This window comes from Pseudomonas sp. PS02290 (assembly GCF_029960075.1).
GTDB lineage: Bacteria > Pseudomonadota > Gammaproteobacteria > Pseudomonadales > Pseudomonadaceae > Aquipseudomonas.
Map to the genome: position 1 here is coordinate 1 of NZ_JASCOY010000002.1, position 112,021 is coordinate 112,021.

Here is a 112,021-nt window from a genome sequence, read left to right on the forward strand (position 1 = left end):
GCGATCAGGGGGCGTCAGCAGACATTAACGTCGTATGCACTGCCGTCATCGCGAGCAAGCTCACTCCCACAGTTTGGGTGGGGCACTTGCCCCACCCGGTCAGGCTTATTTACCCGATTTGATGTTGGTCCAGCTGCGGGTCATCAGGCGTTGAGTCGCCGCTGGCAAGTCGGCGATCGCATACAATTTGGCCAGCACGTCTGCCGGCGGATAGACGCCTGGATCAGAGGTGATGTCCTTGTCGACGAACTCGGTTGCTGCCTTGTTGCCGTTCGGGAAGTGAACGGAGTTGGTGATTTCGGCCATCACCTTCGGTTGCAGGATGAAGTTCATGAACTTGTAAGCGCCTTCGACGTTTTCGGCATCTTTAGGGATGGCGACCATGTCGTAGAAGCTGCCTGCACCTTCTTTCGGAATGTTGTAGCTGACTTTGACCTTGCCGCCTGCTTCTTCAGCGCGCGCCTTGGCCTGGTAGACGTCACCCGAGTAACCCACGGCTACGCAGATGTTGCCGTTGGCCAGGTCCGAGATGTACTTGGACGAGTGGAAGTAGGTGATCGAAGGACGAATCTTCTTGAACAGATCCTCGGCCTTCTGGATGTCTTCCTTCTTCTGGCTGTCGGTCGGCAGGCCCAGGTAATGCAGCGCCACCGGCAGCATTTCGGTCGGCGAGTCGAGGAAGCTGATCCCGCAGCCTTTCAGCTTGGCAGCGTTTTCCGGCTTGAACAGCAGGTCCCACGAGTTGACCGGTGCATCAGCGCCCAAAGCGGCTTTGACTTTTTCAGCGTTGTAGCCGATGCCGATCGAGCCCCACATGTACGGGAACGCGTGCTTGTTGTCCGGGTCGCTGATGGACACGGCTTTCAACAAGGCAGGGTCGAGGTTTTTGTAATTTGGCAGCTTGGACTTGTCCAGCTCCTGGTAGACGCCGGCCTTGATCTGCTTGGCCAGGAAGTTGTTCGACGGAACGACGACGTCGTAGCCCGATTTACCGGCCAGCAGCTTGGCTTCCAGGGTCTCGTTGCTGTCGAACACGTCGTACACCACTTTGATGCCCGACTCTTTTTCGAAGTCGGCGATGGTGTTCGGTGCGATGTAATCGGACCAGTTATAGACGTGGAGGACTTTGTCATCGGCGTGTGCAGCAGCGGCCACTGCGCCCATGAGGGACAAGGCCAGAAGGGTTTTGCCAAATTTCTTCATGCGTACGGCTCCAGTGTTTTTATGTAAGCGGCGTCTAGACGGCGGACAGTCTGGCAATTTCCGGAAAAAAATTCAGCCTTGCAATGACTCAAGCGTCAGGTCCAGGCACTTGCGCGCCTTTTCGATCAACTCGTCGATCTCGGCGAAGGTAATCACCAGCGGCGGCGAGATAATCATGGTGTCGCCCACGGCCCGCATGATCAGGCCGTTATTGAAGCAAAAAGTGCGGCAGATCATGCCTGCGCCTTTGCCGACATAACGCTCGCGAGTGGCCTTGTCCTTCACCAGTTCGATTGCGCCCAGCATGCCGACGCCCCGCACTTCACCCACCAGCGGGTGATCGCTCAGCTCGCGCAGACGCTTTTGCAAATAGGGTGCCGTTTTGGACTTCACCCGTTCGACGATCTTTTCTTCACTCAGAATGCGAATGTTCTCCAGGCCCACTGCCGCCGCCACCGGGTGACCGGAGTAGGTGAAGCCGTGGTTGAAGTCGCCGCCCTCGTTCAGGACCTTGACCACTTCATCGCGCACGATCACGCCACCCATGGGGATGTAGCCCGAGGTCAGGCCCTTGGCGATGGTCATCAAATCCGGCTTGAGGTCGTAGAAATCGCTGCCGAACCATTCCCCGGTGCGGCCAAAGCCACAGATCACTTCGTCGGCCACGAAGAGGATGTCGTATTTGGCGAGGATCTCTTTGATCTTCGGCCAGTAGGTGTCGGGCGGAACGATAACGCCGCCGGCGCCTTGAATCGGCTCGGCGATGAACGCGCCGACGTTGTCCACGCCCAGTTCGAGGATCTTCTTCTCCAGCTGTTCGGCCGCCCAGACGCCGAATTCGTCGGGCGTCATGTCGCCGCCTTCACCGAACCAGTAAGGCTGCGGAATGTGCACGATGCCGGGAATCGGCAAATCGCCCTGTTCGTGCATGTAGGTCATGCCGCCCAGGCTGGCGCCGGCGACGGTCGAGCCGTGGTAACCGTTGACGCGGCTGATGATGACTTTCTTGCTTGGCTGGCCTTTGATCGCCCAGTAGTGACGCACCAGGCGCAGCACGGTGTCGTTGCCCTCGGAGCCAGAACCGGTGAAGAACACGTGGTTCATGCCCTCGGGGGCAATGTCGGAAATGGCCTTCGCCAACTGCAGTGCCGGCGGGTGAGCGGTCTGGAAGAACAGGTTGTAGTAAGGCAGCTCGCGCATCTGCTTGCTGGCCGCGTCCGCCAGTTCTTCACGACCATAACCAATGGCGACACACCAGAGCCCGGCCATGCCGTCGAGGATCTTGTTGCCTTCGCTGTCCCAGAGGTAAACGCCCTTGGCGTTGGTGATGATGCGCGGGCCTTTCTCTTTCAACTGCTTGAAATCGCTGAACGGCGCCAGGTGATGATCACTGCTGAGGGCTTGCCATTCGCGGGTTTGCGGGTTGTTGGAACTCATGAATCACTCCAGTCAGGTATCGCGTGTGGGGCGCCGTGGATCCACTGGAATCGACGACGCCCCGGTACGTCAGACGGCAAAGAGCAGGAATTCCCGCTCCCACGAACTGATCACACGCTTGAAGTTCTCGTGCTCGGCGCGCTTGACCGCGACGTAGCCGGTGATGAATTTCTTGCCGAGGTACTTTTCGACCGTCTTGCTGTTTTCCATGCGCTCCAGCGCGTCTTCGATGGTCAACGGCAGGCGCAGGTTGCGGCGTTCGTAACCACGGCCGACGACGGGGGCGCTGGGGTTGAGGCCCTCGACCATGCCGATGAAACCGCACAACAGGCTGGCGGCGATGGCCAGATACGGGTTGGCATCAGCGCCGGGCAGACGGTTTTCCACGCGACGGTTCTGCGGGCCGGCATCTGGAACGCGCAGGCCAACGGTGCGGTTTTCTTCGCCCCACTCCACGTTCACCGGCGCGGAGGTGTCCGGCAGGAAGCGGCGGAACGAGTTGACGTTGGGCGCGAACAGCGGCAACAGCTCGGGGATCAGCTTTTGCAGACCGCCGATGTGCTGCAGGAACAGCTGACTCATCGAGCCATCTTCATTGGAGAAGATGTTCTTGCCCGTCTCGATATCAATGATGCTCTGGTGCAGGTGCATCGCACTGCCGGGCTCGCCGGTCATGGGCTTGGCCATGAAGGTCGCGGCCACATCGTGCTTGAGGGCGGCTTCGCGCATGGTGCGCTTGAACACCAGAATCTGGTCCGCCAGAGACAGCGCGTCGCCGTGACGGAAGTTGATTTCCATCTGCGCGGTGCCGTCTTCGTGAATCAGCGTGTCCAGGTCGAGGTTCTGCAGTTCGCACCAGTCGTAGACGTCTTCGAAGAGCGGGTCGAATTCGTTGGCGGCTTCGATGGAGAACGACTGTCGACCGGTTTCCGGACGACCCGAGCGACCCACCGGTGGCTGCAGCGGGTAGTCGGGGTCGTCGCTGCGCTTGGTCAGGTAGAACTCCATCTCCGGCGCCACAATCGGCTGCCAGCCTTGATCAGCGTAGAGCTTGAGAACTTTCTTGAGGACGTTGCGCGGGGACAGCTCGATGGGGTTGCCTTGCTTGTCGTAGGTGTCGTGAATCACCTGCGCAGTCGGCTCGATGGCCCAGGGCACCAGAAACACCGCGCTCTGGTCAGGACGGCAGAACATGTCGATGTCTGCGGGGTCCAGCAATTCGTAGTAGATGTCGTCTTCGACGTAATCGCCCGTCACGGTCTGGAGCAGTACGCTTTCCGGCAAGCGCATGCCCTTTTCAGCAATGAACTTGTTGGTCGGTGAAATCTTGCCCCGTGTGATACCGGTGAGGTCGGCGATCATGCATTCGACTTCGGTAATCCTGTGTTCTTTCAACCAATCGGTGAGCTGGTCGAGGTTGGTACTCATAAATACCTCAGGGTTTTAATTCCTGGTCGCCGTCATGGCGGTCAGGCGTTCTTTGAAGCGCTGGCGTTACGGTGCTGCTCGTTTTCCACAGGCATCGCCAATTGCCTGGAAGACTCAAAGATAGTCGTGCTTGTGCAAAAAGCGCGGCGGCGGATGCCGCGGAAAGTCAGGGCCGGATACGTCAGCGGAAGCAAAAGACGCGCCCGCTGGAACCGCTGCGCGGATAAAGAGTAAGGTGTCGAGGTGCCGCACAGAGGCATGCGCAGTGCCCGGCGCGCTGACTGGGCCGCTACACTGAAAGCATGTGATGTAAAAAAGCAGGTGCCCGAATGGCTGAGTGCAGGCGGTGAGGCCGATCAGCGGAAGGCGAAGCATGAGACCCCCGGTATTATTGCTGTTATGGGTTGCAATCGAGCTTAGCGTTGTTCATTTTTTTCCACAACACACCCGTAAAAAATAAAACACGCCCTGCTCAAACCCGCAGTTTGCATGACCTTGGGCGCACAACATTTGCCCTAAAGTGCGGCGAAAATAGCTCTTTGGCGCCCTTTTAGGGCAAATCAGGGCTCCCTTGACTTCGTCTGGCCTTTCGGATTGACTGAAACCCGTAATGCTCGATGATTGATATTTTCAACAACAAAGGTGTTGCATCATGTCGGTACCCCCGCGTGCCGTTCAGCTCAACGAAGCGAACGCGTTCCTTAAGGAACATCCTGAGGTTCTATACGTTGACCTTCTGATTGCAGATATGAATGGAGTGGTGCGCGGCAAGCGCATCGAACGCACCAGCCTTCATAAGGTTTACGAAAAAGGCATCAACCTCCCAGCTTCCCTATTCGCACTGGATATCAACGGCTCGACGGTGGAAAGCACCGGTCTGGGTCTGGACATCGGTGACGCTGACCGAATCTGCTATCCAATCCCCGACACTCTCTGCAATGAGCCCTGGCAGAAGCGTCCTACCGCACAACTCCTGATGACCATGCACGAGCTGGAAGGCACGCCCTTCTTCGCCGACCCGCGCGAAGTGCTGCGCCAGGTTGTCAGCAAGTTCGACGAGATGGGCCTGACCATCTGCGCTGCATTCGAGCTTGAGTTCTACCTGATCGATCAGGAAAACGTAAACGGCCGTCCGCAGCCACCGCGCTCGCCGATTTCCGGCAAACGTCCGCACTCGACACAGGTTTACCTGATCGACGACCTGGACGAGTACGTCGACTGCCTCCAGGACATTCTGGAAGGTGCGAAAGAGCAAGGCATTCCGGCCGACGCGATCGTCAAGGAAAGTGCTCCGGCGCAGTTCGAAGTGAACCTGCACCACACTGCAGACGCGCTGAAAGCCTGTGATTACGCGGTACTGCTCAAACGCCTGATCAAGAACATCGCCTACGACCATGAGATGGACACCACCTTCATGGCCAAGCCGTATCCAGGCCAGGCGGGTAACGGTCTGCACGTGCACATTTCGATCCTTGATCGCGATGGCAAAAACATCTTCACCAGCGAGGATCCCGAGCAGAACGCCGCATTGCGTCATGCGATCGGCGGTGTGCTCGAGACCCTACCCGCGCAGATGGCGTTCCTTTGCCCGAACGTCAATTCGTATCGCAGGTTTGGTGCTCAGTTCTACGTTCCAAACTCGCCGTGCTGGGGTCTGGATAACCGGACCGTGGCCGTGCGCGTGCCTACCGGGACGGCCGACTCGGTACGTATCGAGCACCGGGTTGCCGGGGCGGATGCCAACCCGTATCTGCTGATGGCATCGGTGCTGGCAGGCATTCACCATGGCCTGACCAACCAGATCGAGCCCGGTCCGCCCGTGGAAGGCAACTCCTACGAGCAAAACGAGCAGAGCCTGCCGAACAACCTGCGTGATGCACTGCGCGAGCTGGACGACAGCGAAGTCATGGCCAAGTACATCGATCCGAAGTACATCGATATCTTCGTTGCGTGCAAGGAAAGCGAGCTGGAGGAGTTCGAGCACTCCATCTCCGACCTTGAATACAATTGGTATCTGCACACGGTTTGATGTCTGCACGAGTTACGAAAACGCCACCTTTTCGAGAGAATCGGTGGCGTTTTTCATTCTCCCGGCTGGCACTGTAGAATGCCCGCGCCACCGACCGAGAGAGCGCCGATGACCCGCCTTGCCCCACCCCGCAAACCGCGTGCACGCAGTCAGGCGCGGATCGACTCGATCCTCGATGCCGCACGTGCGTTGCTGGCCTCGGACGGCGTGGCGAGCCTTTCCATCTACAGCGTCGCCGAGCGGGCCGAGATCCCGCCCTCCTCCGTGTATCACTTCTTCGCCAGCGTTCCGGCGTTGCTGGAAGCGCTGACGGCCGATGTCCACGAGGCGTTTCGCGAAAGCCTGCAGCAGCCCATCGATCATGATCAATTGAACCAGTGGCGAGACCTGTCCCATGTGGTGGAATCGCGCATGCTCGCGATCTACAGCGACGACGCTGCGGCGCGGCAGCTGATCCTCGCCCAGCACGGTTTGACCGAAGTCACTCAGGCGGATCGTCAGCACGACATTGAACTGGGCAACCTCATGCACGCGCTGTTCGCCCGGCATTTTCAACTGCCGACGCTGCCTGATGACGTTGAGGTGTTTGCCCTGGCGCTGGAACTGGCCGACCGGGTGTATGCGCGCTCGGTGCAACTGCACAACGCGATTACCCCGCGCATGGCCGAGGAAGGATTGCGGGTATTCGATGCGTATCTGGGGTTGTACCTGCCGCCGTATTTGCCGAAGCGGTTAATCGAGCAATAACGCAGGTCAGTTGTGGGGGCGCCACCCCGATCACGCCCACACGTCCTCGACCAGCCCGAAGCCCGAGTCAGACGCTAAACCTGTGGGAGCGAGCTTGCTCGCGAAGAGGCCGGGGCATTCAGCCACTTTCTCGGTGGCTGAAGCTAAACCTTCGCGAGCAAGGTCGACTCCCACAGGATGGTGGGCTGACTCGATGTTTCGGCTAGTTCGGAGGACCTGTGGGAGCTTGCTCGCGAAAGCATTCTGTCAGCCAGCCTAACTGTTGCTGACCCACCGCATTCGTGAGCAAGCTCACTCCCACAAGTCCCCGGTCCAACCACAGTTTGCGGAACCAGCACAGAATTTGTGGGAGCGAGCTTGCTCGCGAGAGCATTCTGTCAGACAGCCTAACTATTACTGACCCACCGCATTCGTGAGCAAGCTCACTCCCACAAGTCCTCGATCAGCCCGAGGCCCGAGTCAGACGCTGGAGTTGTGGGAGATCGCTTGGGATCCAGCATCGATCACAACTTGGCGATCGACACCTCGGTGGACTTCACGAACGCGATCACTTCGCTGCCGACCACCAGCTCCAGCTCTTTGACGGAGCGGGTGGTGATAACGGAAGTGACGACGCCCGACGCGGTCTGCACGTCGATCTCGGACAGCACGTCACCGGTGACGATTTCCTTGATGGTGCCTTTGAACTGGTTACGCACGTTGATGGCTTTGATAGTCATGGTAAGGCTTCCTTTGTGAGATCAGTTCCGGAGGCAAGATTGCCTCTGGAGTTAGTTGGCCCATCGCAGTTGCGTGGGCAGCGGTGAAGTCGGTTCGGGTTCGGGCGGGCTGCCGGGCAGCGACAACACGCGGTTCAGCACTTCGGTTTCCAGCGCGGCCAGCCGATAGGAGCCGCGCGCCCTCGGGCGGGCCAGATCAACCTGCAGATCAAGACCGATGCGGCCCTCTTCAATCAGCAAGACCCGGTCGGCAATGGCGACCGCTTCGCTGACGTCGTGGGTCACCAGCAACACCGTGAAACCATGCTTCTTCCACAGGTTTTCGATCAGTTGCTGCATCTCGATTCGGGTCAGGGCATCCAGCGCGCCGAGCGGCTCGTCGAGCAACAACAAGCGCGGCTGGTGAATCAGCGCACGGGCCAGCGCCACCCGTTGTTTCTGCCCACCCGATAACGCCGCCGGCCATTCATTGGCGCGCTCGGCCAGACCCACGGCTTCCAGCGCTTCCAGCGCTTTGCCACGCCAGTCGCCGCTGAGACCAAGGCCGACGTTGTCGATGATCTTTTTCCAGGGCAGCAAGCGCGCTTCCTGGAACATCAGTCGCGTGTCTTCCCGCGCATCCGCCAACGAGCCATTGCCCGCCAGCAGTTGGCCGCTCGACGGTTGATCGAGTCCTGCCAGCAGACGCAACAAAGTGCTCTTGCCGCAGCCGCTTCGGCCCACGACGGCGACGAACTGGCCGGCGGGGATGTGCAGATCGATGTCTTTCAGTACTTCCCGCGAGCCGAAGGTTTTTTTCAGCTTGCGGACCTGCAAGGGAATCCCGCGCAACAGGTTTGCCGGTTGTTGGAGATTGCTCATTGCGCGCCACCTTTAGCCACTTGATACGCCGGGTGCCAACGCAGGCAGACCCGTTCCAGACCACGCGCCGCGAGGTCTGCCAATTTGCCGAGTACGGCGTAGAGCACGATCGCCAGCACCACCACGTCGGTCTGCAAAAACTCTCGGGCGTTCATCGCCAGATAGCCGATGCCGGAGCTGGCCGAGATGGTTTCCGCGACGATCAGGGTCAGCCACATGAAGCCCAGCGCGAACCGCACGCCGACCAGAATCGAAGGCATCGCGCCCGGCAGAATCACATGGCGGAACAGTCCGAAGCCGCTCAAACCGTAGCTGCGGGACATCTCCACTAACGCCGGATCGATGTTGCGAATGCCGTGGTACGTGTTCAGGTAAATCGGGAACAGCGTGCCGAGCGCGACCAGAAATATCTTCGCGGTCTCGTCGATGCCGAACCACAGGATGACCAGCGGAATCAGCGCCAGGTGGGGCACGTTGCGGATCATCTGTACGGAGCTGTCCAGCAGGCGTTCGCCCCATTTCGACAGCCCGGTGATGAAGCCCAGAGCCAGGCCGATCCCGCCGCCAATGGCAAAGCCGATCCCGGCACGCCAGCCACTGATCGCCAGATGGGTCCAGATTTCGCCGCTGCGCACCAGCGTGACGCCGGCCTCAATTACGGCGCTCGGCGCCGGCAGAATGCGGGTCGACAGCCAGCCCGCGGTGACCGCCAGTTGCCATATCGCCAACAACAAGACCGGTAGCAACCAGGGCGCCAGTCTGTGGGTGATTTTTTCCACGCTCATGGAGTGGTCTCCTTCCAATGCCGGGCTTACTGGGCTTTCGCGACAGCAGCGGGTGGCGTCCAGATCACATCAGCGATGCGCAACGGTTTAGGGATCAGCTTGAGCTGATAGAAGGTGTCGGCGATTTTCTGTTGCGCGGCGACGGTTTCAGGCGTGATGAACGAGGCGCCGTAGCCCTGACGCTTCACCGATGTGCGGGTGATGTCTTCCGGCAGGCCGAGCAGTGGCGCGACCTGTTTGGTCACCTCTTCCGGGTTGGCCTTGGACCATTCGCCGACCGCGCGCACTTCTTCCACCAGGGTCTGAATCACCTTGGGATGCTGCTGCGCATAGGGTTTGGTCGCCAGGTAGAACTGGTTGTTGTCGACGATGCCTTTGCCGTCGCGCAGTGTCTTGGCCTGAAGCTGCTGCTCGGCGGCAGCCTGGTACGGATCCCAGATCACCCAGGCATCGACGCTGCCGCGCTCGAATGCCGCACGCGCATCGGCGGGCGGCAGGAAAACGGTCTGGATATCGGTGTACTTCAGGCCGGCGTCTTCCAGCGCGCGCACCAACAGGTAGTGCACGTTGGAGCCCTTATTGAGGACGACTTTCTTGCCTTTGAGGTCTTTGACCGAGGTAATCGGCGAATCCTTGGGCACCAGAATCGCTTCGCTGGTGGGCGCCGGCGGCTCGGAGGCGACGTACAGCAGATCAGCGCCAGCGGCCTGGGCAAACACAGGCGGTGTTTCGCCCGTCACGCCGAAGTCGATCGAACCCACGTTCAGGCCTTCAAGCAACTGCGGACCACCGGGAAACTCGGTCCACTGAACCTGCACGCCTTGGTCGGCGAGTTTTTTCTCGAGCGACCCTTTTGCCTTGAGCAATACCAGCGTGCCGTATTTCTGGTAACCGATGCGCAAGGTATCGGCCTGGGCCTGAGTAACGACGCCGAAGGAAACCGCCGCAACAAACAGAGCGACCAGGCTTCGACGCAAAATAACGGTGCCCATGGCACGCTCCTTTGGTGTGTAGCTAACAGGTGGCACCTGCTCGTCCGATGGCGGACCAGTAAGGCGGAAAGGGATTCATTGCCGGCGATCTCGCCAGGACGGAGAGACCATAACAGGGGATAGTTATTCTCTAAAATCATATTTATTCATTTGGTTAGCACCAAAAAGAATATACGGACTGTTCAGCTCTTCAGTAATACGCGATCCCGTGGGAGCGAGCTTGCTCGCGAATCGGCCGATACATGCACTGAAATTCGCGGCGGCTGGAATACAGCATTCGTGAGCAAGCTCACTCCCACATGGGCTGTGTTGGCTGTGCGATAGCGCTGTGTCAGAACCCTCGTAAATATCCAACATGTTCAGCGTTCACAGCACAAAAAAAGGGCCGATAAATCGGCCCGAAGGTCATGGTTGAAACCGGTGTATCAGCGATTCGGTTGTGGCGTCAGGCGCAGGTAAGGGGTAACGGCGGTATAGCCTTTAGGGAAGCGTTCCTTGATTTCTGCTTCGTCTTTGATCGACGGCACGATGACAACGTCTTCACCGTCCTTCCAGTTAGCCGGCGTGGCGACTTTGTAGTTGTCGGTCAGCTGCAGCGAATCGATTACCCGCAGGATCTCGTGGAAGTTGCGACCGGTGCTGGCCGGGTAGGTGATGGTCAGGCGGATCTTTTTGTTCGGGTCGATCACGAACAGCGAACGCACCGTCAGGGTTTCGCTGGCATTGGGGTGAATCAGGTCGTAGAGCTCGGAGACCTTGCGATCCTCGTCCGCCAGGATCGGGAAGTTCACAAGGGTGTTCTGCGTGGTGTTGATGTCGCCGATCCACTTGGTGTGGGATTCGGCCGAGTCCACGGACAGGGCAATCGCCTTGACGTTGCGCTTGTCGAATTCGTCTTTGAGTTTTGCGGTGAAGCCCAGCTCGGTGGTGCATACCGGGGTGAAGTCGGCAGGATGAGAGAACAATACCGCCCATTTATCGTCCAGCCATTCGTGAAACTTGATCGGTCCTTCGCTGGAGTTCTGTTCGAAGTCGGGTGCGATGTCGCCGAGTTTGAGGCCCATTCAGTCGTGCTCCTTGGATGGTGAGGTATGAATCACTGTGCATCCCAGCATCTGAAAACAAAAGGAACGATTGGTGCTGGATGACATTGTTTCAGGCATAAAAAAGCCCCGCCGAAGCGGGGCTCTTTTCAACACATCACGCTTATTTGAACGCGTAGGTGTAGTTGAGGACCAGACGGGTCTGGTCGGTGTCTTGCTGGCTAGCGTACAGATCGGAATCAGAGCGCAGGTTGGCACGACGCAGGGTCACACCAAAGCCTTTCATGAGGCCTTCCTGGAACACGTAGTCGATACGCATGTCACGTTCCCACTCCGATCCACGACCAAGACGCGCGTCTTGCAGACGGATCTGGTCGCCATACAGGTAAGCAATGGCGGCTTTCAGACCAGGAACGCCCAGGCGTGCGAAGTCGTATGAGTACTGACCGAACTTGGTCTGTTCGCCAGTACGGGTGAAGTTGGTGATCATGCTGTCGGTGAACAGGTAGACGCTGTTACCGCCTTCGCCTTCGTTACGACCGTTGGCCAGGCCGTTGCGGGTGACGCTACCGTTGTTCATGACCGGCATGGCGCCATCGTCACTTACAGACTGGTAACCCAACAGGAATGCGTTGCCACCCAGGGTGTAGGTGAACATTGCAGTCCAGGTATTGTTATCAACTTCGCCCTGGCCTTTTTTGCTGTAACCGTTCGTGAAGCGGTAACCGGTGTTGACTGCCTGATTAGAGTTCTCGCCATCGGAGGTGCTGTGGAAGTAACGCAGGTCAGTCTTGAACGACTGGTCGTCGGCGATCGGCAGAATGTGGACCAGGCCCAGGAAGTGCTGCTTATAGTAGTCTTCCAGGTTTGCGTAGTAGTACTGAACGGTCAGGTCTTTGGTGACTTTGTAGTCGCCGCCAGCGAACTGGAAGTTGTTCGAACCTTTGTAACCGCCGTTCAGCGACATATCAGCGTAGTTGCTGGACGCACGGCTGGCAGCCTGAGTCAGCTTACCGGCAGTCAGCGTCAGACCGTCGAGTTCCTTGGAAGTAACGATGCCACCCTGGAAGGTCTGCGGCAGCAGACGACCGTCGTTCGCCACGAGGATCGGCAGGTTTGGCTGCAAAGCGTTACCGACTTTCAGCTCAGTCTTCGACAGCTTGACCTTGGCGTTCGCACCGGCACGTGCCCAGTCAGCAACTGGCGAACCGTCAGAGCTAGTTGGCGACACTGTGTTGGGGGTAGTTGGGACACGGTTGTCGATACCGCCGCTCAGGTTAATGCCGTACATGCCTTGAACATCGAGACCGAAGCCTACAGTCCCAGGGGTGTAGCCCGAGATGAAGTTGAACAGGAAGCCCTGGGTGGTCTGGCGCTGATCCTGACCTTTGAGAGTACCGCTAGCGTTACGGTTTTCACGCGGATCTTGTTCGAAATAAAGAGTACGGGAACTGAGTGTCGCTTTGCTGTCATCCAGGAAACCAGCTGCACCGGCCTGAGTAGCCAAGACACCTGCGTATACGGCCAAGGCCAGGGTGGACTTCTTCATTGTGTATCGCTCCTCATGAATCTAATTTTTGTAGTTCCCGGGCTAGAGCCTAAGGCTCAAAACCGAGGATGCGCGATTAGCGCCGGACCTGACTCGGCGAGTCAATGGCCCCAAGACTAATTGACTAGACCGCGGTACAGCTGGCTGCAAGGTAAGGGAAATCCTTTAAACCTAAAAAGACTTGTTAGACCTGCTTTTATGCCAAGCAGTTATATGTCACAAGCCGTTTCAGCCGTCCGTTGGGGAGTGTATCGGCCCGAATCCCTAATTCCCAAAACATATTTCATTGCCGTTCGTCAGATCGCTATGTTTAGTGCTGTCGTACAACCGGAACTTGACCGGCAAGTCACGGTCACCCTGCGAAATCGGGTGAGAATTGGCTCTCCAACCGACTGAAATACCTAAGATTTCTTTTCCGGTAGTCGCAAACGTTGCAGTTGTCACCCTGCTCCCCGTCTGTTTTCTGACGAAGCCAGAAAAAACCTCATCGGGGAGAAAACCACGGCAAAACTCGTCGCCGTGTCGTGCATCCATCCAGATCAGTCCGTGAGAAACGCCCCATGCCTGCAGGTACATCGCTGAGCAGGCGTCGCGATCGTATTTACAAATTGTGGCGATTCGATGAATCGTCCATGAGCTCGGTGTTTTTCCTCTCGCGATGCGCACATATCAAGCCCGCGCGTATAGGAATTAACACTAAGCAAATTCTAAAAGGTTATTTATTTCGACTTTCTTAGATCATTTAGGCTCTGCGGCATTCGAAGGCGGTGTGCCTTTCTACGGAGCGTCACCATGAAACTGCTCAAACCCCTACGCGTCCTGGCCGCCTTGTCGCTTGCCGGCTCGGCACTCTTCGCCCAGGCCGCTGACTTCACCGTCGCCTACCAGACCACCGTGGATCCGGCGAAGGTCGCTCAGGCTGATGGCGCCTATGAAAAGGCGACGGGCTCGAAGATTTCATGGCGCAAATTCGATAATGGCGCGGACGTGATCACGGCGATCGCGTCGGGTGACGTCCAGATCGGCTACCTCGGCTCCAGCCCTCTCACCGCGGCGGCAACGCGCAAAGTACCGGTGGAAACGTTCCTTATTGCCACCCAGATCGGCGCTGCCGAGGCGCTGGTTGCGCGTAATGGCTCCGGCATCAACGGCCCACAGGATTTGATCGGGAAGAAGATCGCCGTGCCGTTCGTATCGACGGGCCACTACAGCCTGCTCGCTGCCCTGAAGTACTGGAAAATCGACCCGGCGAAAGTGACCATCCTCAATCTCGCCCCACCGGCCATTGCGGCGGCATGGAAGCGCGGTGACATCGACGCCACATACGTCTGGGACCCGGCGCTCGGCGTGGCTAAGGAGACAGGCAAAGTGCTGATCACCTCGGGCGAGCTGGCGAAAGTCGGCGCGCCGACCTTTGATGCGTGGATCGTGCGCAAGGACTTCGCCGACAAGCATCCTGAGGTCGTCAAAGCCTTCGCCAAAACCACCCTGGAAGCCTACGCCGCCTACCGCAAGGACCCTGCCGCCTGGCTGGCCGATGCCAGCAACGTCGACAAGCTGGTGAAACTCTCCGGCGCCAAACCTGGCGACATCCCGGGCCTGTTGCAGGGCAACGTCTACCCGCTGGCGGCTGATCAGGTAACTGAACTGGGCGCGCCGACCACCGACGCCATCACCAAGACCGCAGCGTTCCTCAAGGAACAAGGCAAGGTCGACGCCGTCCTGGCCGATTACACCCCTTACGTGAGCGCGAAGTTCGTCACCCAGTAAGCGAAGGCGTCCACCCGATACCGAGCCGGCTTCGACAGCCATGCCGTTGACGCACATCTATTAGAAGCGGAGTCCATGCCATGGCCCTGTTACAGCTGGAGCGCATCAGCGCACAGTATCCCGGTGCGGCCGAGCCGGTGCTGTCGGATATTTCCCTGACCCTTGGTCCGCAGCAACTGCTGGTTGCCCTGGGCCCATCCGGCAGCGGCAAGACTTCGTTGTTGAACCTGATTGCCGGGTTCGTCGCGCCAAGCGCAGGCCGCATCACCCTTGATGGCGTCCCGGTGAACGGCCCCGGCGCCGAGCGCGGCGTCGTGTTTCAGGATGACGCTCTGCTGCCTTGGCAGGATGTACTGGCAAACGTTGCATTCGGGCTGGAGCTGGCGGGCATGCCCCGTGAAAAACGCGAGAGCAAAGCGCGGGACATGCTGGCGCTGGTCGATCTCGCCGGCTTCGAGAAGCGTCGTATCTGGGAGTTGTCCGGCGGGCAGAAACAGCGTGTGGGCCTTGCCCGCGCATTGGCGGCCGATCCGCGCGTGCTGCTGATGGACGAGCCTTTCGGCGCCCTCGACGCCTTCACCCGCGAACAGATGCAAGAACTGCTGCTGGAGGTCTGGCAACGCAGCACCAAACCGGTCTTCCTTATCACCCACGACATTGAAGAAGCGGTGTTCCTGTCGACCGATCTGATTCTGCTTGCGCCCAACCCCGGTCACATTGTCGAGCACCTGAAGCTCGACTTTGGTCAGCGCTACAGCGCAGGTGAATCGGCCCGTGCCATCAAGTCCGACCCTCGCTTCATCGAAACCCGTGAGCACGTGCTCGCGCGGGTATTTTCCCAGCGGCAAAGCATTCGGGAGCAACGGGCATGAGTCTTTATCAATCGCCGGAGCCCGCCCTCACTCGCGCGCCGGTGCAAACAGCACCGCGCCAGCCCTCTTCTTTCTATGTGAGCACGCGCGCCATCAGCGTGCTGACCCTCGCCGTTTTGCTGGGGAGCTGGTGGCTGGTCACAGCCCTTGAGTGGGTCGAACCGCTGTTTCTTCCGCCGCCTGCCGTTGTGCTGGAAAAAGCCTGGTTGTTGATGACCAAAGGCTACATGGACTCCACGCTGTGGCAGCACTTGGGGGCGAGCCTGCAACGCATCGGACTGGCGCTGTTCTTCGCCGTGCTGACGGCCATTCCCGTCGGCATCGCCATTGGTCATAACCGAGTCGCGCGCGGGATTTTCGACCCGCTGATCGAGTTCTACCGCCCGGTGCCGCCCCTGGCCTACCTGCCGTTGATCGTGATCTGGTGCGGCATTGGCGAATTCTCCAAGGTCCTGCTGATTTATCTGGCTATCTTCGCGCCGATCGCCATCGCCACCGCGACCGGTGTGCGCACGGTCGACAGCGCAAAACTGCGCGCGGCTCAGTCTCTGGGCGCCAGCCGCTGGCAGCTCATCCGTCACGTCATCCTGCCCAGCGCGCTGCCCGACATCCTGACCGGCGTGCGCATCGGCCTCGGCGTAGGTTGGTCGACGCTGGTGGCGGCCGAGTTGATCGCCGCCACCAGTGGCCTCGGCTTCATGGTCCAGTCCGCCGCGCAGTTTCTGGTGACCGATGTAGTAGTGCTGGGAATTCTGGTCATCGCGCTGATCGCCTTCGCGCTGGAAATGGGCCTGCGCGCACTGCAACGCAAGCTCGTGCCCTGGCACGGCCAGAATCACTGAATCCAAGACCTTATTACTGACTACGCCGACACTTCGGCGCCGAACACACGAGAACACCATGAGCATTGACATCCACCCGCTCAGCCCGGCCTTGGGCGCACAGATCAGCGGCGTTGACCTCAGCAGCGAACTGACCGGTGAACAACGCAACGCCATCGAGCAGGCGCTGCTTGATCATCAGGTGCTGTTTTTCAGGGATCAGCCGATCACGCCGCAACAACAAGCGCGATTCGCCGCCAACTTTGGTGACCTGCACATCCATCCGATCTACCCCAACGTGCCGGAACAGCCTGAAGTGCTGATCCTCGATACCGCGGTCACCGACGTGCGCGACAACGCCATCTGGCACACCGACGTCACCTTTCTGCCGACCCCTGCGCTGGGCGCGGTGCTTAGCGCCAAGCAGGTGCCGGCTTACGGTGGGGATACGTTGTGGGCGAGCGGCATCGCTGCGTTCGAGGCGCTGTCCCGGCCGATGCAGATGTTGCTCGATGGTCTCACCGCGACCCATGACTTCACCCGGTCATTCCCGCTGGAGCGCTTTGGCAATACGGCTGAAGACCTCGCGCGTTGGGAGGAGACCCGCCGCAAGAATCCGCCGCTGTCGCACCCGGTCATTCGCACGCACCCGGTGAGCGGTCGTAAAGCATTGTTCGTGAACGACGGCTTCACCACCCGGATCAATGAATTGGAAGCCGGCGAGAGTGAGGCGATCCTGAAATTGCTGTTCGCCCACGGTACGCGTCCGGAATTCACCCTGCGCTGGCGCTGGCAGGCAAACGACGTGGCGATGTGGGACAACCGCGTAACCCAGCATTACGCAGTCGACGATTACCGCCCGCAGCGCCGCGTGATGCACCGCGCAACGATTCTGGGTGATGCGCCGTTTTGATAATAGGCCGGCAGGCGCGCTGATGCGTTTAGTGGGACTGGCTTCAGCCGGGAAGAGGCCGCCAGGTGCGCTATAGATTTGCGGTGTAACGCCTGACGCCTTCCCGGCTAAAGCCGGTCCCACAATTTAGGGTTCAGCGAGGTTACAGACCATTCATGTACCCATATGTACTGAAGGCGGCGAGATTAAGAGCAACCTTGCCGCTCCGTTTTGGCGTGCATCACTTTGGTCACTCGGTACGGGTAAATGCGCGAATAGCGTGCAAAAACGCTCACCAAATATCCAACTCCGAAAGTCGATTCGAACCTCGTCCCTATACCCGTCTATAAAAGGCGCGGCCTGAAAGGCCCTAAACCCGTCTCCTGCAGGACATTACGAATATTCCTACAGAAATTTCTTAAAACTGGCACGCACGCTGCAATAGGTTATACATCACCAGTTTTGGGGACCTTGGTACAGGCAGGCCGGGGATTCCCCTCTTTTATTCCTCCCGGAGACTGACCTCCAGTCTCCAGCGCCCGTCCTGGGTCGCACCGCGCCAGTCGCCGTGCAGAGGACGGGCCGCCAGCAGGTTCAGCAACAACCCCTTATCACTTCGTTGCACCCTCCAGCGCACATCTTTGCCGTTGAGCTTCAGCTCGCCTTTCTGCGCCTGACCCTGGGCGTTGAACAGCAGCGCCACAGCACCGTCGATGTGTTCACCATGAAGCTGCGGCTCGCGGTTGAACCACACGGCAACGCCGTTCGGCAGCACTTCGACGGTTTGCAGCTGGATGGGGTCCGGGGTCGTCACGCGGCCGATCATCAGCCCGACCATCACACCAACGATCGCCACCGAGCCCAGAAACTTGGGCCATAGCTTCGGCCTGGGGTCTTCTTCAGGGGTAGAATGCATCCCGTCCTTTCGTTCGGAGCCGTGCATGTTTCACGTGATCCTTTTTCAACCAGAAATTCCGCCGAATACCGGCAACATCATCAGGCTCTGCGCCAACAGCGGCTGCAGCCTGCATTTGATCGAGCCGCTGGGCTTCGAGCTGGATGACAAGCGCCTGCGTCGAGCCGGCCTTGATTACCATGAATACGCCACGCTTCATCGTCACGCCGACCTGCCGAGCTGCCTTGAAAGCATCGGCCACCCGCGGCTGTTTGCTTTTACCACAAAGGGCTCGCGGGTTTTCCACGATGCGCAATTCGAGGAGGGTGATGCCTTCCTCTTCGGCCCGGAAAGCCGAGGGCTGCCGCCGGAGGTGCTGGATCCGCTGTCGAGCGACCAACGCCTGCGCCTGCCGATGCGCGAAGGCTGCCGCAGTCTGAATCTGTCGAATACTGTCGCAGTGGCGGTGTATGAAGGCTGGCGGCAGTTGGGGTTCAAGTAACCCACCCGCAGCACCGTCGAATGCCGCCCACAAAAAAGCGCCCTCACAGGCGCTTTTTTATTGCAGCGACAACGCTTACTGAACGGTAGGCGTTGGCGTTTCGCCGCTTTCCTGCATGCGTTGCAGTTCTTGCGCGTACAGGGCGTCGAAGTTCACCGGCGCAAGCATCAGCGCAGGGAACGAGCCACGGACAACCAGGCTGTCGATGGTTTCGCGAGCGTACGGGAAAAGAATGTTCGGGCAGAACGCGCCCAGGGTGTGGCTCATCGAGCTGGCATCCAGGCCCTTGATCAGGAAGATACCGGCTTGCTGGACTTCAGCGATGAAGGCGATTTCGTCGCCGTTCTTCACTTCGACCGACAGGGTCAGCACGACTTCGTAGAAGTCATTTTCCAGCTGCTTCTGGCGGGTGTTCAGGTCCAGGCTGACGCTCGGGGTCCATTCTTGACGGAAGATCGCCGGGCTTTTTGGCGCTTCGAACGACAGGTCGCGGACGTAGATGCGTTGCAGGGAAAACTGCGGTGCTTCTTCTTCGTTGGAAGTGGCGCCGTTATTCGGTTGATCAGTCATCTCAGATCCTTACATTGGGGTCTTGTAGGCTTCCGGGCTGTGCAAAAAACCATCGTTTCCACATCCCGGTTCGAATTCAGGCGCTCAGCAGCTTATCCAGCTTGCCGGCGCGCTCCAGCGCGAACAGGTCATCGCAACCGCCAACATGGACCGGGCCGATCCAGATCTGCGGAACCGAGGTACGCCCGGATTTTTTAGTCATTTCAGCGCGAATCTGTGGCTTGCCGTCGACCTTGATCTCTTGGAAGCCGACACCCTTGCCCGCCAGCAACGACTTGGCGCGGGAGCAATAAGGGCAGTAATCGCTGGAGTAGACGACGACGTCGGTCATTTCACTTCACCAGCGGCAGGTTGTCACCGCGCCATGACGAAATACCACCGGACAGCTTGGCGGCGTTGAAGCCCGCTTTCAGCAGTTCGCGTGCGGTATGGCCGGCGTGCTGGCCAGCTGCGTCGACGATGATCAGGGTTTTAGGCTTGAATTTCTCCAGCTCCGCAGTGCGGGTCAGGATTTTGTCCTGGGGGAAATTCACCGCGCCGACGATGTGGCCGGCAGTGAAGTCTTTCTTGGCGCGGACGTCGATGACAACGGCTTCGTCGCGGTTGACCAGAGCGGTCAATTCGCCGGTGCTCAGGCTGCGGCCGCCTTTGCTAAGCTCGGTTGCGATCAGCAGGCCCAGCAGGATGACGAAAGCACCCGTCAGCAAATAGTGATTCGTGGCAAATTCAATCAGGTGAGCAACCATCATCAGGTTCCAGGGCGTTAAAATGTCGGCCAGTATACACAGCACCCAAGGTCGGCCAAAGCCCGTACCGCAGTGACGTCGTTTAGCTTGTTGCCGATTTGAACTTGTCCCTAAACTGTCGATCTTTTTTCTACTTCACCTATTAGCCAAGAGTGGGATTCATGACTACCACGCCTAAACCTTTGGTTCTGATCATCCTGGACGGCTTCGGTCACAGCGACAGCCACCACGGCAATGCGGTCTACGCAGCGAAGATGCCGGTCTTCGATCGCTTGTACCAGACCATGCCAAACGGCTTGATCTCCGGGTCCGGCATGGATGTCGGTCTGCCTGACGGGCAGATGGGCAACTCCGAAGTCGGCCACATGAACCTGGGCGCCGGCCGCGTGGTGTATCAGGACTTCACCCGCGTGACCAAAGCGATCCGCGACGGCGAGTTCTTCGAAAATCCCGCCATCTGCAAAGCGGTCGATCAAGCGGTCGGCGCCGGCAAGGCCGTGCACATCCTCGGCCTGTTGTCCGACGGCGGCGTTCACAGCCATGAAGATCACCTGGTGGCGATGGTCGAGCTGGCCGCCAAGCGCGGCGCCGACAAGATCTACCTGCACGCCTTCCTCGATGGTCGCGACACGCCACCGCGCAGTGCCCATCAATACCTTGAGACCATGGAAGCGGCTTACGCGCGCCTGGGCAAAGGTCGCACCGCCACGATCATCGGCCGTTACTTCGCCATGGACCGCGACAATCGCTGGGACCGTGTCGAATCCGCCTACAACCTGATCGTCGACGGCACTTCGGAATTCCACGCCGACAACGCCAAGGCCGCGCTGGACGCCGCTTATGAGCGAGGCGAGAACGACGAATTCGTTAAAGCCACCAGCATCGGCGCGCCGGTGACAGTCGAAGACGGCGACGCGGTGGTGTTCATGAACTTCCGTTCCGACCGCGCCCGCGAACTGACCCGCGTATTCGTCGAAGACGATTTCGCGGACTTCGCCCGTCGCCGTCAGGCCAAGCTGACCGGCTTCGTCACGCTGACCAAGTACGCCGCCAACATCGACGCACCCGCGGCGTTCGAAAAGGCCGGCCTGCACAACGTGCTCGGCGAATACCTGTCGAACAACGGCAAGACTCAGCTGCGCATCGCCGAGACCGAGAAGTACGCCCACGTGACGTTCTTCTTCTCCGGCGGCCGTGAAGAACCCTTCCCCGGCGAAGAGCGGATCCTGATCCCTTCACCAAAAGTGGCGACCTATGACCTGCAGCCAGAAATGAGCGCGCCGGAAGTCACCGACCGAATCGTCGACGCCATCGAGCATCAGCGTTACGACGTGATCGTCGTCAACTACGCCAACGGCGACATGGTGGGCCACAGCGGGATCATGGAAGCAGCCGTCAAGGCCGTTGAGTGCCTGGACGTCTGCGTCGGGCGCATCACCCAGGCGCTGGAAAAAGTCGGCGGAGAAGCGCTGATCACGGCCGACCACGGCAACGTCGAACAGATGACCAACGAGGAGACCCACCAGCCTCACACCGCTCACACCACCGAGCCGGTGCCGTTCATTTATGTCGGCAAGCGTGACCTGAAGGTGCGCGATGGCGGCGTATTGGCGGACGTCGCGCCCACCATGCTGACGCTGCTCGGCATGGAAATCCCGCAAGAAATGACCGGCACGTCGATTCTGGTCGCCAAGTAAGCCTCTCGAACCGGTCTGCCAGTCGCTGGCGGGCCGGTTTTGTATGAAATCTCTGACGGCCAAGTCGTCCGAGCGTTTTTTTTGCAGCCACCGCCGGGCATACTAGTCCCGTCTTCACTCCTGGTATCGCCCAACCTCATGCTTCGCGCCCTGATCACCCTCGCTTTGATTTGTATGCTCAATCCGGCCTTCGCCGACGATGATCGCGCACAAACGCAGAAACAGCTGGATGCCACGCGTCAGGACATCACCGAACTGAAGAAAGCGCTGAGCCAGCTGCAGGAAGAAAAGTCAGGCGTTCAGAAAGACCTGCGCTCCACTGAAACGGAGATGGGCAAGCTGGAAAAGCAGGTGGAGGCCCTGCAAAAAGAACTAAAAAAGACTGAAAGCGAGCTGCAACGGCTCGACCAGGAGAAAAAAAAACTCCAAAGCGCACGCGTTGAACAACAACGACTGATCGCCATTCAGGCCCGCGCTGCTTACCAGAGCGGCCGCCAGGAATACCTGAAGCTGCTGCTCAATCAGCAGAACCCAGAGAAATTCGCCCGCACCCTCACCTATTACGATTACCTGAGCCAGGCGCGCCTGGAGCAGTTGCGCAGCTTTAATGAAACCCTGCGCCAGTTGGCCGGCGTCGAGAAAGACATCGACCTGCAGCAAGCGCAGCTCCTGGTGCAGAAGAGCTCGCTGGATGACCAGAAAGCCCAGCTCGATACCGTGCGCCAGGAACGGCAGGTAGCGCTGGCCAAGTTGAATCAGGACTACAAGGTTCGCGACCAGAAGCTGCAGTCGCGGCAGCAGGATCAAGCCGATCTGACCAAGGTCCTCAAGACCATCGAAGAAACCCTCGCCCGCCAGGCCCGCGAAGCCGAAGAGGCGCGCCAGAAGGCGTTGCTCGCGCAGCAAGAGGCCGAGAAACGACAGCGCGAGCAGGAAGCGCTGGCGAAAAGCCGTGAAAAAGACAACAGCAAGGACGACAGCGATGAAGCCCCGCGTCGCCCGACCAAGGCGCCCGGCGCGATGGTTTCCAGTGCCGGTCAGTCGTACGGTGGCGCTTTTGAGCAAGCGAGGGGAAAACTTCCTTGGCCGGTTGATGGTCGATTGTTGGCGCGATTCGGTGAAAGCCGTGGCGATGACGAGCGCACCAAGTGGGACGGCGTGTTGATCAGTGCCGCTGCAGGCAGCCAGGTCCGCGCCGTGCACGGCGGTCGGGTGGTCTTCGCCGACTGGTTGCGCGGCGCCGGGCTTCTGGTCATTCTCGACCACGGCAATGGTTATTTGAGTCTGTACGGTCACAACCAGAGCCTGTTGAAAGAGGCCGGTGACGTCGTAAAAGCCGGAGAAGCGATCTCCACTGTCGGTAACAGTGGTGGCGGTCAGGACACTCCGGCGTTGTATTTCGCTATTCGTCAGCAGGGTCGCCCTAGTGATCCGGCCCAATGGTGTCGCACTCAAGGATAAGTCGACACCTCACTCAGGAGTTCGTAAGACATGCTGTTTTCGTCCCGCCTCACCTCGCTGGCCCTGACTATCGCCGTCGTTATCGGTGCTCCTCTGGCCCAGGCTGCCGGTGCCGCCCCTGCTGCTGCGCCAGCCGCCACTGCGCCCGCCAATGCCGCGAACATCAAGGCGCCGCTGCCGCTCGACGAGCTGCGCACCTTCGCCGAGGTCATGGACCGGATCAAAGCCGCGTACGTCGAACCCGTAGATGACAAGACCCTGCTGGAAAACGCCATCAAGGGCATGCTCAGTAACCTCGATCCGCACTCCGCTTACCTGGGTCCGGAAGATTTCCAGGAGCTGCAGGAAAGCACCAGTGGCGAGTTCGGCGGGCTGGGCATTGAAGTGGGCGTCGAAGACGGCTTTGTAAAAGTCGTCTCCCCCATCGATGACACCCCTGCGTCCAAGGCAGGCATTGAGGCAGGTGACCTGATCGTGAAGATCAACGGCACGCCGACCCAGGGCCAGACCATGCAGGAAGCCGTGGACAAGATGCGCGGCAAGCTCGGCGAGAAAATCACCCTCACGCTGGTTCGTGACGGCGGCACCCCGTTCGACGTGACGCTGGCGCGCGCCACCATTCAGGTCAAGAGCGTGAAGGCGCAGATGCTGGAGCCGGGTTACGGCTACATCCGCATCACCCAGTTCCAGGTCAAGACCGGTGAGGAAGTGGGCAAGGCGCTGGCCAAGCTGCGCAAAGACAACGGCAAGAAGATGAGCGGCCTGATCCTCGACCTGCGCAACAACCCGGGCGGCGTGTTGCAGGCGGCAGTTGAAGTGGCTGACCACTTTCTGACCAAGGGCCTGATCGTTTACACCAAGGGCCGCATCGCCAACTCCGAACTGCGTTTCTCGGCAGACCCGGCCGACGCCAGCGAAGGCGTGCCTCTGGTTGTGCTGATCAACGGCGGCAGCGCCTCGGCGTCGGAGATCGTCGCCGGTGCCTTGCAAGACCAGAAGCGCGGCATCCTGATGGGCACCGATACGTTCGGCAAAGGCTCGGTGCAAACCGTTCTGCCCCTGGCCAACGACCGCGCGCTGAAGATCACCACGGCGCTGTATTACACGCCGAACGGCCGCTCGATTCAGGCTCAGGGCATCAACCCGGACATCGAAGTCAAACGCGCCAAGCTCACCGCCGAAGCCGATGGCGACAACTACAAAGAGGCCGATCTGCTCGGTCACTTGGGCAACGGCAACGGCGGCGCGGACAAACCGACCACCAAGGCCAAGGCTGGCAAGGCGCGTCCGCAGGACGATGACTACCAGATGAACCAGGCCCTCAGCTTGCTCAAGGGTTTGAGTGTCACGCGCGGCAATTGAGATGCGCGTCTGGTTGACCGGGCTTATTTGCGCCCTTGCCGTCACAACGGGTGCTGCACACGCAGCGCCCACCGAATCCCCAGCGACCGCCGGCAAAGCGCCGAAGGTCGCCTATCTCAGTCTGATCATCGACGATCTAGGGCAAAACCCTGAACGGGACAGCCGCGCGCTGGCCCTTCCCGGCCCCGTGACGCTGGCGATCATGCCCGACACCCCCCACGCCACCGACTTCGCCCGCCAAGCGCACAAGGCTGGCAAGACAGTGATGCTGCACATGCCCATGGACCCGGCGACCGGGCCCTACGCCTGGCATCCCGAACTGCCGCTGCCCGAACTCGAATCGCGCCTGAACGCCGCGCTGCTGAAAGTCCCCTACGCCGCCGGCATCAACAACCACATGGGCAGCCGCATGACCGCTGAGCCGGTGGCCATGGGCTGGCTAGTAGGTGAGCTGCAGCGACGTCATCTGTTTCTGGTCGACAGCCGCACCAGCGCCAAAACCGTTGCGGCGGCTGAAGCGCAGAAGATTGGGCTGGCCAGCGTGTCGCGGGATGTTTTCCTCGACGACGAGCGCACTGCGGAGGCCATCAGCGGCCAGCTTCAGACGGCGATCAAGCTCGCTCACAAGCAAGGCTCGGCCGTAATGATCGGCCATCCCTATCCGGTGACGCTCGACGTGCTTGAGCGCGAGCTGCCCAAGCTTAAATCCCAAGGTATAGAGCTGATCGAGATCCGCCACATGGTCACTGAGCGCGGAAATGAGGCGATGGCCGGCCATGGCAAGAACGGGCGTTATCGCTAGGCCGAAGGCGCTTCGCCAGAGGTCCGAGAAGTGATCAGAGGTATTTGGCGAAAATCGAATCGGCCACGCCTTCCTTGCGGAGCTGATCCAGCGCGTTTTGCAAGCGGGTGACTACGGCATCGGGGGTGTCTTTGTTCAGCGCCAAAAACAGTTCGGCGCTGTTGAAGCGCAGCACGGTCTTCAATCCCGTAATGCCCTCCTGCCGCGCCAGGTACCGCCCCGCCGGATCGCCGGTGGCCCACAGATCGAGCTGACCATCGACCAGCTTCCTGGCGTTGTCTTTGTCGCTGAGCACGGTGATCGGCTTCATGCCCTGACGCGCAAGCTCCACTGCGATGGCGTCGCCCTTGTAGGCCCCGATTCGGTAAGACCGCGCGGCCTCAAGCGTGCTCAGCTGGATTGGGCTGTCAGCCCGCGCCAGAAGAATCCAATCGTCGGGGCCAATGGGGCCGACCCACTTGAAGAGCGTTTCGCGCTCGGGCAATCGCGCAGTCACAAAGACGCCGTAGCCGGGATTGTCCATCGCAAGTTTGTAGATGCGATCCCAAGGGAAGCGCAGGGTCATGTTGTAGCCGATACCGGCGCGCTTGAAGGTCTCGCGCACCACTTCGACGGCGATGCCCTTGATGTTGGCTTCCTGGGCGAAATTCTTGCCGTCGGTGGCCATGTTGTAAGGGGGGAAGTTTTCGGTCAGAAGGACCATCGAATAGGCCGGTGCATCGTCGGCCCGGGCGGCTCCTGACAGCAACGTCGCGACGCTGATCAGTGCAAGAAAAACACCTTTGAACATATCCCTGGCACCTGATCCTGACGACGGCAAGAGAGTGCCGTTAACGATCTGCAAAGTCCAGTTCGGCGGTAGGCATGGTCGTTTTCAGAGCAGGTCGGTCATGACCCCACCGCGGCGCACGCCCCCAATGTGGGAGCGAGCTTGCCCGCGAATAGTGCTAGACGGCCGCCGATATTCAGCGGCTGAACGGCCGGAGGCGCCTCAGCGAACCACGATCCCTTGGGCCGCCATGTACGCCTTTGCTTCTGGCACGGTGTATTCGCCGAAGTGGAAAATACTTGCTGCCAGCACGGCGCTGGCGTGGCCTTCCAGCACGCCGGCGGCCAGATGCTCAAGATTGCCCACACCACCCGATGCGATGACCGGGATGCCAAGGGCATCGCTGATCGCCCGGGTCACGCCCAAGTCGAAACCGTTCTTCATGCCGTCCTGATCCATGCTGGTCAGCAGGATTTCGCCAGCGCCCAGGTCTTCCATCTTCTTCGCCCACATCACCGCGTCCAGGCCCGTCGGCTTGCGACCGCCGTGGGTAAAGATTTCCCAGCGCGCTGTTTCACCGGGCAGCGAGACCTTCTTGGCATCGATGGCCACAACGATGCACTGCGAGCCGAAACGGGCAGCGGCTTCGCCGACGAACTCAGGGTTGAATACCGCAGCGGTATTGATCGACACCTTGTCGGCGCCGGCGTTGAGCAGGTTACGGATGTCCTGCACCGTGCGCACGCCGCCGCCCACGGTCAGCGGAATGAACACCTGACTGGCCATGCGCTCGACGGTATGCAGCGTGGTGTCGCGGCCATCGACGCTGGCGGTGATGTCAAGGAAGGTAATCTCGTCGGCACCCTGCTCGTCATAACGCCGGGCGATCTCGACCGGATCACCGGCGTCGCGGATGTTCTCGAACTTCACGCCCTTGACCACACGGCCGTTGTCGACGTCGAGGCAAGGGATGATGCGTTTGGCGAGGGCCATGGGCCGGTTCTCCGAAAACGGTTGGGAATCTGCCCAACATCACAGCTTCTGAATTTGGTGCACGCTTCTGTAGGAGTGAGCTTGCTCGCGATAGCGGTCTATCAGACGTATGTTTGCTGACTGACACGGCGCATCGCGAGCAAGCTCGCTCCTACAGGCGAGCGTGCCAGTCAGCCTTTGTACGAATCACAAAACGCCTGTGCTTCAGCCACATCCAGCGTGCCTTCATAGATCGCGCGGCCGGTGATTGCGCCGATGATGCCCGGTGCCTTGGCGTCGAGCAGCGCTTTGATGTCGCCCAGGTTATGAATGCCGCCCGAGGCGATCACCGGAATGCGGGTCGCGGCGGCCAGCGCGGCGGTGAACGGGACGTTGCAACCCTGCATCATGCCGTCTTTGGCAATGTCGGTATAAACGATGGCCGAGACGCCGTCGGCTTCGAAGCGCTTGGCCAGATCGATCACCTGCACGGTGCTGACTTCAGCCCAGCCGTCGGTGGCGACAAAGCCGTCTTTGGCGTCCAGGCCCACGATCACTTTGCCCGGGAACGCACGGCAGGCTTCGGCGACGAAGTCAGGGTCCTTGACCGCCTTGGTGCCGATGATCACATAACTCACGCCGGCTTTGACGTAGTGCTCGATGGTGTCCAGCGAGCGGATACCGCCGCCGATCTGGATCGGCAGATTCGGGTAACGACGCGCAATCGCCGTCACGACCTCGCCATTGACTGGTTGGCCTTCGAACGCACCGTTCAGGTCCACCAGGTGCAAGCGACGGCAACCGCCTTCAACCCACTTGGCAGCCATGCTCACCGGATCATCGGAGAACACCGTGGAATCTTCCATCCGGCCCTGGCGCAGACGTACACAGGCGCCATCTTTAAGGTCGATCGCGGGAATAATGAGCATTCTTTTTCCTTCGTCAAAAGAGCTGCGAGCCGCGAGCTATAAGCTGCAAGTCTGCGCATCTAACCATTCTTGCTGCTTGAAACTTGCCGCTTCTAGCTGCTTTTCTCCAACGCCCACAGGTCGCTTTCGATGCTTTCGAAACGCTCCTTGAGGTGCGTCTGAACATCGAAGATCGCCCGGTTGTAGTAATGCGGTGCGATCTCGCGGGTGAACAATTCCAGAATTTCAGCCGCTTCAAACGAACCCAGGTCCAGTTCGAAACGGTCTTCCATGAACCGCTTGATCGTGTGGCACGCCTCGCTCTCCTGTTCGGGAGTGAGGGTCAGAATCGGCGGTTTGGTCTTCTTGCTCATTACCGGCGGCCGTCCCACGCCGCGAAGTTCTGCAGCAACTGCAGGCCATGGGTATGGCTCTTCTCGGGGTGGAATTGCACGGCGAAGCGCGAGCCATCGGCCAATGCAGCGGCGAAGTCGTGACCGTAATGGCCACGACCAACGATCTGCTGGGGGTTCGGCGATTCGATGTAGTAGCTGTGCACGAAGTAGAACCGCGCCATGTCCGGAATGTTGGCCCAGAGCGGGTGATCCACGGCCTGCGCCACTTCATTCCAGCCCATGTGCGGGACTTTCAGATGCTGGCCGTCTTCGTGGAGATCCTTGCCGAAGAAACGCACCTGACCGGGGAAAGTACCGATGCAGTCAACGCCGCCGCTCTCTTCGCTACGCTCCATCAGCGCCTGCATGCCGACGCAGATCCCGAGAAACGGACGGTCCTGGCTGACTTCACGCACCAGAGCATCGAAGCCCAGGCGACGAATTTCCGCCATGCAGTCGCGAATCGCACCAACACCGGGAAACACGACACGATCAGCTTCACGAATGACCTCGGCATCGCTGGTGATCAGCACGCGACCGGCGCCGACGTGCTCCAGCGCCTTGGCCACCGAGTGCAGATTGCCCATGCCATAGTCGATAACGGCAACGGTCTGCATTACAGCACGCCTTTGGTCGACGGCATCTGGCCAGCCATGCGGTCGTCAAGCTCCACCGCCATGCGCAACGCACGGCCGAACGCCTTGAAGACGGTTTCGATCTGGTGGTGGGTGTTGTGGCCGCGTAGGTTGTCGATGTGCAGCGTGACGTTGGCGTGGTTGACGAAGCCCTGGAAGAACTCCTGGAACAGGTCTACATCGAAGCCGCCAACGGTGGCGCGGGTGTACGGCACGTGCATTTGCAGGCCAGGCCGACCGGAGAAGTCGATGACCACGCGCGACAGCGCTTCATCCAGGGGGACGTAGGCGTGGCCGTAGCGACGGATGCCTTTTTTGTCGCCGATGGCTTTGCTGAACGCCTGACCCAGCGTGATGCCGACATCTTCCACGGTGTGGTGATCGTCGATATGCAGGTCGCCTTTGCATTCGATGTCCAGATCGATCAGCCCGTGACGGGCAATCTGGTCGAGCATGTGTTCAAGAAAAGGAACGCCGATATCGAATCGGGACTTTCCTGTGCCATCCAGGTTGATCGAGGCTTTGATCTGGGTTTCCAGAGTGTCGCGCTCGACGAACACCATACGTTCGGCCATCACCAGCTCCGCAAAATCATTGGGCGAAAAGGCGGCCATTATAGGCGTGTGGCAGGGAAACAGAAACATGAAGCGAGCAATGCCGGACCGAGGGAAATGCGGGCCGCATGGGATAGACATGTGTGTACAAGCGAAGACATTTCGGAAAAAAAGTGGGAGCGAGGTTGCTCGCGACGAGGTCCTTACATTCGACATATCTGTCGACTGTCTGACCGCCTTCGCGACCAAGCTCGCTCCCACCCTCACACCAACGGGTTCAGCCTGAAATCTTCAGACCGATCCCGCCATGGTTTTAGTGAAACAGCACCGCAGTTTTCTGCAGAGTGATCCACACGCCCCACGCCAACGGAATGCCCACTGCCAGCCAGGCCAGAATCGCCAACGGCTTGGTGCTCGGGTCCGCTTTCCATTCCAGCGAAGTGCTGTGGTCAGCGCCGGCATCGTGACCGATGGCTTGCTCAGCCTTCAATTGCTCGTCGGTCATGAAGTATTTGTCGGCCACAGGACGCACCAGCAGGTTGCAGATAAAGCCCAGCACCAGCAGACCCGCGAGGATGTACAAGGTGATGTCGTAAGCATCGGCCCGTGCAACGCCGTGGCTCAACTGATACTCACGCAGGTAGTTCACCAGCACAGGGCCGAGCACGCCAGCGGCCGCCCATGCGGTCAGCAGACGACCGTGGATCGCACCGACCATTTGCGTACCGAACAGGTCAGCCAGATAAGCCGGAACGGTCGCGAAACCGCCGCCGTACATCGACAGCACGACGCAGAACGCCGCCACGAACAGCGCAACGCTGCCCAGGTGACCCAGGGTCGGCACCGACGCGTAGAGCAAAAAGCCCAGCGCGAAGAACACGAAGTAGGTGGCTTTACGGCCGATGTAGTCCGAGAACGAAGCCCAGAAGAAACGACCGCCGATGTTGAACAGGCTCAGCAGACCGGTGAAGCCGGCCGCGATCGCCGCGATGGCCGCCAGTTGCGAGGCATCCAGTTGGCCGAACGGCTGATCGGTGCCTAGCAGCTTGCCGCCGAACACTTCCTGCAGCAGGGGCGAAGCCATGCCGAGGATGCCGATGCCTGCCGAAACGTTCAGGCACAGCACCAGCCAAACCAGACGGAACTGAGGCGTTTTCCACGCAACACTGACGTGCACATGGCGGTTGGTGATCATCGCGCTGTTGGCTTTCTTCGCCGGAGCGGTCCAGCCTTCAGGTTTCCAGCCAGTCGGCGGAACGCGATAGGACAGTGCGCCGCCGATCATGAAGATGAAGTAAATCACCGCCATCACCACGAAGCTCTGCCAGACGCCAACGCTGTCAGGCGTAGCGAAGTGGCTCATCAGTGCGGTTGCCAACGGAGCGCCAACCATCGCGCCACCGCCGAACCCCATGATCGCCATGCCGGTCGCCATGCCGCGCTTGTCCGGGAACCACTTGATCAGCGTCGAAACCGGCGAGATATAGCCCAGGCCCAGACCAATACCGCCGATCACGCCCGAGCCGATCCACATCAGCCAGATCTGGTGCGTATAAACGCCCAGGGCCGAGATCAGCAGACCGCCACACCAGCACAGTGCCGAGACGACACCGGCCTTGCGCGGGCCTGCGTGTTCCAGCCAGCCGCCCCAGATGGCTGCGGAGCAACCCAGGAAAATGAAGAACAGGGTGTAGATCCAGCCGAGCATGGAGATCGGCCAATCACAGCTGGACGAAACGACTTGCTCGAAGAAACCCATGTCAGCCGGGCAGGCAACAGCGGTCTTGATGCCGATTGCCTTGGACAACGGCAGCCAGAACACCGAGAAGCCGTAGGCCATGCCGATACACAGGTGGATTGCCAATGCAGCTGGCGGAACCAGCCAACGGTTGAAACCGCGTTTGGCGATAATGCGCTCTTTGGACAAGAACGCAGGCTGAGCGGCAGTACCGCCCAGAGCAGTGCTCGTGGTCATTTGATTGTTGCCCCCAATTTATAGTTGTATCCCGCAAGAACAGCGACATAGTCCCGCCACCACTCTTAAAGCACGCAGGCCTCGGTGGTTTATCGGCAGAACATCTCTTTACGTGACAATTCGACGCAGCAAGGCTGGCGAATGGCGCGAGATTACCATTTGCAGCGTAAAAGAAAGCAATCTGCTACTACCTTTTTCGCGCCGTTTGTCACCGTTCTGGGCGCTGCCAATTCGAACGACGGCGTCGGTGGCGATCCAAAACCCGGTGCTTGCCTGAGAACGCTATACTCGCGGGCTAAATTTTGAACGACTCGACACAAGGACTCGCCCATGAAAGCGTTCGGCAAAATCCTGGGGCTCACCCTTCTCGGGCTGTTGCTGATCATCGTGGCTCTCGGCTTTGCCTTGACCCACTTTTTTGATCCCAACGACTACAAAGACGAGATTCGAAAACTGGTTCGCGATCGCGCTCACGTCGAGCTGACGCTCAATGGCGATATTGGCTGGAGCCTGTTTCCGTGGTTGGGCCTGGAGCTGCACGACGCCAGCGTCGCCACCTTGAGCGAGCCGACCAAACCTTTCGCCGACTTGCAGATGCTCGGGCTGTCCGTGCGTGTGCTGCCGCTGCTGCGCAAGGAAGTGCAGATGAGCGACGTGCGCGTCGAGGGCCTGAACCTGACGCTGACCCGCGACGAAAACGGCCACGGCAACTGGGAAGACATCGGCAAAGTGCCTGCCACCGCGGGCAATCCAGCCCAGCCCCCCGCCACGCCGGATGCGCCAGCTGATACCGCGTCGGCCAAGCCCGACAAGCAGTGGCAGCCGCTCAAGCTGGACATCGACAGCCTGACCGTGAACAACGCGCGGATCGATTTCAACGATATTCCCAAGGCCCGGCAATTCAGCGCCGAGAGCATCCAGTTGAGCACGGGGCCGATCCACAACGCGACTGACATCCCGCTGAAACTCACCGCATTCCTCAGCACCAACCAACCCGTCGTGCGCACCAAAACCGAACTGACCGGCAAGCTGCGTTTCGATCGCGTGCTCAAGCGTTACCAGTTCGACGACATGCGTTTCTCGGGTGATGTGACAGGCGATCCGCTGCAGGGCAAGACGCTGACGTTCTCGGCCCAGGGCCAGTTGCTGGCAGACATGTCCGCCAACGTCGCGGAATGGACCAATCTGAAGCTGTCCGCCAATCAACTGCGCGCCATCGGCGAGCTGCACGTTCGTGACCTGGACAAGACGCCGCAGCTCACAGGCGGCATTTCGATTGCCCAGTTCAACCTGCGCGACTTCCTCGACAACATCGGCCAGCCCGCGCCAGCCCTTGGTGACGGCAGTCTGAACAAACTGGAACTGGTCACCCGCATCGCGGCGACGCCCAACAGCGTCTCGCTGGATGACCTGACGGTGAAACTCGACGACAGCACCATCACCGGCCATGTCGCTGTGGAAGACTTCGCCAAACAGTCCCTGCGCCTTCAACTCAAAGCCGATACGTTCAACGCCGACCGCTACCGTGTGCCAGAGGGTGAACAGGCGAAGAGCGCCGGCGCCGCGCGCAGAGCAGAAGTTCAAGGTGCCGAGGCCGAAGCCATGGTGGCCTCGGGCACTTCGCCGCTGCCGAACCAGCCGACCCAAGGTGCATGGAGCGACGCGAAGCTTCTGCCCCTCGAGCGCCTGCGCAAACTGGATGTCGACGCCGACCTGAGTTTCGGCAAGCTGACGCTGGAAAAACTGCCGATCCAGAATGCGGCGCTGAAGACTTCTGCGCTCGATGGCGTGATCACGGTCGACAGCCTGCGCGGCGATTTGTACAACGGCAATTTCGAGGTCAAAGGCAATCTCGACGCGCGTCCCGAAGTGCCCTTGGCCAGCGTGCAGACGCATATCGCCAAGGTGCCGGTGGAGCACTTCATTCAGAGCCAGGGCACCACGCCGCCTCTGCGCGGCCTGCTCAACCTCACCAGCGATGTGACCGCCAAAGGCAACAGCGAGAAGGCGCTGGTCGAGAGCCTTAACGGCACCGCCAGTTTTGCGCTGAACGACGGCGTTCTGGTCAACGCCAACCTCGAGCAGCAGCTGTGCCGTGGCATTTCGACGCTTAATCGCAAGAGCTTGAGTGGCGAACCGCGCGGCAAGGACACCCCCTTCCAGCAGTTGAACGGCAACCTGGTGTTCCGCAACGGCGTGGCCAGCAATCCGGACCTGAAAGTTCGCACGCCGGGCCTGACCGTCAACGGCGATGGCGACATCGACTTGCGTGTTATGGGCATGAACTACCGTGTCGGCGTGATCATCGAAGGCGACAAGAGCGACATGCCGGACCCCGCCTGCGAAGTGAACCCGCGCTTTGTCGGCATTGAATGGCCGGTGCTCTGCCGTGGCCCGCTTGAAATGGGCGCCAAGGCCTGTCGTCTCGATAACGACGGCTTGGGCAAAGTCGCCGCGAAACTGGCAGGCGACCGGATTGGCGACAAGATTGATGAAAAGCTGGGGGACAAGGTCAGTCCCGAGCTCAAGGATGCGATCAAGGGATTGTTCAAGCGTTAACCCTGACTAACAGGCGCCGCGCCGTTCAGTTGTGGGAGTGAGCTCACTCCCACATTCATTTTGGCTGACCTCCCACAGCGCGGCGTCTGGCGACGTATATAGCAAGCCAACATCTTTTGATCACCGGAAGCCTTGATGCAACCCGAGCAGTTCTCCTCCGCCGTTCTCGACTGGTACGACCGCCACGGCCGTCACGATCTTCCCTGGCAACACGACATCACCCCGTACCGCGTGTGGGTGTCGGAAATCATGCTGCAGCAAACCCAGGTCAGCACGGTGCTTGGCTATTTCGACACATTCATGGAAGCGCTGCCCACGGTGCACGCTCTGGCCGAAGCACCGGAAGATGAGGTCCTGCATCTGTGGACCGGGCTGGGCTACTACACCCGCGCGCGCAACCTGCAGAAAGCCGCGAAAATCGTGGTGGCCGAGCACGGCGGTGAATTCCCCCGCGACGTGGAAAAGCTCGTCGAGCTGCCCGGTATCGGCCTCTCGACGGCAGGCGCGATTGCCAGTATCAGCATGGGCCTGCGCGCGCCGATCCTCGATGGCAACGTCAAGCGCGTACTCGCCCGCTTCACCGCCCAGGAAGGCTATCCCGGCGAGCCCAAGGTGGCGAAGCAGATGTGGGCCACGGCCGAGCGCTACACGCCGCACAGCCGGGTCAATCACTACACCCAGGCGATGATGGACCTGGGCGCCACGCTCTGCACCCGGACCAAACCCAGCTGCCTGCTCTGCCCCCTTGAGCGCGGTTGCGAAGCGCACATGCTGGGTCAGGAAACCCGCTATCCCATCCCGAAGCCGCGCAAGGTCGTGCCGCAAAAACGCACCTTGATGCCCATCTTCGCCAACCACGAAGGCGCGATTCTGCTTTATCGCCGCCCTTCGACCGGGCTGTGGGGCGGACTGTGGAGCCTGCCGGAACTGGACGACTTCAATGACATGCAGCATCTGGCCAATCAGCACGCCCTTGAGCTGGGCGAGCATCAAGCCTTGCCGGGCCTGATCCACACGTTCAGCCACTTTCAGCTGAGCATCGAACCCTGGCTGGTCCGGGTCCGTGAGTCCGCCCATCACGTGGCCGAGGACGACTGGCTCTGGTATAACCTCGCCACCCCGCCGCGCCTGGGCCTTGCCGCCCCGGTGAAGAAACTGCTGAAACACGCAGCCGACGTATTGAATGCAGGAGAGTCCTCATGACCCGCACCGTGATGTGCCGCAAATACAAAGAAGAATTGCCTGGCCTGGACCGTCCGCCGTATCCGGGCGCCAAAGGTGAAGACATCTACAACCATGTCTCGCAGAAAGCCTGGGGCGACTGGCAGAAACACCAGACCCTGCTGATCAACGAGCGCCGCCTGAACATGATGAACGCCGAAGATCGCAAATTCCTGCAGACCGAGATGGACAAATACCTGTCCGGCGAGGAATACGCCAAGGCCGACGGCTACGTTCCCCCTGCCGAATAAGCCTTTGCAGACAGCGGTCGTCGTAAGCGGAGGAAATAATTCAGATTTTTTTCGACACCATGCTTGACGACCTCCTGAAAAACACGTTTAATGCGCCCCGTTGCCCAGATAGCTCAGTCGGTAGAGCAGGGGATTGAAAATCCCCGTGTCGGCGGTTCGATTCCGTCTCTGGGCACCACCTTCCGTTTTCAGGTGATGCCAAGCACACCTGAAAGCACACAAGAAGCCCGCCTCGTGCGGGCTTTTTGCTTTCTATGGTTCCCCACCATTCCCTTGTAAGCCCAAACAGATGTGAGTAGATTCGTGAGTAGATCCAGTTCGGTCTAGAAATCTACTCACACAAGCTGGGACAACGCCCGCCCGGCGCAGCATGCAGGGGGCCTCGTTGCCACTTTCCGATACCACCATCCGCACCGCCAAACCAAAGGACAAGCTATACCGGCTCACCGATGCCAATGGCCTTTGCTTAGAAGTGGCGCCGTCCGGGTCAAAGCTGTGGCGGTACCGTTATCGCTTCAACGGCAGCGCGAAGATGCTGGCTCTCGGCGCATACCCTGCGGTGACGCTGCTCAAGGCACGTCAGATGCGTGATGAGAGCCGTCAGCTCCTGGTGGATGGAATTGACCCTGGTGAGCAGAAGAAAGCATCCAGACAGGCACAGAAGGTTGAGGGTGTGACTTTCGAAACCCTTGCTAGAGAGTGGTTTGCCTATAACGCGCCTCGCTGGGCGGACAGCACGACCTATAAAGCGAAGCTGTACCTCGATAACGATCTGATCCCGGTTATTGGCACGCGGGCTGTCAAAGCAATTACTCGGCCCGAGTTGGTGGACCTGGTACGCAAGGTGGAGGCGCGAGGAACGCTGAACGCCGCCGGCAAGATTCGCCAGTGGCTTCATCAAATATTCCGGTACGGGCTGGCCAAGGGTGTGGTTGACGCCAATCCAGCAACCGACTTGAACGTGGTGGCAGCTCCGACAAAGGCCGCTCGTCATCACCCGCACGTCCCATTCGCAGAACTGCCTGAACTGCTGGAAAAGTGCGACTCGGCCAAGATCCACGCACTGACTCGCCATGCCATTCATTTGCTGGTGCTCACGGCAGTTAGGCCCGGGGAGCTGCGCCAAGCCCCATGGGCTGAGTTCGATTTGGACGCAGCTACCTGGACGATACCTAAAGAGCGAATGAAGGCCCGACGCGCCCACATCGTCCCCCTGCCCCGTCAGGCTGTTGCCATCCTGCGTGAGATCCACCAACTTACTGGCAAATATTCGCTGGTGTTCGCCGGCGCGAACCCAGATCGGCCGCTTAGCGAAAATACGGTCAACAAAGCTCTTCGAGTTATGGGCTACGCCGAACGGCAGACCGGCCATGGTTTCCGCCATCTGCTCAGCACCGAGCTCAACGGTCGCGGCTACAACAAGGACTGGATCGAACGCCAGCTGGCACACGGTGACAGCGATGAGATTCGAGGGACATATAACCATGCAGCCTACGTCGAGCAACGTCGGGAAATGATGCAATCGTGGGCGGATAGCGTCGACCTCATTTGCAAAAACCAGACAAAAAGTCCTTTGAAGTTGGTGGGTTGATAGCCATGACAGATTTACCCGAGTCGGGAAAACATCACCCGGAACTGATGGAAGTCGATTTGGATTGGATCGACAAAATAGAATCGACATACAAAATGCCAAATTTTGGGGTCGGTGCTGCGTCCCTTAAAGCCGTCGCATGGATGATTGTTAAAGACATGTGGGTGATGGGAGATTTGGTTGTGGACTGTCTTGAAGAGGAATTTGATGGTGACGAGAATTCGCCAGAGTTCCTCGTGGCCCTCAAATCTACGCATGACGTATTCGTTGAACGGCTAGAGCGCTCTATTCAGCGAGGGCACCTCAAAACCGTCTTAACGATCCGCGACTTCGACGACAACATCGACGCGGGTCGCACCTATGTAGACGGGCATGAATTGATGTGCTGGCTTGAGGATCGGGGTTATTCGGCAGGTGACCACATCGAATCTTGGATGGAGGGCGAGGAGAAAATATCTCAGAAGCTCAGCGAGGAATCTCTATTCCTAAGAACATCAAACAAAGATCCCTCCACCATGACTTTCTTGAGCCGTAGCCGCGTAGAAGACGGTGAAAAGGATATCGAAAAAATCATGACGGCGTACAAATCGGTGCTGATCGAAAATCAGGTTCTCAAGGAAAAGATCGAGCACCTCAATCGGCAATCGAAAAAGCCTGAACCCGAAATGAATGCAAAGTCTAGAACTACGCTTCTTTTGGCTATAGGGGCGATTTGCAACGAGTTCAACGTATCTCTCGACAATAGAAAATTTGCTCCGAAAATCACAGAAATGGTGGAGCGACTCGGAGTCAAAGTAGATCCCAAACCCTTTAGGGATCTTCCACCTATGATTAATGAGGCGATCGCGCGTCGAAAAAGCTAAAACTGCGGATTTCCCATTTCCTACGGGGAAATCCCCTTTCTCAGAGATCGCTAGCCACACCATTGCCATCGTCGATTACCCAAACCGCCCTAGGAGGCGCAGACGATGGCAAACACAGCCGGCCACAACCGAACAGCAGCACGACAACCCGTCCTCACACCCGGTGACAAGCCGAATATCCAATTCATCAAACGCCAAAGGGTTGAGTCGATCACCGGCCTGTCCTGCACCGAGCTTTATCGCCGCATCGCCGCCGGCACTTTCCCTAAGCAGGTCTCCCTAGGGCCAAAATCTGTCGTATGGGTCGAAAGCGAAATTCTGGCCTGGTGTGATGCCCGCATCGCTGAGAGCCGCGGGGAGGCAGCGTAATGGCCGCTATCAACGACGGTCCTTTCATCTACCGGGAAGATGGAAATACGTTTGCTGTGAACAAGGCCGGCCTCTTCAACGCTTCGGTACTCCAGTCAGAAGCGAGCGATCCGCGGATTGTGGATTTCCTTTGTCGGAACGTTCAAGCGGTATCCGGCATTGCAGAATCAGGTGAGCACTCATTGCCCTCGCAATTCCGCGACTCGCAATACGTGCGAGTACAAACTGCGAACTACCTGCGGGCGCTGACGGACGCCGGAATAGTCGAGTTTGTGCCCGGCACACCTGGACGAAAATCTCGCATGGTTAGCGGTGGCAGCCATAGCATCGGAGAGGTGGACCTAGGCCCGGGATATTGGCTACACACCGATTTGGCGATTCCGTTTGCGGAACAGAAAGAAGGCCGCATCTCCCCAAACGAGAGAAAACCTCTGGTCGAGTTTGTGAAACGCGCACTGAGCAACGCGGGCGTAAAGTCGGCGAAACGGGAAGGCCCAAGAAGCGCTGCCAAACTGTTCTCAGCCGGCGTGTCTGAGAAATTGCAGAAGATGCTGAAGGCCGCTGATGCGTCGCTGATCGAGGCTGGCGAGTCGTTCGATGACCGACGCGAAGCACTGGCCAATTTTCTCAAGTCGGTGAAAGGAGGCCAGAAATGAAAAAGGCCACCCGTTCCGTAGAACAAAGCAGCCAGTCGCAGGGCGATATTACCACCACCGAGGCACCGAACAAGATCTGTCGTGTGCTGGCGTATCTCATCACCGGGAAAAGCCTCAACCGCTTCGAGGCCGAACGCATCGGCGAACACTGTCTGCACTCGACTATCAGCCGCCTAACCAACCATTACGACATGACATTCGCCCGGAAAGCGGAGTCGGTACCGAATAATTGGGGCCGGCCTTGCCGCGTGGTCCGGTATTGGTTGTCCGCGAGCGAGCGCAAGCGCGCCACGGTGCTGCTGTCCTTCCTATCGAGCACCGCTGGCCAACGTCGCGAGCTAGCAGCATGAGCCGTTACGAAGGTCACAAGGTGCAGGATCATCAGGGCTATCTGGTCGAAGAGCTGCTTCCGAACCTGGTGGATTACGCGGGTCGCAGCAATGCGCCGGCTGAAGTCGTTGTGATGGCTGCGTTCCTGAGCCTCGCAACCATCCTGCAGAGCAAAGGGCTGTGCCGCGAAACTCTGATGAAAGCGATCGACGCGGCGGCACTCCAAGCCGGCGAGTCTGAGTGGGGTGCGCACTGATGGCACTAAAGAATCATGACGAACGGCAGATAACTTCTGTTGCAAGGCTTCGTGCTGCTATGTATCTTCACCCCATCGCTGCAAATTCAGCGATCCGGGTGTGGAAGCCTGGCAAGCATGAGGAGCACAAGCTCCACCTACCAGCGCGGAGTTTTTTTTCGCCTGCAGTTTATGGTGGTGCTGTGCGGGAGGACTTCGGTCCTGTCGGGTTCCTTTTGCCCCGATCTTCCACACCCGTACAGCGCTACCGCCTTTCATGTGGAAGTGAAAACGGTAGCTCCTCAGCAAAAGGAGCTCGACCAATGACCGCCCTGAATCCGTCCAGAATCCGCGCAATTGCTCATCGCCGCATGGCTCTGAGCGCCCTCCGCGCAAACTCGTCCCTGTCCGTCCGTTTGAAACGTTTCAACCATCACATGTCCATCGTCCGCTCGCTTGAAAGCGTTGGAGGTGCGGCATGATTATCCCATTCCCAAAAGCAACAACCCCAGCCGTCGACGCGCCGCTCGGCCTTGCCGACGTTCACGAGACGCTGGTCATGCTGAGCCTTTCGCTGGCGCTGATGGCCTCGCCGAAACTGCCGATCGATCGTGCGCGCACTGCCGCCAAGCACGCCCAGAAGGTGGCCGAGGCTTACGCTGATGTTGTCGCAGCGCTGATGGAACAGGGAGGTGTGCAATGAGCGCCAAGCCACGCATTACCCCGGCCGAGGCTCTGTACCAACTAAAAGCCACCAACGAAGTTAATTGCCTGACCATGAAACGTGCTTGCGACTTCATGACGGCGGTCGGCCGGTTGATGGAGGCTTTTGCGAACGATGAAGTATCTGACGAGGTGTTCACCCCCAATATCATCGCCGGGCTCGGTACTGGGCTGCAGATAACATCGCAGTACTGCTGGGAAGAGGCTGAAAAAGCTGAGCAGCGGGTTAACCGTATGTTCCCAGGGGGTGAAGCATGAGCCGTTCACTGTTTGAGATCGCCTACGGCGCCCTTGATGACCTGTATGAGGTTCAGAACGCTTTCAACCAGATGAACGCTTTGTTCGACCTACTCGCCGAGAAGTCCCCAAAAGACAGTCTCGCCGATGCTACGGCCCAGCTTGGCATCATCGTTATGGAAGAGTGGTCCACGAAGGTGGCGCAGTGGGCCGAGCGCCTGGACAACGAACTTGATGGTTTTCCATCTGAGGCCAAGGCGTACCGCGACAAGCATCTGCGTCGTGAAGTGTTGCGTGTCGGAAGTGCGAAATTACCGACTTAAGTACGGTCATCCCATCTTTAAGCAGTAGTCCGAAAGAGGTTTAAACCATGAAATTCGAAAACGGCGCACTTGCGCCGGCGGGTTCGGCTTGCCTGAAAAAAGCAATGACGCTGTTCTTTGTTAGTCATCCGAAGTGCGCAAAGCCACTCCTCGGGCCGTTCCTGACCGCCGCTGATGCCGAATGCGGCCGGCAGGTGATGCGCAGCGATGGCGCCACCGTGACGTCGAGCCAGGCCGAGCTCGACCACTTCACCAAATGGCACGCCGAGAACAACGGCGCAGTTGTCCGGGTGTTCGCTGAGGGCGTCAGAAATGGGTGACGTGATCAGCTTTGACGATGCGGCCGGGATCATCCGTGACGACCGTCCGGCGCATATCGACGAATACAGTTTCGTGCTGCTGGTGATTGTCTTCAACGACATAACCGCGCTGCGGGACAGCGAGCCGGATAAAGCCCGCGCCGCCCAGCTACGCAAGACCGCGACCAAGCTCAATGCGGTACTGGCGCGTTTTGAGCCGGACGGCGCGGCATGAACGGCCTATTCCTCCATCCCAGTGATCGAGCTTTCTAAATGAGCAAGAGGAGCCGCCTACCGTTTGATCAGGTTGGAGGGGTCGTCGCTATCCAGCGCCGAATGCTGTCCTCTCCGGCCTATCTCGGCTTGTCAGCCCAAGCGAAGGTGCTCATGACGCTCATGCAGAGGCACTGGACGCCCGCAGGGCCGGTTGGGTTTGGTGTGCGGCAGGCTCAAGCCGAGATCCCGTGCTCGAGGACCGTCGCGCTCCGGATCTTCGATGAGCTGGCGGAGGGGGGATTTATCGTGATGGTCGACGAAAGCCTCTTCTGTTCCAGGGCTCAGTCCAAAACCCGGACCTGGCGACTCACTTGGCTACCGTGCTGGAACCACAGAGCGCCGACTAACGACTGGGAGCGATCCCGAATTTCGATTTCTACCGGTCCATAAATGGTACCTGTGACCATGCCACAGGTACTAAATATGGACCATATGAGCCATCAAACGTATCCACAGGTACCATTTTTAGTACCTGTGGAGGGGGTTTTCAGATGCCACAGGTACCAAATATGGACCACTCCTACTTAAACCATACCCACACCCTTTCCATACGCCTGCTCAAACGAGCCCAGGGAGTCGGCAAATGATCCCGAAACTCGTCAGCGACCTGCATGCGATCGCAGCAAAACCTGATTCCAGCCCGGGCACCATGTTGATCGTCACTCGACGCACCTGCCGCATCCTGCTTTCGATCCGCGACGACATCTGGCATGAGCGGAAGGCTTTCCAGCGCAAAGCCGAGAAGCTTCGCAAAGACCTGCCTTATTCGATCCTCGACATGGAAGTGCTGCAGGATCAAGCCTCAGCACACCGCCGCGAGGAGTGCGATTACATATCGGCACGGCTCGCGCAGTTCGGCCGGTTGATGACGGCCGACGGGGGCGGGATCGCCGCCGCGCTTGGCTTTGATCGTCTGTGCGACGTTCTCAATGTGAATCCTGTTCATCGAGCCGAGGCGCGCACTGAGGGCGTGACATTGCGCGGGGTGATCTTCGAGGCTCGCGTTGAGGACAGTGCTGACGTGAAGAACCTCGGATGGTGCGACGGCGGCCCGCTCTGCCAAGCATTCTTCGCTGCTTACATGGAGGAAGTCCGCGCCAACAGTCGCGCAGAGCGCGCAGAAGCTGCCGAGCCGGCTGACGCGCCGTTTAATTTTGACCGGCCTGTGTCGGTGTTTGCCGCCGCCTCTGTAATGGTCCACTGACCCACCACCGCTCACTACCAGCAGGAGTTCACCATGAAGCCGCAGAACCAGCCAGAAGTCGGTAAGCCGTTATCCCTCTCAGACCTTTCACCCGAACTGAAGGCGGCGGTGTTGATCAGCACCATCAAACCTTATTCGATGCTCGGCGAGCAGGCCGTCATCGAGGACGTGAAGCATCAGATCGGGCTTGTCCTGGCCGGCGACCTCTCGCGTCCACAGGCCATGCTTGCCGGCCACGCCGAAGCGTTGGATGCGCTGTTCTACAGCCTGCTGTCGCAAGCACAGAGAGCAACAGAGCCCGAATCACTGGCGGCACTGATCGGCTCAGCAGTGAAGGCGCAGGAGGGGTGCCGGTCGGCGGTAGAGGGACTGGCGACGCTCAAGCGATTCGTCCACCCCGGTCCGTAGCAGCCTTCTTTGCAGGTTTCCCCATCCTTGGTTGGGGGTTTTCCACAACCTGCCTGGGACGCATCTCGGACAGCTCCCGCGCCACGAAACGCCATCGACGCAAATCGTGGCGCGTGACATTGAGGCGTGATGATTTAAATGTGAGTCAGGATCACTTTTAGCCGTAAAAGTCCGATGTAACAGCCCGTGTAACAGGGAATTGCGGTAGGCCACTTGGTTCGGCGTAAATCGTCCGACCGGTGGCGTACGGCGCGGTAGCTCGATGGGATGACTAGCAGAGCTGTCAGACACACACGGGGATGACCAGCTGGGGATTAGGCCGGGCGATTGGCAGCGGAAGCTGACCATCCTGGCAGCCCAGAATGCTTCGCAGCGTTTCTGTGTGGCCAAAAAATGCGCGGCATTCTATAGATGTCTTAGCAAATGGGGTATACGTAGGCACACAGATTTGCTTTAATAATTCGGCAGGCAAGCGTGAGGTTTGTAGAGGTTGCTGGTAACAGTGACAGCCCGAAAAGGGTGGGATCCTCGAACTCAGGGCCTGCTTTTTTTTGCCTAAAATTCAGTCATCCCTTCGCCAGAGCGCAAACGCGGTCAATAGTTTGCCTGTCTCCGCACCAGAATTTCAGCCCGTATCCGTCGTGACGCCCCTTGTGCTTATAGACCGTCTTCGAGAGGAGTTGGAGATACTTTTCTTCGACATCGCCGTACAGGTTTGGGTTAACGGACTGATACACGCTCGAAGCGACAATATCGGCCAGCTGAAGCCCTGCCAGTTGGTCATGGTTAACCGCCCTGACCATATTTTCGTCGATCACATCCCAGTCAATTTTGATCTCCTGGGCACCAGGCTTGTGATGAAGTTGGCCTATGTAGCCGCATAAATCCTTGTAGGACATTGCCGACCTATTCGAATAGATCAACTCCACGCGACCATCTCCTTGACCTTTGATGGCATGGTCTCGGCAAAGCCAGGAAACGCGCTCTAGGAGCAATCGGCTGGCGTATCTGTATAGCGAGTACGGCTGGCTTTGAAAGTTCTCTGGGGACTTAATCGACGGCTTATGAATCAAGATACTCACAGTCCGCACTGGAAGCTCGCCAGTTATACGAGCAGCTGGGGTTCTCTGCTCATGCTTCAGCTTGCAGAAATGAATCGGCTTTTTAGGCTCGTAACGGATAGCTTCACGCGTTCTCTTGGCGGCATCCACCAAGAGCATGTCCTTGTCTTTTCTGACCACCAGCGCAGATAAAATTAACCAGCGTGAAGATCCGCTTCCGTCGGGCTTGAACGTGAATCCCTCATCCCCTGACTCATCGATGTACGCAACAAAACTAGAAGTCATGGATGTCCTTGACGTAAGAGCAAGGCGTCCAGCCTTCCTCGCGTTCCATATCAGCACCACCCTCGCGTGAGTTCTCACGTTGCTGATGCGCAAGTTTTGGTCTAATGCCTTCTGATAACTGGGATAAACCGGTAGTGGTTTAACCGAACATTAGCCGCCATCTGATGTTACCCAAAGCCCAGGTATGAGGGAAGGCAGCGCCTCGGCCCCGACGAATTTTGAACCTCAGCGCCACGCACTTAGGGCAAGGATTGGACGACAATCGCCCTGGCTTCCACTGTGTAGAAACCCACACACTGTGGCGTTTTCTACACACTCGGGCTTTGTACCGAGAAAATCGGAACGACTCCCGATTGCCACTACCCCGATCCGGGGTAGTGGGCATAAGACCAACCAAAACCGACTCGGCCGGCCATCCGTCTGAGCTGAATACTCAGCCCAGCGATGTGAGCAGATCTGCTCACATCTCGGCATACCTCGGGCAGCTGCAAAATACTATGCGTCTGGGGGAGATGGCAGAAGATTATCCGGTGGTGAGTGTCGGCGGCGTCTGGCGTTTCCGGCCGGGCCGTCTAGGAGCATGCAAGCCGCTCTCACATTCCTGCAGGAATTGCCGAACGGTGCTCACCCGCCAGCAAACCCGACTGCCTTGCATGAACGATGGTGGGAGCCAAGCCGCGCCCGCTTGCCTGGCGCTCCTGATCGCTGACTCAGAACGACCGAGCATCAGTGCAAGCTCAGGGATGTGGATAATCTCCGGTTCCATATGAAGCTCCTAACGCTTACTGGACTTGCCGCATTTCTGACTGGTCAGTTGCGCCCTGTGAGGCGCGTCAAGCGCGTCGGGCAGGTGCAAAAACCTATGAAATTATTACCCCCTCGAAGTGGGATTATCCACTTCGAGATGCCGGCAAACTTTCCGGCATCTCCTGCCGGGGTGGTATCACGCTGTTCCGGGGCGTGATCATTGAAGGTTAGTGGCCAGAAAGCGCTCGACGTCATCAATCATGCCCTTGACGTCACTGGGATTGAATTTGCCCGTATCACCGTGCGCGGCCGCGTTTCGAATGCCCGCCATAGCAGTGATGCGCTTCTGCTGAATGGAGTTGTATGCGCCAGCTTTGGTGAGGTCTGCATTCATCTTGTCCAGCTTGCCGTGTTCGATGCCTCGATCGGTGCAGAGGTTGCGGACATTCGTTTCTAGTACCACACCCGCGATGACTGCGGCTGCGGACGCATACCCTGCAGATAGAAGTTCAGCGGCCTGCTCAAGCTCACTTCCGAATACCTCGGCGTGGACTAGGTCTCGAAGGGTGTTGAGATAACCACCTTCAAAATCGTCTTTCACTGCCAGAAACACCGCGCGCAGTTGGATGAGCGCTTCGTAGTTTGTGCCCATCACCACGTGCCTTGCTGCGTGGAAACTCCTCAACTGATGAGAGGATTCCCCGCAAACTGCTATCAGTAGGGTTTTAGCCTTTATCTGCCAATTCAACAACGCATTCTGATCAACATAAAACCCGGCGGAGCCGGTGAGTTGGCTAACCGAGGTTGTTTTAGACGATGCGATCTGCTCAAGCTGCTGTTCTAGTTCGTTAAACCGCTTGGTGAAAAGCTTTGTCATCGTGAACTCCTTTTCCATCTGACTTTCGGCGGCCTGATACTGCGCCGCCATTGCGGGAATCCGCAATGTTTAACCTGTATCAGCAACTCATTTCCGTGATTTCAGTCCGAGTCGTGGCAGCAGCAATTCGGACGTTAGCCGTTCTCTAGGCATCTGTTGCCCAGATGGTCATGCAGAGGGCGCAAGCACCAAATGCAGGGTTTATCCGGTAGGGCCCGCGACGGATACGAACCGTCTACATCCGCGGCACGAAACGAGCACGAACCATGCTGAATCGCTGACTAAGCGTGCTACCAGGAGTGCGCTTGGCACGTGTGAGAGTCCGGATTTCTGTTCACTGAACGGATATGGCGAACTTGCCGAAAGAATGGTGGAGTCGACTGATTTTGGTAGTTTCGTGGCACAGCCTCATAACCCAGCAGAAGCCCAGCCGGTTGGCTGTGGGGTTTGCGAGCAAGTCCTAAATGGGTCAGAGCTCGAATCGCACACTTCTGGATCTCAAATCCGAAACTGCTACGAACGTAGCGTTTTCCGCCATGGTTAGCCCGGGGCGTCGCCGGTCGAATTTATGTGTTGTATGGCGTGACCGAGTCACAAACGCTGAGGGTCAAGACGACGTCTACCCAACGCGGAGTGCCTCAGATGGCGAGCATCAATGATTACGATCCTGACCTGGCTGGTGACACCGTCACCGCCACGGGTAAGAAGAAGCAAACCTCATTCGACCAGGCAAACCTGCCAGCACAATATCAGCAGTCGACGGCGACGCCAGCTGCCGGGGCGCCTGGTGGCCCGGTGGGGCGCGCAGCAATGCAACTGCCTGCCACATCTGTCACTGCGGACGCACCTGTTTCCGCTCAAAGCCTTGAGAGCTTGCGGCCAACAGGCATCGGAGATGGACGCAGCGCGATCTATGCCGGCGTGGGTGCAAACGGAGAGGCGTCATTTAGCAACCTCGGCTCAACGCTCAATACAGCGTCCAAGAACTTCACCGCACCCAACCAGCCTGCAGATCAGCGGCTCTCCTCAATGCCAGGATTCGCAGCAGCAGGAAGCCCTGAACAGCAGCCCCCCCAACGATTCCCCTCGTCGCTGTCCGACCTCAGCCCTGGCGGTCCCTCCACAGCGAGCGCCGCACAGCCCCCTCAGCGCCCAGCGTCGCTCGCTGACGCGATGCCGGGCTACGCGCAATCCAGCGTCGCCCAATCGCCCACACCGCAGCCGCAGGCTAATCTGACCGACGCCTGGCGCAGTGGGGCGTCGTCGGGCCCAGGCTTCGCCGCACTTGGTTCGTCAGCAAATATGGGCGACGGTGTTGGCACATTCAGCCAATCTAACCAGGGCGATGCGCAGCTGGCCCTGACCCGCTTCCAACGGGCGAATGACCTGCGGGCGGGCTACCGCGCAGAGGACAAGGTCGATTTGGCAAATACCCGAGCGGCTCAGGGCGCTACGATCGGGATCGTACGTGACAGCAGCAAGCCGCTGACCCGAGCCGATGTTGCAGAAGCGCAGCTCGGCCAGCAGCAGCAAGCAGGCCTTGAACGCAACGCTATAGGCGCCCAACGATCACTGGAGAATTTGCGCGCGGGGCAGGTCCAGGCCGGGGCAACGCGTCAGAACCAACGTTTGGAAGATGCGTGGACGGCTTCGACAGGCCCCGGCGCAACCGATGCGCAGCGGCAGGCTTACCGATCCATGATTGATCCATTCAACAAGCAAGGGCTCGCCCAGCAGCTCACTCAGGCGGACATCGCGCACACCCAAGCATCCACTGCCAAGCTCACCAACGAAGCTAACCCGACGGGCGCCCCGAAGCTCACCGAGGGCCAATCCAAGGACTACAACTACTACGAGCGGGGCAATGCGGCAAATGGTGAGCTGGCCAGCAACGGCATGGCGCTTACGAGTGCTGCGACCGGTGACCGAGGCACTTGGCGGGGAATCACCGATTCCTTGATCCGCGGCTTGCCAGGCGGCGTAGGAAATTCTTCCTTGGCAAACTCGCTTGTATCAAGTGAGAGGCAAAGAGCCGAACAATCAGGGAGCGAATACCTCAATGCCCTGCTTCGCAAGGACAGCGGCGCGGCGTTGACGCAAGAAGAAAAGGATATTTACGGGAAAACCTATCTGCCTCAGTCAGGCGATTCACCGGAGGTTATCAAGCAGAAGGAAGCTGCTCGCACGCGGTCGCTGCAAAGCATCCGAGGCGGCCTCGGCAATGTCGCCAACATCACCAGCCCCGTCAACCAAGGTGGCGCGCCGGCAGGCAGAGCTGGCCCGGCGGTCGGTACCGTGATGCAAGGCCATGTATTCCAAGGCGGCGATCCCGCTAACCCTGCAAGCTGGAGGAGGCAATAATGGCCGGCCCATGGGAGATGTATCAAACCGGTCCGTTGTCGGCGCCAACCGCTGAGGAAGCCCCTCCGGCAGATGGGCCGTGGAGCCAGTTCCAGCCACAAGCGACGCAAGCGCAGCCTGAGGCCCAAAACCAACCCTCCCCTCAGACCACTCCAGAATCACCCGCGCCGGAGATAAGCGCCTTTGGTGCGGTCCAGAACGGGCTGGAAGACATGCTTCTATTCGGTGGCAAAGACGAGCTCTTTGCCGGGCTGGATGCCGCTGTCCAGCCAGTGTTCGGCACTGGCAATGGTGGCGAGACCTTCTCCGACCGGTACGACAAGAACCTCGTCGACCAGCGAGCGTACATCAAGGCTTCAGAGGATCAGCACCCGGTGCTGAACACGTTGGGGGGAGTTGCCGGGGCGGTCGCACCAGCGCTTCTCTCAGGCGGTGGGTCGTTGTTGGGCAACGGCGCCCGGGCCACATTGGCGACGACTTCTGCAAAAAGCGCTGCCATAGGCGCTGCTCAGGGAGGCGCCTATGGCTTCGGATCGGCGGACGGTGATGTCTCGGATCGTCTGTCTGAGGCGGGCACCGGCGCGTTGCTGGGAGGCGTAATCGGCGGCGCAGCACCTGCGGTGGTCGGAGCGCTGTCAGGTGCGGTTAGGAAAGCAACTCCTGAACGCTTTCTGCCTGGCTCTGGCGCTCAACGAGTGATCGAAGGGCCGGAGTCTGCGTCCGGCCGCGTAAGTGATTTTGCGGTAGACCCTCAAGGCGGCGCCCGGCTCAGTGTCAACGGGAGCGGGGCTGAGCCGGATTTGCGTGGTACCGCGAAGTCAGTTGTTGATGCTGCCATGGCACCCGCGCGCGGCGCTGATGTGGCGCTGGCTGATCTGGCTGCGACCATCCGGCCGCAACAATCGATCATGGATGCTGCCGAGCGCTTAGGGGTAGATGGGCTAACGCCCGGCCAGATATCCGGAAATCAGACATACAGGGACATTGAGGGGGCGCTTGCGGCTAGCCCTGGCAATGACCTTGGAGCTCAGCGTGCCGCGGTGCTGGGCAAACTGTCCCAGCGCGCTGATGAGCTGATCACCGAATTCGGTGGTAACACTGACAAAGCTGCCTTCTCGGACCAATTCAAGCGCAATGCGATGCAAACCGTTGACGGCCTCAAAGGCCAGGCAGACGACCTTTATGGTTACATCGGAAAGCAGATTCCAAGAACAACACAGACCCCTGCCTACAACACGATCGCATTTCTGGACGGAAAGATCGCCGACCTGGGCGGGGCGCCGCTGCTCAATGCGAATGAGCGTAAAGCGCTCAGTATTCTTGCTCCGAAAGTTCGAACAGAGCCCAATCCGCTGATCCCAGGAACTGTGCAGAGAATTGTGACGCACCCGACCTACAGTGCGATTGACCTCGTTCGAAAGCAGATCGGGCAGGGCTACAGCCGCAGCGGCCCCTTCAAAGACATGCAGCAAGGCCAACTGGACGCGCTGTACAGCACGCTCACCCGCGACCAGGAAGCGCTGGTAAATGCGGTGAGCCCTGACCTTGGAGCAATCTACCAAGGTGCGAAGTCGCTCGTTGCGCAACGGAAGACACTCGAAAGCGGCCTGCAGACGGTTCTCGGCAAGGATCTTTCGGGCTCGATCGCCACCAGCCTTGGTTCCTCGGTGAAGCAACTGGGCGTGGGCAACTTCAAAAACTTCGACAACATCATTGCCCGCATCCCTCAGGCTGATAGGCAGTCTGCGATCGCGACTGCGTTGAACGACGCATTTACGGCGAAATCGGGACAACGACAGCTTTCACCGACGGGATTCGCAGATTGGTGGGGTGGGGTTACGCGCCATGGCGCTGCCCGGAGCAGGTTCGAGAAACATCTCCCAGAGGACGCTATCAAGCGCCTGGACGATATCGCCACAGTCGCGAGAGGTATCAGCGACGCGTCCAAACAAACCAGGCACACCGGAATCTCTCGTAATGCGCTGGATGACTATTTGGGAGAAGGTGGCGTGATCAGCCGGATATGGGGAATCGCCAAGCCAGCAGTGGCTGCGGAAGGCGTAGGTTCTGCCGTAGGTGTCCCAGGGCTTGGTGCAACCATTGCTGTCGTTGCGGGTATGCGTAAAAACGCCGTGCCGATTCAGCAGAAAGCAGCTGATCTGCTTGCATCGCCGCAGCTGGGAAATCTGCTGAAGTCCTACGCGGCCGCGGGTGGCCAGCTCAAGGCGAACGTGCTGGCCCGCGAGAAACAATTGGTCCGAACACAGGCGTACCGGTCATGGGAAAAAGCGTTGGGCAACTCAGCGCGCGCGCGCATCGCAACGGTCGGTCCGCTGGTCTATCTGACCGAGCAAGTGCGCAAGCCTGGACCGATTGAGCTGCCTCCTACCCACGTCAACCGGTAACCCTTATCATGGTGCCCTACGCATAGGGGGCACCATGCAAAAGGTCCGCATTCGCTTCGCCTACAAGCAGGGATTTCGCAGGGTGTTCTTCCTACTCGCAGCGCTTTGGCTCGGCTTTGGGATATTCATCGGTTGGAATGACGCGGATTTCTGGGGTGAATTGATCAAGATCGGTATCGCCCCGCTTGTCGTCCTCTACCTGTTCGGCATGGTCTGCGTCTGGATCGTCGAGGGTTTTGCCAAGCCAGATCGATAGTCTTCATCCCTCCTACTCAAGACGACTCACTCCCGGCCGATGTAAGTGATAACCATCATTTACGCGCCAAGGGTCAGGTCGTGAGATACATCCCTCTTCTTTGCCAGTCCTGACGACTATCGCTTCTGTGGCTGGGACGCTCACCATCATTCCCGACAGTACAGTTCGATGGGGTTCAGCGGCAGCGCGAAGCCCGAGCCAAGCTCCAAGCTCGGATCGCTGCAGGAGTCGGGCGACCTCCGCCGGTGATCATCATCAAGCAGGCTCCTCAATATCAGCCGCCCCCCTGGACAAACCGCATGAGTTGCTATTGATGATTTGAACCTTCGCAATGCTTGGGTGCCGTACAGATTGCTACGCAACACAGCGCAGAAAAAGTTTTCACCGGGGTTAGTGCCCTCCGAGCGTCAGCAGCGCCCGGCGGACCTTGCTCAAATACGATCAATCGATATAATCACTATGTCACTTGCGATCGCTTGTAGTCACACGAACACAACCCTGCTACCACGCTCAGGGAATTGCTCTCAATTGAGGCACCTCACACATGTCAAAGACCAACGTCGTATCGTTCGCTGAGAAGAAAGCTGAATTCGATTGTGAAGCAGCGTTTCTGGATCACCTCGACGCCGACATCAAGAACCATCCTGATTCGGTCAAACCTCTCTCTCGATCACTGATTGGCCGAATCAATGGCCTTAGGGCGAAGGCCGAGATGAACCGTCGTCGCGAGCTGCTTGAGGGCTGATAGTGTCTGAAAGCACTATTCACGTTGAAAACGGGTGGGCTTTATATGCTCACCCGTTTTTCGTTCAGCGCCTCGAGGAACTGACCTCCGAAGTCGAGCGAGCACTCGATAGAGATCCTGAAGGGTTTCATCACCATCCATCGTTCAAGCTTTTAGAGGCCATTGCTCAAAACATCTTCGTGAACGTTCCAAGCAACCCGGACAGCCCATCGTTCCGCCAGGGCAAGACTCTGGGGAAAACCCGCGGCTACTGGCGGCGCGTGAAGAAGCAGGGAATGAACCCTCGCTATCGTCTATTTTTCCAGTTCAGGTCTGAGGCTCCCAAGACGATCATTTACGTTTGGATTAATGACCAAGACAGCATCAGGAAGGCTGGTAGTAAAACCGACGTGTACTCGGTATTTGCGGCCAAGCTGGAGAAGGGAATCATTCCTGAGTCATTTGCAGATCTTCTTGCAGCTTGCCATCCATTAGACAAAGACAAGTGGCAAGGCGGAGCTGAGGAGTAGCAGCAGGTCTTAACCTTGAGGAAAGTATGTCCCGAGATCCGACCTGCTTCCCATGGTAGTCCAAGCACATGCGCTGGGAAATCGTATGAGATTTCCACGGGCGCCCCCGTCGACGGCCGCACTTTCGATGTAACGTTACAACACGCCTTAAGTGGTCTACCTGCCGATCTCTCGCCTGCTCACGATAGCGTCAGTCCGCCTGCCCTTTGCAAATCATCGCGTTCCTGATGACAGGTCAGTCCGAGTGCAAGAGGAGCGCCAGCCGAAGCAACTGAACGCCGACGACTGCTACCACAGGGACGCCAGTGAGAACTTTCGAGTTCCTCCCCCAGCAGAAGCAGGCACACTTTCTACAGTCACATAAATTCGGTCACGTCTAGATCACCCGAGATGGCCGACCATGCATGCTCTCACCTCTGATTTATCCTCAGTTGTCATTCCGCGCAGACCTATTCGCACGACTATCTGCGCCGGCGCCACCCTGGTTACCTTTGATGACGTCACGCGCCCAGCGATGATGTGGGCGGCCCTCAGAGGCTTGAAGTGGCAGACGGTGAAGATGCGCCGGCACCGCGGCGAGAGCTGGACTGAGGCACTGACGCCTGAACTCCGGCGAACCACCTTCATGACCGGCTGGAGCATGCACGGCATCGGCGCGCCCGCCAGGCGCAGGTCGGCATGACCAAGAGGGAAGCTCCGGACTGGGAAGCGATCGAGCGAGCGTATCGTGCTGGCGCTGGATCGCTGCGCGCACTCGCTCAGGCGCACGGCACCAAAGAGGGAACCATCCGCAGTCGGGCCAAGACTCAAGGCTGGCAGCGCGACCTCACGGAGCAAGTGCGCGCGGCCACCCGCCAAAAGATTTCACGCACCACTTCACGCACCGATCGATCAGAGCCGGATCTGCGTGAAGATGCTCAGGTGGTGGCTGATGTCTCGGACAAACGCGCGGGTGTCGTCGTCGCTCAGATTGCTAGATTGGAGGTCTGGGAGCAGATCGCCGGGCGGCTCAGACAGTCACTGGTCAATACCGAGGTAACGACCGGCAACCAGGCGGAGTTTTCCCGCTCGCTGAACGCAGGCGTCGACGCTGAGCTCAAGCTGATCAAGGCCGAGCGCCAGGCGTACGGTATCGACGAATCAAACGGCGAAGAACCGTACGAAGATCGGCTGGCGCGATTGCTGGCGGACTGATGAAACCACGGGTTAGATCAGTATTTAAGGGGCCGCCTGCGGCAAGATCTGGCGTGTCGGACCATGTACGCCAATTTTGGCGATCGGGTGCCAAAGCATGCCACCAGGATTGCATTTGGCCACAGCCTGTATGAGCCGGTTAGAAAGAAGATTACCCGGCTTATGGGTGCTGTAGTCGCCACAAACAACGATTACTTTCGCCGGATATCCTGAGTCGGCCAATTTTTCGATTCCCGATATCAAGTACTCGGGAATGTCGTCGCCCTCAACCTTGAGGCAGATGGTGAGATTTGGAACCAGCCGGTCGCTAGCCTCAATCGCTCTGGCGACAAGGTCCACTGGGTCTTCAGAATTCAAATGCTCTGGACATATCCACGTTTCTACCATCCATTGATTTTCATGGGCATCGAACCCTAAGCGGATGGCTCCCGCGTCCATGAAGTCGCTTGTGGCTTTTTCGTCCTGCGCGTTGTGTCCCATGTACAAATCTCCGGGTTAGGTACGCCTATATCGGCAAAGCATCGGAAAACTTTTGAACGTGGTGAGATTGGCATCGCTGCTGGTGCGAGCGATTTAAGGTCAGAAGCACCCTGTTAAGGAACAGCAACCTAGTCTCGCTGACCAGTACGCATCCAATGGCACCAAAGCTCAGCCATGGCGGTACAGAAGGCACTATGCTGGATCTTGGGCGCGTTGCGTCTGTAGACGCGAAATACAACTCCTATGTATTCGAAGACAACACCCCGTACGCGTGAGACTGCCCAGTACGCGGAAGCTGGTACGCCAGCCGTTGCACAGCCTTTCCGTTTCCTGCCTCTGCGGTTGCCACGGTGGTTTCCACGCTTTGGCAACTTGTGGGATCGAAGGTCACGGAACAGGTTACGCGTTTGTATGGGCGCCGATGAGTCGCTCGGCAAGCGGGCATAGCGCCGCAACTGATCACTCAGACCTGCAGCGCGTCAACTGCCACCTCTATTTCGGTAATCGCTATTGGCACGTGCTCGGCGTCGTAGGCGCGGTATTGCAGCAGCTCATCAACTGCTGCCTCTGACAGCTCATCGATGTTGAGGCCCTGCTTACCGGCCACGTTCAAAACCGCTTTCAGCGCCAGCAACAACGCCCTTTCCCTGTCTTCGCTCATGACCGTATCCCTTCCTGTGGAGCGGTAAGCGTAGATCATCCGTATTCGTCATGAATATGGTTGCGGCGAGATACTGGTTTTTAAATACGGGAAATCCCGCATTTACGCCCCATCGGTATCCACTTCGGGTATCCACCCTTTTGCGCTGCGGCTGGTACGAACGGTACGAGGTCTCGTCGAGGTCATACAACGCACTCAGCAAACACCGAGAGCTCAATCCCCGGGCTCGTCTATCATCAACAGATTGCGCAAGGAGAACATCATGAATCACGACACCATCATGATGCCCGCTGCCGTCCGGCAGGAACTCGATATCCTCCTCGCCTCAATCAGGCGAGCCACGTCCAACGATGAGGCAGAGCGGGCCGGGCTTCGGGCAGAGGGGTTCGTGCTGGGGGTGGAGCGTTTGAAAGCTCTTCAGCCAGCGTCGATCGAGGCGCTTTACCTTGTGGTGGAGCAGTCCGTTGAGTTGCGCGTCGGCGAGCTTGCTGCGCGGGCATGACCTCTGCACAATCGCGCCCCGGGGGACAGAATCCGTGCGCCAAGCGACCGAAGCTTATTCGGCACAACGTCGACGACCGAGATTGAAATGCAGATTGCATCGGAAGCCGTGATGGCTCAAGCCAGGAACCTCATCAACGATATTGAGTTGGCTGATTCGCCAGAAATCGCCGAGCTCAACACGCTCCTGGTCGGCGCCTATCTCACCCAAGCATTGAACGACGGTCGGCTCAATAGGGAAGAATTCGATCTGCTGACCTGCGCTGCTGGAGATAGCCTGCGCAACTGGATTCCCCGCCGGCCGACATGAATTCCTTCCGTTCTAATCTTTAGTCACTGCCCCATGAAAACGCTTTTCCTACTCATGGCCCAGTACGACGGCCAGGTCATCATTCCCCTGGAGCGAATCTGCTCCGACTACTTCACTCACCTGACACCCGAGAAGTTGAAGACGAAGATCGCTGCCGGCCAGATCGACCTGCCGCTGGTCAAGCTCGAGCAAAGCCAGAAGTCAGCCTGCGGTGTCCACGTGAACGACCTTGCCGATTATCTGGACGCTCGACACAGGTCTGCGAAGGCGGAGCATGATCGACTCATGGGGCGCGCGCCGTCCGGACGACGCTGACCCAAGTCCCGGAGGACCTTGGTGATGGACGACAAACCAGATGCCGCGGCGATTGAGTTCATCCGACTGCCTGAGGTGAAGCGACTTACGGGCCTGAGCACCGCGACGATCTACCGGCTGGCGAAGGATGGCAAGTTCCCGGGGCAGATCAAGATCGGTGAACAGGCTGTTGCCTGGATTAAATCAGAGGTGCTCGCCTGGAGCATCGAGAAGATCAAGGCGACTCGTAGGCCGCATGAGGGAAGTTAGGCACGAGGAGCAGGTGAGATGCTGTCCGGTACCGCACGGCGCCAGGCGCTCACGCCCCAGTGACAAAGCTAGCTTTACGATGCATGAGCGCGCCGCAGGTTTCCACGACAGAAGTTGCCACGGTGGTTGCCACGCCTTGGAAGCCTGTGGGAGCGAAAGTGTCGGGCACCGTTGCGCGGATGAAGCGGAGGCTGGCGAGTCGCCCGGCGGCCAGTATAACGACGCTGCTGATCAATCAGACCTGCAGCATCAACCGCGACCTCTAGCCTCAGGACCGACGGTCCGCCCCTATCGACCTCATGAAACAACCTGACCTGCCGATCCACTACACAGTGCCTCTTCCAACCACGCAGTTAAGGGTATTCAATCAATTCAAGGAGAGCGTTTTATGCATATGGGCTTTCGGTTCGTCGCTGTAGTTGTCTACGCGGTGATTGCGGGTTGTGCCGGTGGAAAATCTGCTCCACAAGACTCAGCTTTGGTCACCGTATCCGTGTTAGGTCCTGATTTTTCAGGACAGCATGCCCATGGCGTCGGCGCGCGACTGGACGTAAAGCAGTCATCAGGAGGCGCGACTCAACTAAGCTATCCACCAATGAGCCTACGTTCGTGTGAATCAGAAAATAACTGCTCGCTGGGCATAGGGGTAGTGGAGGGCACCGCTCAAATTGTATCGGTGAGTGCAACGAAGGTAACCGTTGCGGTCGACCTGAACTATCGCGTCGGCAGGTCTCACGTCATCGACGTAAAAGGTCATTATTTCAAAGATGAGATTCCCCAGGATTCGAAAGTTCTAAGTGCTAACGAGCGCATTGTGAGGCGGATCGATGTCGGTTATGGAGAGCCGATACACATTCCGCTACCGTACGGCGTAGACCTTGCGATGTGTGCTCAGCACCACTACGAGGGAGAAATAATGCCGGACAGAAGCGTGTGCCAAGGTTATTGATGCCGCGCCACGCGTATCGGCACCGCCGTTTGGCGCGCTCAACCTGATCTAACCGTTCGTCGGCACCGTGAACATATGATGCTGAGACTATTTTGGACATCAGAAATAAAGCCAAGGGGCCGAAGGATTCAGAAAAGCGAGTAGATTTGTGAGTAGAACTGAGACACCAAAACAGCCTACGCCTTATATAGCGCAGCCCGTAGGCTACTGTTCGATTCCGTCTCTGGCACCACCTTTCGTTTTCAGGTGATGCCAAGCACACCTGAAAACACACAAGAAGCCCGCCTCGTGCGGGCTTTTTGCTTTTCACGGTTCCCCACCGTTTCCATGTAATCCCGGATAGATGTGAATGGATTCGTGAGCTCAGAGCCGGATCTGCGTGAAGACGCCCAGGTGCTGGCCGACGTCTCCGACAATCGCGCTGTGTCGTCGCTCAAGTCGCGCGATTGGAGATATGGGAGCAGATCGCCGGTCTATCGATCATGCTTGTTTTTCTTGTGCCCATGTCGCTTGCCGTGAGATCGATTGTCGCCGCCGTCATCTGCCAAGTTGCTACCCACTGCGCCTCCGGCAGCACCGCCCAAGCCGGCACCTATGGTTGACCCTGTTGAGCCACCCAACTGGTTACCAATGACAGACCCACCCGCTGATCCCAGCCCGCCGCCGATAGCCGCTTCGGCCTTGCTTCCTCTTTTGGCGCCTAAAGCCCCGCCAGCGGCTCCGCCGACACCAGCACCAACCGCCGCGCCGGTGCTTCCACCCATTTGCTGTCCAATGACATTCCCAAGCGCACCGCCTATGCCTCCGCCCACTGCGGATGTTCCATCCCCAGCCGCCAGCGCGCATTGAGCGCCAAGCATTCCTAAAAGTAGTACCGGTACAGTTATTCGCATGGATTCAATCTCAAGTGGGTGAAGTAGCCTCTCGGAGAAGCATCGAGCAGGACTAAAACGACGGTGCTGGACTGGGCAAGGGAGATTCAACTCAGAGTATGTCCAGCGGGATGCTCATACCCACACATCGGCTGCCGTGGATAAATCTTGATAAGGTAGAACTACCGGCGGGTGGCCAGCGCCGGGATGGACAGGCACCAAAGATTCAACATAAATACCGAAAAAACCCTGAATCGAAATATTCAGGGGTTTTTTATTGGGCGCGATTTATTAACATTGCAGGCGTGAGCCGACTAGAGGACTTCGTGATGGCATCTGTCAGCAAGCAACAGAAACGAGCCAAGCGCGCCAAGACCAAAGCCAAAGAGCAGCGAGTCGCCCGCCAGCACCCGCAGACGCCCAGCCCGATCGTCCCGGATTACTTCATGCCTGATTTCTTCTCGGACGACGACACATCGCTGCTCGACGACGATACCCTGCTCAAGAATTTCGTAGAGCCCGACATCCTCGAAACCATGGACGAGGAAGAGCGGGAGGCGATGGCGGCGGTGATCAGGGGCGAGGATATCGGGATGTCGATCACTGAGGACGAAATGCTGTTGACGGAGGTTTACCAGTCCCCTGCGCCAGCGCCGTCTGAGGAGCAACGCCTCGCCCATTACGAAGTCCTCAAGCGTGCCGAGCAGCAAGGGTTCCTCGATCTGCTCGATGCCTTCGCCAGAGGTCCGATAGCGGCCCACGCTTTCTACGACATCGACTTCGACAACTACCTCGACGTCCTGGTGAACACGCTGGGCGCCTACATGATGTGGGCCCACGGACTGGATGAGGCGACCGTCAGGGCGCGCATTCACGACGACGATTTCTACGAAGCGTTCCGCGCCGTTCTCGACGAGATCGAGATGGAATCCACAATGGAGATGCTGGGGATCGACCGCAACAAGTACGACGAACCGGCACAAGACTGAATACAATACGCGCCCGATGATCTGGGCCATGCGAATGGCTGCACCGCACAAGGAACCGCCGTCATGGCCTCCCCCGACAAACAGCAAAAACGCGCCCAACGGGCAAAGGCCAAGGCCAAGCAGAACCGTTCCGGCAAGGCCCGGCCGAGCGTCATTCACCCGGTGCTCAATCATGCCTTCGTCAACGAGCCCTTCGATGACGTCGAGATCGACCTGAGCACGTTCGATTTCAAAGACATCGAAGAGAACGGCTTCGACCCGGCGGATTTCGACGACCTGTTCGAAGCGATGAAGCAGGCCGAATCGATAAGTTTGCTGGCGCTGTGCGTGGTCTTCCTGCAATACCCGGTGCTTGAGCTGGTGATCGCCGAAGAAGACGAAGAGCCGGCGACCGACTTCATGATGGGCCTGCTGATCACCTACCGCGGACTGTTTCACGAAGAAGACGAAGACTCGGCCGTTGAATGGATCGGCAGCGACGCATTTCAGAGCGCCTACAACGAAGCGTCAGTGATCCTGCAGAAAAAGAACGCACAGACCGCAGGCGGGCGTTCTTAAAACGTTTTTTCATTTACATGACCCCGGTCAAAACGGTAGCTTTGCGCCATTACGAGAATGCAACTCCTTCTCAACTAAAGGCTGGCCGTTTTGACACTCCCAATCACTCCTTCGCCTGAACCGGCTTCAGACGGAACGAGCCCTTACTCCCGAACCCGAATCTTCCTGCATTGGCTGTCTGCCGCCGTCATCTTGTGGGCGACGTTCAGCGGCTTCGGCGTGGCATTGCTGGATCAGAACGACCCTTTTCGGCAATGGGTCGAGTCGTTCAATCCGCAGTTGACCAGCCTGTTTATTCCGTTCTTCGTCTGGCGGTTGTGGCTGGCGATCAAAGCCCCTGCGCGGCACTCCGCTAAAAACATCCAGGCGCGACTGGCGAGCGCTGCGCACAAGGCGATCTATGGGGCGGTGGCGGGCGTACTGATTACCGGGGTGCTGATGATGAGCCACCCGGTCATGCTGCTGGCGCTGGTGCCGCTGCCACAGCTCATCCACTCGAAAATCATGCTGCTGGAGCTGCATCAGGTGCATCACGTTCTGTGTGCCGTGTTGGCAGGGTTGGTGGCGCTGCATCTGGCGGCGGTGGTGCTGCATCAGGTGCGGGGGAGATCGGTGCTGGCCAGGATGAGCTAAGACGCTGAACCTCCCACCGTGACCCGACCGTCGAGACAAAAAAAACCGCCATCATCCCTGATAGCGGCTTCTCGACAGCGGTCGGTCACAACCGACTCACTCCCCCATCAATTCAGCACAACCTTCCCTGCCTTCCCCGCCTTGCGACGGTTCGACACGATCAAACCGGCCGCCACGACCAGGATGCTCAGCAGCCCGGTGGCGATGATTTCCATGCGGTGGCCTTCCTGGAACAGCATGATGGTCAGTACGGCGACGATGAACACGATCACCGCCCAGGTCAGGCCCGGGAACAGCCACATGCGGAAGTCGATGGCCTGGCCTGCTGCTTCACGCTTGCGGCGCATACGCAGCTGGGAGACGGCGATGACCAGATACACCAGCAGCGCGATCGCGCCCGAGCTTGCCAGCAGGAAGTCGAACACCGCTGCGGGTGCGACGTAGTTGGCGAACACGGCGGCAAACGCGGCACCGGTCGACAGCAGCACCGCCCAATAAGGCGTGCCGGCTTTGGTGGTGCGCTGGGAAACAGCAGGCGCGTCGCCACGTTTGCCGAGGGAAAACAGCATGCGCGAAGCCGTGTACAGCGCCGAGTTCAGGCAACTGGTCACGGCGACCAGCACGACGATGTCGACGATCAGCTTGGCGTTCGGAATGCCCATCAGATCAAGCACGGTCTGGTACGAGCCCACTTCAGCCAGACGGCTGTCGTTCCACGGCACCAGCGAGACGACGAGGAGGATCGAGAGCAGGTAGAACAGGCAGATCCGCCAGATCACCGAGTTGGTGGCCTTGGTGATTTGCTGACCGGGATTCTTCGATTCAGCTGCCGCGATGGTGACAATCTCGGTCCCCATGAACGAGAACATGGTGGTCAGCATCGCTGCGAGCACAGCACCCATGCCGTTAGGCAGGAAGCCCTGCGTGTCGTACAAGTGGCTCACGCCGCTGACCTGGCTGTTGGGCAGCAGACCAAACACCGCCGCAATGCCCAGCAGCACGAAGCCAATGATCGCAATGACCTTGATCAGCGCGAACCAGAACTCGAACTCCCCGTAGTTCTTCACGCTGAACAGGTTGGTCGCGGTCAGCAGCAGAGTGATCACCAGCGTGAACGCCCAGATCGCCACGTTCGGGAACCACGCGTGGAGAATCGTCGCGGCGGCGTTGGCTTCCAGCGGAATGACCAACACCCAGAACCACCAGTACAACCAGCCGATGGTGAAGCCGGCCCAGTGCCCGATCGCGCGGTCGGCGTAAGTCGAAAAAGAACCGGTGTCCGGCGAAGCGACGGCCATTTCCGCCAGCATGCGCATCACCAGCACCACCAGCGTACCTGCGGCGCCGTAGGCCAGAAGTACGGCCGGCCCGGCTTCGGCAATCGCGTGACCGGAGCCTACGAAGAGGCCGGCGCCGATTACGCCGGCGATCGACAGCATGGTGATGTGCCGCGGTTTGAGCCCTTGTTCAAGGTTTGAAGCGTTGGGTGTGCTGCTCATGGAACCAACCTTAGAAGGATTTTTGTACGGATCAGGACGTGTGGCGGCTCTTCGTAAAGAGAACACAACAGCTCTGTTATTTATTTTTTACGCAAGAATTACGCCAGGATGTTTCAGATACGACGTCGCAGCGGGATACGGCCGTTGCAGACGATTTCCGCAAGTCCATGAATGCAATAGCAATTCGCCAGTCGTGTAGGAAACGTTACCGAGCGCAACAGGAGGGAGACGATTGGCCGCACCGAAAATACACATTTAAAACGAAATGGCACCAAATAAGCGCACAAGACCAGCCGCCAATCGCGCCCGTGGCCGAAACACCCTTCCCCACGGCGGTTAAAGCTGGCACCATCGCGCCCTTTTTGCGCAAAGGCATTCTGAGCCGGCGCCCATCAAGCTCATCTTCATAAGCCTTCGCGCAGTTCGACTGTCGCTACCGCCAAGTGGCGTCCAACTGGCCAACCCGATGAGCCCACCGAACACACGAGGACTGAACATGGCCGAGGCCACGCCCGCCCTGGAAATCCGCAATCTGCACAAGCGCTATGGCGAACTCGACGTGCTCAAGGGCATCTCGCTGAGTGCGCGCGATGGCGACGTGATCTCGATTCTGGGTTCCTCTGGCTCAGGCAAGTCGACGCTGCTGCGCTGCATCAATTTGCTGGAGAATCCCCATCAGGGGCAGATTCTCATTGCTGGCGAAGAGCTCAAGCTCAAAGCCACCCGCAAGGGTGAACTGATCGCCGCCGACAACCGTCAGATCAACCGCCTGCGCAGCGAGATCGGCTTCGTCTTTCAGAATTTCAATCTCTGGCCGCACATGACCGTCCTCGATAACATCACCGAGGCGCCGCGTCGCGTGCTGGGGCAGAGCAAGGCCGAGGCCACTGAAGTTGCCGAAGCGCTGCTGGCCAAAGTGGGGATTGCCGACAAGCGTCATGCCTATCCGGCGCAATTGTCGGGCGGCCAGCAACAACGTGCCGCCATTGCACGCACGCTGGCGATGCAGCCCAGGGTCATTCTGTTCGATGAGCCCACGTCTGCCCTCGATCCCGAGATGGTGCAGGAAGTGCTTAGTGTTATTCGTGGCCTGGCCGAAGAAGGCCGAACCATGTTGATGGTGACCCACGAAATGAATTTCGCCCGACAGGTGTCCAGCGAAGTGGTTTTCCTGCACCAAGGGCTGGTAGAAGAACAAGGATCGCCAGACCAGGTCTTCGATGACCCACGGTCGGCGCGCTGCAAACAATTCATGTCCAGCAATCGCTAACGGAGCAACATCGATGCAGACCCTGAGAAACATTCTGTTGGCCGCTGCCGCCACCCTGGCCATGGCTTCCAGCGCCTTTGCTGCCGACACCCTGAAAATGGGCATCGAGGGCGCCTATCCGCCGTTCAACAACAAAGACGCCAGCGGTCAGGTCGTGGGCTTCGACGTCGAGATCGGCAACGCGCTGTGCGCGAAGATGAAAGTGACCTGTGAAACCGTCACCTCCGATTGGGACGGCATCATTCCAGCGCTCAACGCGCAGAAGTTCGACTTCCTGATTTCTTCGATGTCGATCACCGAAGAACGCATGCAGGCCGTGGATTTCACCATTCCTTACTACTCCAACAAGCTGCAATTTGTCGCGCCTAAAACCACCAGCCTCAGTGGCGACCTGGCCGCGATCAAGGAGACGTTGAAAGGCAAGACCATCGGTGCTCAACGCGCGACCCTCTCCGGCACTTGGCTGGAAGACAACTGGGGCGACGACGTGACCGTCAAGCTGTACGACTCCCAGGAAAACGCCTTTCTCGACCTGGCTTCGGGCCGCCTCGACGCACTGCTCGGCGACAAATACGCCAGCTACGAGTGGCTGAAAGGCAAGGAAGGCCAGAGCTTCGAGTTCAAGGGTGACGCGCTGCCGGTTGACGACAAGATCGGCATCGCCGTGCGCAAAGACGACCCGCTGCGCGACAAGCTGAGCGAAGCGCTGAAAGAAATCATCGCCGACGGCACCTACAAGAAGATCAACGACAAGTATTTTCCGTTCAGCATCCTCTGACCTGCCTGACCATCGCCGCCGCCTGCTCGTGCAGACGGCGGCGTCTGTCCTTTAGACAAACAACGCCATGAACTTCGATCTCTATGGATTCGGCCCGGCCCTGGCCGCCGGCATGCTGATGACCCTCCAACTTGCGCTGTCGGCCCTCTGCCTGGGGCTGGTCCTCGGCCTGCTCGGGGCGCTGGCGAAGACTTCGCCGAATCGTGCCTTGCAGTGGCTGGGCGGCACCTATTCCACACTGGTGCGCGGCATCCCCGAATTGCTGTGGGTGTTGCTGATCTACTTCGGCACGGTCAGCTCGATGCGGGCGATCGGCAAGCTGTTCGACATCCCGAACCTGTCACTGAGTGCTTTCGCTGCTGGCGTCATCGCCTTGGGCCTGTGCTTCGGCGCCTACGCGACCGAGGTGTTTCGTGGCGCCATGCTGTCGATCCCGAAAGGCCACCGCGAGGCGGGCCTGGCGCTGGGCATGTCACGCTCGCGCATCTTCTTCAAGCTGGTGATGCCGCAGATGTGGCGCATTGCACTGCCGGGGCTGGGCAATCTGTTCATGATCCTGATGAAGGACACCGCGCTGGTCTCGGTCATCGGGCTTGAGGAGGTCATGCGTCACGCGCAGATCGCTGTCACGTCCACCAAGCAGCCTTTCACCTTCTATATGGTCGCGGCGCTGATGTACCTGTGCATGACCGCGCTGTCGATGATCGGCCTGGCGTGGCTGGAAAAACGCGCTTCGGTGGGCTTTGCGAGGAGCGCGTCATGAGCTGGGAATTCGTCCTCAAATGGCTGCCGAAACTGCTGCACGGCGCCACCGTCACGCTGGAACTGGTCGCCGTCGCGGTGATTGCCGGCCTCATTCTTGCCATTCCGCTGGGCATCGCTCGCGCCTCGCGTAACGCCTATGTCCGGGCGCTGCCCTACGCTTACATCTTCTTCTTTCGTGGCACGCCGCTGCTGGTGCAGCTGTTTCTGGTCTATTACGGCCTGGCGCAGTTCGACGTCGTCACCAAAGGTCCGCTGTGGCCGTACCTGCGCGATCCGTTCTTCTGCGCGGCGCTGACCATGACGCTGCACACCACCGCCTACATCGCGGAGATCCTGCGCGGCGCCATTCAGGCCGTGCCGCCCGGCGAGATCGAAGCGGCTCGCGCGCTGGGCATGTCCAAAGGAAAAGCGCTGCTGTACATCATCCTCCCCCGCGCCGCCCGCATCGGCCTGCCCGCGTACAGCAACGAAGTCATTCTCATGCTCAAGGCCAGCGCGCTGGCAAGCACCGTGACCCTGCTCGACATCACCGGCATGGCCCGCACCATCAACGCGCGGACCTACATGCCGGAGCAGACCTTCCTCATCGCCGGGTTGATCTATCTGGTGATGTCGTTCGTGCTGGTGCAAGGCTTCAAGTTACTTGAGCGCTATTTGCGGGTGGATGCCAGCCAAGGGCGGTGAGGAACGAGGCGCATCCTAGCGGAGATCCCCCGTCGTTCAGACGCCGGGGTTTCGCGCATTAAACACGGTCCATGTGGCAGATCGCCTATCGCACAGCAAACACCGTTCATGTGGGGGATCGCCCGTCGTGCAGCAGACACCGGACCTGTGGGAGTGAGCTTGCTCACGAAGGCGGCAGCTCAGCCGCCACAGACTTCCATGTCGGATGGGCGCGCCTTGCCCCTGATTCACCGTATGCTGCACATCATCGCGCAACTGCCATAACCCAATGCCACTCACACCCTCGCAACTCCAATCCCGATTCGCGGCGCTTGATGCCTTTCTGCTCGAGCATCAGGCCCTGTGGCGCCCGCGACCCTTCACCCATCGCCACCTGCCGTGGGAGTCGCAACACCCTGAGCTGTCCCGCTGGCTGCGACAACGTTCCCTGGAAGAGGCAGAAGCTGCACACAACCACCCCGAACAGCTCGATGCGCCAAAGCCCTTTATTCAGCTGGCTTTAGAGTCGACGGCATTAAGCGAGATCGACGCCCTGCCGCTCGCTAGCCTGGAAGTCGTGTCATCGCGCATGAGCGTCGATGTCCCCGGCCGCAAATGGCAGCAGATCGAAGCCTTCGCCAGTCGCTTGAGCTTTCAGCGACAGCCAACCCATTGGCTGGACTGGTGTTCGGGCAAAGGCCACCTCGGTCGACGCCTCGCCCATGGCGGCCAAGCCCTGACCTGCCTGGAATACGACGCGCACCTGGTTGAAGCAGGACGGCAACTCAGCGACAAACTGGGCATCACCGCGAATCATCTGCACCAGGACGTCATGGCCGACGATGCGGCTGCGCTTCTAGAAGCCCATCACACGCCCGTCGCCCTCCACGCCTGCGGCGACCTTCATGTGCGCCTCATGCACCTCGCCAGCGACGCGCGCTGCCAACAACTGGCCATTGCGCCCTGCTGCTACAACCGCATCGAAGGCGAGCAATACGTGCCGATCTCCCAACTGGGCAAAGCGTCCGCGCTTACGCTCTCCATCGACGACCTCGGCCTGCCCCTTAGCGAAACCGTCACCGCCGGAGCCCGCGTGCGCCGCCAACGCGACACCTCCATGGCCCGACGCCTCGGCTTCGACCTGCTGCAGCGAGAGCTGCGAGGCGTCGACGACTACCTGCCGACGCCTTCGCTGCCCAGCGCCTGGCTCGACAAACCCTTCGCCGACTACTGCCGCGACTTGGCTGAACTCAAACAACTGCCGTTGCCCGGCACTCAGGACTGGACGGCACTTGAAGCAGCGGGATGGGCGCGCTTGGCCGAAGTGCGCAACCTCGAACTGCTGCGCAACCTCTTCCGCCGACCGCTGGAAATGTGGCTCATCCTCGACCGCGCGCTTTATCTGACTGAGTGCGGGTACGACGTGCAGATCGGCACCTTCTGCGACAGCCAAGTCACCCCACGCAATCTGCTGATTCTCGCCGAACGACCGTGAGCATTTTTTGACGCCAGCTCCTGTGGATAAGTCTGTTGATTAAATTCCAGCCAACGCCCGGAAATCCTGCGCTGGAGTGGATGTAACCATTTGTTCATTTTTTGGCCAGCATAAAATTGGCGCTAAAACAGTAGCTTGCGAACGATTGAGAATGGTTCCTGAATTCGACCGATCATCGCCTTCGGCTTGTGCTGATTGTGAATAACGGTAATCACCTTCCGGCATAAGGGCCGCGAAAAAACTGAAATTAGGGCTTTACTCGCCAGATCAAATCCCTATAATCAGCGCCCACAACGCCGGTATAGCTCAGTTGGTAGAGCAACTGACTTGTAATCAGTAGGTCCCGGGTTCGACTCCTGGTGCCGGCACCAGATTTAGCAAAAAGGCTCACCGAAAGGTGGGCCTTTTTTGTTTGGCGCTCGATTAAGTTGCGGTATTGATCGGGTGAAGGCATTTTTTGACCTCATGCACCGTATTCAGAACCCATTCGCTTACACAGAACCGCTCGGCTAGAAGAGTGCGGATAACGCATAATCTGCCGAGACAAATCGTGCAGAATGGACCCTTGATCATGAATGCTGTTCAACTCGAGCGCCTGCTTCACGGACTTCGCCAATTGGATGGCGAGAAAGAGTGGGTTGAATTCAAAGAAAACAACGATTCCCCCGATATGATCGGTGAGACGGTCTCTGCTTTATCCAACAGCGCCAGACTCCGAAGAGAACCTTATGCCTACATGGTTTGGGGCATTGCGGATGGCTCTCAGCAAATCGTTGGCACATCGTTCAGGCCTGCTCAGGCGAAGAAAGGAAACGAAGAGCTCGAACATTGGCTAGTACGCATGCTGACCCCGAGCCTTGATTTACATTTTTATGAGGTCGATGAAGAAGGCAAGCACGTTGTCATTCTGGAGATTCCGGCCGCACTTCACACTCCCGTTCAGTTTTCTGGCAACGAATACATCCGTGTAGGTAGCCTTAAAAAGCCGTTAAAAGCTTACCCAGAAAAAGAACGTGAGCTGTGGCAAGTCTTAAACGTGAGTCGTTTCGAACAGGGTATCGCGGCTGCCGGAATCGAAGCTGATCAGGTGCTGAGACTTCTGGATTACACCAAGTACTTCGATCTTATAGGGCATCCACTTCCGTCAAATAAAGAAGGTATTCTCTCGCGGTTGTCCTCTGATGGGCTAATCGTAGCTGGCCTTCAGGGCTGGTCCGTTACGAACCTTGGAGCGATTCTCTTCGCTAAAAGCCTGAATGACTTCGGTTCACTTAGCCGAAAAGGTCTACGCGTCATCCAGTATGCAGGCCGGAATCGCATAAACACTTTGCGAGAGGCCCCCGGAAACAAAGGCTATGCGGTAGGTTTTGAGGGCGCGATTGGTTACATCAATGCGCTGCTCCCCGAAAGTGAACAGATCGGTCAAGCGTTACGCCGCGGTGTCCGCTCATATCCTGAACTGGCAATCCGTGAACTCGTAGCGAACGCGCTTATCCATCAAGACTTCACGCTGACCGGAACCGGGCCGATGGTCGAAGTATTCGATGACCGAATTGAGATTACAAATCCCGGGCGTCCGCTGGTCGACACGTTGCGCATGATGGATGAGCCTCCGCGCTCACGTAATGAGTCACTTGCAGCTTTAATGAGGCGCATGAATATCTGCGAGGAGCGCGGCAGTGGCATTGATAAAGTGGTTTCGGAGGTCGAGACTTATCAGCTTCCCGCTCCAAGCTTCCTCCTCAAAGAACAGGCCATGGTGGTGGTTCTATATGCACACCGTGCGTTGAAAGATATGAGCAAAGACGACCGTACCCGCGCATGCTATCAGCATGCTTGCCTTAGATATGTGTCAAACGATGTTTTAACTAACCCAAGCCTTCGCGCTCGCTTCGAAATCTCGGAAGGCAATTCTGCTCAGGCGTCCAGGATCATCGCTGAAACCGTAGAGGCGGGTTTGGTCAAGCCTGCGAACCCCGACAACAAGTCGCGGAAGCTTATGCAATACCACCCGTTTTGGGCCTAGGTGTCTCTGTTTGACGGCTGTTTGATCGGATACGGCTTTTTAGGATCATCGAGGCTTATTAGGGCCCAATAAGCCTGTGTTTACACGCAACGGGTCACGGCGAACTGTTTGACGGCTGTTTGACAAACCCTGTAGCCACCAACATTTGCGCTGCCAAAGAAGGGCGCACCATTAGCATCATCGTGCTTCGACATAAGGACGCGTCTCCATGGCCAACCCCACGCTCCACCTCCTATGCGGCAAGATCGCATCCGGGAAATCCACCCTAGCGAATTCTCTTAAAGCCGAACAAACAGCGATCCTGCTAACCGAAGACCATTGGCTTTCAAGACTCTACCCAGACCAGATCCACTCGGTCGCCGACTACGTAACGCTCTCAAGAAGACTCCGAGATGTCGTAGGTCCTCTGGTCATCGACATGCTGAAGGCCGGGATCAATGTGGTTCTTGATTTCCCCGCCAACACTCCCGCAGACCGCCAATGGTTACGCAGTCTGGCGGATACCGCCCAAGCCTCTCACAGCCTTCACTTCATCGACGTCGACGACGAAACCTGCCGAGCCCGACTGCACCTCAGAAACCAGCGCGGCGAGCATGACTTCGCAGCAACCGACGCTGAATTCGACTTGATCACCAGCTACTTCGTCGCCCCAGATAAGGCAGAAGGCCTCAACGTAGTCATTCACCAGGATCACGCCTAAACGGCTTTCACCCGGAGAGAACCAAACCGTCAGGTTCAAATGGCGCCCTAAGATTCAGAGCGCCCCCTCCCCCATCCCGCCCCCATCGAGTAACGTATACCCATCCAACGGGCCCTCGCGTCTGCGTCAGGACAGCGACCCGCCATCAGAAACACGATAGAAGGCCCAACCGTGCACAAAGTCCGATTGATCAAGTACGTCTGGACCCACCAGACCCCGGAGATTTCGTCCGAATGGTCCAAGCTGCTCTACGAAGTGGAGCTGCCGTTCGTCCCCTTCCATGGCTTGAACATTCAGCTGCCGATGCAGCGTGTCTGGCGGATTCGGGATGTGGAGTGGAACGTCGAGGAACAGACCTTCCGCTGCCATATCGAAGATCAGTTCATGAACCTGCTGGACGTGGACGACTCGTACGAGGACTGGATCGAGACGTTACTGGAGTGCGGCTGGGTGCTGAGCGGGCGCTACACCAATGAGCACAACAAGACCTGATTCGCCTTCGCTCAAATATTCCCCCGGAATCGACGCTGGATGCGCACTGCGCCCGGCAGAGATGACAAACCGATGCCAGACTGGATAACACACCTGGCACAAGGACTGTCCCGGCGCCCTATTCCCTTTGAGCATGACTGCCATGAAATGGATTTCTCGTTGTATCCATTACGCGGCCAGCGCGTTGTTGGCGTGCTCGTCAGCAGCGTTTGCGCTGCCGACCGTCGACCTGTTCGTAGCCGAAGCGCCGCCGCTGACGATGGCCAGTCAAGGCGACCGGCACGGGATCGCGGGCAACATCAGCCTTCAGGCCATAGCGATGGCGGGGTATTCCGCCCACTTGCTGTCGCCGCCGTGGCCGCGCGCGCAACGCGATGTGGCGCTTGGGGCGAACAAGCTCATTGCGCCGCTGACCCGCACTCAAAGCCGGGAAGACAGCTTCACCTGGATCGCTCCGCTGATGACGATGGACCGAGCGTTTTTCAGCCTTGATCGTCACGTCGAGAGTTTTGAAGAGGCGCGCAAGACCTTCAAGATGATCGCCGTCGGCAGTGGCTCGGCGCAGGAGACGCGTCTACGTGAGGAAGGTTTTTCAGCGGCTCAGATTTATCCGCTGAAGATCGGCGAGAACCCGGCGCTGATGCTGCTCAAGGGCCGGGTAGATGCGTGGTTTAACGGCGTCCCGGAAACGCTCTACATCTGGAAGCAGATCAGCGATCGCCCGCTGATGATGAGCCGAGCGTTGATGACCGCCGATCTGTATCTGGCGTGCTCGAAGGACTGCGACCCCCAGATGGTCGAGAAGCTGAAGGCAGCGATCGACACGCTTCAGGCAGACGGGTCGATCAAACGCGTTCAGCATGACTATCTGAAAGGGCTGCCCGTCCAGTGATCGGGTCAGCCCTGCACTAACGCCCATGCTCGCCTGTCACGGCAGCAGAATCACCTTGTCGGCGCCGCCCTGATTGACTTCGGCGTAACGCGCCAGGCCCTCTTCCAGTGGAGACTCAAGCAGCCCGGTCGGCCGCGGCAAGGTGCCGTCGTCGAACTGCTTGCCGAACTGTTCAAGCATTCGCGCGCAGGCTTCAACGCCGTACAGCAGCGAGTTGATCCCCACCACCGAACCGCCCTTGCGGTACAGCGCCAGCGCCGGCAATTGCACGTGGCCGTCCACCGGCGCGGCGATGATTGCGATGCGACCGAATTGAGCCAGCGCAGGCACAGAAGCCGGCAGCCAGAAGCCGGTGGTGTCGAAGATCACGTCGGCGCCGCCTGGAAACACGGCATTCACTTGGGCGCCGAGGTCTTCCGGTTTGTCGAGCTGGATCGCGTTGAAGCCTTGCTCTTGCAGCGCTTTCAGTTGATCCGTTTTACGCACCGCCGCCAGCACCTGGGCGCCGCGCACTTTCGCCAGTGCGATGGCGGCGCTTCCCACTGCGCCATTGGCACCGATGACCAGCAGCCGAGTGCCGGCCTGCACGAGGCTGCGCTCAAGTGCGTCCCACGCCGTGGTGTACGGGACGCCCAGACTGGCGGCCTGAGTGAAGCTCAGCGACGCCGGCTTGATCGCCACGCCCTTGGCCGACAGCGTGATGTAGCCCGCGTGGGAGCCGTCGCGGACAAAGCCGATTTCCTTGCCGGTGCCCCAGACCTCCTTGCCGATCAGTTCCTGCGGGCCTTCGACGACCACGCCCGCGAAGTCACGGCCCGGAATGCGTGGCATCGTGGTGTAGGGAAAGCGGCCCAGGACGTTTTTGACGTCGCTGGGATTCAGGCCTGCGGCTTTGATCTGCACCAGAACTTCGCCGGCCGCGGGGACAGGCGTGGGCAGATCGACGACTTCCAGCGCAGCCAGGTCGCCGGTGCGGGAGAATTGCAGTGCTTTCATGATGGGTTCATCCAGAGTAGGAAAGGGAGGTCGTCGATTCAGGAGGCCAGGTTGGACAAGAACTGCTTGCCCACTGGCCACAGCCATTCACCAGCCTGCATGCCGAGCAAGCCAACCAGTGCGACCAGAGGCGGTGCCGGTGAGCGGAAGTCCAGCAGGCCATACAGCAACCCGACGGCGATACCGATTGCGAGGGAAATGACGTAGCTCATGACAAACTCCGGTGCGTGGGACGCGCAGCTCGATGGCGGCGGCGCGACTGCGTTAAGCGATGACCAGAGTGTAAGGAGGGCCGGCGAGCGCTACCGGCCAAGAGCTTCTGAATTTCGGACACAGTCGGCGCAGGCGTTAGTGGAATGGATCAACGACCGGGTACTGGGAAGGCGCCATGCCCAGCTCGCGGCGGAACATGTCGCTGAAGCTGCTCGGTGAATACCCCATTGAGCGAGCAATGGCATTGACCGGCACGCCCTGAATGATCTCCGCCACCGACGTCGCCAGCTGCACCTGTCGCCGCCATTCGGCGAAGCCCATGCCGAGCACCGCCTGAAACAGCCGGGACAATGTTCGCACGCTGGCGCCGGCGTTTTCCGCGTGCTGTTCGAATGACACATTGATGGACGGCTCGATCATCACCGCCTGACAGACATTCATCAGCCTGCGGTCGCTGTCATCGGGCATCGGCACTTTCAGCAGAGAACGCCGGGCGCGCTTGAGTTCGAGCAACGCCAGCTTGACCACGGCATCGTAGTAGTCCGATTCCTTGTCCTGCTCGGCCACCAGACCCACGATCAGCTCGCGCAACAAGCGCCCGACTTCCAGGACCTGAACCGTGGCGTCGAGGGTCTGGGCGAGCGCCGGGCGCAGGTAGATGTTGCGCATTTCCAGATCCGACACCACGCGGATGCCATGGGGCACGCCGGGCGGCAACCAGACCGCGCGCTGCGGTGGCACGACCAGCGCTTCATTGGGCGTCTCGACCCACATCACGCCAGACATCGCGTACAGCACCTGCCCCCACTCATGCTCATGGGGCTCGATGTACAAGCCCCGCGGATACGTCCGCGACAAAGGCTGCACGGGGACGGCGGTGTTGGAGAGGTCGGGCGGCGCGGCGATTGCCATGATGAAACCGGCTGGAGTGGGATGCAGCGATGGTAGCGGGAGAGCGGGAGGGATCGCCAGTGCAGTGAACACCTTGCTACCGCTGCAGAGGACCGGCTGAGTCTGCGGTAGCGAGCGGGCTGGCGATCCACCTCGCTCGCGCAGAAACGGGTGCAGCCGCTAGATCTCCAGCGGCTATAATGCAGTCTTCGCGAGCAAGCTCACTCCCACAGGGACGGTGTTTGCCTTGCGAAAGCGCGACGCGCTGGACCACATGAATCTCCTACAGATTCACGTCGGTCAGAAGACTTCACACATCAGAACACGTTGATCGGGTAATCGACGAAGATCCGGGTTTCGTTACCGCCAACGTTGTATTGATCCACATCGTTGGAGACGCGCAGGAACGAGTTACGCAGGCGCACCGACAGGTCTTTGACCGGGCCGCTCTGGACCACGTAGGTCAACTGGCTGAACAATTCGCGCTCTTCGCCACGCCCACGGTCGCTGCCGTCGTCGATGTTGTCGCCGCGCACGTAGGCCACGCGGTAGCTCAGGCCTGGAGTCACAACGGTGCCCAGGTTTACGCCATAGCCCACCTGCCACGAACGCTCGTCTTTGCCGTTGAAGTCCGACCAGTAGGAGTTCGCCAGGTAGATGGTGTTGCCGCCATCGCCGGTGCCGCCTGCGTTGCGGTAGCCGCCGTAGGTGTAACCGGTCTCGCCGGTGCTGCGCTGATGCGCGATCGTGAACGAGTGGATACCCACAGCCCAGGTCGCTGCCAGGCTCCAGATCTTGTTGTCGCGGGCGTCGTCGACGGCGAAGTCTTTGTCCAGCTTGGTCTTGTAGCCGTTGAAGTCGAAGGTCAGCGACTGATCTTTCGGCATCGCCCAGACGTAGTTCAGGTTCACGTACTGCTTCTTCAGCACGTCTTCGTCGTCGGAGGCGTAAAACGCGGCGCTGAGGGCCTCGGTGAATTTGTAGCTGCCGCCGTAGACGTTGATGCTTTTCAGATCACCGCTGTCGCGGCCTTCGGCGCTCTTGCGGGTTTCGGCGGTAAAGCGGCCGGCCACCAGCGTGAGGCCCTTGATCTCTTTGGAGGTGATCATCGTCCCGGTGTAGGACTCAGGCAGCAGCCGCGAGTTGTCGTAATTGAGCACCGGCAGCTCCGGCATCATGTCGCCGTACTTCAGTTCGGTATTGGAAACCCGGAATTTTACCGCGCCGCCAAAGCGCGACAGGTCGTCCGCCGCGTTGCCGCTGTCGCCCTGCTTGAAGAAGTCGATACCGCCCGCGCCGCTCTTGCCCTTGCCACCGTCCAGACGCGCGGCGTACAGACCGAAAGCGTCAACGCCAACGCCCACTAGGCCTTGGGTAAAACCGGATATGTAGCCGGCCATGAACGCCTGACCCCATTCCGAGCGGTCCTGCGGTCCGTTTTTGTAATCGCGATTGATGTAGGCGTTGCGCAGGTTGATCTTCAGGCTGCTGTCTTCAACAAATCCTTTGGAATCTGCCTGACCGTCCGCCATGGCGTGAGTGGCGGCGAGGATGCCCAGAGCGAGCAGGCCGATACGCTGTTTCATCTTGTTGTCCTTGTGAGCGGATTAATCGCGCGCTGTGGCAAATGCCCCGGGTGGGCAGTTGCGTCTTCCGGGACTGGAGCCGTTCCGGAAGCCCGCACGAAATCATCGCAGTGGACTACTGATGCACGTACATGGCGCTAGGCCACAGGCGGTGGAGGCGCGAATGCTATCCCCCGTCTGCCGAGGGTGTCAATTTGATGGGAGTCAAACGGAGGCCCTGTAATGCCTGTTGCTCTAACTTCGTCAGCTGTGGAGCACGCCCAGCAACGCTTCGATCTCGGCGTCGTTGATCAACCCGCTGGGGTACCGCTTCGTTAGCATCTTGCGAAAATCACCGCGTTGTTTCAGCGCCTGTTCGTCGTGCATGGGCACCATCGGGATCCGGGTCGTCCGTAACCAGTCCGCCATCATCTGCCGTGCTTCACTGCTCGCAGAAAAACCTCGAGTCACTCGCAACTCATGACCTGCGTTCATAAGGACAACCTCTTATGTCGTGGACTGCGAAATCTACGGAGCTTTTGTTACAGACGGACGACCTTGCGGGGGCATTTACGCACCGCTGGGATCCCATCTTCCTACGGCTGACCGGAAACCGTCCGCCCATAAAAAAGCCCATCGTCTGATGGGCTTGATGACAGCAAGAAGCGAACCAACTCAGCCCCGGTGGGGGGCCGGTTGCTGCTGCGTCAGGCAGTGAATGTTGCCTCCGCCCAGTAGCATTTCGCGGCCAGGGACCATGACCACCTCGTGTTCCGGGAACAGCTGCTGGAGGATCTGGCGGGCCATGTCATCCATCGGATCGTCGAAACACGGGGCAATGATCCCGCCGTTGACGATCAGAAAATTCACGTACGAGCCGGCCAGACGCACCGATGGGTTGCGCTCCTGACTGCCGTGCACCTGATCAACCCCGGCGCACTCTTCTTCGGTGGCATACAGCGGACCCGGGATCGGCATCTTGTGTACGACAAACGGACGTCCCTTGGCGTCGCGGGCATTTTCCAGCACCTTCATCGCTGCCTGGCAGCGCGGGAAATTGGGGTCTTTCGGATCATCTGTCCAGGCGAGTAACACTTCACCGGGGCGTACGTAGCAGCAGAAGTTATCCACATGCCCGTCGGTCTCGTCGTTATACAAACCATCCGGCAGCCAGATGATTTTTTCGACCGACAGGTGATCGCGCAGCACGGCTTCGATGTCTTCGCGGGACAAGTGCGGGTTGCGGTTGCGATTGAGCAGGCATTCTTCGGTGGTGATCAGCGTGCCCTCGCCATCGACATGAATCGAGCCGCCTTCGAGCACAAACCCTTCGGTGACGTAACGCGGGCAGCGCTCGATTTCCAACACTTTGCTGGCGACCTGTTCGTCCAGGTTCCACGGGGCGTAAAGCCCGCCGTCGAAACCGCCCCAGGCATTGAAGCCCCAATTGACGCCGCGAACCTCGCCCGCGTCGTTGATGACGAAGGTCGGGCCACTGTCGCGTACCCAGGCGTCGTTGCTGCTGATCTCGACGACGCGAATGTTGGGCACATTCAGCCGTGCGCGGGCGTTGTCGTACTGTGCGGCCGAGACGCCAACGGTGACAGGCTCGAAACGGGCGATGGCCTTGGCCACTGCGACGTGATCGTTCTGCACGGGCTTGCCGCCCAGACGCCAGTTGTCAGGGCGCTCGGGCCAGATCATCCAGGTTTGCGTCTGCGGCGCCCACTCGGCAGGCATGTAGAAGCCATCGGCGCGGGGGGTGCTGTTGAGAGTGGTCACAGTAATCAGAACTCCATGAAACGACGAGGGCGTCTACGGCCAAACAAGAGAGACGTTATAGACGATAAAAATCGGATTTAAAAACATTAATCGAGCAATGGCCGGATATCTGGACAAATAATGCCGATATATATCGGAATAGGCGCAAACCTGTGACGGATAAGATCCCGCTCAGCTGTCCAGTTCACTCAGCACCTTCGACACGCTGTCGACAAAGAAGTCCACGCTCCGGCGGCTGGTCACCATCGGCGGTTTGATCTTGAGAATGTTCAGATAATCCCCCGTGGGCTGCATGAAAATTCCCAGTTCACGGAGACGGTCGCACAAGCAGGTCGTTTCCTCAGTTGCAGGCTCCAGCGTCTCGCGGTCGCGTACCAGTTCCAACCCCAGATAGAACCCCGAGCCGTGAACAGCCCCGGCCAGCGGATGTTTGTCGATCAGCGCCAGCAGGCGTTCCTTGAAATAGCCGCCCACCACGCGGGCGTTTTCCCACAGCTTTTCTTCCTCCATGACGTCGAGCACTGCCATGCCGATGCGGCAACTCACCGGGCTGCCGCCGGACGACGAAAAGAAATAGCCCTCGGCCTCTAGCGCCTCCGCGATCTCGCGACGGGTGATGACGGCGCCGAGGGGATGACCGTTGCCCATGCCTTTGGCCATGGTGATGATGTCCGGCGTCACGCCCTGCTCTTCGAAGCCCCAGAAGTAATGACCGAGACGGCCGTAACCCACCTGCACTTCATCGGCGATGCACACCCCGCCTTGGGCGCGGACTTTGTCGTACACCTGCTGCAGATAACCCGGCGGCAACGAAATCCCGCCGGCGTTGCCGTATACCGGTTCGCAGATGAAGCCCGCCACTTGCCGACCTTGCTCCTTTAGCGCGGTCAAGTGCGCGTCTACGCTGCGCAGGTAGAACGGCGTGCTGTCCGCGCCACGAAACTCGCCACGATAGGTATTGGGCGCGACCACGGGATGGACCCAGTCGGGACGCGTGCTCAGCGCTTGCGGGTTGTCGGCGATGGATGTCGAGATGGCATCGGTCGCTACCGACCAGCCGTGATAAGCCTCCAGTACGCTCAGGACATCGCGCCCGCCGCTGTAGGCCCAGGCCAGACGAATCGCCAGATCATTCGCCTCGGTGCCGCTGTTCACCAGAAACACCCGGTCCATACCGGCGGGCGCCAGCTTCAGCAGCCGCTCGGAAAACTCGGCGATCGCCGCGTAATGGAAGCGTGAATTGGTGTTAAGCAGCGACCACTGCCGCGCTGCAACCTCAGCCATGCGTGGATGGCCGTGACCGAGCACCGCGACGTTATTGAGCATGTCCAGATAAGAACGGCCCTGCATGTCGATCAGGTGGTTGCGCCAGCCGCGCTCGATCTGCGGCGGGGCTTGGTAATAATGCTTTTGCGAACGGGCAAAACTGGCGTCGCGACGGGCGAGCAACGCGGCGGAATCTGCCAGTGCGGGCGCATCGCAATCAAAACCCAGCAGCCCTTTGGGGGACGGACACAGCGCACGCCAGGCGGCTGCCCGCGAAGGCGTGGTGAACAGCGGCGGGCTCACGTCCGGCTCCGAACACAGCTGCACGATCAACGCGCCGCCGCCCTGCCCGATCACGTCGCCCGCGCCGAACTCGACGCCGGAGTCAAAATCAGAACGCACGCCCCACAGGCGCAGACTCACTTCGGCGCCCACCAGCTGCAACGCGCCGTCGGCAGTGTGACGCAAACTGCCGGCAAATGGCGCATGGACAGCGGTGCCGTGGGGGATCTGCAATTCAGCATGCAGCGCGAAGGTGTCCGGCTCTTTCGCGCTGTCTGTCAGCGTGCGGGACAGCCGGTATTCGCCATAGCGGCTGGCGGCCAGACCGAGGCGTTGAGCCGCGTCTTTCAGCAGTTGTTCGTCGATGCCACTGTGTTCCCAGTTGCCCGCCACGAAATGCTCGCTGAGCACACCCAGATCGATAAGGGTAAAACCTTGCCCGCTCAAGCTCGGCAACAGCGGCGAAAACGCCTCGGCCTCTTCGTCCGCTTCCCATTCACCCACCGCGTCGAGAATCGCCGCTTCCATCAGCGCAATCGGCACGGAGGTGGCGACGTCGAAGATGTTCCACTCGCTGGCCAGATTGGCCTGGATGTAACCGTTGTCTGGCTCGATGCTCGCCTGTTGCTCGCTGCTCAAGACCAGAACAGCCGAGCGCGCGACGATCAACGGCCAGAGCGCCAGCAGCTCTTCGCTCTGAAGCGGGTTGATTTGGTGGTAAGCCTGAATCGCGGGCAGGATGAAAAACGGATCGCCGTCGGCATGGTGCAGCAGCGCGGCACAGGTCACCGAGAGGTCGGCGATGCGCCACGTGCGGACCAGATCACCGAAGTCGATCAGGCCTTGAAGCTGCCACTGGCGCTGGGCGTCTCGGGCCCAGACAACGTTGTACTCGGTGATGTCCATGTGAATGGCCTGCACCGGCAATGAGGCCACCAGCGGCAGCAAATAGGCCTGGGCCTGCTCGGCGGCCTCGGCGATGCAGGCACGTTTGTCGGCATCGGCGATGACCGGGAGCAGGTGCTCGATCAACGCGAAGGCATGGCGCGGGTCCCACTGCAACACACGGTCCAGGCCTGGATGTTCGAAACCGGCCAGCGCTACATCGACGCGGGCGCAGAGCTGCGCCAATCCGGTCACGATGTGCCGGTTCAGATGCGCGACGTGAGCCAGTGATTGTCCGTCGATAAACTCGAGAACGCGCAGGTGCACGGCGTTGCCGTTGTGATCGACGGACAACAAGTCTTCACCGTTCAGCCCTGGCATCACTGCCGGAACGCGCACCTGCGGTTCTGCTCCCAGATGCCGCAACGCTGCATGCTGCGCGGCAAGCTCGGTGGTTGAGTAAGCGCCATGGCAGATCTTCAGGACGAAACGGCGTCCGTCCCCGCAATCCAGCAGGAAGTTTCGATCCTGATGGCTGCCCAACTCCCTTAATGTTCCCGACAGCCCGTAATACGTCGCCAGCCATTCACCGGCATGCACGGCGTCGACGTCCGGGCATGGCAGGCTGGAACGGCGAATCAAGGTGTCGAGCGACATGAAAGGAGTCCTGAGAGAGAAAGGCGCGAACAATATCGCCAGTAGCACGACCGTTAATCAACCCCGCACGATTTGCCGATCAAGAAAAGCCTTAACGGACCGACAGATAGAGTCGGCGTTAAGCCCGTGAAACAGCTGCGGCGGTTTTATGGCGCTAATCGCCATGGGCCATCAATTAATATCATCGCTTGTCGGTGGATTGCGTCTTGCGCCAGTCGGCAAGGCCCCACAAGCTATGCTCCATCGTCTTACATCTTTCCAGGGAAGAAGGTTCTCCATGCGAATACTTGTTACCGGTGGCGCCGGCTTCATCGGCTCTGCGCTGATCCGTCACCTGATCAATAACACCGATCACGACGTCCTCAATTTCGACAAGCTGACCTACGCCGGGAATCTTGAGTCGCTACAGGGCATTGCGAACAACACTCGGTATGAGTTCGTGCAGCAGGACATCGTTGATCAGGCCGCCGTGAGCAAAGTCCTCGCGCGCTTCAAGCCTGACGCGATCATGCACCTGGCGGCTGAATCCCACGTTGACCGTTCGATTGACGGCCCGTCGGAGTTCATCCAGACCAACATCGTCGGCACCTACAGCCTGCTGGAAGCGACCCGCAGCTACTGGCTGACCTTGCCCGAAGCCGAGCGCGCAGCTTTCCGCTTCCATCACATCTCCACGGACGAAGTGTATGGCGACCTGCACGGCGTGGACGATCTGTTCACTGAAACCACGCCCTACGCGCCAAGCTCGCCGTATTCGGCCAGCAAAGCGGCGTCGGACCATCTGGTTCGCGCCTGGCAGCGCACCTACGGGCTGCCGGTGGTCGTCACCAACTGCTCGAACAACTACGGCCCGTTCCACTTCCCCGAGAAGCTCATCCCGCTGGTGATTCTCAATGCCCTGGCCGGGAAGCCGCTGCCGGTGTACGGCAACGGCTTGCAGGTGCGTGACTGGCTGTTCGTCGAAGACCACGCCCGCGCATTGCTTAAGGTGGTAACTGAGGGCCAGGTCGGCGAGACCTACAACATCGGCGGCCACAACGAACAGAAGAACATCGACGTCGTGCGCGGCATCTGCGCGCTGCTCGAAGAGCTGGCGCCGGAACAGCGCAAAGGCGTGGCCCACTACGCGGACCTGATCACCTACGTGACCGACCGCCCGGGCCATGACATGCGTTACGCCATCGACGCCAGCAAGATCGAGCGCGAACTGGGCTGGACACCGGAAGAGACATTCGAATCCGGCCTGCGCAAAACCGTGCAGTGGTATCTCGACAATCTTGAATGGTGCCGCAACGTGCAAGACGGCAGCTATAAGGGCGAACGCCTGGGCACCAACGTGAAGGAACTGATCGCATGACTAAAGGAATTGTACTGGCCGGCGGCTCGGGCACACGCCTGCACCCGATCACCCTCGGGGTCTCAAAACAGCTGTTGCCGATCTACGACAAACCGATGATCTATTACCCGATCTCGGTGCTGATGCTGGCCGGGATCAAGGACATCCTGGTCATCTCGACGCCGCTGGACCTGCCGCAGTACCGGGCGCTGCTGGGTGACGGCAGTCAGTTCGGCGTGCGCTTTCATTACGAGGAGCAGCCCAAGCCGGACGGCCTCGCGCAGGCATTCCTCATTGGCGAAGAATTCATCGGCGATGACTCGGTGTGCCTGATTCTCGGCGACAACATCTTCCACGGTCAGCACTTCAGCGAGCAGCTCACGCGTGCGGCGGCCAACACCTCCGGCGCGACCGTGTTTGGCTACTGGGTGAAGGATCCAGAGCGTTTCGGCGTGATCGACTTTGATGAGCACGGCCACGCGCTGTCCATCGAAGAGAAGCCCAAGGCGCCGAAGTCCAGCTACGCCGTGACCGGTCTGTATTTCTACGACAACGAAGTCATTCAGATCGCCAAGGACGTCAAGCCGTCCCCGCGCGGCGAGCTGGAGATTACCGACGTCAACAACGCCTACCTCAAGCGCGGCGACCTGCGCGTCGAGCGCTTTGGCCGCGGCTTCGCCTGGCTCGATACGGGTACGCACGACAGCCTGCTGGACGCGTCGCAATACGTGCAGACCATCGAGCACCGTCAGGGCCTGAAGGTCGCGTGCCTGGAAGAAATCGCCTATCAGAACGGCTGGATCGACCGCGCCCACCTGTTGAACAGGGCTGACTATTTCGGCAAGACCGGCTACGGTCAGTACCTGTTCAAGATCGCAGGGGAAAGTCAGTGAAAGTGGTTGCCAGCAAGTTGCCTGAAGTCCTCATCATCGAACCCAAGGTGTTCGGCGATGAGCGTGGCTTCTTTTACGAAAGTTTCAACGCCCGAGCCTTTGCCGAGGCCACCGGCGTCGCCGATCAGTTCGTTCAGGACAATCACTCGCGCTCGCAGAAAGGTGTCCTGCGCGGGTTGCATTACCAAATCGAAAACCCTCAGGGCAAACTGGTGCGCGTCACCGTCGGCAGCGTGCTGGACATCGCAGTCGACATCCGTCGCAGCTCGCCACAGTTCGGCCAGTGGTTCGGTCTGGAGCTGTCGGCCGAGAACGCTCGCCAGCTGTGGATTCCCAAGGGTTTCGCCCACGGCTTCGTGGTGTTGAGCGACTACGCCGAGTTTCTCTACAAGACCACCGACTATTACACGCCGTCGGCCGAGCGCTGCATTCGCTGGGACGATCCTGAGCTGGGCATCGACTGGGGCTTGAGCGAAGCACCTCAATTGTCGGCCAAGGATCAGGTCGGCAAGCTCCTGAAAGACGCGGACCTGTTCCCGTGAGTGCGCCGCTGCGCATTTTGATCAGCGGGCAACACGGCCAGGTCTCCCATGCGCTGCAGCAACGCCTGCAGAACACGGGTGAGCTGATCGTGCTGGGCCGTGATCAGCTGGATTTGAGTCAGCCGGAATCCATCCGCCCGGTGGTTCGCGATATCAAGCCGGACCTGATCATCAACGCCGCCGCGCACACGGCAGTGGATCAGGCCGAAAGCGAGCCGGACCTGGCCTTCGCCATTAACGCGACGTCCCCCGGTGTATTCGCTGAAGAAGCTGCGACACTGGGCATTCCGCTGATTCACTATTCCACCGATTATGTGTTCGACGGCAGCAAGGCTGGTGCGTGGGTTGAGTCCGACGCGCCGAATCCGCTGGGCGTTTACGGCAGCAGCAAGCTCGCGGGCGAGCGGGCCATCGCCGCAGCGGGCGGTCAGCACCTGATTTTGCGCACGAGCTGGGTGTACTCCCTGACCGGGCGCAACTTTCTGCTGACCATGCAGCGCTTGTTGCAGGAGCGCGAGAAGCTGTCGATCGTTGCCGACCAGATCGGCGCACCCACCTGGGCCGGTACCATCGCCGCCAGTACCGCTGCGCTGATTGAACGCTGGCGTGACGGGGCAACAGGTGCCTGGGGTGTTTATCACCTGACGGCCAGCGGCGAAACGTCGTGGTTCGGGTTCGCTGAAGCCATTGGTCAGCAGTTGATCAACAGCGGCAAACCCTGCGCGACCCCTGAGCCGATTGCTTCCAGCGCTTACCCGACGCCGGCTGCACGCCCGCTCAATTCGCGTCTGGATTGCAGCCGATTGCAGCGCGAGTGGGGCGTCAGCCAGCCGGACTGGCACGAAGCGTTGCTGGAGTGCTTAGCGCAGCAGCGGTAGGCATAATGGGCCGACTCGATGTTGAGCGGCTGCGGAATAATGATTCATCCGCAGCCGCTCTACACCGCAACGAACCCACCGGCGATTCCATGATCAGCACTAACGCCCTTCCCCGCCGCCCTCGCTGGCGCAGCCTTGCCTTGCTGGCGCTGATCCTCGCCCCGTTGCTGTGGCCGCTCGAACGCCTGGCCGAACACTATTACCGCAACGAGCTGCTGAGCCAGAATCGCCAGACCCTGGACCTGTACGTCGCCAACCTGCTGGGCACGTTGCACCGCTATGAAGTTCTGCCACAGATTCTCGGCGACCTGCCCGGGCTGCGTGCCATGTTGGCGAACCCCCAGGACAAACAGGCGCAAGCTCAGGCGAACGTGCTGCTGATGAACACCGCCCGGCAGACCGGCGCCGAGGTGATCTACCTGATGGCGCCCAATGGCGACACCCTCGCCGCGTCGAACTGGGACAAACGCGACAGCTTCGTTGGCCGCAACTTCGCCTTCCGCCCGTACTTCAGTAACGCCATGGCTGGCAATCTCGGCCGCTTTTTCGGCCTGGGCACAACGTCAGCCAAACGCGGCTACTTTTTCGCAGCCGCCGTGCGCGACGGCGACACTGTGATCGGTGTGCTGGTGGTCAAGGTCGACCTGGACCTCACTGAGACCTTGTGGGGCAAAACGCCGGAACAGTTGCTCGTCACCGACCACAACGGCGTGGTGATCCTGACCTCCAACCCGGCTTGGCGTTTCCGCGCCACGCGCCCGCTCAGTGAGGAAGAAAAGCAGGCCATCGTCGCCATCCAGCCCTACCCGACCCGCGATCCGCGCCCGCTGCAGCTGGATGAAAACGGCTGGCTCAAGCAAACCCAGCAGATCGACGAGACCGGCTGGAGCGTGAACATCCTCGCCCCCCAGATGCTGGTGTCGAGGCCGGTGCGGACGGTGGTTGCCATTGGCGGTGGTGCGTTGCTGGTGCTGATGCTTCTATTGGGGCTGATGATGCAGCGCCGCCGCCATTATCTGGATCGCATCAACTTCGAGGCCAAGGCGCGCCGGGAGCTGGAAGTGCGAGTCGCCGAGCGGACCTGCGATCTGGAAGGCGTCAATCAGCGATTGCGCCAGGAAGTTCTCGAACGCGAGCAGGCGCAGCAGGAACTGTTTCGCGCCCAGGACGAACTGGTTCAGGCCGGCAAGCTGTCAGCGCTGGGCACGATGTCGGCGAGCATCAGCCATGAACTCAACCAGCCGCTGGCGGCGATTCGCAGTTACGCCGAGAACGCCGAAGTGCTGCTCGATCATCAGCGCACCGAAGACGCCCGCGGCAACCTCAAGCTGATCAGCGAACTCACCGGGCGCATGGCGTCGATTATTGCGCACCTGCGCGCCTTCGCCCGGCGTGACCGGCATGCGCCTGAAAGCGTGGCGCTGCAGCCAGCGCTGGACGATGCGCTGGCCCTGCTCGCCAAGCGTCGGCGCGCGATGGAAGTGGAATTGATCCGCGATTTACCCGCCGCGACCTTGTGGGTGCAGGCCGGCGAGACGCGGCTGCGTCAGGTGCTGGGCAATCTACTGGCGAATGCGCTGGATGCGCTGACCGAGAAAGGCCCGCCGCGCAAATTGTGGATCAGTGCCGAGTACAACGCCGAGGGCGTCAATCTGTACATCCGCGACAACGGCCCGGGGTTTTCCAGAGAAGCGCTGGAGCACGCCCGCGAGCCGTTTTTCACCACCAAGACGCGCACCCAGGGGCTCGGCCTGGGCCTCGCGATCTGCGATACGCTGATGCGCGCACTGGGCGGCGAGCTGCTGTTCGCCAATCACCCGGAAGGCGGTGCGCTGCTGACGTTGCGGATGCGCACCGGCGCCTCGGGCGTCAACCTTCAACCGTCTGAGGACTTATCTGCATGAGCACCGACGCCATCGACAGCCGGATTCAGGTGGTGCTGATCGACGACGACCCGCACCTGCGTCAGGCCCTGAGCCAGACGCTCGATCTCGCCGGCCTGAAAATCCTGCCGCTGAGCGACGCCAAAGGCCTGCAAGCGCGCATCGAGCGTGACTGGCCGGGGGTAATCGTCAGTGACATCCGCATGCCGGGCATCGACGGCCTTGAACTGCTCCACCATCTGCACGCCCAGGATCCGGAGTTGCCGGTGCTGCTGATCACCGGACACGGCGACGTGCCGCTGGCGGTGCAGGCCATGCGCGCCGGAGCCTACGATTTTCTGGAAAAACCCTTTGCCAGCGACGCACTGCTCGACAGCGTTCGGCGCGCCTTGGCGCTACGCCGGCTGGTGCTGGACAACCGCAGCTTGCGGCTTGAGCTCAGCGATCGTCAGCAACTGAGTACGCGACTGGTGGGGTTGTCCGCCCCCATTCAGCGTCTTCGCGATCAGATCGGGGCGCTGGCCGCGACCAAGGCCGACGTGTTGATTCTTGGCGAAACGGGCGCCGGCAAGGAAGTGGTCGCCCGCGCGCTGCACGATTTGTCCAACCGCCGCAACGGTCCGTTCGTGGCGATCAACGCCGGGGCGCTGGCCGAGTCGGTGGTGGAAAGCGAGCTGTTCGGCCATGAGTCGGGCGCCTTCACGGGTGCGCAGAAGCGCCGCATCGGCAAGTTCGAATTCGCCAACGGCGGCACGTTGTTTCTGGATGAAATCGAAAGCATGAGCATGGACGTTCAGGTCAAGCTGCTGCGTTTGCTGCAAGAGCGCGTGGTTGAGCGGCTGGGCGGGAATCAGCAGATCCCGTTGGACATCCGGGTGATCGCGGCGACCAAAGAAGACCTGCGCCAGGCGGCGGATCAGGGGCGTTTCCGGGCCGACTTGTATTACCGCCTCAACGTGGCGCCGTTGCGCATTCCTCCGCTGCGCGAGCGTGGCGAAGACGCGTTGGTGCTGTTCCAGCATTTCGCCGATACCGCCAGTTTGCGCCACGGCCTGCCACGGCATGAATTGCAGCCGGGGCATCGGGCGCTGCTGCTACGTCACACCTGGCCGGGCAACGTGCGTGAACTGCAGAACGCCGCCGAGCGTTTCGCCTTGGGCCTTGAGCTGGAACTGGAAGGCGAGGCGCAGCCGGATCTGGTGGCATCCAACGGCGGGCTGAGCGAGCAGGTCGAGGCGTTCGAGCGAGCGTTGATTGCCGCCGAACTGACCCGTCCGCACAGCTCGGTCCGCAGCCTCGCCGAAGCCCTGGGCCTGCCACGCAAAACCCTGCACGACAAACTGCGCAAGCATGGGCTGACTTTCAACGGCGCGGGGTCCGACGACAATGACTGACCGGCAACGTTTGTCTGCTGAAGACCTGGAAACCGTGCTGCACCAAGACATTCCCCTCACCCGGGAAATGGGCGTCAAGGTGCTGGGCTGGCGAGACCATCAACTTCGTCTGCACCTGCCGTTGGCGCCCAACGTCAATCACAAGAACACCTTGTTCGGCGGCAGCCTGTACTGCGGCGCGGTACTGGCGGGCTGGGGTTGGCTGTACTTGCGGCTCAAGGAAGCCGGGATCGACGACGGGCACATTGTGATTCAGGACGGCCAGATCAGTTATCCCCTGCCGGTCACCCGCGACGGCGTCGCCATTTGCGACGCACCGGATGAAGCGAGCTGGGAGAGATTCGTGAAGCTCTACCACCGACGCGGCCGTGCGCGCCTGACGCTGCACACCCGGATCGTGGCTGATGGATCAGAAGAAACGGCAGTGGAATTCGTCGGGCAGTTCGTGCTGCATCGCTGAACAAAGCTGCCCGACACGGCTTGCCCATGTAGGAGTGACCGGGGTGGCGCTCCACCTTGCTCGCGAAGACGGCATTCCAGCCGCTGAAAATGGCGTGGAATATTCGCGAGCAAGCTCGCTCCCACAATCCGTATTCAGCACATACATCTGCAGCGTCTTCTGACACCGCGCTTTCTCGCAGCTGACACAGCCCCTGTGGGAGTGAGCTTGCTCACGAAAGCGGCATTACAGCCGCTGAACATTGCGTGGATGTACCGACCTATTCGCGAGCAAGCTCGCTCCCACAATCCGTGTTCAGCAGAGACATCTGCAGCGTCTTCTGACACCGCGCTTTCTCGCAGCTGACACAGCCCCTGTGGGAGTGAGCTTGCTCACGAAAGCGGCATTACAGCCGCTGAACATTGCGTGGATGTACCGACCTATTCGCGAGCAAGCTCGCTCCCACAATCCGTATTCAGCAGAGACATCTGCAGCGTCTTCTGACACCGCGCTTTCTCGCAGCTGACACAGCCCCTGTGGGAGTGAGCTTGCTCACGAAAGCGGCATTACAGCCGCTGAAAATGGCGTGGATGTACCAACCTATTCGCGAGCAAGCTCGCTCCCACAATCCGTATTCAGCAGAGACATCTGCAGCGTCTTCTGACACCGCGCTTTCTCGCAGCAGACACAGCCCCTGTGGGAGTGAGCTTGCTCACGAAAGCGGCATTACAGCCGCTGAAAATGGCGTGGATATACCGACCTATTCGCGAGCAAGCTCGCTCCCACAATCCGTATTCAGCAGAGACATCTGCAGCGTCTTCTGACACCGCGCTTTCTCGCAGCAGACACAGCCCCTGTGGGAGTGAGCTTGCTCACGAAGACGGCATTCCAGCCGCTGAAAATGGCGTGGATAGACCGACCTATTCGCGAGCAAGCTCGCTCCCACAATTGATCCCCTACGGCGTCCTCAGAGCTGATGTGCGCTCAAGCCCTCGCCAACGCCAGCAACGCGCCGCGCCATGCCGCTTCCGCCGGTAACGCCAGGAAATACGAATTCAGCAGCGTCTCCCGCGCCGGGTACTCGAAGGTCGTGCCGTCCAGGTTCAGCACTACGCCGCCCGCCCCTTCCACCACACCTTGTGCAGCAGCGGTATCCCACTGAGACGTCGGCGCCAGACGCGGGTAGCAATCGGCGGCCCCTTCGGCCAGCAGGCAAAACTTCAGCGAGCTGCCGATATTGGTCAGCTCTAGCTCACCCACCACTTCCGACAAACCGGCCAGCAACTTCTGTTGCTCGGGGCTGGAGTGACGGCGGCTGGCGACCACGGTGAACGCTTCTCCCGCGCCCGGCTCATTGCGCACGCTGATCCGCGCCAGATGCTGCGAATCGTCACTGCGCCACGCACCCAGCCCGGCGCCACCGAAATAGCAGCGGTTATTGGTCGGCATCGACACCACGCCAAACACCACACGACCGTTCTCGATCAGCGCCACGTTGACGGTGAACTCTTCGCTGCCGGCAATGAATTCCTTGGTACCGTCCAGCGGGTCCACCAGCCACCAGCGTTGCCACTGGCTGCGTTCGCTCAACGGGATGTTGGCGTCCTCTTCGGACAGGATATGAATACTCGGATCCAGCGCCTTGAGGCCCGCCATCAACAGCTCATGGGCGGCCAGGTCAGCGGCCGTGACAGGCGAGTCATCCGACTTGACCTCGACTTCCACGCCGGAGCGCCAGAACGGCAAAATGACTTCGCCGGCCCGCCGGCAAAGCTCTATGACCGGCGCAAGCAGCGGGTGCGGCAATTGGGCGAATGTCGGGTTCATGGCAGAAAATCCCCACGCTCGGCCAGCAGGTCGCGGGCGAGGTACAGCGCCGCCAGCGCGCGCCCTTCAGTGAACTGCGGATTCTGAACCCGACTGGAAAGCTCACGCAGATTGACCTTGTCCACGCGCATCGGCTCAGGCTCGTCGCCGGGCAGCGTTTCCTCATACAAATCGGTAGCCAGCACGACCTGGATTTTCTGGCTCATGTAGCCGGGCGAAAGGGATAGTTCGGTCAGGTGCACCAAGGTCCGCGCGCCATAACCGGCTTCTTCCTTGAGTTCGCGATTGGCGGCGGCCAGCACGTCCTCGCCCGGTTCGATCAAGCCTTTGGGCAACGACAGTTCGTACTGATCAGTGCCGCCGCAGTATTCCTCGATCAGCACGGCGTGGTCGGCATCGAGCATGGCCACGATCATCACCGCGCCGTAGCCACTGCCGCTGCCGACCAGCCGCTCGTAGGTACGCTCGACGCCGTTGGAAAAGCGCAGCTGCACTTCTTCAACGCGGAACAGACGGCTGCTCGCGACGATTTCGCGAGAGAGGACGGTAGGTTTCTGCTGCATGACGAGCTCCTTGGCGTAGACGGGTTACTATACCGTGGCTTTTGCGGATGTCTTCGCCGCAAACCCACGCGACCCCTTCAACGCCGAGAGACTTGTATGCCTTCTTTGCCCTGGCGCGATATCGACACCGTTCTGCTGGATATGGACGGCACGCTGCTCGACCTGCATTTCGACAATCACTTCTGGCTGGAGCATCTGCCCAAGCGCTATGCCGAAGTGCACGGGGTCAGTCTGGCGATGGCGCAACTGGAGCTGATGCCGCTTTTCGAAAAAAACGCCGGCACCCTTAACTGGTACTGCACCGACTTCTGGAGCACGGAGCTGAACCTGTCGGTGAAGGACCTGAAAGTCGAGATCGCTCACCTCATCGCCTTGCGCCCCGACGCCGAGACGTTTCTGGCCGCCCTCAAGCAGGCCGGGAAACGGCTCATCATGATCACCAACGCACACCGCGACTCGCTGTCGCTGAAGATGGAAAGACTGGAGTTGGCGCCTTACTTCGAGCGTCTGATCAGCTCCCATGACTACGGTTATCCCAAGGAAAACCCGCAGTTCTGGGACGCGCTGCAGGACGATATCAAGTTCGATCCGGCGCGCAGTCTGTTCATCGACGACACCTTGCCGATCTTGCGCAGCGCCGGGCGATACGGCATTGGCCATTTGCTGGCAGTGCGTGAGCCGGACAGCCGAAAAGGCCCGAAAGACACCGAAGAATTCAAGGCTGTTGAGGATTATCGGGCGTTGATACAGGGCTTGTAAGAATCATGCAGCAGGGGTTGCCGTACGGTCAGCGCTAAGGCTGGTTTCCCGTACGGCCAGTACAACTTACCGCTTACTCAGGAATACGCAGAACCTGACCTGGATAGATCTTGTTTACGTCCTTCAGCATCGGCTTGTTGGCGTCGAAGATTTTCTGGTACTTGTTGGCATCGTGATACACGCGCAGCGAAATGGCGCTGAGGGTATCGCCCTTCTGAACAGTGAGGAACGTCGCAGCAACCACAGCAGGTGCGCCGGCGGCGATGGTCAGCTGATCATCAACGCTGCCAACACCGGCGATGTTACCGGCCGCCAGTACAATCTTCTCTTTCTCTTCCTGACTGGCGACTTCGCCCGTCAACGTAATCTTGTCGCCTTCGACCGTCGCATGAACGTTGGGATTGCCCAACCCGACAGACTCGATGTGCTTTTTCAGCTCATCGCTGGCGTTGGCGTTTCCTGGGGTGAGCAGGTCGATAAGCTTCTCACCGGCTTCCTTCACAAAACTGAACAGACTCATGGGTTTCTCCTTGGTGTCGTCGTAGTGTCGTTGTGGTTTCCCGCGCAACATCTGTTCCGCTGACATTGCCCGACAAACCTCCGACCCGTGGCCGCGTCTCAAGGTTTCAAGCCATTTGACGGTCGGTCGCGATAGACTTCGCCGGGCCAGCCTGTGCCTCAAGGAATGAAGATGGACATTAAACAGCTGAAATTTCTGATCGCCCTCGACGAAACCCGTCACTTCGGGCAGGCCGCTGCGCGCTGCCATATCACGCAACCGACCCTGTCGATGCGTCTGCGCAGTCTTGAAGAAGAGCTGGACCTGCCGCTGGTCAATCGCGGCCAACGCTTCGAAGGATTCACCGCGCCGGGCGAACGCGTTCTGGCATGGGCGCGCACGGTGCTGGCAGCGTATGACGGCTTGCAGGCTGAAGCCGCCGCCTGTCGCGGGCATCTGGTCGGCACATTACGGCTGGGCGTGGTGCCGCTTTCTAACTTCGATCCGCTGCCCTTGCTGCAACGCCTGCATTCCCTGCACCCGAACATGCGCTTCGAGCTTTCATCCCTGAGCTCCGAGCAGATTCTCGATCAACTCGCCAGCAACCGTCTGGACCTCGGGGTTTCGTATCTGGACCGACTGGACTCCGAGCGTTTCGACTCATTACAACTGGCCGAGACGCGGATGGGTGTGATGTATGACCAGCGCTATTTCAGCTTTGCCGAAGAGACGTCGAGCTGGGAAAGCCTGACCAAACTGCCCTTGGGCCTGCTCACCAGCGGCATGCACTTTCGGCAGTCCATCGATCACAACTTCCACAGCCGCGGCCTCCATCCGCAGCCGATCATTCAGACCGATGCGGTCCATCAGCTGCTGCAAGCGGTTCATGGCGGCTTCTGCTGCGCGATCATGCCGTTGGACGGCGGGCTGGAATCCCTCACCGAGCATCTGCGTTTGCAACCCATCGAAGACGCACAGACTCTGGCTCGACTAGGCTTGATCATGCGTCGCTCAGCGCCGCGCTCGGCATTGGCTGAAGCCTGTCTGGCGCTCTATCACACGATGATGCAAGAGAGTTGATCGACGTCATCTATCGGTGCATCAGTACTAGCGATTAGACGTAATCCGACCGGAGGCCTAGGCTTAAGCCTAATCATTCTGCCGGTTACTCCCAATGCACGCCAAGCACATGGATATCACGGCGCCCGCACAACAACTGCCCGCGCCCGCCGCAAGCCAGTCCTACAGCTATTCGAACCTCGAACACGACGTCAGCGAGCCCAATGTGCTGGCCGAGGAAGTCGCGTTGGCGATCGCCTACAACGGCATCAGCCAGGCGGTCATGCTGGTCACGCCCAGCGATCTGGAAGACTTCATCGTCGGCTTCAGCATCGGCAGCGGGCTCATCGAATCACCGGACGAGATCTACGACATCAAGCTCGGTGGTTGTGGCTCTGCGCAGACCGCAGAAGTTGAAATCGCCAGCCGCGCCTTCTGGAACCTGAAAACCCAGCGTCGGCAAATGGCCGGCACCAGCGGCTGCGGCCTGTGTGGTGTCGAAGCCGTCGAGCAGGCCTTGCCCGAGCTCAACGTGCTGCCCGGCGCGCCCCTTCCCCCCGCCGAATGGCTGAAAGGCCTGCGCGCGCGCATGGGCGAATTCCAGCCGTTGGGCGAACACTGCGGCGCGGTACATGCGGCTATGTTCATGGACGCTCGGGGCGAAATTCTTTTAGGTCGTGAAGACATCGGCCGACATAACGCTTTGGACAAGCTGATCGGCGCACTGATTCGCCAGAACATCCCGACCACGGGCGGGCTGGCTATCGTCACTAGCCGCTGCAGTCTCGAACTGATTCAAAAAGTATTACGTGCCGGCATTCAGACCCTTGTCAGCCTGTCATCGCCGACCGGCCTGGCGCTGCAATGGGCTCGCCGCCACAACCTCAACCTCATTCATCTGCCTAAACACAGTGCGCCGCGGGTTTACAGTCCTGCGTTGGAGAATCAAGCGTGAGCATGCATAAAGAAGCCGACAAGGTATCGACCCCCCGCTACAAGCCCTACAAAGGCCCAGCTGGCGGATGGGGCGCATTGATCAGCGTCGCCCACTTCTGGCTGACCAGCGACAACGCCCTAAAGAACATTCGCACGATGCTCAAGACCAACCAGAACGGCGGCTTCGACTGCCCGGGTTGCGCGTGGGGTGATTCGCCGGAAAGCGGCATGGTCAAGTTCTGCGAGAACGGCGCCAAGGCGGTGAATTGGGAAGCGACCAAGCGCCGCGTCGACCCATCTTTCTTCGCCCGCTACAGCGTGAGCGCGCTGCTTGAGCAAAGTGATTACTGGCTGGAATATCAGGGCCGTCTGACCGAGCCAATGGTCTACGACGCTCAGACCGATCGCTATAAGCCGATCGCCTGGGACGACGCCTTCGCCCTGATCGCCAAGCACCTGAACAACCTGCCAAGCCCAAACATGGCCGAGTTCTACACTTCGGGCCGTGCCAGCAACGAAGCGGCGTATCTGTATCAGCTGTTCGTCCGTGCCTATGGCACCAACAACTTCCCTGACTGCTCGAACATGTGCCACGAAGCCAGCGGCGTTGCGTTGTCGCAAAGCGTGGGCGTCGGCAAAGGCACGGTGACCTTCGAGGACTTCGAGCACGCGGACGCGATTTTCGTCCTCGGCCAGAACCCGGGCACCAACCACCCGCGCATGCTGGAGCCGCTGCGTGAAGCGGTCAAACGTGGCGCCCAGGTGGTGTGCGTCAACCCGCTGAAAGAGCGTGGACTTGAGCGTTTCCAGCACCCGCAGCACCCGCTGGAAATGCTCAGCAACGGCTCCGAGCCGACCAACACGGCGTATTTCCGTCCGGCATTGGGCGGCGACATGGCCCTGCTGCGCGGCATGGCCAAGTTCCTGCTGCAGTGGGAACGTGAAGCCCAGGCGAAGAATGAGCCATCGGTGTTCGATCACACGTTCCTCAATGAGCACACCAACGGCGTACTGGAATACCTGGCGGCCATCGACGATACCTCGTGGGAATTCATCGTCGAGCAATCGGGTCTGCCATTGACCGACATCGAACTCGCCGCGCGCATGTACGCCAAAGGCAAGAACGTGATCATGTGCTGGGCGATGGGCATCACTCAGCATCGCCATTCGGTGCCGACCATCCAGGAAGTCTCCAACCTGATGCTGCTGCGTGGCAACATCGGCCGGCCCGGCGCGGGCCTGTGTCCGGTGCGCGGTCACAGTAACGTGCAGGGCGACCGCACCATGGGCATCAACGAGCGTCCGCCGGCGTTCTTCCTCGATGCGCTGGAGAAACGTTTCCAGTTCAAGGTGCCGCGTGAAAACGGCCATAACGTCGTCGAAGCGATTCACGCGATGCTGGAAGGCCGTGCGAAAGTCTTCATCGGGCTGGGTGGCAACTTCGCCCAGGCCACTCCGGACAGCCCGCGCACCTTCGAAGCCCTGAGCAACTGCGACCTGACCGTACAGATCAGCACCAAGCTCAACCGCAGTCACCTCGCTCATGGCAAAGAAGCGCTGATCCTGCCGTGCTTCGGCCGTACCGACATCGACATCCAGGCCGAAGGCCCGCAAGCAGTGACCGTTGAAGACTCGTTCAGCATGGTCCATGCGTCCAACGGCCAGCTGAAGCCGCTGTCGCCGCAGATGCGTTCCGAGCCTGCGATCCTGGCAGGCATCGCCAACGCAACGCTGGGCAAGCAGCCGGTGGACTGGCTGTGGCTGGTAGCGGACTACAGCCGCATTCGCGACCTGATCGCCGACACCATTCCGTCGTTCCAGAACTTCAACGAGAAGATCAAGAACCCGGGCGGTTTCTATCTGGGCAACGCCGCAGGCTCCCGTCGCTGGAACACGCCAAGTGCGCGGGCCAACTTCAAGCCGAACGTATTGCCGAGCGATCTGGTGCATGAAAGCGTGCGCGGGACAGGCATCGTGCCGGACCTGATCATGCAGTCGATGCGTTCGCACGATCAGTACAACACCACCATCTATGGCCTGGACGACCGTTATCGCGGCGTTAAAGGTCAGCGTGACGTGATGTTCGTGAATGAGGCCGACATCATTCGGCTGGGCTTCGTACCGGGTCAGAAAGTCGACATCGTGTCGATCTGGGGCGATGACATCACGCGTCGCGTGAAGGGCTTCACCCTCCTGCCGTTCGACATCCCTGCCGGCCAGGCTGCCGCCTATTACCCGGAAGTGAACCCGCTGGTGCCGCTGGAAAGCGTCGGCGACGGCAGCAGCACGCCGACGTCCAAGTTCGTCGCGATCAAGCTGGAACGGCATGTGGAGACCGCGCGTATTATTTAATCTGCGTAGCAAAGCATGTCTATGTGGGCGAGATGGCCCGCATAGACCTGCTTTCAGTCTCCAGAGAATTGGCTGAGTGTTCCGGCCCCTTCGTGAGCAAGCTCACTCCCACAGGTTCATCGCACTGATCGAGATAGCTCGCTGACTCACGTCCTTGCTCGCGAAGGGGACCTTTCAGCCGCTGGATGTTCACCGGATGTACTGGTCACGCGCGATCAAGCTCACCTGCGCAGCAGCCACAAAAAAAGGCCCGAATCGCGAGATTCGGGCCTTTGTCCAGTAGCGTATGACTCATCAACCTGACTTAGGTTCCCAAGCCAAAACAATAAGTTAGCGTTTTGTATACAGGTCGTGTTACTCGTCGGAATTCGATTGTGACATTTTCTTCATACTTGCAGGATCGCGACGTCATCCCTACGAGCATTCCTACATGAAGTATTCCTCGATTCTGTTGTTGTCGTTCTCACTGGTCAGCGGTTTTGCCTCAGCAGGCGATAACGTGACGGCCGGCGTGGGCGGCGCATTGGGTGGGGTACTCGGCTCCGTCGTTGGCCAACAGGTCGGCGGCAGCACAGGTTCGGCAATCGGTGCCGGCCTTGGCGGCGCGGCCGGCGGCGCAGTGGGCGCCAACCGCAGAAACCGTACCGAAGCCGCAATCGGCGGCGGCCTGGGTGCCGCGGGCGGCAACGTGATTGGCCGCAGTGTCGGCGGCAGCACGGGCAGTCTGATCGGCGCAGCGGCGGGCGGCGGCGCGGGCGGCGCACTCGGCAACTACATGGGCGACGAAAGCCGCCGTGACGACGACCGAGGCCGTGGCTACCGTGGCGATCGCCGCGACTACAAACACGGTCGTGGCCATGCGTATGGTCATCGTAAGCACCATCGTGACTGACACCGTCGAGTCCGACTCGCGCACCTGACCCGATGAAAACCGGCCGCCCTTGACGCGGCCGTTTTCATTTTCAAACCACCAATCGCTCAAGCGCCTGCCGCAACCCCGTCGGGATCGGCACCGGCTGATTGGACGCCCGATCCACGAACACATGCACGAAGCGGCCTGCCGCCCGCGCTTCGTCTTCCCCCGCCTTGAACACCGCCAGCTCATATTGCACCGAGCTGTTGCCCAGCTTGCCAACCCGCAGCCCGACCTCGATCAACTCCGGATAGGCAATCGACGCAAAGTAATCGCACGACGAACTCACCACAAAGCCCACCGCTTCACCGTCGTGGATATCCAGCCCGCCCTGCTCGATCAGGTAGGTATTCACGGCGCTGTCGAAAAAGCTGTAATACGTGACGTTGTTAATATGTCCGTACACATCATTGTCGTGCCAGCGCGTCACGATCGGCTGGAAGTGGCGATAGTCGGCGCGCTGCGGAGTGTCGTTCATGTGGCTCCCTCCGGTTTGTCTGTTGTGCTTCTTCGTTTATGAGGTTGGTAAAGGCTATTGAATCTGGCCCTGAATCCATTCCCGCACCTCGGCATACGGATACGCCTCCAGCGCCGCAAACCCGCCGATATTACGGGCCTTGAGCCGGGTAAACATCGGCACGCTGATACCGCAGAAAAACCGCGTCAGGCACTCCGCACCCGGCTCATGCCCTCGGACCTCAAGGTGCTTGCCAACGAACTCGCTGCACAGGTCTACGAAGTTCTGCTCGCTCAACGGCGTCAAGGCTGGCGGCTCGGGGAGCACAGCCACATGGCCCTCGCACACCGAGCAATGGCCGCACTGCTCGGGCGCACGGTCGTCGCCGAAGTATCGGGCGAGACGATGGCTGAGGCACTGCTCGCTGGCAAACAGTTCGAGCATCGCGTGGATGCGCGCGACTTCGGTTTTTTCGTGATGGACGAAGTAGTCATGCAACTCCTCGCTCAGCGCCTGCGCGTCGAAGTCGGCGGCGATCAGGCTGTAGACCTCCGTCATCTGCTTGCTTTCGAGTTCGATCCAGCCCTTTTCCTGAAAGAAATCCAGCGCCGTCACCACTCGCCCGCGCTCGGCCTGATACTGCTGATACATCGCGTCGAAATTCACGGTTGCCCAGGTGCGCGCCCGGCTTGACGTCTCGGTCAGCGCCTGCACGAATTGGCGTCGTTCGCCCTGAAAGCGTTGCACCAGCACCTGCGGCTCTATCAGGTACTTGAAGCGATACTCCGCGAAATACGAATAACGCGGCGCAATGATCCCGCGCAATTCCAGCTGCACCAGCAGCGTTTTGAGGGGCAGTTGGCGGATGTTGCTGAGGTCCGACAAAGGCGCCAGCAGAAACTCCCACTGACTGTCGTTGCGCGCCCCTTGCAGATCTTCCAGCACCAGCCGGATGCCCTCCTGCTCCGGCGTGTCGCCGTACACAAAGTTTTCCAGCACGTTCAGGCTGTCGCGATTGGCCAAGACCAGACACTCCGACGTCGCCCCGTCGCGCCCCGCACGGCCGATTTCCTGGCTGTAGTTCTCGATGGATTTGGGCAGATCAAAATGCACGACGTTGCGGATGTCACTCTTGTCGATGCCCATCCCGAACGCGATCGTGGCAACGATGCAGTTCAGGCGCCCGTCCATGAACTGGCGCTGGATCGACTCGCGCTTATCGTGGGGCAGACCGGCATGGTAGGCGTACGCCGGGATGCCGTTCTGCGACAGATGAGCTGCCACGAACTCGGCAGTCTTTTGCAGCGTGACGTAGACAATGCTCGGCCGCCCGGCCCGTTCGCCGAGCCACTCCACCAGACGCCGGCGCTTGTCCCGGCCCGCAACCGGTTCAACCCGCAGCGTGAGGTTGGGTCGGTAGAAGCCGGTCGTCACCACATCGTCCGGCGCGATGCCGAACTTGCTTTGCATGTCATTGATGACTTGGGGCGTCGCGGTCGCTGTCAGGAGCAGCGCCTGGGGGATGTTGAACTCGCGCTGGTAGTCAGGGAGTTTCAGGTAATCGGGCCGGAAGTTGTGGCCCCACTCGGAAATGCAGTGCGCTTCGTCCACGACCAGAAGGGAGATTGGCACCTGAGTGATGAAATGCCGGAAGCGCTCGTTCTTCAGGCGCTCGACGGAAATCATCAGGATTTTCAACTCACCGGAGCGGGCCCTGGCCATGACCTCGGCGACGTCATCGCGGCTTTGCGCGGAGTCGATGCTCGCTGCCGCAATGCCGTGCCGTTGAAGGAAAGCCAACTGGTCCTGGATCAGCGCCAGCAGCGGTGACACCACCAAGGTCAGATGCGGCAGCAGCAACGCAGGCAGCTGATAGCAGAGGGATTTACCGGAACCTGTGGGAAATATTGCCGCAGCGGAGCGTCCTGCCAACACCGCACTGATGGCGGCCTCTTGTCCGGCGCGAAACTGCCGATAACCGAAAACCTGCTCAAGGGTTTGATGCATGTGTGCCACTCCTTTGACCGTCGCAAGGGCGTGAACCATAGCGCGGTGGGTCCGGGCGCAATACACCTAAACCATTACAGAAATATCGGACAGGATACATCCCGGATACAAGTACCGTACGCGGTACTGGCAAAACGGCATTCCGACGATTAATCTCGCGCGACGCAACCCATCGCTGCACATCAGACAGCCCGTTCGGCGGTAATCCCGTCTACGTCAGAAGATTCGCCAAGGAGAGGCAATGCAACCCACCACACCGCAGCCCGAGGATGACGGACTCACCATGCAGCGGCTGGCACCCGGTCAGTTCGACGTCGTGCTCGGTTCTCATCCCACCCGAAGCAGTGTTGCATCAGGCAAAAGCAATTGGCCGTTGAGCAGCCTTTTGATCTGCCTGGCACTGCTGATAGCCATCCTCTTTCTGATCGCGCAGATGTTTCGCACGCCCAAGCCGGCAGCAACGGTCATCCCTGCGCCGCCCATCGCTGAGGTGGTCAGCGAGCCTGACCCAGAGCCCGTCGCTCAGGTACGCAACGTCGAACAAGTGGTTTATATCGCCCCCAAGGTCGATATCTCCCAGCCCGCCGCGGCGCGGCCGCTCGACGCCTGCCTGAAAGACGGCAATGTCATCGACCGGGACGTCATCAATTGCCGCTTCGGTGAAGCTCAGGCCAACGACTCCCAAGTCACTCGCCCCCAAGGCATGGTTTCAGATCGTTACATGGCGAACTACAAGGCTGCCGCCGCCAAACCCAAAACAGAGCCCGCGCGACGCTACGAAGTAGCGGGCGTGTTCATCCGCGAAATTGACGGCCGCAACCGCTACGAAGCCCGCTATCGCATTTCCAACAACCACATTGAAACCAACAGTGTCTGCATGAACTTCCTGGCCGACAGTGTCGAACACCGTGAATGCCGCCGCGCCGCCGTACCCTACTTCAAAGACATGTGCAGCGATTGGAGCAAACGCGTCGCCAAAGACAAGAGCGACAAAAACAAACTGGCGCAAGAGCAATACTGCACGGCGGCCCGGGAATATTCCGCCTGATAGGTGATCAACTGACGTGCCGAGAAACCCATCAGTGCTTATTAACTAACACGCAGTAACAACAGCAGCCGACATGTTCTCAAACCGTCTTCTAACCTCGTCAGACCTATCAACCAACGAGGCTAGAAACATGACAACATTTACAATTTTCTTTTGCGGTACCGGCTCTACCAAATACGACAACTTGAACAAGAACTACTGGAACGGTGAGTTGGTCGCTACATTGGCGAACAACATCGACGGTCACGAGTTCGCCGAGTGGATTGTCATCGACGGGCCGGGTAGCGGCAACATGCAGGCCGATGAACTGTTCACCGAATCCAAAGGGTTTGGCTGGTCTGGCACCGCATTCGGCAAAGGCTGGCATGAGAATGTGCAGCATGCCGTCAACATCGTTCATGGCAAATTCGATTGGCAAAGAACCAAACTTTCAGAAGCTGACTACCTGCGTCTCAAAAAAGCCGACGTGCCTATCCCCGACGCTCAGGCGCATGGCTCCTGGTTCTGGCGGCAATACGACTACGGTAATCGCATCAGCCCGCAGGAACTCCAGCAACAACTGATCAAGAACCTGAGAAAAGGCGGCTTGATTCCAAAACAAATCAATCTGGTGGGCTGGAGTCGGGGCGGCGTCAGTTGCCACATGCTCGCCAATGCGCTGATGGCCAATCCGGTCACACGTCAAATCCCGGTCAATATCTTTGCGGTCGACCCAGTGCCCGGCCCACTGAATTATCAGCCTGAAAAAGTTTCTCTCGGTAGCAACGTTAAAGAATATGTAGGCTTCTATGCCCGCGATGAACGCTCCAAAGGGTTCTCTTGCATCATTCCGAAGACAGACCCCAAGACCAAAGTCAGCATATATCCCATGGCCGGACGTCACGCTACGCTACGCTGGTGGGTAACGCTTCGCTCACGGGCGCAAGTGGGCCAGGCGACCTGACAGAGCCTGGCAAGCTGGTGCGACATTACGCCGAAGCATGCCTGACCCGATGGGGAACTAAGCTCCAGCGAAAACTCAACTTGTCGGCTATCGAGATTGGCAAGCTGCATCAAAGTATCGTGATGCACGAAGCCGAGTTCATCAAAATGCGCAAAAACTCGTACACCGTTTTGTTTGAAGACTATAAAACTGAACGTCATGTCAGTTACGCGAATAAAGCAACTGGCTTCAGCATGGTCGCAGGCACGCCGTTTAAGCCCGCGCAAGGCTTGGCGGCAAGCCTCGCAAAAGGGCATAGCGCCTACAAGGACATCTGCTGACAAAACCTGCAATTCATGACAAGGGCGACTAGCGCATTACGTGGCTTTCCCGTCCATCGCCAATGGCCTCCTGCTGAGCGCTACGCTGGTGAAAAACAGAATTCTTGCGGAAGCCGCCCATAAGGGCGGCTTCTTCGTCCCGCTTTTTGTCATCGCTGCATTGACCCGCAAGCGTTTTATGCGGTCATAGGGAGCTAAGGTCAAAGAAACCCGCAGCGATTACGGACGGAACACCATGCCTCAAGCAGCCCCGCGAACACACACCAGCCTGTTTCCGCTGTTTCTCGCCGCTGCAGCCGCTCTTCTTTCGGGCTGCGGCGATGATGCCAAGACGACCAACGCGGCAACCGCGAGTGCATCGCCCCTGCAAAAGGTCATGAGCGTCGAGGTAAGCGGAGCGCTGAACCTGCACTACGAAGCAAGAGGCGATCAAGTAGCCGTGGGCTTCTTACCCGGCAAACTGCCTGGCTCCAACTGGCTGACGCTGAGCGCAGATCAGGAAGCCGAAGGCGACCGCAATGAGGTGAGCATCGGGCCGATTCTCGGGTTCTCCTTCGATAACCCCGATCAGGAAAAGAAGGCGATCATGTTTCAGGGGGGCCGAGTCGAAGTGGCCCACGATGAAAACAGCGCGTCCTACGACACCGGTTCGTACTATCAGTATTTCGATACGGACAAAGGTGGTAATAACAGCAACGTCCAGCTCGTCTTCAGCAAAATCGAGAAACTCACCTCCCCCAACAAACTGCTCGACCGCTATCGGTTGATCGGTACGTTTCAATTCAATGCCGCGCTGTCCCCTGAGCAGCCCACCGACGAATGCACCCGGGAAGCCGCTGCGTACGCCGCCGAGCATGGCGAGCGCCACCCGGGGTTCGACGCCAGGCTGTGTAACGCGAAGAGCGTGGTGGCGAAGGGCAGCTTCGACATCACCCAGGACTTTCCAGCGACGACGAAGGCGGACGGCTAGCTATCGCGCAGGCATAAAAAAACCGCCCCGAAGGGCGGTTTCTTTTTAGCAGGCGCCGATCTTACAGCTTCGGGCCCGCTGCCTTGATCGCGTCGCTCACGTCGAACTTCTTGAAGTTCTCGATGAACAGGCCGGCCAGTGCTTTGGCTGCTTCGTCGTACGCCGCTTTGTCAGCCCAGGTGTTGCGCGGGTTGAGCAGGCCGGTTTCGACGCCCGGCACGGAAGTCGGGACATCCAGGTTAACAGTGTCGAGGTGCTCGGTTTCTGCACCGATCAACGCGCCGCTCTGGATGGCCGCGATGACGCCACGGGTGGTCGGAATGTTGAAGCGCTTGCCGACACCGTAGCCGCCGCCGGTCCAGCCGGTGTTGACCAGATAGACCTTGGAGCCGAAACCGCGGATACGCTTGATCAGCAGCTCTGCGTATTCGCCAGCAGGACGCGGGAAGAACGGTGCGCCGAAGCAGGTGGAGAACGTCGACTTGATGCCAGCGCCTGAACCCATTTCAGTGGAGCCGACCAGTGCGGTGTAACCCGACAGGAAGTGGTAGGCCGCTTGTTCTTCGCTGAGGATCGACACGGGTGGCAGCACGCCGGTCAGGTCGCAGGTCAGGAAGATCACCGCGTTTGGCTCGCCGCCCAGGTTTTTCTCGGAGCGCTTTTCAACGTGCTCGAGCGGGTAAGCGGCGCGGCTGTTCTGAGTCAGGCTGCTGTCGGCATAGTCGGCATGGCCGGCTGCGTCCAGCACCACGTTTTCCAGGACGGCGCCGTGCTTGATGGCCTTCCAGATCACCGGCTCGTTCTTCTCGGACAGGTCGATGCACTTGGCATAGCAACCGCCTTCGATATTGAAGACAACGCCTTCGCCCCAGCCGTGTTCGTCGTCACCGATCAGGTAACGGGTCTCGTCGGCGGACAGCGTGGTTTTACCGGTGCCGGACAGACCGAAGAACAGCGTCACGTCGCCGTCTTCACCGATGTTGGCCGCGCAGTGCATTGGCAGCACGTCGGAGGCCGGCAACAGGAAGTTCTGCACCGAGAACATGGCTTTCTTCATTTCACCGGCGTAGCGCATACCGGCAATGAGGACCTTCTTCTGGGCGAAGTTGATGATGACGCAACCGTCGGAGTTGGTGCCGTCACGCTCGGGCACGCACTCGAAGTTGGCCACGTTGAGCACTTGCCATTCTTCACGACCGGCCGGGTTGTACTGGGCCGGATTGATGAACAGACAACGACCGAACAGGTTCTGCCAGGCCGTCTGGGTGGTCATCTTGACCGCTAGGTAGTGGTCTTCGGCTGCGCCTACGTGCACGTGGGAAACGAAGTGTTCCTGGGCGTTGTTGAACGCCTCGACACGCGCCCACAGGGCATCGAACTTGTCGGCCGGGAACTTGCGGTTGATCGGGCCCCAGGCGATCGCAGCCTGAGTGGAGGGTTCGTCTACGATGAAGCGGTCGACAGGCGAGCGGCCTGTGCGGTGGCCTGTTTCCACGACGAGTGCGCCAGTATCGGACAGCACGCCTTCTTCGCGTTTGAGGGCTTCTTTAACCAGATCGTCGACACTGAGATCGGTGTGAACGGCGTTATTGGCTTGCGTCATGAGATTCCCCGTCGGCTCGATGGCCGAGTGCTCCAAACGTTTTGTAGTAGAAAAATCAACACTACTACAGCTAAAAAGTGGCCGGATTATGCCAGAAAAGCCCAAAAAAGGTAGGGCCCTCCTGTCAGAACTACATGAAGAAGAGTCAAGCGGGCCGGGCGGAAAGCTTTCAGCGCAGGACCCGCACTACATTAATGGCGGGTATCGGAAGGGGTATCTACCCCACCCCCTGCAAACAGCTGCGCTACATCGGTTGCATCGAACAGATAGCGCTGATTGCAGAACTGGCAGTCGATCTCCACCGCACCGTGATGCTCGATCACCAACTGCTGTGCATCTTCCAGACCAAGACTGACCAACGCATTGCCAGAACGTTCGCGCGAGCAGCTGCAACGGAACACCAGAGGCTGGACGTCGAACATGCGCACGACGTCTTCGTGGAACAGCCGTTTCAACACGGTTTCGTTGGTCAGGCTGAGCAATTCTTCGGCGGTCAGGGTGTCGACCAGCACATTGACGTGCTGCCAGCTGGCTTCGCGCTCATCCTGATCTTTCAGCTTCTCGGCCGGTAACTGTTGCAGCAGCAGCCCACGTGCGCGCTTGCCGTCGGCCTTGATCCAGAAGCGCGTAGGCAGTTGCTCTGACATCACAAAATACTCGGACAGACACGCCGACAAGTCGACGCCGTCCAGGCCCACGATGCCCTGGTAGCGCTTGCCCTGACGCGGGTCTATGGTCATGGTCAAGTCGCCGTTGGGCATCAGGTCGAGCAGCGTGGCGTCCGGCTTGACCAGGCTTTCGTCGTAGCGCGCAATGCCGCGCAACTCACGCTCGCTGGAGCACTCGACCATCAGCAGGGACACCGGCCCAAGCGACCGCGCCTGCAGAACCAGCAGACCGTCGAACTTCAGCGTGCCCACCAACAACGCAGCGGCGGCGAGCATTTCGCCGAGTAGCTGAGCGACTGGCTCGGGATACGGGTGTTTGGCAAGTACTTCGGCGTAGCTACGCTCAAGGGCCACGAGCTCGCCGCGAACGTCGCTCTCGTCGAAGATGAAGCGCTGGGTGTAATCGGTATCCGGAAAGTCTGGCATAGGAGAAGGTATCTGAATGGATGACAAAATGATGACAAGCGCCTATAAAGCGCGGTTTAGCACCGCTTGGTGCACTGTCATGCCGATGGGGGCATTTTATGGACTATCCCGCGTTGTTCCAACCCAAGTGGAACGTCAAAAAATTCTTGCTGTGCAATCTGGTGGCTCTGGCATTGCTGCTGCTGTGGATCTGGCCCACGGGCCACGCGGCATTCACGCATTTCGATGAAGGCCTGTTTCACGTACTGAACCGCCCGCTTGAGCAAAACAAGGCGTGGTTGTGGACCTGGACGGTTGCCAGCATGCGACCCTTCGATATCGTCGTCGGCCTGATTCTTCTGACGCTGCTTATAAAGGGCGACTGGGTGTTCAAATCCCTGCAAACCCGTGCCGCGCTGATCGGCTTCGTGCTGACGCTGATCCTGCTGCTGATCATCCGCACGGTGTTTTCCAAAATCATCGACCACAGCGCGCTGCAACACGACAGCGCCTCGATGATGATCCCTGATGCCATCAAGCTCAGCGACATATTCCCGGGGCTTGAAGACAAGTGGCAGCTCAAGGACCGTTCCAGCCAGAGCTTCCCGGGTGACCACGCTTCGGTGCTGCTGATCTGGGCGATGTTCATGAGCGTCTACAGCCGCACCGTCGGCCAACGTGTCGTCATCTGGGCGCTGGCGTTCCTGTTCATGATGCCGCGCCTGGTCGCCGGCGCGCATTGGGGTCAGGACGACTACATCGGCGGCGTGATGATCGCGTTGCTCGCGCTGGGCTGGAGTTGCTACACCCCGTTCGCGGCCACTGCTACCGCCTTCGTGTTTCGACTGACCGCGCCGGTCTTCAATGTGTTGGGCCGCCTGCCGCTGATCAAATGCCTGAGCATCATGAAGCAGGGCTCTCATTTGTAAGCTGCCCGTTGCTACCGAGCAGTCCGGGGTCGATTAACCCACGATCCCGGAAAGCGGCGAGATTGTCAGTCGTCACCCGAACGAAAATGAAACAATTGCCGACGCTGCTTTTTGGTCGGCCTGCCGTCGGTGGTCACGCCCAGGCTTCCGGCCTTGCGCATCTCGGCGGCTTGTTCGCGTTTGGCGAGGCTCTCCGGCGTTTCGCTGTACAGCAGCTGAGCCTCCGGGGCGCCACGGCGGACAATCGACAACGCCTGAACCACCACGGTCCGCTCATCGAAGCCCGCTCTGATCTGGAACTCGTCACCTACGCGCGGCTCTTTTCCCGGCTTGCAACGTTCGCCCCGGCAATGAACCTTGCCGCTCTCAATGGCGGCTTTTGCCAGCGCACGCGTCTTGAAAAAGCGCGCCGCCCAAAGCCATTTGTCCAGACGGACTTTGTCGTCCTCGTCTGACTTCTGTGTCATCTGAATTCCTCAATCGCGTAATGGTCAGAACCGTACTACGTCACGCCGGGGACGCAGTAACCGCCACCCTCGTTTACACTGCCCCCCAAGACTAAAGCACCGGCTTCAGGAGAACGACGTGACAGACTTCCCTACGTCATTGACCGGTGGGTGCCAGGGCTGCAGAGAAAGCGCCGCGCTGGATTTCGAATTTGAATTCGCCTATCAGCCAATCGTGGACGTCCGCAACCGCTCGGTGTTCGCTCACGAGGCGTTGGTACGTGGCGTCAACGGCGAAGGTGCCCTGTCTGTACTGAATCGGGTGGACCACACCAACCGTTACCGTTTCGATCAATTGTGCCGAACCCGCGCGATTTCAACTGCCGCCCGGCTGGGAGTGGACGAATACCTGTCGATCAACTTCCTGCCCAACGCGGTGTATCGCCCTGAACTGTGCATTCGCAGCACCCTTGAAGCGGCTCGCGACCATAATTTTCCGCTTGACCGGCTGATCTTCGAGACCGTCGAAACCGAGCATGTGTGTGACAACAGCCACCTCACTAACATCCTTCGCGAGTACCGCCAGTTTGGCTTCAAAACCGCTATCGACGACTTCGGTGCCGGGCATTCGGGACTGACCCTGCTTGCCGACTTTCAGCCTGACCTGATCAAGCTCGACATGGCGCTGGTGCGCAACGTCCATCTGGATCCCGCACGGCAGGCCATCGTGCGCGGCATTGTCACAATGTGTACGGACCTGAACGTTACAGTGATCGCCGAAGGCATCGAACATGCAGGCGAACGAGACTTCCTCGCCGACTGCGGCATTTACCTCATGCAGGGCTACTGGTTCGCCAAACCTGCATTCCAGGCGCTGGCGCACATCGACGCCGGTGCCTGGCAAAACGTGTAAACGAACGGAAACGCTTTGAAAACATTTGATCATCTGACCGTCATCGGCCTCCGCGAATGGGTGGCGCTGCCCCATCTGGGCGTTGCCGGGCTGCGCGCGAAAATCGACACCGGGGCCAGCACCTCCAGCCTGCACGCGACTGAAATCGAGCCGTTCGAACGGGACGGCGAAAAATGGGTGCGCTTCAACGCGCATCTGGGGACGGTGGTGCAGCTGCGTCATCGTCGCTGCGAGGCACAACTGGTGGCGATGAAAACCATCAAAAGCTCCAACGGTCACGCTCAGGTTCGCTACGTCATTCGCACGACACTGGCGCTGGGGGATAGGGTCTGGCCGGTTGAGTTCACGCTGGCCTGCCGCAAGGCCATGCGCTACCGGTTGCTGCTCGGTTCCAAAGCCCTGATTGACGGCCAGTTGGTGGTCAATCCGGGTGTTACTTATATTCAGGACAAGCCGGTCTTCCCGGCTTCAAATCTCTCTGCCACAGGTGCTGCATGAAGATCGCTGTGCTTTCGCGTAACCCGCGTCTGTATTCAACTCGTCGTCTGGTCGAAGCGGGCATTCAGCGCGGCCACGAGGTCGTGGTGGTCGATACCCTGCGCGCCTATATGAACATCGCCAGTCATAAGCCGCAGATTCACTACCGAGGAAAACCCCTGGAAGGCTTTGATGCGGTGATACCGCGCATCGGCGCTTCCGTGACCTTCTACGGCTGCGCCGTGCTGCGTCAGTTTGAAATGATGGGCGTGTTCCCGCTCAACGAATCCGTCGCTATCGCGCGGTCCCGTGACAAGTTGCGCTCGCTGCAGCTGTTGTCGCGACGCGGCATTGGCTTGCCCGTCACCGGCTTTGCTCACTCACCGGATGACATCCCTGACCTGATCCAGATGGTCAACGGCGCGCCGCTGGTGATCAAGGTGCTCGAGGGCACGCAAGGCATCGGCGTGGTGCTGTGCGAAACCGCAACGGCGGCCGAGTCCGTGATCGAGGCCTTTATGGGTCTGAAGCAGGACATCATGGTGCAGGAGTACATCAAGGAAGCCGGTGGCGCGGACATCCGCTGCTTCGTGGTGGGTGACAAGGTCATTGCGTCGATGAAGCGTCAGGCAAAGCCCGGGGAATTCCGCTCCAACCTGCATCGAGGCGGCACCGCCAGCCTGATCAAGATCACCCCCGAAGAACGCATGACGGCCATTCGGGCCGCCAAGGTCATGGGCCTGAGTGTCGCGGGTGTCGACATCCTGCGCTCCAATCACGGGCCATTGGTGATGGAAGTGAACTCGTCGCCAGGTCTTGAAGGCATTGAAACCACTACCGGCAAGGATGTCGCGGGGATAATCATCGAGTACATCGAGAAAAACGGCGGGCCGCACATGACCCGCACCAAGGGCAAGGGCTAACGCTTAAGCCCGTTTCTGCACGGAGGCTTTGGTCGCGAGCACGCCGCCCAAGGTCTCCAGTCGGAATCAGTAACGAGTCAATCGGCATCCCGCGGCAGCAACAGCCCCAACGGCAACCGAACCCTGGCCTCCAGCCCGCCTCCCGAACGATTACGCAACTCGACATTGCCGCCGTGCATCGCTGCAATGCGCTTGACGATCGCCAGGCCAAGCCCCGTCCCCTTGCCACTTCGGGCGCGGTCACCACGGATGAAGGGATTGAAAATGCCCTCCAGCTCCGACGGATCAATCCCCATACCCCGATCCAGCACGCTCAGCACCACGTAGGGCGCACCGCTGTCGCCGGAAACATAGGCCGCCACTTCAACGCCGTCACCGGCATGGTGCATCGCGTTGCCAATAAGGTTGTTGAGCAGCCGCTTCATGGAAACCCGTCGCAGCGGGAACGGCGGAATGGACTCCAGGCACAGCCGGACCTGCTCGACCGGGTTGTTGTACGGCGCCACCACTTCGTGGACCAGCTCGACCAGATCGACTTCTTCGACCTCTTCATCGCGCCCGTCCCGAATAAATGCCAGGAATTGGTCGAGGATGGCGTCCATGTCTTCGATGTCGCGAACCATGCCTTCCATGAATTCGTTGTTAGTCGGCATCAATTCCAGCGACAGGCGCAAACGCGTCAGCGGCGTTCGCAAATCGTGGGACACCCCGGCCAGCATCAGCTCGCGCTCCTGCCCGGCCTGCTCCACGTCTTCGGCCATCTGATTGAACGCCCGGTAAACCTCGGTCATCTCGCTGGGCGTGTCGCCCACCGGCAACCGCACACTGCGGCCCTGCCCCAGCTGGCGAGCGGCAAAAACCAGGCGCTTGAGCGGCTGATTGAGCTGGCTGACGAAGATCCACGCCGAAGCCGTCGAGAGCAAGCCGATCGCCAGAAACCAGCCCAACACGCTCCAGATTTTCTGCCCCCGCAACGGATGCGGGTACAGCGGCACTTTCAGCCAGCCATCGCCGAGACTCGGCGCCCTCACCCACAGCGCAGGAGGCGCGTGGACACGCAGACGCACTTCGGTGTCCGCGCCCAGTTCATCCTGCATCTGCCGTTGGTAGATTTCGGAATACGGCCAGTGCTGCTCGCCTTCCGGTACGCCGCCACCCACCACGCGGATCAGCCCGGCGGCGTCGGCGATGGTCTGCCGGTCGCTCTCGTCGGCCGCCCAGTAAGCCCGCAAAGTGAGTGCAACGCCGTGGCTGTATTGGCGATCGACCAGAACATCCTCGTTCATCAGCAAATAGACGAGGGTCAGCGCCTTCGAAAACAGCACGACAATGAGCACCAGCCACAGGGTGCGGGAGAAAAAACTTTGCGGGAACCAGAGCGGTGTCTTCATAACAGCAGCTACACACTTTGCGGAAGCGAGCCGGGCTCGCGAATTTGCGGAACACATGACACAGCAAAAACCAGCCACGCCAATGGCCGCTTTCGCGAACATCGAGGTGACTGGCTAACGTAGGCGGGCGTGAGACAGGCCCGGCAGGTTACCGTCGAACTTGCTGCTACTGCTTGTTGGCACCGTCTGGCACGAAAACATAACCCACTCCCCAGACCGTCTGAATGTAACGCGGCTTGGCAGCGTCCACTTCAATCAGACGACGCAGGCGGGAGATCTGGACGTCGATGGAGCGCTCCAGCGCGTCCCACTCGCGGCCACGGGCCAGATTCATCAGTTTGTCCCGCGTCAGCGGCTCACGGGCGTGCATGACCAACGCCTTCAACACCGCGAATTCACCCGTGGTGAGCATGTGCACTTCGTCGCCACGCTTGAGCTCGCGGGTGGCGAGCGACAGAGCGTAGTCGCCGAAAGTGACGGTTTCGTCTTCCGTGGCAGGTGCGCCAGGAACGGGCGCGGATTGACGACGCAGCACGGCGCGAACTCGGGCCATCAGCTCGTCAGGGTTGAAAGGTTTTGCGAGGTAATCATCGGCGCCGAGCTCGAGGCCCTTGATGCGGCTGAGCTCGTCGCCTTTGGCGGTCAGCATGATGATGGGGACTTGATTGTTCGCGGCGCGCAGACGGCGGCAGGCGGACAGGCCGTCTTCGCCCGGCAGCATCAGGTCCAGCACCACGAGGTGGAACACTTCGCGCGCCAGCAGCCGATCCATTTGCTCCACGTTGGGCACAGCCCGGGCGCGGTAGCCCTTGCTGTTGAAAAAGCGTTCTAGCAGGCTGCTCAAGCCCGGGTCATCGTCAACGATGAGGATTTTCTCGCCTTCAGCCGTTTGTGCAGTGCTGCTCATTGGAAGCTCCTTTGATCTCGGCGCGCATTATGGCGTAGCTGCAGTTATGCGCACCGTGTGCATTGTTAGCAGATTTTTCCTGAATCCACATGGGTGCTCTCGCTCAGTCACTTGAGGGCGATTCGCCGCGGCTGCGCGGGCTGAAACCGGCGTATCGACGGGCCGATCCCCTATTCAGGGCTCACTGGGTATAATGCGCCGCCTTCAAGGTCAGGCAACGCTCGTTCAAGGCGGTTCGCCAGCCGCTGATTTAATGCACACACATTTGCCAGGTGGTTTTATGGACAGTATCAACAGCCGCATCGCCGAGGAACTCGGCGTCCGCCCGCAACAGGTCGAAGCGGCCGTCGCGCTACTGGATGAAGGCTCAACGGTACCTTTCATCGCTCGCTATCGTAAGGAAGTCACTGGCAGCCTCGATGACACGCAACTGCGTCATCTGGAAGAGCGCCTGCGCTACCTGCGCGAACTCGACGAGCGCCGCATCAGCATCCTTGCCAGCATCGAAGAGCAAGGCAAGCTGACCCCTGAGCTGGCGCGCGAGATCAAGCTCGCCGACACCAAGACCCGCCTTGAAGACTTGTACCTGCCGTACAAGCAGAAGCGCCGCACCAAAGGCCAGATCGCACTGGAAGCCGGCCTGGGTGAGCTGGCCGACGGCATCTTCAATGATCCAACCCTCACCCCGGAAACCGAAGCTTCGCGCTTCGTCGATGCCGAAAAAGGCTTCGCCGACGTCAAGGCCGTGCTCGAAGGCGCCAAATACATTCTGATGGAGCGCTTCGCCGAAGACGCGACGCTGCTGGAGAAGCTGCGCAGTTTCCTCAAGCACGAAGCCGTGATCAGTGCCCGTGTGGTACCGGGTAAGGAAGAAGAAGGCGCCAAGTTCCGCGATTACTTCGAACACGACGAGCCGCTCAAGAGCATGCCGTCCCACCGTGCGCTGGCGATCTTCCGGGGTCGCAACGAAGGCGTGTTGAGCTCGGCGCTGAAAGTCGGTGAAGAGCTGCCCGGCACCCTGCACCCGTGCGAAATGATGATCAGCGAGCGCTTCGGCCTGCAGAATCAGAACCGTCCTGCGGACAAGTGGCTGGCGGAAGTCGTGCGCTGGACCTGGAAGGTCAAGCTGTACTCCAGTCTCGAAACCGACCTGCTCGGCGAGCTGCGCGAAGGTGCCGAAACCGAAGCGATCAACGTATTCGCTCACAACCTGCACGACCTGTTGCTGGCCGCACCGGCGGGACCACGCGCCACGCTGGGCCTCGATCCGGGCCTGCGCACGGGTTGCAAGGTCGCCGTGGTCGACAGCACCGGCAAGCTGCTGGACTACGCCACGGTCTACCCCCATGTACCGAAAAACCAGTGGGATCAGACCATCGCCGTGCTCGCGGCCCTGTGCGCCAAACATTCGGTTGACCTGATCGCGATCGGCAACGGTACCGCCAGCCGCGAGACTGACAAGCTGGCCGGCGATCTGATCAAAAAGTATCCAGGCTTGAAGATGACCAAAGTCATGGTCTCTGAAGCGGGCGCTTCGGTGTACTCGGCGTCGGAACTCGCCGCCAAGGAATTCCCGGACCTCGACGTTTCGATCCGTGGCGCCGTGTCCATCGCACGCCGCTTGCAGGACCCCCTCGCCGAACTGGTGAAAATCGACCCGAAGTCCATCGGCGTCGGCCAATACCAGCATGACGTGTCGCAGCTCAAGCTGGCCCGCGGTCTCGACGCGGTGGTGGAAGACTGCGTGAACGCCGTGGGTGTGGACGTGAACACCGCATCCGTCGCCCTGCTCGCTCGGATTTCCGGCTTGAACACCACCCTGGCGCAGAACATCGTTGCCCACCGCGACCAGAACGGCGCGTTCAAGACCCGTGCGGCATTGAAGAAAGTCCCGCGTCTGGGCGAGAAAACCTTCGAACAGGCCGCAGGCTTTCTGCGGGTTATGAACGGTGACAACCCGCTGGATTCGTCAGCCGTTCACCCTGAGGCGTATCCGTTGGTGCAGCGCATCGCCGCCCAGACCGATCGCGACATCCGTTCGCTGATCGGCGACGCTGCCTTCCTGAAGCGTCTCGACCCGAAGACATTCACCGACGAAACCTTCGGCCTGCCGACCGTCACCGACATCCTTCAAGAGCTGGAAAAACCGGGCCGCGATCCACGTCCGGGGTTCAAGACCGCTGAGTTCCAGGACGGCGTTGAAGACTTGAAAGATCTTCAGCCGGGCATGATCCTGGAAGGCGTTGTCACAAACGTCACCAACTTTGGCGCATTCGTTGATATCGGCGTGCATCAGGACGGTTTGGTGCACATCTCCGCGCTGTCGGAGAA

At 59.5% G+C, this 112,021-nt stretch carries 112 protein-coding genes, 2 tRNA genes and 2 pseudogenes (1 of these 116 cut by a window edge); 72 read left to right on the forward strand and 44 right to left on the reverse strand.

What is annotated here, in order from left to right:
• Positions 1 to 105 precede the first annotated feature (105 nt).
• From QMX88_RS01445 to QMX88_RS01455, 3 genes are all read right to left on the reverse strand, one after another.
• Positions 106 to 1,203, reverse strand: coding sequence for a polyamine ABC transporter substrate-binding protein (locus QMX88_RS01445; protein WP_282365509.1), 1,098 nt, complete (start codon positions 1,201 to 1,203; stop codon positions 106 to 108).
• A gap of 72 nt (positions 1,204 to 1,275) precedes the next feature.
• Entirely contained in the window at positions 1,276 to 2,640 is a 1,365-nt protein-coding gene (locus QMX88_RS01450; protein ID WP_282365510.1) for an aspartate aminotransferase family protein, read from the reverse strand.
• A 69-nt stretch (positions 2,641 to 2,709) separates the two neighbouring features.
• Positions 2,710 to 4,068 carry a glutamine synthetase family protein gene (locus QMX88_RS01455; protein ID WP_282365511.1) on the reverse strand — a complete coding sequence of 453 codons (1,359 nt, stop codon included), beginning with the start codon at positions 4,066 to 4,068 and terminating at the stop codon, positions 2,710 to 2,712.
• Positions 4,069 to 4,720: 652 nt separating this feature from the next.
• Here QMX88_RS01455 and QMX88_RS01460 point away from each other — a divergent pair.
• Together QMX88_RS01460 and QMX88_RS01465 are read left to right on the forward strand one after the other, a co-directional pair.
• Positions 4,721 to 6,097: a glutamine synthetase family protein gene (locus QMX88_RS01460; RefSeq protein WP_065987362.1), complete on the forward strand. Its 1,377-nt coding sequence runs from the start codon at positions 4,721 to 4,723 to the stop codon at positions 6,095 to 6,097.
• 108 nt (positions 6,098 to 6,205) lie between these two features.
• Positions 6,206 to 6,844, forward strand: coding sequence for a TetR/AcrR family transcriptional regulator (locus QMX88_RS01465; protein ID WP_192171273.1), 639 nt, complete (start codon positions 6,206 to 6,208; stop codon positions 6,842 to 6,844).
• Positions 6,845 to 7,347: 503 nt separating this feature from the next.
• On the opposite strand, the gene QMX88_RS01470 is transcribed toward QMX88_RS01465, so the two are convergent.
• The 6 genes from QMX88_RS01470 to QMX88_RS01495 all read right to left on the reverse strand — a co-directional run bounded on the left by QMX88_RS01470 (position 7,348) and on the right by QMX88_RS01495 (position 12,793).
• Positions 7,348 to 7,563 carry a TOBE domain-containing protein gene (locus QMX88_RS01470; RefSeq protein ID WP_037016233.1) on the reverse strand — a complete coding sequence of 72 codons (216 nt, stop codon included), beginning with the start codon at positions 7,561 to 7,563 and terminating at the stop codon, positions 7,348 to 7,350.
• Positions 7,564 to 7,614: 51 nt separating this feature from the next.
• A complete protein-coding gene (ssuB, locus tag QMX88_RS01475) occupies positions 7,615 to 8,424 on the reverse strand; it encodes an aliphatic sulfonates ABC transporter ATP-binding protein (RefSeq protein ID WP_282365529.1) in 810 nt (269 codons plus the stop codon).
• Entirely contained in the window at positions 8,421 to 9,209 is a 789-nt protein-coding gene (gene ssuC, locus QMX88_RS01480) for an aliphatic sulfonate ABC transporter permease SsuC (RefSeq protein ID WP_192171275.1), read from the reverse strand. Before ssuC ends, ssuB begins: the two co-directional genes overlap by 4 nt.
• Positions 9,210 to 9,235: 26 nt before the next feature.
• Entirely contained in the window at positions 9,236 to 10,201 is a 966-nt protein-coding gene (locus QMX88_RS01485; protein ID WP_282365533.1) for a sulfonate ABC transporter substrate-binding protein, read from the reverse strand.
• 425 nt (positions 10,202 to 10,626) lie between these two features.
• Positions 10,627 to 11,265 (reverse strand): peroxiredoxin, encoded by a 639-nt coding sequence (locus QMX88_RS01490; RefSeq protein ID WP_282365535.1) that lies wholly within the window; start codon positions 11,263 to 11,265, stop codon positions 10,627 to 10,629.
• A gap of 142 nt (positions 11,266 to 11,407) precedes the next feature.
• Positions 11,408 to 12,793, reverse strand: coding sequence for an OprD family porin (locus tag QMX88_RS01495; RefSeq protein WP_282365537.1), 1,386 nt, complete (start codon positions 12,791 to 12,793; stop codon positions 11,408 to 11,410).
• 792 nt (positions 12,794 to 13,585) lie between these two features.
• On the opposite strand from QMX88_RS01495, the gene tauA reads away from it, so the two are divergent.
• The 4 genes and pseudogenes from tauA (at position 13,586) to tauD (ending at position 17,169) form a co-directional block, all read left to right on the forward strand.
• On the forward strand, positions 13,586 to 14,563 hold the full coding sequence (gene tauA, locus QMX88_RS01500; protein ID WP_192171279.1) for a taurine ABC transporter substrate-binding protein: 978 nt from the start codon (positions 13,586 to 13,588) through the stop codon (positions 14,561 to 14,563).
• Positions 14,564 to 14,643: 80 nt separating this feature from the next.
• Complete coding sequence (gene tauB / locus QMX88_RS01505; RefSeq protein WP_282365539.1) at positions 14,644 to 15,435, forward strand: taurine ABC transporter ATP-binding subunit; 792 nt, start codon at positions 14,644 to 14,646, stop codon at positions 15,433 to 15,435.
• 74 nt (positions 15,436 to 15,509) lie between these two features.
• Positions 15,510 to 16,277 (forward strand): annotated as a pseudogene (gene tauC, locus QMX88_RS01510) (taurine ABC transporter permease TauC); the annotation flags it as partial.
• 58 nt (positions 16,278 to 16,335) lie between these two features.
• The gene (tauD, locus tag QMX88_RS01515; RefSeq protein ID WP_282365543.1) at positions 16,336 to 17,169 is read left to right on the forward strand and encodes a taurine dioxygenase; all 834 of its coding nucleotides are present in this window, start codon (positions 16,336 to 16,338) and stop codon (positions 17,167 to 17,169) included.
• A gap of 481 nt (positions 17,170 to 17,650) precedes the next feature.
• Here the strand turns inward: tauD and QMX88_RS01520 are convergent, their stop codons facing one another.
• Positions 17,651 to 18,091 (reverse strand): hypothetical protein, encoded by a 441-nt coding sequence (locus QMX88_RS01520; protein ID WP_192171283.1) that lies wholly within the window; start codon positions 18,089 to 18,091, stop codon positions 17,651 to 17,653.
• On the opposite strand from QMX88_RS01520, the gene QMX88_RS01525 reads away from it, so the two are divergent.
• Complete coding sequence (locus tag QMX88_RS01525) at positions 18,090 to 18,545, forward strand: tRNA (cytidine(34)-2'-O)-methyltransferase (protein WP_037016260.1); 456 nt, start codon at positions 18,090 to 18,092, stop codon at positions 18,543 to 18,545. The two genes, QMX88_RS01520 and QMX88_RS01525, sit on opposite strands and share 2 nt — an antisense overlap.
• Positions 18,546 to 18,620: 75 nt before the next feature.
• On the opposite strand, the gene secB is transcribed toward QMX88_RS01525, so the two are convergent.
• From secB to QMX88_RS01540, 3 genes are all read right to left on the reverse strand, one after another.
• Positions 18,621 to 19,115 carry a protein-export chaperone SecB gene (gene secB, locus QMX88_RS01530; protein WP_192171285.1) on the reverse strand — a complete coding sequence of 165 codons (495 nt, stop codon included), beginning with the start codon at positions 19,113 to 19,115 and terminating at the stop codon, positions 18,621 to 18,623.
• A 76-nt stretch (positions 19,116 to 19,191) separates the two neighbouring features.
• Complete coding sequence (grxC, locus tag QMX88_RS01535; protein ID WP_192171286.1) at positions 19,192 to 19,446, reverse strand: glutaredoxin 3; 255 nt, start codon at positions 19,444 to 19,446, stop codon at positions 19,192 to 19,194.
• A 1-nt stretch (position 19,447) separates the two neighbouring features.
• Positions 19,448 to 19,861 carry a rhodanese-like domain-containing protein gene (locus QMX88_RS01540; protein ID WP_192171481.1) on the reverse strand — a complete coding sequence of 138 codons (414 nt, stop codon included), beginning with the start codon at positions 19,859 to 19,861 and terminating at the stop codon, positions 19,448 to 19,450.
• Between the two features lie 161 nt (positions 19,862 to 20,022).
• On the opposite strand from QMX88_RS01540, the gene gpmI reads away from it, so the two are divergent.
• The 4 genes from gpmI to QMX88_RS01560 all read left to right on the forward strand — a co-directional run bounded on the left by gpmI (position 20,023) and on the right by QMX88_RS01560 (position 25,183).
• Positions 20,023 to 21,558: a 2,3-bisphosphoglycerate-independent phosphoglycerate mutase gene (gene gpmI, locus QMX88_RS01545; RefSeq protein WP_282365552.1), complete on the forward strand. Its 1,536-nt coding sequence runs from the start codon at positions 20,023 to 20,025 to the stop codon at positions 21,556 to 21,558.
• Positions 21,559 to 21,696: 138 nt separating this feature from the next.
• The gene (locus QMX88_RS01550; RefSeq protein ID WP_282365554.1) at positions 21,697 to 23,019 is read left to right on the forward strand and encodes a murein hydrolase activator EnvC family protein; all 1,323 of its coding nucleotides are present in this window, start codon (positions 21,697 to 21,699) and stop codon (positions 23,017 to 23,019) included.
• Positions 23,020 to 23,049: 30 nt separating this feature from the next.
• Positions 23,050 to 24,381: a S41 family peptidase gene (locus tag QMX88_RS01555; RefSeq protein ID WP_192171289.1), complete on the forward strand. Its 1,332-nt coding sequence runs from the start codon at positions 23,050 to 23,052 to the stop codon at positions 24,379 to 24,381.
• 1 nt (position 24,382) lies between these two features.
• Positions 24,383 to 25,183, forward strand: coding sequence for a divergent polysaccharide deacetylase family protein (locus QMX88_RS01560; protein WP_282365557.1), 801 nt, complete (start codon positions 24,383 to 24,385; stop codon positions 25,181 to 25,183).
• 34 nt (positions 25,184 to 25,217) lie between these two features.
• Here the strand turns inward: QMX88_RS01560 and QMX88_RS01565 are convergent, their stop codons facing one another.
• The 7 genes from QMX88_RS01565 to QMX88_RS01595 form a co-directional block, all read right to left on the reverse strand.
• Positions 25,218 to 25,973 carry a substrate-binding periplasmic protein gene (locus QMX88_RS01565; protein ID WP_282365559.1) on the reverse strand — a complete coding sequence of 252 codons (756 nt, stop codon included), beginning with the start codon at positions 25,971 to 25,973 and terminating at the stop codon, positions 25,218 to 25,220.
• Between the two features lie 201 nt (positions 25,974 to 26,174).
• Positions 26,175 to 26,945, reverse strand: coding sequence for an imidazole glycerol phosphate synthase subunit HisF (hisF, locus tag QMX88_RS01570; RefSeq protein WP_282365561.1), 771 nt, complete (start codon positions 26,943 to 26,945; stop codon positions 26,175 to 26,177).
• 170 nt (positions 26,946 to 27,115) lie between these two features.
• Positions 27,116 to 27,853 carry a 1-(5-phosphoribosyl)-5-[(5-phosphoribosylamino)methylideneamino]imidazole-4-carboxamide isomerase gene (hisA, locus tag QMX88_RS01575; protein ID WP_282365563.1) on the reverse strand — a complete coding sequence of 246 codons (738 nt, stop codon included), beginning with the start codon at positions 27,851 to 27,853 and terminating at the stop codon, positions 27,116 to 27,118.
• A 92-nt stretch (positions 27,854 to 27,945) separates the two neighbouring features.
• Positions 27,946 to 28,206: a DUF2164 domain-containing protein gene (locus QMX88_RS01580; RefSeq protein ID WP_037016295.1), complete on the reverse strand. Its 261-nt coding sequence runs from the start codon at positions 28,204 to 28,206 to the stop codon at positions 27,946 to 27,948.
• The gene (hisH, locus tag QMX88_RS01585) at positions 28,206 to 28,844 is read right to left on the reverse strand and encodes an imidazole glycerol phosphate synthase subunit HisH (protein ID WP_282365567.1); all 639 of its coding nucleotides are present in this window, start codon (positions 28,842 to 28,844) and stop codon (positions 28,206 to 28,208) included. The genes QMX88_RS01580 and hisH overlap by 1 nt, the downstream gene beginning before the upstream one ends.
• A complete protein-coding gene (gene hisB, locus QMX88_RS01590) occupies positions 28,844 to 29,437 on the reverse strand; it encodes an imidazoleglycerol-phosphate dehydratase HisB (protein WP_065987388.1) in 594 nt (197 codons plus the stop codon). Before hisB ends, hisH begins: the two co-directional genes overlap by 1 nt.
• Before the next feature lie 292 nt (positions 29,438 to 29,729).
• On the reverse strand, positions 29,730 to 31,391 hold the full coding sequence (locus QMX88_RS01595) for an OFA family MFS transporter (RefSeq protein WP_192171295.1): 1,662 nt from the start codon (positions 31,389 to 31,391) through the stop codon (positions 29,730 to 29,732).
• A 330-nt stretch (positions 31,392 to 31,721) separates the two neighbouring features.
• Here QMX88_RS01595 and QMX88_RS01600 point away from each other — a divergent pair, with 330 nt between their 5' ends.
• The 17 genes from QMX88_RS01600 (at position 31,722) to QMX88_RS01680 (ending at position 42,936) form a co-directional block, all read left to right on the forward strand.
• A complete protein-coding gene (locus QMX88_RS01600) occupies positions 31,722 to 33,950 on the forward strand; it encodes an AsmA family protein (RefSeq protein ID WP_282365595.1) in 2,229 nt (742 codons plus the stop codon).
• A gap of 135 nt (positions 33,951 to 34,085) precedes the next feature.
• Complete coding sequence (mutY, locus tag QMX88_RS01605; protein WP_282365597.1) at positions 34,086 to 35,153, forward strand: A/G-specific adenine glycosylase; 1,068 nt, start codon at positions 34,086 to 34,088, stop codon at positions 35,151 to 35,153.
• A complete protein-coding gene (locus tag QMX88_RS01610; protein ID WP_192130801.1) occupies positions 35,150 to 35,422 on the forward strand; it encodes an oxidative damage protection protein in 273 nt (90 codons plus the stop codon). Before mutY ends, QMX88_RS01610 begins: the two co-directional genes overlap by 4 nt.
• A gap of 102 nt (positions 35,423 to 35,524) precedes the next feature.
• A tRNA-Phe gene (locus QMX88_RS01615) sits at positions 35,525 to 35,600 on the forward strand.
• A 207-nt stretch (positions 35,601 to 35,807) separates the two neighbouring features.
• The gene (locus tag QMX88_RS01620; protein WP_282365601.1) at positions 35,808 to 37,013 is read left to right on the forward strand and encodes a tyrosine-type recombinase/integrase; all 1,206 of its coding nucleotides are present in this window, start codon (positions 35,808 to 35,810) and stop codon (positions 37,011 to 37,013) included.
• Positions 37,014 to 37,018: 5 nt separating this feature from the next.
• Entirely contained in the window at positions 37,019 to 37,876 is an 858-nt protein-coding gene (locus QMX88_RS01625; RefSeq protein ID WP_282365602.1) for a hypothetical protein, read from the forward strand.
• 105 nt (positions 37,877 to 37,981) lie between these two features.
• Complete coding sequence (locus tag QMX88_RS01630; RefSeq protein ID WP_282365604.1) at positions 37,982 to 38,245, forward strand: helix-turn-helix transcriptional regulator; 264 nt, start codon at positions 37,982 to 37,984, stop codon at positions 38,243 to 38,245.
• Entirely contained in the window at positions 38,245 to 38,901 is a 657-nt protein-coding gene (locus tag QMX88_RS01635) for a hypothetical protein (protein WP_282365606.1), read from the forward strand. The genes QMX88_RS01630 and QMX88_RS01635 overlap by 1 nt, the downstream gene beginning before the upstream one ends.
• Positions 38,898 to 39,251 (forward strand): hypothetical protein, encoded by a 354-nt coding sequence (locus QMX88_RS01640; RefSeq protein ID WP_282365608.1) that lies wholly within the window; start codon positions 38,898 to 38,900, stop codon positions 39,249 to 39,251. The genes QMX88_RS01635 and QMX88_RS01640 overlap by 4 nt, the downstream gene beginning before the upstream one ends.
• Positions 39,248 to 39,487: a hypothetical protein gene (locus QMX88_RS01645; RefSeq protein ID WP_282365610.1), complete on the forward strand. Its 240-nt coding sequence runs from the start codon at positions 39,248 to 39,250 to the stop codon at positions 39,485 to 39,487. Before QMX88_RS01640 ends, QMX88_RS01645 begins: the two co-directional genes overlap by 4 nt.
• Before the next feature lie 457 nt (positions 39,488 to 39,944).
• Positions 39,945 to 40,169: a hypothetical protein gene (locus tag QMX88_RS01650; RefSeq protein WP_282365613.1), complete on the forward strand. Its 225-nt coding sequence runs from the start codon at positions 39,945 to 39,947 to the stop codon at positions 40,167 to 40,169.
• A complete protein-coding gene (locus QMX88_RS01655) occupies positions 40,166 to 40,447 on the forward strand; it encodes a hypothetical protein (RefSeq protein ID WP_282365615.1) in 282 nt (93 codons plus the stop codon). Before QMX88_RS01650 ends, QMX88_RS01655 begins: the two co-directional genes overlap by 4 nt.
• On the forward strand, positions 40,444 to 40,749 hold the full coding sequence (locus QMX88_RS01660; protein ID WP_282365617.1) for a hypothetical protein: 306 nt from the start codon (positions 40,444 to 40,446) through the stop codon (positions 40,747 to 40,749). The genes QMX88_RS01655 and QMX88_RS01660 overlap by 4 nt, the downstream gene beginning before the upstream one ends.
• A 47-nt stretch (positions 40,750 to 40,796) precedes the next feature.
• Positions 40,797 to 41,069, forward strand: a complete 273-nt coding sequence (locus QMX88_RS01665; RefSeq protein ID WP_282365620.1) for a hypothetical protein — start codon at positions 40,797 to 40,799, stop codon at positions 41,067 to 41,069.
• Complete coding sequence (locus tag QMX88_RS01670) at positions 41,062 to 41,283, forward strand: hypothetical protein (protein WP_282365622.1); 222 nt, start codon at positions 41,062 to 41,064, stop codon at positions 41,281 to 41,283. Before QMX88_RS01665 ends, QMX88_RS01670 begins: the two co-directional genes overlap by 8 nt.
• Before the next feature lie 624 nt (positions 41,284 to 41,907).
• Positions 41,908 to 42,528, forward strand: a complete 621-nt coding sequence (locus QMX88_RS01675; RefSeq protein ID WP_282365624.1) for a hypothetical protein — start codon at positions 41,908 to 41,910, stop codon at positions 42,526 to 42,528.
• A gap of 33 nt (positions 42,529 to 42,561) precedes the next feature.
• A complete protein-coding gene (locus tag QMX88_RS01680) occupies positions 42,562 to 42,936 on the forward strand; it encodes a hypothetical protein (protein ID WP_282365626.1) in 375 nt (124 codons plus the stop codon).
• A gap of 566 nt (positions 42,937 to 43,502) precedes the next feature.
• Here the strand turns inward: QMX88_RS01680 and QMX88_RS01685 are convergent.
• The 3 genes from QMX88_RS01685 to QMX88_RS01690 form a co-directional block, all read right to left on the reverse strand.
• Positions 43,503 to 44,282: a DUF3800 domain-containing protein gene (locus tag QMX88_RS01685; protein WP_282365628.1), complete on the reverse strand. Its 780-nt coding sequence runs from the start codon at positions 44,280 to 44,282 to the stop codon at positions 43,503 to 43,505.
• Between the two features lie 523 nt (positions 44,283 to 44,805).
• Positions 44,806 to 45,048: a helix-turn-helix transcriptional regulator gene (locus tag QMX88_RS29445; protein WP_336620210.1), complete on the reverse strand. Its 243-nt coding sequence runs from the start codon at positions 45,046 to 45,048 to the stop codon at positions 44,806 to 44,808.
• A gap of 198 nt (positions 45,049 to 45,246) precedes the next feature.
• Complete coding sequence (locus QMX88_RS01690; protein ID WP_282365630.1) at positions 45,247 to 45,957, reverse strand: DUF4145 domain-containing protein; 711 nt, start codon at positions 45,955 to 45,957, stop codon at positions 45,247 to 45,249.
• A gap of 591 nt (positions 45,958 to 46,548) precedes the next feature.
• On the opposite strand from QMX88_RS01690, the gene QMX88_RS01695 reads away from it, so the two are divergent.
• The 6 genes from QMX88_RS01695 (at position 46,549) to QMX88_RS01720 (ending at position 53,376) form a co-directional block, all read left to right on the forward strand.
• Positions 46,549 to 48,267, forward strand: coding sequence for a hypothetical protein (locus QMX88_RS01695; RefSeq protein ID WP_282365633.1), 1,719 nt, complete (start codon positions 46,549 to 46,551; stop codon positions 48,265 to 48,267).
• 212 nt (positions 48,268 to 48,479) lie between these two features.
• Positions 48,480 to 50,672 carry a hypothetical protein gene (locus tag QMX88_RS01700; RefSeq protein ID WP_282365637.1) on the forward strand — a complete coding sequence of 731 codons (2,193 nt, stop codon included), beginning with the start codon at positions 48,480 to 48,482 and terminating at the stop codon, positions 50,670 to 50,672.
• 34 nt (positions 50,673 to 50,706) lie between these two features.
• Positions 50,707 to 50,928 (forward strand): hypothetical protein, encoded by a 222-nt coding sequence (locus tag QMX88_RS01705; RefSeq protein WP_282365639.1) that lies wholly within the window; start codon positions 50,707 to 50,709, stop codon positions 50,926 to 50,928.
• Between the two features lie 544 nt (positions 50,929 to 51,472).
• Positions 51,473 to 51,673: a hypothetical protein gene (locus QMX88_RS01710; RefSeq protein ID WP_282365641.1), complete on the forward strand. Its 201-nt coding sequence runs from the start codon at positions 51,473 to 51,475 to the stop codon at positions 51,671 to 51,673.
• A gap of 2 nt (positions 51,674 to 51,675) precedes the next feature.
• Positions 51,676 to 52,182, forward strand: coding sequence for a type II toxin-antitoxin system YhaV family toxin (locus QMX88_RS01715; RefSeq protein ID WP_282365643.1), 507 nt, complete (start codon positions 51,676 to 51,678; stop codon positions 52,180 to 52,182).
• Positions 52,183 to 52,860: 678 nt separating this feature from the next.
• Positions 52,861 to 53,376: a hypothetical protein gene (locus QMX88_RS01720; protein WP_282365645.1), complete on the forward strand. Its 516-nt coding sequence runs from the start codon at positions 52,861 to 52,863 to the stop codon at positions 53,374 to 53,376.
• 24 nt (positions 53,377 to 53,400) lie between these two features.
• On the opposite strand, the gene QMX88_RS01725 is transcribed toward QMX88_RS01720, so the two are convergent.
• Complete coding sequence (locus QMX88_RS01725) at positions 53,401 to 53,856, reverse strand: hypothetical protein (RefSeq protein WP_282365647.1); 456 nt, start codon at positions 53,854 to 53,856, stop codon at positions 53,401 to 53,403.
• Positions 53,857 to 54,319: 463 nt separating this feature from the next.
• The gene (locus tag QMX88_RS01730) at positions 54,320 to 54,517 is read right to left on the reverse strand and encodes a hypothetical protein (RefSeq protein ID WP_282365649.1); all 198 of its coding nucleotides are present in this window, start codon (positions 54,515 to 54,517) and stop codon (positions 54,320 to 54,322) included.
• 262 nt (positions 54,518 to 54,779) lie between these two features.
• Between QMX88_RS01730 and QMX88_RS01735 the strand changes: the two genes are divergently transcribed.
• The 5 genes from QMX88_RS01735 to QMX88_RS01755 all read left to right on the forward strand — a co-directional run bounded on the left by QMX88_RS01735 (position 54,780) and on the right by QMX88_RS01755 (position 56,841).
• The gene (locus tag QMX88_RS01735) at positions 54,780 to 55,019 is read left to right on the forward strand and encodes a hypothetical protein (RefSeq protein WP_282365651.1); all 240 of its coding nucleotides are present in this window, start codon (positions 54,780 to 54,782) and stop codon (positions 55,017 to 55,019) included.
• 87 nt (positions 55,020 to 55,106) lie between these two features.
• Positions 55,107 to 55,328 carry a hypothetical protein gene (locus tag QMX88_RS01740; RefSeq protein ID WP_282365653.1) on the forward strand — a complete coding sequence of 74 codons (222 nt, stop codon included), beginning with the start codon at positions 55,107 to 55,109 and terminating at the stop codon, positions 55,326 to 55,328.
• A gap of 33 nt (positions 55,329 to 55,361) precedes the next feature.
• Positions 55,362 to 55,643 (forward strand): pyocin activator PrtN family protein, encoded by a 282-nt coding sequence (locus tag QMX88_RS01745; RefSeq protein WP_282365655.1) that lies wholly within the window; start codon positions 55,362 to 55,364, stop codon positions 55,641 to 55,643.
• Positions 55,644 to 55,667: 24 nt separating this feature from the next.
• Entirely contained in the window at positions 55,668 to 55,892 is a 225-nt protein-coding gene (locus QMX88_RS01750) for a helix-turn-helix transcriptional regulator (protein WP_282365657.1), read from the forward strand.
• Positions 55,893 to 56,280: 388 nt separating this feature from the next.
• Positions 56,281 to 56,841 (forward strand): hypothetical protein, encoded by a 561-nt coding sequence (locus QMX88_RS01755; RefSeq protein ID WP_282365660.1) that lies wholly within the window; start codon positions 56,281 to 56,283, stop codon positions 56,839 to 56,841.
• A 473-nt stretch (positions 56,842 to 57,314) separates the two neighbouring features.
• Here QMX88_RS01755 and QMX88_RS01760 read toward each other — a convergent pair whose 3' ends face one another.
• A complete protein-coding gene (locus QMX88_RS01760; protein WP_282365662.1) occupies positions 57,315 to 57,734 on the reverse strand; it encodes a glycine zipper domain-containing protein in 420 nt (139 codons plus the stop codon).
• A gap of 308 nt (positions 57,735 to 58,042) precedes the next feature.
• Here QMX88_RS01760 and QMX88_RS01765 point away from each other — a divergent pair, with 308 nt between their 5' ends.
• From QMX88_RS01765 to QMX88_RS01775, 3 genes are all read left to right on the forward strand, one after another.
• The gene (locus tag QMX88_RS01765; RefSeq protein WP_282365664.1) at positions 58,043 to 58,702 is read left to right on the forward strand and encodes a hypothetical protein; all 660 of its coding nucleotides are present in this window, start codon (positions 58,043 to 58,045) and stop codon (positions 58,700 to 58,702) included.
• A gap of 63 nt (positions 58,703 to 58,765) precedes the next feature.
• Positions 58,766 to 59,260 (forward strand): hypothetical protein, encoded by a 495-nt coding sequence (locus QMX88_RS01770; RefSeq protein WP_282365665.1) that lies wholly within the window; start codon positions 58,766 to 58,768, stop codon positions 59,258 to 59,260.
• 90 nt (positions 59,261 to 59,350) lie between these two features.
• Positions 59,351 to 59,893, forward strand: a complete 543-nt coding sequence (locus QMX88_RS01775) for a cytochrome b (protein ID WP_282365666.1) — start codon at positions 59,351 to 59,353, stop codon at positions 59,891 to 59,893.
• A gap of 107 nt (positions 59,894 to 60,000) precedes the next feature.
• On the opposite strand, the gene gabP is transcribed toward QMX88_RS01775, so the two are convergent.
• Entirely contained in the window at positions 60,001 to 61,392 is a 1,392-nt protein-coding gene (gene gabP, locus QMX88_RS01780; protein WP_282365668.1) for a GABA permease, read from the reverse strand.
• A gap of 496 nt (positions 61,393 to 61,888) precedes the next feature.
• Here gabP and QMX88_RS01785 point away from each other — a divergent pair, with 496 nt between their 5' ends.
• The 10 genes from QMX88_RS01785 (at position 61,889) to QMX88_RS01830 (ending at position 70,473) form a co-directional block, all read left to right on the forward strand.
• Positions 61,889 to 62,662 carry an ABC transporter ATP-binding protein gene (locus QMX88_RS01785; protein ID WP_282365670.1) on the forward strand — a complete coding sequence of 258 codons (774 nt, stop codon included), beginning with the start codon at positions 61,889 to 61,891 and terminating at the stop codon, positions 62,660 to 62,662.
• Positions 62,663 to 62,675: 13 nt separating this feature from the next.
• Positions 62,676 to 63,440, forward strand: coding sequence for an ABC transporter substrate-binding protein (locus tag QMX88_RS01790; RefSeq protein WP_282365672.1), 765 nt, complete (start codon positions 62,676 to 62,678; stop codon positions 63,438 to 63,440).
• A 67-nt stretch (positions 63,441 to 63,507) separates the two neighbouring features.
• Positions 63,508 to 64,203 (forward strand): ABC transporter permease, encoded by a 696-nt coding sequence (locus tag QMX88_RS01795; RefSeq protein WP_065987400.1) that lies wholly within the window; start codon positions 63,508 to 63,510, stop codon positions 64,201 to 64,203.
• Entirely contained in the window at positions 64,200 to 64,889 is a 690-nt protein-coding gene (locus QMX88_RS01800; RefSeq protein WP_192171307.1) for an ABC transporter permease, read from the forward strand. Before QMX88_RS01795 ends, QMX88_RS01800 begins: the two co-directional genes overlap by 4 nt.
• A gap of 268 nt (positions 64,890 to 65,157) precedes the next feature.
• Complete coding sequence (locus QMX88_RS01805) at positions 65,158 to 66,363, forward strand: methyltransferase (RefSeq protein WP_282365681.1); 1,206 nt, start codon at positions 65,158 to 65,160, stop codon at positions 66,361 to 66,363.
• A 295-nt stretch (positions 66,364 to 66,658) separates the two neighbouring features.
• Positions 66,659 to 66,734 (forward strand) — tRNA-Thr (locus QMX88_RS01810).
• Between the two features lie 200 nt (positions 66,735 to 66,934).
• Positions 66,935 to 68,389: an ATP-binding protein gene (locus tag QMX88_RS01815; RefSeq protein ID WP_282365683.1), complete on the forward strand. Its 1,455-nt coding sequence runs from the start codon at positions 66,935 to 66,937 to the stop codon at positions 68,387 to 68,389.
• Between the two features lie 208 nt (positions 68,390 to 68,597).
• On the forward strand, positions 68,598 to 69,089 hold the full coding sequence (locus QMX88_RS01820) for an AAA family ATPase (RefSeq protein ID WP_282365685.1): 492 nt from the start codon (positions 68,598 to 68,600) through the stop codon (positions 69,087 to 69,089).
• Between the two features lie 171 nt (positions 69,090 to 69,260).
• Positions 69,261 to 69,581 (forward strand): hypothetical protein, encoded by a 321-nt coding sequence (locus QMX88_RS01825; RefSeq protein ID WP_037016364.1) that lies wholly within the window; start codon positions 69,261 to 69,263, stop codon positions 69,579 to 69,581.
• A gap of 142 nt (positions 69,582 to 69,723) precedes the next feature.
• Complete coding sequence (locus tag QMX88_RS01830; protein WP_282365690.1) at positions 69,724 to 70,473, forward strand: substrate-binding periplasmic protein; 750 nt, start codon at positions 69,724 to 69,726, stop codon at positions 70,471 to 70,473.
• Positions 70,474 to 70,509: 36 nt separating this feature from the next.
• On the opposite strand, the gene QMX88_RS01835 is transcribed toward QMX88_RS01830, so the two are convergent.
• The 7 genes from QMX88_RS01835 to QMX88_RS01865 form a co-directional block, all read right to left on the reverse strand.
• On the reverse strand, positions 70,510 to 71,469 hold the full coding sequence (locus QMX88_RS01835; RefSeq protein ID WP_282365692.1) for a quinone oxidoreductase family protein: 960 nt from the start codon (positions 71,467 to 71,469) through the stop codon (positions 70,510 to 70,512).
• Between the two features lie 38 nt (positions 71,470 to 71,507).
• Complete coding sequence (locus QMX88_RS01840) at positions 71,508 to 71,681, reverse strand: DUF1427 family protein (protein WP_074889899.1); 174 nt, start codon at positions 71,679 to 71,681, stop codon at positions 71,508 to 71,510.
• Between the two features lie 136 nt (positions 71,682 to 71,817).
• Positions 71,818 to 72,594: an AraC family transcriptional regulator gene (locus tag QMX88_RS01845; protein ID WP_282365699.1), complete on the reverse strand. Its 777-nt coding sequence runs from the start codon at positions 72,592 to 72,594 to the stop codon at positions 71,818 to 71,820.
• Between the two features lie 296 nt (positions 72,595 to 72,890).
• On the reverse strand, positions 72,891 to 74,159 hold the full coding sequence (locus QMX88_RS01850; protein WP_282365701.1) for an OprD family porin: 1,269 nt from the start codon (positions 74,157 to 74,159) through the stop codon (positions 72,891 to 72,893).
• A 243-nt stretch (positions 74,160 to 74,402) separates the two neighbouring features.
• On the reverse strand, positions 74,403 to 74,525 hold the full coding sequence (locus QMX88_RS01855) for a hypothetical protein (protein ID WP_274598082.1): 123 nt from the start codon (positions 74,523 to 74,525) through the stop codon (positions 74,403 to 74,405).
• A gap of 288 nt (positions 74,526 to 74,813) precedes the next feature.
• Positions 74,814 to 75,920 (reverse strand): agmatine deiminase, encoded by a 1,107-nt coding sequence (aguA, locus tag QMX88_RS01860; RefSeq protein ID WP_282365714.1) that lies wholly within the window; start codon positions 75,918 to 75,920, stop codon positions 74,814 to 74,816.
• A gap of 171 nt (positions 75,921 to 76,091) precedes the next feature.
• Positions 76,092 to 79,010: an aminotransferase gene (locus QMX88_RS01865; RefSeq protein ID WP_282365716.1), complete on the reverse strand. Its 2,919-nt coding sequence runs from the start codon at positions 79,008 to 79,010 to the stop codon at positions 76,092 to 76,094.
• A gap of 277 nt (positions 79,011 to 79,287) precedes the next feature.
• On the opposite strand from QMX88_RS01865, the gene rfbB reads away from it, so the two are divergent.
• From rfbB to QMX88_RS01900, 7 genes are all read left to right on the forward strand, one after another.
• Entirely contained in the window at positions 79,288 to 80,367 is a 1,080-nt protein-coding gene (gene rfbB / locus QMX88_RS01870; RefSeq protein WP_282365718.1) for a dTDP-glucose 4,6-dehydratase, read from the forward strand.
• Positions 80,364 to 81,239: a glucose-1-phosphate thymidylyltransferase RfbA gene (rfbA, locus tag QMX88_RS01875; RefSeq protein ID WP_282365720.1), complete on the forward strand. Its 876-nt coding sequence runs from the start codon at positions 80,364 to 80,366 to the stop codon at positions 81,237 to 81,239. Before rfbB ends, rfbA begins: the two co-directional genes overlap by 4 nt.
• Positions 81,236 to 81,781, forward strand: a complete 546-nt coding sequence (rfbC, locus tag QMX88_RS01880; RefSeq protein ID WP_282365723.1) for a dTDP-4-dehydrorhamnose 3,5-epimerase — start codon at positions 81,236 to 81,238, stop codon at positions 81,779 to 81,781. The genes rfbA and rfbC overlap by 4 nt, the downstream gene beginning before the upstream one ends.
• Positions 81,778 to 82,659, forward strand: coding sequence for a dTDP-4-dehydrorhamnose reductase (gene rfbD, locus QMX88_RS01885; RefSeq protein WP_282365725.1), 882 nt, complete (start codon positions 81,778 to 81,780; stop codon positions 82,657 to 82,659). The genes rfbC and rfbD overlap by 4 nt, the downstream gene beginning before the upstream one ends.
• An 89-nt stretch (positions 82,660 to 82,748) precedes the next feature.
• Positions 82,749 to 84,563 carry a sensor histidine kinase gene (locus QMX88_RS01890; protein ID WP_192171326.1) on the forward strand — a complete coding sequence of 605 codons (1,815 nt, stop codon included), beginning with the start codon at positions 82,749 to 82,751 and terminating at the stop codon, positions 84,561 to 84,563.
• Complete coding sequence (locus QMX88_RS01895; RefSeq protein WP_282365730.1) at positions 84,560 to 85,936, forward strand: sigma-54-dependent transcriptional regulator; 1,377 nt, start codon at positions 84,560 to 84,562, stop codon at positions 85,934 to 85,936. The genes QMX88_RS01890 and QMX88_RS01895 overlap by 4 nt, the downstream gene beginning before the upstream one ends.
• Complete coding sequence (locus tag QMX88_RS01900; protein ID WP_282365732.1) at positions 85,929 to 86,396, forward strand: YiiD C-terminal domain-containing protein; 468 nt, start codon at positions 85,929 to 85,931, stop codon at positions 86,394 to 86,396. Before QMX88_RS01895 ends, QMX88_RS01900 begins: the two co-directional genes overlap by 8 nt.
• A 963-nt stretch (positions 86,397 to 87,359) precedes the next feature.
• On the opposite strand, the gene cysQ is transcribed toward QMX88_RS01900, so the two are convergent.
• Positions 87,360 to 88,202, reverse strand: coding sequence for a 3'(2'),5'-bisphosphate nucleotidase CysQ (gene cysQ / locus QMX88_RS01905; RefSeq protein WP_282365734.1), 843 nt, complete (start codon positions 88,200 to 88,202; stop codon positions 87,360 to 87,362).
• Positions 88,199 to 88,765: an ADP compounds hydrolase NudE gene (gene nudE / locus QMX88_RS01910; RefSeq protein WP_282365736.1), complete on the reverse strand. Its 567-nt coding sequence runs from the start codon at positions 88,763 to 88,765 to the stop codon at positions 88,199 to 88,201. Before nudE ends, cysQ begins: the two co-directional genes overlap by 4 nt.
• A 96-nt stretch (positions 88,766 to 88,861) precedes the next feature.
• Here nudE and yrfG point away from each other — a divergent pair, with 96 nt between their 5' ends.
• On the forward strand, positions 88,862 to 89,524 hold the full coding sequence (gene yrfG / locus QMX88_RS01915) for a GMP/IMP nucleotidase (RefSeq protein ID WP_282365738.1): 663 nt from the start codon (positions 88,862 to 88,864) through the stop codon (positions 89,522 to 89,524).
• A gap of 73 nt (positions 89,525 to 89,597) precedes the next feature.
• On the opposite strand, the gene lysM is transcribed toward yrfG, so the two are convergent.
• Entirely contained in the window at positions 89,598 to 90,044 is a 447-nt protein-coding gene (lysM, locus tag QMX88_RS01920) for a peptidoglycan-binding protein LysM (protein ID WP_282365740.1), read from the reverse strand.
• A 171-nt stretch (positions 90,045 to 90,215) separates the two neighbouring features.
• Here lysM and QMX88_RS01925 point away from each other — a divergent pair, with 171 nt between their 5' ends.
• The 4 genes from QMX88_RS01925 to QMX88_RS01940 all read left to right on the forward strand — a co-directional run bounded on the left by QMX88_RS01925 (position 90,216) and on the right by QMX88_RS01940 (position 95,262).
• Entirely contained in the window at positions 90,216 to 91,103 is an 888-nt protein-coding gene (locus QMX88_RS01925) for a LysR family transcriptional regulator (protein WP_192171332.1), read from the forward strand.
• Between the two features lie 94 nt (positions 91,104 to 91,197).
• A complete protein-coding gene (gene fdhD / locus QMX88_RS01930; RefSeq protein WP_192171333.1) occupies positions 91,198 to 92,037 on the forward strand; it encodes a formate dehydrogenase accessory sulfurtransferase FdhD in 840 nt (279 codons plus the stop codon).
• Positions 92,038 to 92,039: 2 nt separating this feature from the next.
• Positions 92,040 to 94,370, forward strand: coding sequence for an FdhF/YdeP family oxidoreductase (locus QMX88_RS01935; protein WP_282365923.1), 2,331 nt, complete (start codon positions 92,040 to 92,042; stop codon positions 94,368 to 94,370).
• A gap of 430 nt (positions 94,371 to 94,800) precedes the next feature.
• Complete coding sequence (locus QMX88_RS01940) at positions 94,801 to 95,262, forward strand: glycine zipper domain-containing protein (protein ID WP_037016408.1); 462 nt, start codon at positions 94,801 to 94,803, stop codon at positions 95,260 to 95,262.
• A 70-nt stretch (positions 95,263 to 95,332) separates the two neighbouring features.
• Here QMX88_RS01940 and QMX88_RS01945 read toward each other — a convergent pair whose 3' ends face one another.
• Together QMX88_RS01945 and QMX88_RS01950 are read right to left on the reverse strand one after the other, a co-directional pair.
• On the reverse strand, positions 95,333 to 95,761 hold the full coding sequence (locus QMX88_RS01945) for an acyl-CoA thioesterase (protein WP_192171334.1): 429 nt from the start codon (positions 95,759 to 95,761) through the stop codon (positions 95,333 to 95,335).
• A gap of 54 nt (positions 95,762 to 95,815) precedes the next feature.
• Positions 95,816 to 97,747: a RecQ family ATP-dependent DNA helicase gene (locus QMX88_RS01950; RefSeq protein WP_282365750.1), complete on the reverse strand. Its 1,932-nt coding sequence runs from the start codon at positions 97,745 to 97,747 to the stop codon at positions 95,816 to 95,818.
• A gap of 241 nt (positions 97,748 to 97,988) precedes the next feature.
• Between QMX88_RS01950 and QMX88_RS01955 the strand changes: the two genes are divergently transcribed.
• From QMX88_RS01955 to QMX88_RS01965, 3 genes and pseudogenes are all read left to right on the forward strand, one after another.
• Positions 97,989 to 98,795, forward strand: a complete 807-nt coding sequence (locus tag QMX88_RS01955; protein WP_282365752.1) for a hypothetical protein — start codon at positions 97,989 to 97,991, stop codon at positions 98,793 to 98,795.
• Positions 98,796 to 98,925: 130 nt separating this feature from the next.
• Positions 98,926 to 100,058 (forward strand): annotated as a pseudogene (locus QMX88_RS01960) (hypothetical protein).
• Between the two features lie 235 nt (positions 100,059 to 100,293).
• Entirely contained in the window at positions 100,294 to 101,028 is a 735-nt protein-coding gene (locus QMX88_RS01965) for a hypothetical protein (RefSeq protein WP_282365753.1), read from the forward strand.
• Between the two features lie 61 nt (positions 101,029 to 101,089).
• Here QMX88_RS01965 and QMX88_RS01970 read toward each other — a convergent pair whose 3' ends face one another.
• The gene (locus tag QMX88_RS01970) at positions 101,090 to 102,631 is read right to left on the reverse strand and encodes a phosphoenolpyruvate carboxykinase (RefSeq protein WP_282365755.1); all 1,542 of its coding nucleotides are present in this window, start codon (positions 102,629 to 102,631) and stop codon (positions 101,090 to 101,092) included.
• Between the two features lie 191 nt (positions 102,632 to 102,822).
• Complete coding sequence (gene hslO, locus QMX88_RS01975; protein ID WP_192171341.1) at positions 102,823 to 103,725, reverse strand: Hsp33 family molecular chaperone HslO; 903 nt, start codon at positions 103,723 to 103,725, stop codon at positions 102,823 to 102,825.
• Positions 103,726 to 103,823: 98 nt separating this feature from the next.
• On the opposite strand from hslO, the gene QMX88_RS01980 reads away from it, so the two are divergent.
• Positions 103,824 to 104,633 carry a phosphatase PAP2 family protein gene (locus QMX88_RS01980; RefSeq protein ID WP_282365757.1) on the forward strand — a complete coding sequence of 270 codons (810 nt, stop codon included), beginning with the start codon at positions 103,824 to 103,826 and terminating at the stop codon, positions 104,631 to 104,633.
• 65 nt (positions 104,634 to 104,698) lie between these two features.
• Here QMX88_RS01980 and QMX88_RS01985 read toward each other — a convergent pair whose 3' ends face one another.
• Positions 104,699 to 105,100, reverse strand: coding sequence for an RNA-binding S4 domain-containing protein (locus QMX88_RS01985; protein WP_065987435.1), 402 nt, complete (start codon positions 105,098 to 105,100; stop codon positions 104,699 to 104,701).
• A gap of 118 nt (positions 105,101 to 105,218) precedes the next feature.
• Between QMX88_RS01985 and rimA the strand changes: the two genes are divergently transcribed.
• Genes rimA through rimK form a run of 3 tightly spaced genes read left to right on the forward strand, consistent with a single transcriptional unit; the run spans position 105,219 to position 107,392 of the window.
• On the forward strand, positions 105,219 to 105,992 hold the full coding sequence (rimA, locus tag QMX88_RS01990; protein WP_282365762.1) for a S6 modification regulatory phosphodiesterase RimA: 774 nt from the start codon (positions 105,219 to 105,221) through the stop codon (positions 105,990 to 105,992).
• A 15-nt stretch (positions 105,993 to 106,007) separates the two neighbouring features.
• Positions 106,008 to 106,490, forward strand: coding sequence for a retropepsin-like aspartic endopeptidase RimB (gene rimB, locus QMX88_RS01995; RefSeq protein ID WP_065987437.1), 483 nt, complete (start codon positions 106,008 to 106,010; stop codon positions 106,488 to 106,490).
• Positions 106,487 to 107,392, forward strand: coding sequence for a 30S ribosomal protein S6--L-glutamate ligase (rimK, locus tag QMX88_RS02000; protein WP_065987438.1), 906 nt, complete (start codon positions 106,487 to 106,489; stop codon positions 107,390 to 107,392). The genes rimB and rimK overlap by 4 nt, the downstream gene beginning before the upstream one ends.
• Before the next feature lie 77 nt (positions 107,393 to 107,469).
• Here rimK and QMX88_RS02005 read toward each other — a convergent pair whose 3' ends face one another.
• Complete coding sequence (locus QMX88_RS02005) at positions 107,470 to 108,783, reverse strand: ATP-binding protein (protein ID WP_192171344.1); 1,314 nt, start codon at positions 108,781 to 108,783, stop codon at positions 107,470 to 107,472.
• A 166-nt stretch (positions 108,784 to 108,949) separates the two neighbouring features.
• A complete protein-coding gene (ompR, locus tag QMX88_RS02010) occupies positions 108,950 to 109,690 on the reverse strand; it encodes an osmolarity response regulator transcription factor OmpR (protein ID WP_065987440.1) in 741 nt (246 codons plus the stop codon).
• 280 nt (positions 109,691 to 109,970) lie between these two features.
• On the opposite strand from ompR, the gene QMX88_RS02015 reads away from it, so the two are divergent.
• On the forward strand, positions 109,971 to 112,021 hold the 5' portion of the coding sequence (locus QMX88_RS02015; RefSeq protein ID WP_282365768.1) for a Tex family protein. Its footprint extends 274 nt past the window's final position; only the first 2,051 of its 2,325 coding nucleotides appear in the window; it begins with the start codon at positions 109,971 to 109,973; the stop codon falls past the right edge of the window.

Bases quoted from the DNA above. Each gene is read 5' to 3' on its own strand.
- QMX88_RS01445 (WP_282365509.1), bottom strand. From the start codon at position 1,203: ATGAAGAAATTTGGCAAAACCCTTCTGGCCTTGTCCCTCATGGGCGCA.
- QMX88_RS01450 (WP_282365510.1), bottom strand. From the start codon at position 2,640: ATGAGTTCCAACAACCCGCAAACCCGCGAATGGCAAGCCCTCAGCAGT.
- QMX88_RS01455 (WP_282365511.1), bottom strand. From the start codon at position 4,068: ATGAGTACCAACCTCGACCAGCTCACCGATTGGTTGAAAGAACACAGG.
- QMX88_RS01460 (WP_065987362.1), top strand. From the start codon at position 4,721: ATGTCGGTACCCCCGCGTGCCGTTCAGCTCAACGAAGCGAACGCGTTC.
- QMX88_RS01465 (WP_192171273.1), top strand. From the start codon at position 6,206: ATGACCCGCCTTGCCCCACCCCGCAAACCGCGTGCACGCAGTCAGGCG.
- QMX88_RS01470 (WP_037016233.1), bottom strand. From the start codon at position 7,563: ATGACTATCAAAGCCATCAACGTGCGTAACCAGTTCAAAGGCACCATC.
- ssuB (WP_282365529.1), bottom strand. From the start codon at position 8,424: ATGAGCAATCTCCAACAACCGGCAAACCTGTTGCGCGGGATTCCCTTG.
- ssuC (WP_192171275.1), bottom strand. From the start codon at position 9,209: ATGAGCGTGGAAAAAATCACCCACAGACTGGCGCCCTGGTTGCTACCG.
- QMX88_RS01485 (WP_282365533.1), bottom strand. From the start codon at position 10,201: ATGGGCACCGTTATTTTGCGTCGAAGCCTGGTCGCTCTGTTTGTTGCG.
- QMX88_RS01490 (WP_282365535.1), bottom strand. From the start codon at position 11,265: ATGGGCCTCAAACTCGGCGACATCGCACCCGACTTCGAACAGAACTCC.
- QMX88_RS01495 (WP_282365537.1), bottom strand. From the start codon at position 12,793: ATGAAGAAGTCCACCCTGGCCTTGGCCGTATACGCAGGTGTCTTGGCT.
- tauA (WP_192171279.1), top strand. From the start codon at position 13,586: ATGAAACTGCTCAAACCCCTACGCGTCCTGGCCGCCTTGTCGCTTGCC.
- tauB (WP_282365539.1), top strand. From the start codon at position 14,644: ATGGCCCTGTTACAGCTGGAGCGCATCAGCGCACAGTATCCCGGTGCG.
- tauD (WP_282365543.1), top strand. From the start codon at position 16,336: ATGAGCATTGACATCCACCCGCTCAGCCCGGCCTTGGGCGCACAGATC.
- QMX88_RS01525 (WP_037016260.1), top strand. From the start codon at position 18,090: ATGTTTCACGTGATCCTTTTTCAACCAGAAATTCCGCCGAATACCGGC.
- QMX88_RS01520 (WP_192171283.1), bottom strand. From the start codon at position 18,091: ATGCACGGCTCCGAACGAAAGGACGGGATGCATTCTACCCCTGAAGAA.
- secB (WP_192171285.1), bottom strand. From the start codon at position 19,115: ATGACTGATCAACCGAATAACGGCGCCACTTCCAACGAAGAAGAAGCA.
- grxC (WP_192171286.1), bottom strand. From the start codon at position 19,446: ATGACCGACGTCGTCGTCTACTCCAGCGATTACTGCCCTTATTGCTCC.
- QMX88_RS01540 (WP_192171481.1), bottom strand. From the start codon at position 19,861: ATGGTTGCTCACCTGATTGAATTTGCCACGAATCACTATTTGCTGACG.
- gpmI (WP_282365552.1), top strand. From the start codon at position 20,023: ATGACTACCACGCCTAAACCTTTGGTTCTGATCATCCTGGACGGCTTC.
- QMX88_RS01550 (WP_282365554.1), top strand. From the start codon at position 21,697: ATGCTTCGCGCCCTGATCACCCTCGCTTTGATTTGTATGCTCAATCCG.
- QMX88_RS01555 (WP_192171289.1), top strand. From the start codon at position 23,050: ATGCTGTTTTCGTCCCGCCTCACCTCGCTGGCCCTGACTATCGCCGTC.
- QMX88_RS01560 (WP_282365557.1), top strand. From the start codon at position 24,383: ATGCGCGTCTGGTTGACCGGGCTTATTTGCGCCCTTGCCGTCACAACG.
- QMX88_RS01565 (WP_282365559.1), bottom strand. From the start codon at position 25,973: ATGTTCAAAGGTGTTTTTCTTGCACTGATCAGCGTCGCGACGTTGCTG.
- hisF (WP_282365561.1), bottom strand. From the start codon at position 26,945: ATGGCCCTCGCCAAACGCATCATCCCTTGCCTCGACGTCGACAACGGC.
- hisA (WP_282365563.1), bottom strand. From the start codon at position 27,853: ATGCTCATTATTCCCGCGATCGACCTTAAAGATGGCGCCTGTGTACGT.
- QMX88_RS01580 (WP_037016295.1), bottom strand. From the start codon at position 28,206: ATGAGCAAGAAGACCAAACCGCCGATTCTGACCCTCACTCCCGAACAG.
- hisH (WP_282365567.1), bottom strand. From the start codon at position 28,844: ATGCAGACCGTTGCCGTTATCGACTATGGCATGGGCAATCTGCACTCG.
- hisB (WP_065987388.1), bottom strand. From the start codon at position 29,437: ATGGCCGAACGTATGGTGTTCGTCGAGCGCGACACTCTGGAAACCCAG.
- QMX88_RS01595 (WP_192171295.1), bottom strand. From the start codon at position 31,391: ATGACCACGAGCACTGCTCTGGGCGGTACTGCCGCTCAGCCTGCGTTC.
- QMX88_RS01600 (WP_282365595.1), top strand. From the start codon at position 31,722: ATGAAAGCGTTCGGCAAAATCCTGGGGCTCACCCTTCTCGGGCTGTTG.
- mutY (WP_282365597.1), top strand. From the start codon at position 34,086: ATGCAACCCGAGCAGTTCTCCTCCGCCGTTCTCGACTGGTACGACCGC.
- QMX88_RS01610 (WP_192130801.1), top strand. From the start codon at position 35,150: ATGACCCGCACCGTGATGTGCCGCAAATACAAAGAAGAATTGCCTGGC.
- QMX88_RS01625 (WP_282365602.1), top strand. From the start codon at position 37,019: ATGACAGATTTACCCGAGTCGGGAAAACATCACCCGGAACTGATGGAA.
- QMX88_RS01630 (WP_282365604.1), top strand. From the start codon at position 37,982: ATGGCAAACACAGCCGGCCACAACCGAACAGCAGCACGACAACCCGTC.
- QMX88_RS01635 (WP_282365606.1), top strand. From the start codon at position 38,245: ATGGCCGCTATCAACGACGGTCCTTTCATCTACCGGGAAGATGGAAAT.
- QMX88_RS01640 (WP_282365608.1), top strand. From the start codon at position 38,898: ATGAAAAAGGCCACCCGTTCCGTAGAACAAAGCAGCCAGTCGCAGGGC.
- QMX88_RS01645 (WP_282365610.1), top strand. From the start codon at position 39,248: ATGAGCCGTTACGAAGGTCACAAGGTGCAGGATCATCAGGGCTATCTG.
- QMX88_RS01650 (WP_282365613.1), top strand. From the start codon at position 39,945: ATGATTATCCCATTCCCAAAAGCAACAACCCCAGCCGTCGACGCGCCG.
- QMX88_RS01655 (WP_282365615.1), top strand. From the start codon at position 40,166: ATGAGCGCCAAGCCACGCATTACCCCGGCCGAGGCTCTGTACCAACTA.
- QMX88_RS01660 (WP_282365617.1), top strand. From the start codon at position 40,444: ATGAGCCGTTCACTGTTTGAGATCGCCTACGGCGCCCTTGATGACCTG.
- QMX88_RS01665 (WP_282365620.1), top strand. From the start codon at position 40,797: ATGAAATTCGAAAACGGCGCACTTGCGCCGGCGGGTTCGGCTTGCCTG.
- QMX88_RS01670 (WP_282365622.1), top strand. From the start codon at position 41,062: ATGGGTGACGTGATCAGCTTTGACGATGCGGCCGGGATCATCCGTGAC.
- QMX88_RS01675 (WP_282365624.1), top strand. From the start codon at position 41,908: ATGATCCCGAAACTCGTCAGCGACCTGCATGCGATCGCAGCAAAACCT.
- QMX88_RS01680 (WP_282365626.1), top strand. From the start codon at position 42,562: ATGAAGCCGCAGAACCAGCCAGAAGTCGGTAAGCCGTTATCCCTCTCA.
- QMX88_RS01685 (WP_282365628.1), bottom strand. From the start codon at position 44,282: ATGACTTCTAGTTTTGTTGCGTACATCGATGAGTCAGGGGATGAGGGA.
- QMX88_RS29445 (WP_336620210.1), bottom strand. From the start codon at position 45,048: ATGGAACCGGAGATTATCCACATCCCTGAGCTTGCACTGATGCTCGGT.
- QMX88_RS01690 (WP_282365630.1), bottom strand. From the start codon at position 45,957: ATGGCGGCGCAGTATCAGGCCGCCGAAAGTCAGATGGAAAAGGAGTTC.
- QMX88_RS01695 (WP_282365633.1), top strand. From the start codon at position 46,549: ATGGCGAGCATCAATGATTACGATCCTGACCTGGCTGGTGACACCGTC.
- QMX88_RS01700 (WP_282365637.1), top strand. From the start codon at position 48,480: ATGCTTCTATTCGGTGGCAAAGACGAGCTCTTTGCCGGGCTGGATGCC.
- QMX88_RS01705 (WP_282365639.1), top strand. From the start codon at position 50,707: ATGCAAAAGGTCCGCATTCGCTTCGCCTACAAGCAGGGATTTCGCAGG.
- QMX88_RS01710 (WP_282365641.1), top strand. From the start codon at position 51,473: ATGTCAAAGACCAACGTCGTATCGTTCGCTGAGAAGAAAGCTGAATTC.
- QMX88_RS01720 (WP_282365645.1), top strand. From the start codon at position 52,861: ATGACCAAGAGGGAAGCTCCGGACTGGGAAGCGATCGAGCGAGCGTAT.
- QMX88_RS01725 (WP_282365647.1), bottom strand. From the start codon at position 53,856: ATGGGACACAACGCGCAGGACGAAAAAGCCACAAGCGACTTCATGGAC.
- QMX88_RS01730 (WP_282365649.1), bottom strand. From the start codon at position 54,517: ATGAGCGAAGACAGGGAAAGGGCGTTGTTGCTGGCGCTGAAAGCGGTT.
- QMX88_RS01735 (WP_282365651.1), top strand. From the start codon at position 54,780: ATGAATCACGACACCATCATGATGCCCGCTGCCGTCCGGCAGGAACTC.
- QMX88_RS01740 (WP_282365653.1), top strand. From the start codon at position 55,107: ATGCAGATTGCATCGGAAGCCGTGATGGCTCAAGCCAGGAACCTCATC.
- QMX88_RS01745 (WP_282365655.1), top strand. From the start codon at position 55,362: ATGAAAACGCTTTTCCTACTCATGGCCCAGTACGACGGCCAGGTCATC.
- QMX88_RS01750 (WP_282365657.1), top strand. From the start codon at position 55,668: ATGGACGACAAACCAGATGCCGCGGCGATTGAGTTCATCCGACTGCCT.
- QMX88_RS01755 (WP_282365660.1), top strand. From the start codon at position 56,281: ATGCATATGGGCTTTCGGTTCGTCGCTGTAGTTGTCTACGCGGTGATT.
- QMX88_RS01760 (WP_282365662.1), bottom strand. From the start codon at position 57,734: ATGCGAATAACTGTACCGGTACTACTTTTAGGAATGCTTGGCGCTCAA.
- QMX88_RS01765 (WP_282365664.1), top strand. From the start codon at position 58,043: ATGGCATCTGTCAGCAAGCAACAGAAACGAGCCAAGCGCGCCAAGACC.
- QMX88_RS01770 (WP_282365665.1), top strand. From the start codon at position 58,766: ATGGCCTCCCCCGACAAACAGCAAAAACGCGCCCAACGGGCAAAGGCC.
- gabP (WP_282365668.1), bottom strand. From the start codon at position 61,392: ATGAGCAGCACACCCAACGCTTCAAACCTTGAACAAGGGCTCAAACCG.
- QMX88_RS01785 (WP_282365670.1), top strand. From the start codon at position 61,889: ATGGCCGAGGCCACGCCCGCCCTGGAAATCCGCAATCTGCACAAGCGC.
- QMX88_RS01790 (WP_282365672.1), top strand. From the start codon at position 62,676: ATGCAGACCCTGAGAAACATTCTGTTGGCCGCTGCCGCCACCCTGGCC.
- QMX88_RS01795 (WP_065987400.1), top strand. From the start codon at position 63,508: ATGAACTTCGATCTCTATGGATTCGGCCCGGCCCTGGCCGCCGGCATG.
- QMX88_RS01800 (WP_192171307.1), top strand. From the start codon at position 64,200: ATGAGCTGGGAATTCGTCCTCAAATGGCTGCCGAAACTGCTGCACGGC.
- QMX88_RS01805 (WP_282365681.1), top strand. From the start codon at position 65,158: ATGCCACTCACACCCTCGCAACTCCAATCCCGATTCGCGGCGCTTGAT.
- QMX88_RS01815 (WP_282365683.1), top strand. From the start codon at position 66,935: ATGAATGCTGTTCAACTCGAGCGCCTGCTTCACGGACTTCGCCAATTG.
- QMX88_RS01820 (WP_282365685.1), top strand. From the start codon at position 68,598: ATGGCCAACCCCACGCTCCACCTCCTATGCGGCAAGATCGCATCCGGG.
- QMX88_RS01830 (WP_282365690.1), top strand. From the start codon at position 69,724: ATGAAATGGATTTCTCGTTGTATCCATTACGCGGCCAGCGCGTTGTTG.
- QMX88_RS01835 (WP_282365692.1), bottom strand. From the start codon at position 71,469: ATGAAAGCACTGCAATTCTCCCGCACCGGCGACCTGGCTGCGCTGGAA.
- QMX88_RS01840 (WP_074889899.1), bottom strand. From the start codon at position 71,681: ATGAGCTACGTCATTTCCCTCGCAATCGGTATCGCCGTCGGGTTGCTG.
- QMX88_RS01845 (WP_282365699.1), bottom strand. From the start codon at position 72,594: ATGGCAATCGCCGCGCCGCCCGACCTCTCCAACACCGCCGTCCCCGTG.
- QMX88_RS01850 (WP_282365701.1), bottom strand. From the start codon at position 74,159: ATGAAACAGCGTATCGGCCTGCTCGCTCTGGGCATCCTCGCCGCCACT.
- QMX88_RS01855 (WP_274598082.1), bottom strand. From the start codon at position 74,525: ATGCACGACGAACAGGCGCTGAAACAACGCGGTGATTTTCGCAAGATG.
- QMX88_RS01865 (WP_282365716.1), bottom strand. From the start codon at position 79,010: ATGTCGCTCGACACCTTGATTCGCCGTTCCAGCCTGCCATGCCCGGAC.
- rfbB (WP_282365718.1), top strand. From the start codon at position 79,288: ATGCGAATACTTGTTACCGGTGGCGCCGGCTTCATCGGCTCTGCGCTG.
- rfbA (WP_282365720.1), top strand. From the start codon at position 80,364: ATGACTAAAGGAATTGTACTGGCCGGCGGCTCGGGCACACGCCTGCAC.
- QMX88_RS01890 (WP_192171326.1), top strand. From the start codon at position 82,749: ATGATCAGCACTAACGCCCTTCCCCGCCGCCCTCGCTGGCGCAGCCTT.
- QMX88_RS01895 (WP_282365730.1), top strand. From the start codon at position 84,560: ATGAGCACCGACGCCATCGACAGCCGGATTCAGGTGGTGCTGATCGAC.
- QMX88_RS01900 (WP_282365732.1), top strand. From the start codon at position 85,929: ATGACTGACCGGCAACGTTTGTCTGCTGAAGACCTGGAAACCGTGCTG.
- cysQ (WP_282365734.1), bottom strand. From the start codon at position 88,202: ATGAACCCGACATTCGCCCAATTGCCGCACCCGCTGCTTGCGCCGGTC.
- nudE (WP_282365736.1), bottom strand. From the start codon at position 88,765: ATGCAGCAGAAACCTACCGTCCTCTCTCGCGAAATCGTCGCGAGCAGC.
- yrfG (WP_282365738.1), top strand. From the start codon at position 88,862: ATGCCTTCTTTGCCCTGGCGCGATATCGACACCGTTCTGCTGGATATG.
- lysM (WP_282365740.1), bottom strand. From the start codon at position 90,044: ATGAGTCTGTTCAGTTTTGTGAAGGAAGCCGGTGAGAAGCTTATCGAC.
- QMX88_RS01925 (WP_192171332.1), top strand. From the start codon at position 90,216: ATGGACATTAAACAGCTGAAATTTCTGATCGCCCTCGACGAAACCCGT.
- fdhD (WP_192171333.1), top strand. From the start codon at position 91,198: ATGCACGCCAAGCACATGGATATCACGGCGCCCGCACAACAACTGCCC.
- QMX88_RS01935 (WP_282365923.1), top strand. From the start codon at position 92,040: ATGCATAAAGAAGCCGACAAGGTATCGACCCCCCGCTACAAGCCCTAC.
- QMX88_RS01940 (WP_037016408.1), top strand. From the start codon at position 94,801: ATGAAGTATTCCTCGATTCTGTTGTTGTCGTTCTCACTGGTCAGCGGT.
- QMX88_RS01945 (WP_192171334.1), bottom strand. From the start codon at position 95,761: ATGAACGACACTCCGCAGCGCGCCGACTATCGCCACTTCCAGCCGATC.
- QMX88_RS01950 (WP_282365750.1), bottom strand. From the start codon at position 97,747: ATGCATCAAACCCTTGAGCAGGTTTTCGGTTATCGGCAGTTTCGCGCC.
- QMX88_RS01955 (WP_282365752.1), top strand. From the start codon at position 97,989: ATGCAACCCACCACACCGCAGCCCGAGGATGACGGACTCACCATGCAG.
- QMX88_RS01965 (WP_282365753.1), top strand. From the start codon at position 100,294: ATGCCTCAAGCAGCCCCGCGAACACACACCAGCCTGTTTCCGCTGTTT.
- QMX88_RS01970 (WP_282365755.1), bottom strand. From the start codon at position 102,631: ATGACGCAAGCCAATAACGCCGTTCACACCGATCTCAGTGTCGACGAT.
- hslO (WP_192171341.1), bottom strand. From the start codon at position 103,725: ATGCCAGACTTTCCGGATACCGATTACACCCAGCGCTTCATCTTCGAC.
- QMX88_RS01980 (WP_282365757.1), top strand. From the start codon at position 103,824: ATGGACTATCCCGCGTTGTTCCAACCCAAGTGGAACGTCAAAAAATTC.
- QMX88_RS01985 (WP_065987435.1), bottom strand. From the start codon at position 105,100: ATGACACAGAAGTCAGACGAGGACGACAAAGTCCGTCTGGACAAATGG.
- rimK (WP_065987438.1), top strand. From the start codon at position 106,487: ATGAAGATCGCTGTGCTTTCGCGTAACCCGCGTCTGTATTCAACTCGT.
- QMX88_RS02005 (WP_192171344.1), bottom strand. From the start codon at position 108,783: ATGAAGACACCGCTCTGGTTCCCGCAAAGTTTTTTCTCCCGCACCCTG.
- ompR (WP_065987440.1), bottom strand. From the start codon at position 109,690: ATGAGCAGCACTGCACAAACGGCTGAAGGCGAGAAAATCCTCATCGTT.